The 115,343-nt window shown below is 75.2% G+C and carries 93 protein-coding genes, 1 pseudogene and 1 riboswitch (1 of these 95 only partly in view); of the genes and pseudogenes, 61 read left to right on the forward strand and 33 right to left on the reverse strand.

The features are described from left to right. Positions 1-183 precede the first annotated feature (183 nt). Positions 184-798, forward strand: coding sequence for a phosphatase PAP2 family protein (locus tag J0910_RS12830; RefSeq protein ID WP_420158725.1), 615 nt, complete (start codon positions 184-186; stop codon positions 796-798). A 136-nt stretch (positions 799-934) separates the two neighbouring features. Continuing rightward, a complete protein-coding gene (locus J0910_RS12835; RefSeq protein WP_420158726.1) occupies positions 935-1,222 on the forward strand; it encodes a hypothetical protein in 288 nt (95 codons plus the stop codon). 78 nt (positions 1,223-1,300) lie between these two features. On the opposite strand, the gene J0910_RS12840 is transcribed toward J0910_RS12835, so the two are convergent. The 4 genes from J0910_RS12840 to J0910_RS12855 all read right to left on the reverse strand — a co-directional run bounded on the left by J0910_RS12840 (position 1,301) and on the right by J0910_RS12855 (position 5,738). Continuing rightward, positions 1,301-2,539, reverse strand: coding sequence for an acyl-CoA dehydrogenase family protein (locus tag J0910_RS12840; RefSeq protein ID WP_420158727.1), 1,239 nt, complete (start codon positions 2,537-2,539; stop codon positions 1,301-1,303). Between the two features lie 306 nt (positions 2,540-2,845). Further along, entirely contained in the window at positions 2,846-3,268 is a 423-nt protein-coding gene (locus J0910_RS12845; protein WP_420158728.1) for a VOC family protein, read from the reverse strand. Positions 3,269-3,371: 103 nt separating this feature from the next. Beyond that, positions 3,372-4,214, reverse strand: a complete 843-nt coding sequence (locus tag J0910_RS12850; protein ID WP_420158729.1) for a helix-turn-helix domain-containing protein — start codon at positions 4,212-4,214, stop codon at positions 3,372-3,374. 87 nt (positions 4,215-4,301) lie between these two features. Next, positions 4,302-5,738 (reverse strand): helix-turn-helix domain-containing protein, encoded by a 1,437-nt coding sequence (locus J0910_RS12855; protein ID WP_420161982.1) that lies wholly within the window; start codon positions 5,736-5,738, stop codon positions 4,302-4,304. Positions 5,739-5,951: 213 nt separating this feature from the next. Here J0910_RS12855 and aceA point away from each other — a divergent pair, with 213 nt between their 5' ends. Further along, complete coding sequence (gene aceA / locus J0910_RS12860; protein ID WP_420158730.1) at positions 5,952-7,250, forward strand: isocitrate lyase; 1,299 nt, start codon at positions 5,952-5,954, stop codon at positions 7,248-7,250. 386 nt (positions 7,251-7,636) lie between these two features. Next, entirely contained in the window at positions 7,637-8,491 is an 855-nt protein-coding gene (locus J0910_RS12865; RefSeq protein WP_420158731.1) for a CPBP family intramembrane glutamic endopeptidase, read from the forward strand. A 4-nt stretch (positions 8,492-8,495) separates the two neighbouring features. Here the strand turns inward: J0910_RS12865 and J0910_RS12870 are convergent, their stop codons facing one another. Then, a complete protein-coding gene (locus J0910_RS12870; RefSeq protein ID WP_420158732.1) occupies positions 8,496-9,746 on the reverse strand; it encodes a CynX/NimT family MFS transporter in 1,251 nt (416 codons plus the stop codon). A gap of 160 nt (positions 9,747-9,906) precedes the next feature. Here J0910_RS12870 and J0910_RS12875 point away from each other — a divergent pair, with 160 nt between their 5' ends. Next, on the forward strand, positions 9,907-10,590 hold the full coding sequence (locus J0910_RS12875) for a FadR/GntR family transcriptional regulator (RefSeq protein ID WP_420158733.1): 684 nt from the start codon (positions 9,907-9,909) through the stop codon (positions 10,588-10,590). Positions 10,591-12,560: 1,970 nt separating this feature from the next. Then, positions 12,561-13,163, forward strand: a complete 603-nt coding sequence (locus tag J0910_RS12880; protein ID WP_420158734.1) for a DUF6928 family protein — start codon at positions 12,561-12,563, stop codon at positions 13,161-13,163. Positions 13,164-13,211: 48 nt separating this feature from the next. Here J0910_RS12880 and J0910_RS12885 read toward each other — a convergent pair whose 3' ends face one another. Together J0910_RS12885 and J0910_RS12890 are read right to left on the reverse strand one after the other, a co-directional pair. Beyond that, the gene (locus J0910_RS12885; RefSeq protein ID WP_420158735.1) at positions 13,212-13,493 is read right to left on the reverse strand and encodes a DUF2277 domain-containing protein; all 282 of its coding nucleotides are present in this window, start codon (positions 13,491-13,493) and stop codon (positions 13,212-13,214) included. A gap of 422 nt (positions 13,494-13,915) precedes the next feature. Beyond that, positions 13,916-16,333 (reverse strand): HelD family protein, encoded by a 2,418-nt coding sequence (locus tag J0910_RS12890; RefSeq protein WP_420158736.1) that lies wholly within the window; start codon positions 16,331-16,333, stop codon positions 13,916-13,918. Between the two features lie 356 nt (positions 16,334-16,689). Here J0910_RS12890 and J0910_RS12895 point away from each other — a divergent pair, with 356 nt between their 5' ends. From J0910_RS12895 to J0910_RS12905, 3 genes are all read left to right on the forward strand, one after another. Further along, positions 16,690-18,894 carry an anthranilate synthase component I gene (locus J0910_RS12895; protein ID WP_420158737.1) on the forward strand — a complete coding sequence of 735 codons (2,205 nt, stop codon included), beginning with the start codon at positions 16,690-16,692 and terminating at the stop codon, positions 18,892-18,894. A 401-nt stretch (positions 18,895-19,295) separates the two neighbouring features. Then, entirely contained in the window at positions 19,296-20,096 is an 801-nt protein-coding gene (thyX, locus tag J0910_RS12900) for an FAD-dependent thymidylate synthase (RefSeq protein WP_420158738.1), read from the forward strand. 142 nt (positions 20,097-20,238) lie between these two features. Next, positions 20,239-22,461: a hypothetical protein gene (locus J0910_RS12905; protein WP_420158739.1), complete on the forward strand. Its 2,223-nt coding sequence runs from the start codon at positions 20,239-20,241 to the stop codon at positions 22,459-22,461. A 529-nt stretch (positions 22,462-22,990) separates the two neighbouring features. Here the strand turns inward: J0910_RS12905 and J0910_RS12910 are convergent. Next, positions 22,991-23,650, reverse strand: coding sequence for a TetR/AcrR family transcriptional regulator (locus J0910_RS12910; protein WP_420158740.1), 660 nt, complete (start codon positions 23,648-23,650; stop codon positions 22,991-22,993). 167 nt (positions 23,651-23,817) lie between these two features. On the opposite strand from J0910_RS12910, the gene J0910_RS12915 reads away from it, so the two are divergent. Together J0910_RS12915 and J0910_RS12920 are read left to right on the forward strand one after the other, a co-directional pair. Further along, positions 23,818-24,582 (forward strand): glucose 1-dehydrogenase, encoded by a 765-nt coding sequence (locus tag J0910_RS12915; RefSeq protein ID WP_420158741.1) that lies wholly within the window; start codon positions 23,818-23,820, stop codon positions 24,580-24,582. Then, on the forward strand, positions 24,579-25,457 hold the full coding sequence (locus J0910_RS12920; RefSeq protein WP_420158742.1) for an SDR family NAD(P)-dependent oxidoreductase: 879 nt from the start codon (positions 24,579-24,581) through the stop codon (positions 25,455-25,457). Before J0910_RS12915 ends, J0910_RS12920 begins: the two co-directional genes overlap by 4 nt. Before the next feature lie 321 nt (positions 25,458-25,778). Here J0910_RS12920 and J0910_RS12925 read toward each other — a convergent pair whose 3' ends face one another. Further along, on the reverse strand, positions 25,779-27,419 hold the full coding sequence (locus J0910_RS12925) for a nucleotidyl transferase AbiEii/AbiGii toxin family protein (protein ID WP_420158743.1): 1,641 nt from the start codon (positions 27,417-27,419) through the stop codon (positions 25,779-25,781). A 180-nt stretch (positions 27,420-27,599) separates the two neighbouring features. On the opposite strand from J0910_RS12925, the gene clsA reads away from it, so the two are divergent. From clsA to J0910_RS12945, 4 genes are all read left to right on the forward strand, one after another. Then, a complete protein-coding gene (clsA, locus tag J0910_RS12930; protein WP_420158744.1) occupies positions 27,600-28,370 on the forward strand; it encodes a cardiolipin synthase ClsA in 771 nt (256 codons plus the stop codon). Between the two features lie 109 nt (positions 28,371-28,479). After that, on the forward strand, positions 28,480-30,978 hold the full coding sequence (locus J0910_RS12935; RefSeq protein WP_420158745.1) for a sugar phosphate nucleotidyltransferase: 2,499 nt from the start codon (positions 28,480-28,482) through the stop codon (positions 30,976-30,978). Between the two features lie 355 nt (positions 30,979-31,333). Beyond that, positions 31,334-31,876 carry an FHA domain-containing protein gene (locus J0910_RS12940; protein ID WP_026119981.1) on the forward strand — a complete coding sequence of 181 codons (543 nt, stop codon included), beginning with the start codon at positions 31,334-31,336 and terminating at the stop codon, positions 31,874-31,876. 197 nt (positions 31,877-32,073) lie between these two features. Continuing rightward, a complete protein-coding gene (locus J0910_RS12945) occupies positions 32,074-32,544 on the forward strand; it encodes a bifunctional nuclease family protein (RefSeq protein WP_420158746.1) in 471 nt (156 codons plus the stop codon). 129 nt (positions 32,545-32,673) lie between these two features. Here J0910_RS12945 and J0910_RS12950 read toward each other — a convergent pair whose 3' ends face one another. Next, complete coding sequence (locus J0910_RS12950) at positions 32,674-33,828, reverse strand: PrsW family intramembrane metalloprotease (RefSeq protein WP_420158747.1); 1,155 nt, start codon at positions 33,826-33,828, stop codon at positions 32,674-32,676. After that, positions 33,825-34,436: a hypothetical protein gene (locus J0910_RS12955; protein ID WP_420158748.1), complete on the reverse strand. Its 612-nt coding sequence runs from the start codon at positions 34,434-34,436 to the stop codon at positions 33,825-33,827. The genes J0910_RS12950 and J0910_RS12955 overlap by 4 nt, the downstream gene beginning before the upstream one ends. Positions 34,437-34,931: 495 nt before the next feature. Here J0910_RS12955 and J0910_RS12960 point away from each other — a divergent pair, with 495 nt between their 5' ends. The 5 genes from J0910_RS12960 to J0910_RS12980 all read left to right on the forward strand — a co-directional run bounded on the left by J0910_RS12960 (position 34,932) and on the right by J0910_RS12980 (position 41,826). After that, positions 34,932-35,534, forward strand: a complete 603-nt coding sequence (locus J0910_RS12960) for a MerR family transcriptional regulator (protein ID WP_026119983.1) — start codon at positions 34,932-34,934, stop codon at positions 35,532-35,534. 206 nt (positions 35,535-35,740) lie between these two features. Beyond that, positions 35,741-35,829, forward strand: a riboswitch (glycine riboswitch). 134 nt (positions 35,830-35,963) lie between these two features. Continuing rightward, a complete protein-coding gene (gcvP, locus tag J0910_RS12965; RefSeq protein WP_420158749.1) occupies positions 35,964-38,858 on the forward strand; it encodes an aminomethyl-transferring glycine dehydrogenase in 2,895 nt (964 codons plus the stop codon). Between the two features lie 330 nt (positions 38,859-39,188). Beyond that, positions 39,189-39,755 (forward strand): Uma2 family endonuclease, encoded by a 567-nt coding sequence (locus tag J0910_RS12970; protein ID WP_420161983.1) that lies wholly within the window; start codon positions 39,189-39,191, stop codon positions 39,753-39,755. Positions 39,756-39,951: 196 nt separating this feature from the next. Beyond that, positions 39,952-41,139 carry a tetratricopeptide repeat protein gene (locus J0910_RS12975; protein WP_420158750.1) on the forward strand — a complete coding sequence of 396 codons (1,188 nt, stop codon included), beginning with the start codon at positions 39,952-39,954 and terminating at the stop codon, positions 41,137-41,139. A 69-nt stretch (positions 41,140-41,208) separates the two neighbouring features. Further along, complete coding sequence (locus J0910_RS12980; protein ID WP_420158751.1) at positions 41,209-41,826, forward strand: alpha/beta hydrolase family protein; 618 nt, start codon at positions 41,209-41,211, stop codon at positions 41,824-41,826. Positions 41,827-41,961: 135 nt separating this feature from the next. On the opposite strand, the gene J0910_RS12985 is transcribed toward J0910_RS12980, so the two are convergent. Both J0910_RS12985 and J0910_RS12990 read right to left on the reverse strand, forming a co-directional pair. Then, a complete protein-coding gene (locus J0910_RS12985; RefSeq protein WP_420158752.1) occupies positions 41,962-42,159 on the reverse strand; it encodes a DUF5999 family protein in 198 nt (65 codons plus the stop codon). 268 nt (positions 42,160-42,427) lie between these two features. Further along, positions 42,428-43,144: an endonuclease V gene (locus J0910_RS12990; protein ID WP_420158753.1), complete on the reverse strand. Its 717-nt coding sequence runs from the start codon at positions 43,142-43,144 to the stop codon at positions 42,428-42,430. 402 nt (positions 43,145-43,546) lie between these two features. Here J0910_RS12990 and J0910_RS12995 point away from each other — a divergent pair, with 402 nt between their 5' ends. The 3 genes from J0910_RS12995 (at position 43,547) to J0910_RS13005 (ending at position 46,567) form a co-directional block, all read left to right on the forward strand. Next, the gene (locus J0910_RS12995; protein ID WP_420158754.1) at positions 43,547-44,278 is read left to right on the forward strand and encodes a (Fe-S)-binding protein; all 732 of its coding nucleotides are present in this window, start codon (positions 43,547-43,549) and stop codon (positions 44,276-44,278) included. Continuing rightward, positions 44,275-45,777, forward strand: a complete 1,503-nt coding sequence (locus J0910_RS13000; protein ID WP_420158755.1) for an LUD domain-containing protein — start codon at positions 44,275-44,277, stop codon at positions 45,775-45,777. The genes J0910_RS12995 and J0910_RS13000 overlap by 4 nt, the downstream gene beginning before the upstream one ends. A gap of 133 nt (positions 45,778-45,910) precedes the next feature. Then, on the forward strand, positions 45,911-46,567 hold the full coding sequence (locus J0910_RS13005) for a LutC/YkgG family protein (protein WP_420158756.1): 657 nt from the start codon (positions 45,911-45,913) through the stop codon (positions 46,565-46,567). Positions 46,568-46,749: 182 nt separating this feature from the next. Here J0910_RS13005 and J0910_RS13010 read toward each other — a convergent pair whose 3' ends face one another. The 4 genes from J0910_RS13010 to J0910_RS13025 all read right to left on the reverse strand — a co-directional run bounded on the left by J0910_RS13010 (position 46,750) and on the right by J0910_RS13025 (position 51,584). Next, positions 46,750-48,183, reverse strand: coding sequence for a threonine/serine exporter family protein (locus J0910_RS13010; protein WP_420158757.1), 1,434 nt, complete (start codon positions 48,181-48,183; stop codon positions 46,750-46,752). Between the two features lie 230 nt (positions 48,184-48,413). Then, entirely contained in the window at positions 48,414-49,094 is a 681-nt protein-coding gene (locus tag J0910_RS13015) for a response regulator (protein ID WP_420158758.1), read from the reverse strand. Positions 49,095-49,158: 64 nt separating this feature from the next. After that, positions 49,159-50,487 (reverse strand): sensor histidine kinase, encoded by a 1,329-nt coding sequence (locus J0910_RS13020; protein ID WP_420158759.1) that lies wholly within the window; start codon positions 50,485-50,487, stop codon positions 49,159-49,161. A gap of 263 nt (positions 50,488-50,750) precedes the next feature. After that, positions 50,751-51,584, reverse strand: coding sequence for a RecB family exonuclease (locus J0910_RS13025; RefSeq protein WP_420158760.1), 834 nt, complete (start codon positions 51,582-51,584; stop codon positions 50,751-50,753). 139 nt (positions 51,585-51,723) lie between these two features. On the opposite strand from J0910_RS13025, the gene J0910_RS13030 reads away from it, so the two are divergent. Next, on the forward strand, positions 51,724-52,809 hold the full coding sequence (locus J0910_RS13030) for a site-2 protease family protein (RefSeq protein WP_420161984.1): 1,086 nt from the start codon (positions 51,724-51,726) through the stop codon (positions 52,807-52,809). Positions 52,810-52,843: 34 nt separating this feature from the next. Here the strand turns inward: J0910_RS13030 and J0910_RS13035 are convergent, their stop codons facing one another. Both J0910_RS13035 and J0910_RS13040 read right to left on the reverse strand, forming a co-directional pair. Further along, positions 52,844-53,317: a hypothetical protein gene (locus tag J0910_RS13035; protein ID WP_420158761.1), complete on the reverse strand. Its 474-nt coding sequence runs from the start codon at positions 53,315-53,317 to the stop codon at positions 52,844-52,846. 187 nt (positions 53,318-53,504) lie between these two features. Further along, positions 53,505-54,812 carry a helix-turn-helix domain-containing protein gene (locus J0910_RS13040; protein ID WP_420158762.1) on the reverse strand — a complete coding sequence of 436 codons (1,308 nt, stop codon included), beginning with the start codon at positions 54,810-54,812 and terminating at the stop codon, positions 53,505-53,507. A gap of 161 nt (positions 54,813-54,973) precedes the next feature. On the opposite strand from J0910_RS13040, the gene J0910_RS13045 reads away from it, so the two are divergent. Next, the gene (locus J0910_RS13045; RefSeq protein ID WP_420158763.1) at positions 54,974-55,351 is read left to right on the forward strand and encodes a hypothetical protein; all 378 of its coding nucleotides are present in this window, start codon (positions 54,974-54,976) and stop codon (positions 55,349-55,351) included. Between the two features lie 402 nt (positions 55,352-55,753). Here the strand turns inward: J0910_RS13045 and ppgK are convergent, their stop codons facing one another. Then, a complete protein-coding gene (ppgK, locus tag J0910_RS13050) occupies positions 55,754-56,542 on the reverse strand; it encodes a polyphosphate--glucose phosphotransferase (protein ID WP_420158764.1) in 789 nt (262 codons plus the stop codon). Positions 56,543-56,745: 203 nt separating this feature from the next. Here ppgK and J0910_RS13055 point away from each other — a divergent pair, with 203 nt between their 5' ends. Both J0910_RS13055 and arc read left to right on the forward strand, forming a co-directional pair. After that, the gene (locus J0910_RS13055) at positions 56,746-57,708 is read left to right on the forward strand and encodes a tRNA (adenine-N1)-methyltransferase (protein WP_420158765.1); all 963 of its coding nucleotides are present in this window, start codon (positions 56,746-56,748) and stop codon (positions 57,706-57,708) included. Between the two features lie 160 nt (positions 57,709-57,868). Continuing rightward, positions 57,869-59,635 (forward strand): proteasome ATPase, encoded by a 1,767-nt coding sequence (arc, locus tag J0910_RS13060; protein ID WP_420158766.1) that lies wholly within the window; start codon positions 57,869-57,871, stop codon positions 59,633-59,635. 167 nt (positions 59,636-59,802) lie between these two features. Here the strand turns inward: arc and J0910_RS13065 are convergent, their stop codons facing one another. Continuing rightward, positions 59,803-60,438, reverse strand: a complete 636-nt coding sequence (locus J0910_RS13065; protein ID WP_420158767.1) for a response regulator — start codon at positions 60,436-60,438, stop codon at positions 59,803-59,805. Then, complete coding sequence (locus tag J0910_RS13070) at positions 60,435-61,679, reverse strand: sensor histidine kinase (RefSeq protein ID WP_420158768.1); 1,245 nt, start codon at positions 61,677-61,679, stop codon at positions 60,435-60,437. Before J0910_RS13070 ends, J0910_RS13065 begins: the two co-directional genes overlap by 4 nt. 203 nt (positions 61,680-61,882) lie before the next feature. Here J0910_RS13070 and J0910_RS13075 point away from each other — a divergent pair, with 203 nt between their 5' ends. The 8 genes from J0910_RS13075 (at position 61,883) to J0910_RS13110 (ending at position 70,442) form a co-directional block, all read left to right on the forward strand. Next, positions 61,883-62,962: an FtsX-like permease family protein gene (locus J0910_RS13075; RefSeq protein ID WP_420158769.1), complete on the forward strand. Its 1,080-nt coding sequence runs from the start codon at positions 61,883-61,885 to the stop codon at positions 62,960-62,962. Further along, a complete protein-coding gene (locus tag J0910_RS13080; protein WP_420158770.1) occupies positions 62,959-63,654 on the forward strand; it encodes an ABC transporter ATP-binding protein in 696 nt (231 codons plus the stop codon). Before J0910_RS13075 ends, J0910_RS13080 begins: the two co-directional genes overlap by 4 nt. 188 nt (positions 63,655-63,842) lie before the next feature. Next, positions 63,843-65,363, forward strand: a complete 1,521-nt coding sequence (gene dop, locus J0910_RS13085) for a depupylase/deamidase Dop (protein ID WP_420158771.1) — start codon at positions 63,843-63,845, stop codon at positions 65,361-65,363. Positions 65,364-65,563: 200 nt separating this feature from the next. Beyond that, the gene (locus J0910_RS13090) at positions 65,564-65,767 is read left to right on the forward strand and encodes a ubiquitin-like protein Pup (RefSeq protein WP_420158772.1); all 204 of its coding nucleotides are present in this window, start codon (positions 65,564-65,566) and stop codon (positions 65,765-65,767) included. Between the two features lie 254 nt (positions 65,768-66,021). Beyond that, a complete protein-coding gene (gene prcB, locus J0910_RS13095) occupies positions 66,022-66,867 on the forward strand; it encodes a proteasome subunit beta (protein WP_420158773.1) in 846 nt (281 codons plus the stop codon). 82 nt (positions 66,868-66,949) lie between these two features. Continuing rightward, positions 66,950-67,717 carry a proteasome subunit alpha gene (gene prcA / locus J0910_RS13100; protein WP_420161985.1) on the forward strand — a complete coding sequence of 256 codons (768 nt, stop codon included), beginning with the start codon at positions 66,950-66,952 and terminating at the stop codon, positions 67,715-67,717. 168 nt (positions 67,718-67,885) lie between these two features. Then, a complete protein-coding gene (pafA, locus tag J0910_RS13105) occupies positions 67,886-69,244 on the forward strand; it encodes a Pup--protein ligase (RefSeq protein WP_420158774.1) in 1,359 nt (452 codons plus the stop codon). A 127-nt stretch (positions 69,245-69,371) separates the two neighbouring features. Further along, positions 69,372-70,442 (forward strand): FKBP-type peptidyl-prolyl cis-trans isomerase, encoded by a 1,071-nt coding sequence (locus J0910_RS13110; protein ID WP_420158775.1) that lies wholly within the window; start codon positions 69,372-69,374, stop codon positions 70,440-70,442. Positions 70,443-70,892: 450 nt separating this feature from the next. On the opposite strand, the gene J0910_RS13115 is transcribed toward J0910_RS13110, so the two are convergent. After that, positions 70,893-72,131, reverse strand: coding sequence for a DUF3866 family protein (locus J0910_RS13115; protein WP_420158776.1), 1,239 nt, complete (start codon positions 72,129-72,131; stop codon positions 70,893-70,895). Between the two features lie 141 nt (positions 72,132-72,272). Between J0910_RS13115 and J0910_RS13120 the strand changes: the two are divergent. From J0910_RS13120 to J0910_RS13150, 7 genes and pseudogenes are all read left to right on the forward strand, one after another. Beyond that, positions 72,273-74,267: pseudogene (locus J0910_RS13120) on the forward strand (helix-turn-helix transcriptional regulator); the annotation flags it as partial. Positions 74,268-74,530: 263 nt separating this feature from the next. After that, on the forward strand, positions 74,531-74,719 hold the full coding sequence (locus J0910_RS13125; RefSeq protein ID WP_420158777.1) for a hypothetical protein: 189 nt from the start codon (positions 74,531-74,533) through the stop codon (positions 74,717-74,719). A 69-nt stretch (positions 74,720-74,788) separates the two neighbouring features. Then, entirely contained in the window at positions 74,789-75,094 is a 306-nt protein-coding gene (locus J0910_RS13130) for a twin-arginine translocase TatA/TatE family subunit (protein WP_420158778.1), read from the forward strand. 188 nt (positions 75,095-75,282) lie between these two features. Continuing rightward, complete coding sequence (gene tatC, locus J0910_RS13135; protein ID WP_420161986.1) at positions 75,283-76,089, forward strand: twin-arginine translocase subunit TatC; 807 nt, start codon at positions 75,283-75,285, stop codon at positions 76,087-76,089. A 63-nt stretch (positions 76,090-76,152) separates the two neighbouring features. Continuing rightward, positions 76,153-76,518, forward strand: coding sequence for a DUF397 domain-containing protein (locus tag J0910_RS13140; protein ID WP_420158779.1), 366 nt, complete (start codon positions 76,153-76,155; stop codon positions 76,516-76,518). A 156-nt stretch (positions 76,519-76,674) separates the two neighbouring features. Beyond that, positions 76,675-77,565 (forward strand): diacylglycerol/lipid kinase family protein, encoded by an 891-nt coding sequence (locus tag J0910_RS13145; protein ID WP_420158780.1) that lies wholly within the window; start codon positions 76,675-76,677, stop codon positions 77,563-77,565. A gap of 83 nt (positions 77,566-77,648) precedes the next feature. Further along, on the forward strand, positions 77,649-80,507 hold the full coding sequence (locus J0910_RS13150) for a DEAD/DEAH box helicase (RefSeq protein WP_420158781.1): 2,859 nt from the start codon (positions 77,649-77,651) through the stop codon (positions 80,505-80,507). 87 nt (positions 80,508-80,594) lie between these two features. Here the strand turns inward: J0910_RS13150 and J0910_RS13155 are convergent, their stop codons facing one another. Next, positions 80,595-81,086, reverse strand: coding sequence for an ATP-binding protein (locus J0910_RS13155; protein WP_420158782.1), 492 nt, complete (start codon positions 81,084-81,086; stop codon positions 80,595-80,597). A gap of 183 nt (positions 81,087-81,269) precedes the next feature. On the opposite strand from J0910_RS13155, the gene J0910_RS13160 reads away from it, so the two are divergent. From J0910_RS13160 to J0910_RS13190, 7 genes are all read left to right on the forward strand, one after another. Next, the gene (locus tag J0910_RS13160; RefSeq protein WP_420158783.1) at positions 81,270-82,106 is read left to right on the forward strand and encodes a helix-turn-helix domain-containing protein; all 837 of its coding nucleotides are present in this window, start codon (positions 81,270-81,272) and stop codon (positions 82,104-82,106) included. Beyond that, entirely contained in the window at positions 82,078-82,257 is a 180-nt protein-coding gene (locus tag J0910_RS13165) for a DUF397 domain-containing protein (protein WP_420158784.1), read from the forward strand. The genes J0910_RS13160 and J0910_RS13165 overlap by 29 nt, the downstream gene beginning before the upstream one ends. Before the next feature lie 148 nt (positions 82,258-82,405). After that, positions 82,406-83,569 carry an acyl-CoA dehydrogenase family protein gene (locus J0910_RS13170; RefSeq protein WP_420158785.1) on the forward strand — a complete coding sequence of 388 codons (1,164 nt, stop codon included), beginning with the start codon at positions 82,406-82,408 and terminating at the stop codon, positions 83,567-83,569. 341 nt (positions 83,570-83,910) lie between these two features. After that, on the forward strand, positions 83,911-85,143 hold the full coding sequence (locus J0910_RS13175) for an ABC transporter ATP-binding protein (protein WP_420161987.1): 1,233 nt from the start codon (positions 83,911-83,913) through the stop codon (positions 85,141-85,143). Then, positions 85,136-86,443: an ABC transporter substrate-binding protein gene (locus J0910_RS13180; protein ID WP_420158786.1), complete on the forward strand. Its 1,308-nt coding sequence runs from the start codon at positions 85,136-85,138 to the stop codon at positions 86,441-86,443. Before J0910_RS13175 ends, J0910_RS13180 begins: the two co-directional genes overlap by 8 nt. Positions 86,444-86,569: 126 nt before the next feature. Beyond that, positions 86,570-87,931 carry an ABC transporter permease gene (locus J0910_RS13185; RefSeq protein ID WP_420158787.1) on the forward strand — a complete coding sequence of 454 codons (1,362 nt, stop codon included), beginning with the start codon at positions 86,570-86,572 and terminating at the stop codon, positions 87,929-87,931. Beyond that, positions 87,928-88,857 (forward strand): carbohydrate ABC transporter permease, encoded by a 930-nt coding sequence (locus J0910_RS13190; RefSeq protein ID WP_420158788.1) that lies wholly within the window; start codon positions 87,928-87,930, stop codon positions 88,855-88,857. Before J0910_RS13185 ends, J0910_RS13190 begins: the two co-directional genes overlap by 4 nt. Before the next feature lie 134 nt (positions 88,858-88,991). On the opposite strand, the gene J0910_RS13195 is transcribed toward J0910_RS13190, so the two are convergent. Next, entirely contained in the window at positions 88,992-90,233 is a 1,242-nt protein-coding gene (locus tag J0910_RS13195) for an ABC transporter ATP-binding protein (RefSeq protein WP_420158789.1), read from the reverse strand. A gap of 667 nt (positions 90,234-90,900) precedes the next feature. On the opposite strand from J0910_RS13195, the gene lnt reads away from it, so the two are divergent. From lnt to J0910_RS13210, 3 genes are all read left to right on the forward strand, one after another. Then, positions 90,901-92,514, forward strand: a complete 1,614-nt coding sequence (gene lnt, locus J0910_RS13200; protein WP_420161988.1) for an apolipoprotein N-acyltransferase — start codon at positions 90,901-90,903, stop codon at positions 92,512-92,514. 112 nt (positions 92,515-92,626) lie between these two features. Further along, a complete protein-coding gene (locus tag J0910_RS13205; protein ID WP_420161989.1) occupies positions 92,627-93,139 on the forward strand; it encodes an FxsA family protein in 513 nt (170 codons plus the stop codon). A gap of 200 nt (positions 93,140-93,339) precedes the next feature. After that, positions 93,340-94,125, forward strand: a complete 786-nt coding sequence (locus J0910_RS13210) for an HAD-IIA family hydrolase (RefSeq protein ID WP_420161990.1) — start codon at positions 93,340-93,342, stop codon at positions 94,123-94,125. A gap of 175 nt (positions 94,126-94,300) precedes the next feature. Here the strand turns inward: J0910_RS13210 and J0910_RS13215 are convergent, their stop codons facing one another. Beyond that, positions 94,301-94,684: an RNA polymerase-binding protein RbpA gene (locus J0910_RS13215; protein WP_420158790.1), complete on the reverse strand. Its 384-nt coding sequence runs from the start codon at positions 94,682-94,684 to the stop codon at positions 94,301-94,303. 474 nt (positions 94,685-95,158) lie between these two features. On the opposite strand from J0910_RS13215, the gene J0910_RS13220 reads away from it, so the two are divergent. Next, entirely contained in the window at positions 95,159-96,364 is a 1,206-nt protein-coding gene (locus J0910_RS13220; RefSeq protein WP_420158791.1) for a cation:proton antiporter, read from the forward strand. Positions 96,365-96,404: 40 nt separating this feature from the next. Here J0910_RS13220 and J0910_RS13225 read toward each other — a convergent pair whose 3' ends face one another. The 3 genes from J0910_RS13225 to J0910_RS13235 all read right to left on the reverse strand — a co-directional run bounded on the left by J0910_RS13225 (position 96,405) and on the right by J0910_RS13235 (position 99,200). Continuing rightward, the gene (locus J0910_RS13225) at positions 96,405-96,809 is read right to left on the reverse strand and encodes a nitroreductase family deazaflavin-dependent oxidoreductase (RefSeq protein ID WP_420158792.1); all 405 of its coding nucleotides are present in this window, start codon (positions 96,807-96,809) and stop codon (positions 96,405-96,407) included. Between the two features lie 101 nt (positions 96,810-96,910). Further along, positions 96,911-98,308, reverse strand: a complete 1,398-nt coding sequence (locus J0910_RS13230) for an MFS transporter (RefSeq protein ID WP_420158793.1) — start codon at positions 98,306-98,308, stop codon at positions 96,911-96,913. Between the two features lie 94 nt (positions 98,309-98,402). After that, complete coding sequence (locus J0910_RS13235) at positions 98,403-99,200, reverse strand: glycerophosphodiester phosphodiesterase family protein (RefSeq protein WP_420158794.1); 798 nt, start codon at positions 99,198-99,200, stop codon at positions 98,403-98,405. Positions 99,201-99,356: 156 nt separating this feature from the next. On the opposite strand from J0910_RS13235, the gene J0910_RS13240 reads away from it, so the two are divergent. Beyond that, a complete protein-coding gene (locus J0910_RS13240; RefSeq protein WP_420158795.1) occupies positions 99,357-99,719 on the forward strand; it encodes an Rv3235 family protein in 363 nt (120 codons plus the stop codon). Between the two features lie 359 nt (positions 99,720-100,078). Here the strand turns inward: J0910_RS13240 and J0910_RS13245 are convergent, their stop codons facing one another. Continuing rightward, on the reverse strand, positions 100,079-101,092 hold the full coding sequence (locus J0910_RS13245) for an Lrp/AsnC family transcriptional regulator (RefSeq protein ID WP_420158796.1): 1,014 nt from the start codon (positions 101,090-101,092) through the stop codon (positions 100,079-100,081). Positions 101,093-101,311: 219 nt separating this feature from the next. Between J0910_RS13245 and J0910_RS13250 the strand changes: the two genes are divergently transcribed. From J0910_RS13250 to J0910_RS13265, 4 genes are all read left to right on the forward strand, one after another. Next, entirely contained in the window at positions 101,312-102,589 is a 1,278-nt protein-coding gene (locus J0910_RS13250) for a metal-dependent hydrolase family protein (protein WP_420158797.1), read from the forward strand. Positions 102,590-102,622: 33 nt separating this feature from the next. Beyond that, complete coding sequence (locus J0910_RS13255; protein WP_420158798.1) at positions 102,623-104,221, forward strand: AbgT family transporter; 1,599 nt, start codon at positions 102,623-102,625, stop codon at positions 104,219-104,221. Positions 104,222-104,300: 79 nt separating this feature from the next. Next, positions 104,301-105,542 carry a metal-dependent hydrolase family protein gene (locus J0910_RS13260; protein WP_420158799.1) on the forward strand — a complete coding sequence of 414 codons (1,242 nt, stop codon included), beginning with the start codon at positions 104,301-104,303 and terminating at the stop codon, positions 105,540-105,542. Positions 105,543-106,137: 595 nt separating this feature from the next. Continuing rightward, complete coding sequence (locus J0910_RS13265) at positions 106,138-107,886, forward strand: glycosyl transferase family 2 (protein WP_420158800.1); 1,749 nt, start codon at positions 106,138-106,140, stop codon at positions 107,884-107,886. Between the two features lie 103 nt (positions 107,887-107,989). Here the strand turns inward: J0910_RS13265 and pstS are convergent, their stop codons facing one another. Together pstS and aroQ are read right to left on the reverse strand one after the other, a co-directional pair. Further along, the gene (pstS, locus tag J0910_RS13270; RefSeq protein ID WP_420158801.1) at positions 107,990-109,111 is read right to left on the reverse strand and encodes a phosphate ABC transporter substrate-binding protein PstS; all 1,122 of its coding nucleotides are present in this window, start codon (positions 109,109-109,111) and stop codon (positions 107,990-107,992) included. Between the two features lie 176 nt (positions 109,112-109,287). Then, complete coding sequence (gene aroQ, locus J0910_RS13275) at positions 109,288-109,761, reverse strand: type II 3-dehydroquinate dehydratase (protein ID WP_420158802.1); 474 nt, start codon at positions 109,759-109,761, stop codon at positions 109,288-109,290. A 347-nt stretch (positions 109,762-110,108) separates the two neighbouring features. Between aroQ and J0910_RS13280 the strand changes: the two genes are divergently transcribed. Further along, positions 110,109-112,934, forward strand: coding sequence for an alpha-amylase family glycosyl hydrolase (locus tag J0910_RS13280; RefSeq protein WP_420158803.1), 2,826 nt, complete (start codon positions 110,109-110,111; stop codon positions 112,932-112,934). A 102-nt stretch (positions 112,935-113,036) separates the two neighbouring features. After that, positions 113,037-113,885: a putative RNA methyltransferase gene (locus tag J0910_RS13285; protein WP_420158804.1), complete on the forward strand. Its 849-nt coding sequence runs from the start codon at positions 113,037-113,039 to the stop codon at positions 113,883-113,885. A 124-nt stretch (positions 113,886-114,009) separates the two neighbouring features. Here the strand turns inward: J0910_RS13285 and J0910_RS13290 are convergent, their stop codons facing one another. After that, the gene (locus J0910_RS13290) at positions 114,010-114,279 is read right to left on the reverse strand and encodes a type II toxin-antitoxin system HicB family antitoxin (protein ID WP_420158805.1); all 270 of its coding nucleotides are present in this window, start codon (positions 114,277-114,279) and stop codon (positions 114,010-114,012) included. Between the two features lie 210 nt (positions 114,280-114,489). Here J0910_RS13290 and treZ point away from each other — a divergent pair, with 210 nt between their 5' ends. Beyond that, positions 114,490-115,343 carry the beginning of a malto-oligosyltrehalose trehalohydrolase gene (gene treZ, locus J0910_RS13295; RefSeq protein ID WP_420158806.1) on the forward strand. 949 nt of this gene lie beyond the right edge of the window, so 854 of the gene's 1,803 nt are visible here — the first part of the coding sequence; it begins with the start codon at positions 114,490-114,492; its stop codon lies off the right edge, out of view.

Raw genomic sequence — 115,343 nt, forward strand, 5'->3', positions numbered from 1 at the left:
GAGAGCGGGGCGGCTCGAGGACGGAGGATCCGGGCGGCCGGCCGCGTATCCGCTGGCCTCTCGGGGGCGCGGGGCGGCCGCGCGGGGGCGTCGCTGTAGACTTCCGCGCCGGGCCGCCGTGCCGGTGCGGGAGCGGCTCCCCGAGCAGGGTGAGACCGCGCCTGGAACCGTCGGAGCCGTCCCATGACCCCATCGGCCGAAGCGCCGGCCTCCGCCGCGTCCCGGCTGGCCCGCGCGGCCACCGGCCTGCTCGCCCCGGCCCAGGTGGTCGTCTACATCGTCGCGGTCACCGCGCTGCACTCCACCGGATCCGTGCCGGAGGCGCTGCTGTGGGGGCTGCTGGCCGCCCTGTTCGGCGCGGTGGTGCCGGCGTCCTTCATCGCGGTGGGCGTCCGGCGCGGGTGGTGGGAGGACCGGCACGTCCGGGACGGCCGCAAGCGGCGCCTGCCGCTGCTGGTCTGCCTGGCGTCCACGGCGGCGGGGACCGCCCTCGGAGCCGCTCTGGGCGGACCGCGGGACCTGCTGCTGCTCGGTGCGGTGATGTGCGCCGGGGCGCTGGCGCTGTGGGCCTTCACCGATCCGCTCGGGACCAAGCCGAGCGTGCACACGCTCATCGCGGTCGTCGCCTCCGGGGTCACCGCCGCCTACTTCGGCGCCGCGGGCGCGGCGGCGGCGCTCCCGCTCACCGCCCTGGTCGCCTGGTCCCGGGTGCGCCTGCGCCACCACACCCCGCCCCAGGTGCTGGGCGGCGCGCTGATCGGGGCCGCGGCCCTGCTGCTCTTCGCCCTGCTGCGCTGAGCCCCGGCAGGGGGCGGGCGGAGGAGGGGACCCGCCGACGCGGTGCCCCGCGGGCGGGGTAGAACGGGTACCGGCGGCGCCGTACCGCGGAGGCGGGGCGCCGTCCGCACCGTTTCGAGCACGGATGGAGCCCCTCATGCCGTACCTGCTGATCCGCCAGCGGTTCACCGAATACGACCGCTGGCGCGCGGCGTTCGACTCGCTGGCCGAGCGCCGCGCCGGGCTGGGGCTGAGCACCCTGCTGGTCGCGCGGGACGCCGACGAACCGGACGAGGCCGTGGTGCTGTTCGCCTTCGAGGACGCGGAGCGGGTCCGCGCGCACTTCCCCTCCCCGCAGCTGGAGGAGGCGCACCGCAAGGGCGGAGTGGTCCCCGGCAGCACCCGGCTGCTCTTCCTGGACGACCTGGACGGCGCCCCGCTCTGAGGCCGGGCGCCGGACCGCCCCGGCGAAGGGAGAGGAGGGGGCCGCGGCCCCCTCCTCCCGTTCCCGCCGGCGGAACGCTCACTTCACCGGCAGGCCGGTGACGGCGCGGCCGATGATCAGGCGCTGGATCTCGCTCGCGCCCTCGAAGATGGTGAAGATGGTGGCGTCGCGGTGCCAGCGCTCCACCGGGTATTCGCGGGTGTAGCCGTTGCCGCCGAGGATGCGCAGGGCGTTCTGGGTCGTCCAGGTCGCGGTCTCGCTGGCGAAGAGCTTGCTCATCGACCCTTCGGCCTGGGCGAAGTCCTTGTCGTTGCGGGCCATCCAGGCGGCGCGCCAGACCAGCAGGCGGGAGGCGTCGATCCGGGTGGCCATGTCGGCCAGGGTGAAGGCGACCGACTGGTTCTCGGCGATCGGCCGGCCGAACTGCTCGCGCTGGGCCGCGTAGTCGCGGGCGTACTCGTAGGCGGCGCGGGCGCAGCCGACCGCCATCGCCCCGACGGTGGGGCGGGAGGCCTCGAAGGTCTTCATCGCGGCCTGGCCGCCGGAGCGCCGGCCCTCACGGGCGCGGGCCAGCCGCTCGTCCAGCTTCTCCTTGCCGCCCAGCAGGCACGCGCCGGGGACGCGGACGTCCTCCAGGACCACTTCGGCGGTGTGCGAGGCGCGGATGCCGTGCTTGGCGAACTTCTGTCCCTGGGACAGCCCGGGGGTGTTCGGCGGGACGATGAAGCTGGCCTGGCCGCGCGAGCCCAGCTCGGGGTCGACCGAGGCGACCACCACGTGCACGTCGGCGATGCCGCCGTTGGTGGCCCAGGTCTTGGTGCCGTTGAGCACCCACTCGTCGGAGGCCTGGTCGTAGACGGCGCGGGTGCGGATGGCGGAGACGTCGCTGCCCGCGTCGGGCTCGGAGGAGCAGAACGCGCCGAGCTTGATGTCGCCGGCGGTGCCGAACATCTGCGGCACCCACTCGAAGAGCTGCTCCTGGGTGCCGTTGGCGGCGACCGAGACGGCGGCCAGGCCGGTCCCGGTCAGCGCCAGCGCGATCCCCGGGTCGCCCCAGTACAGCTCCTCGAAGGCGACCGGGATGCCCACGCCGCTGGGCTCCAGCCACTGGTTGGCGAAGAAGTCGAGGGAGTACAGGCCGATCTTGGCGGCCTCCTGCAGGATCGGCCAGGGGGTCTCTTCGCGCTCGTCCCACTCGGCGGCGGCCGGGCGGACGACGTCGCGGGCGAACCCGTGGACCCAGTCCCGGACCTCGCGGATGTCCTCGCTGAGCTCCAGGCTGAACGCGGGTGCGCCGGCGGCGCCGGAATCGGTCATCTTCACACGTCCTTCGATCGTCCCGGCGGGCACCGGGAGGAGGAATGCGTCGGGCTCCGGGAAGGGGAGGCAACGGCACGGGGAGGGCCGCCGCCCCAAAGTGTTACCAACGGTAACATGTGGGTTCGGGGCACAGGAAGGGGGCGGGCGCCGCGGCGCCCGCCCCGGTGGGGAGGCGGAGCCGGCGCCGCAGGGCGCGATCGCCCCGCAGCGCCCGGCGCGCGGTCCGCGGCGCCGTCCACACCGGCGGCCGCGCGTGCGGGTGCCCCCGCCCCGTCCTCTCCGGCCCCTCCGCGGGGCCGGGCGCTACCCCCGCCCCTCCGCAGAGTCCCGCCAGTCGGTGCCGAAGGTCCACACGCTGCCCTCCGGGTCCCGGGCGGCGTACTCCCGGGCCCCGTAGCCCATGTCCGAGGGCTCGGCGACGATCTCCGCGCCGGCCGCGCGCGCCCGGGCGCAGTGCGCGTCGGGGTCCTCCACGGACACGTACAGCAGCTGCGGAGCGGCCGGGACCGCAGTCGGCCCGGCGTCCGGTCCGCGCTCGGAGCCCACCATCACCACGCCCCGGCCGAGGCGCAGCTCCGCGTGCGCGACGAACTCCCCCTCGGGCGGGTGGCGCACCTCGGCCTCGAAGCCGAACGCCTCGGTCAGGAAGCGGATCGCCTTGTCCGCCTCCCGGTAGCGCAGTACCGGGAACACCGCCGGCCGGCCGGCCTTCTCCTCGTCGGCCATGGCTCCTCCCTCGCTCTCGGCCGCCCCCCGCCCGTCCGCGGAGAGGCGTCGGGGAGACCCTAGGCGGAGGGGGCCGCGGGGTCTTGTAGGTATGGGAACCGCTTCACCGGGCGGCGGGCGCGGCGAAGCCGGCCAGCATCTCGCCGCGCAGCTCCGCGGGGGTGCATCCGGCGAGGCCCTGCCAGTCCCGGGTGAGGTGGGCCTGGTCGTGGTAGCCGGATTCGGCGGCGGCCTCGGCGAGCGTCCCGCCGGACAGGACCAGGCCGAGCGCGGCCCGGAAGCGCAGCACCCGGGCGGCGGCCTTGGGCGCCAGGCCGAGCTGCTCGTGGAAGCGGGCGCTGAGGTGGCGGCGGCTGTACCCGGTCTCCCGGGACAGGTCGGCGACGGTGGCGCGGCCGCGCGAGGCGGCCAGCACCTCCCAGGCGCGGGCCACCATCGGGTGCGCCGCGGCCGGTTCGCGGGCCCGCTCCAGCAGGGCGGCGTCGAGCAGGTCGAACCGCTCGGCCCAGCCGGGCGCCGCGGCCATCCGCTCCACCAGCCCCCGGGCCCCGGGGCCGAGCACCTCCTCCAGGGCGACGAGCTCCCCCGCCAGCTCGCGCAGCGGCAGCCCGAGCAGGGCGTAGGCGCCGAGCGGGGTCGGTTCGAACTCCACCCCGAACTGCTCGCCGGAGTCCAGGGTGTAGGCGGCGCGGTCGTGCATCCCGGCGATGAACGAGGAGGCGGGCGCGACCTCGAAGGCCGGCCCGGAGGAGCCGATCCAGCCGGCGGTGAACGGCCCGCCCAGGTTGACGATGACCGTGACCGCCCCGGAGGGCGGCTCCCGGCGCCACACCGCGGCGCCCGCGGAGTAGCGGTAGCCGCGGTAGAGCGGCACGTGCCGGCGGACCGCCGGGTGCGGGACCCGGGCGGCGGTCTCGGCGGAGGCGGTCGGCGGCTGGGCGTCCATGCGCCGAGTATCCCGCCGCGGCGCCGGAGCGCGCCAGGCGCGGGGCGGGGCGGTGCGCCCGTCCCCGCCCGCCCCGCGCCGGTGCGGCTACTCGGCCTCGTGCCGCTCCAGGAAGGTGTAGACGTCGGTCTCGTCGACGCCGGGGAAGGTGCCCGAGGGCAGCGCGGACAGCACGTGCGAGTGGGCGCGGGCCGACGGCCAGACGTTCCCCTCCCAGCGGGCGGCCAGCTCGCCCGGCGGCCGCACGCAGCACTCCCCGTTCGGGCAGTTGGACTTGGTGCGGTTGGTGGTCTCCCGGCCGCGGAACCAGCGGGACTCCTTGTAGGGCACGCCGAGGGTGATGGCGAAGTTCCGCTCCCGGCTGGGGTCGACGTGCGCCACGCACCAGTGCGTCCCGTTGGGCTTGTCGGTGTACTGGTAGTACAGCGAGTACCGGTCGGGGGAGGCGAAGACCTGCCGGCCGGACCAGTACCGGCACATCCGCTGGCCCTCGATGGCGCCGCTCTCGTCGGTGGGGAAGACCAGGCCGTCGTTCTCGTAGGCCTTGTAGATGATGCCGGTCTCGTCGTTCCGGATGAAGTGGCAGACCAGGTCCAGGTGGCGGTAGGCCAGGTTGGTGAACCGGTGCGCGGCCATCTCGTAGGAGACCGAGAAGACGTCCCGCAGGTCCTCCACCGACAGGTCGCGGGCCTTCTTGGCCTCCTGCAGGTAGGCCACCGCGGGCTCCTCCGGCATCAGCACGGCCGCGGCGAAGTAGTTGGCCTCCACCCGCTGGCGGAGGAAGTCGGCGAAGTCGCGCGGGTGGTCGTGGCCGAGCACGAAGTGGCCGAGCGTCTGCAGCAGGATCGTCCGCGGGCTGTGCATGCCCAGCGACTCGCGCTTGAGGTAGAGCCGGCGGTTGCGGGTGTCGGTGACCGAGCGCACCGACCGAGGCAGGTCCTGCACGTAGCGCAGGGTGAAGCCGTGGTGGGTGACGATGGCCAGGATCTGCCCCTGGGAGAGCGCTCCGCCGCTGTAGCCGATCGCGCCCAGCGTCTCCTTGGCGGCCTTCTCGATCAGCTCGAAGTAGTTGCCCCGCTCGCGCATCTGCCGGCGCAGGTCGGCGTTGGCCCGGCGGGCCTCCTCCGGGCTGGCGGTGGGCTTGACGCTGCGCCGCTTCAGCTCGTCGTAGAGGCCGACGATGTGCTCCAGCACGTCGTTGGGGACCCGCTTGCCCACCTTGAGGTGGGAGAGGTTGAGGCCCTGGTACACCGGGTCGCGCTGGGCCTCCTCCAGGGCGATCTCCAGCTGGGCGCGGCGGCTGGGGGGCTGCCGGGAGAGCAGCTCCTCCACCGAGACGCCGAGCGCCTGGGCCAGCGCGGTGAGCAGCGACAGCTTCGGCTCGCGCTTCCCGTTCTCCAGCAGGGAGAGCTGGGAGGGCGCCCGGCCGACGCGCTCCCCCAGGTCGGAGAGGGTCATCCCGCGGTTCCGGCGGAGGTGCCGGAGGCGCTGGCCAAAGGTGACGAGATCCAGGTCACCCGGCAAAGACGGGATTTCTTCAGTACCAAAGTACGTCATGGCTTCATCTTAGGGAAAGATTCGAAGATCTTCACCTGGAATCGGCTCGAAAAACCCTGGAACTTTGCGAAGAATCGTAGTCACCGGCGGGGAACACGGTCCCCGCAAGGCCGGAAGGCCGAGCGGGCCACGTCTCCAGCCGGTACAACGACCAGGGGAACTGAGAAGGCGGGTAGCCAGATGAGCATCAGCGGCCGTCAGAAGGAAGCCGCAGCGGCGCTGCAGCAGGAGTGGGAGAGCGACCCCCGCTGGAAGGGCACCGAGCGCACCTACTCCGCCGAGGACGTGATCCGCCTGCGCGGGTCGGTCACCGAGGAGCACACGCTGGCCCGGCTCGGCGCGGAGCGGCTGTGGAGCCTCCTGCACGACGAGGCCTACGTCAACTCCCTCGGCGCCCTCACCGGGAACCAGGCCGTGCAGCAGGTCCGCGCCGGCCTCAAGGCCATCTACCTGTCCGGCTGGCAGGTCGCGGCCGACGCCAACCTCGGCGGCCAGACCTACCCGGACCAGAGCCTCTACCCGGCCAACTCGGTCCCGGCCGTGGTCCGCCGGATCAACAACGCCCTGCTCCGCGCCGACCAGATCACCTGGTCGGAGGGGGACGAGAGCGCCCCGCACTGGCTCGCCCCGATCGTGGCCGACGCCGAGGCCGGCTTCGGCGGCGTCCTCAACGCCTACGAGCTGATGAAGGGCATGATCGCGGCCGGCGCCGCGGGCGTGCACTGGGAGGACCAGCTGGCCTCCGAGAAGAAGTGCGGCCACCTCGGCGGCAAGGTGCTCATCCCCACCGGGCAGCACGTCAAGACGCTGAACTCGGCCCGCCTGGCGGCCGACGTGGCCGGCGTCCCCTCGCTGGTCATCGCCCGCACCGACGCCCAGGCGGCGACGCTGATCACCAGCGACATCGACGAGCGCGACCGGCCCTTCGTCACCGGCGAGCGCACCGCCGAGGGCTTCTACCGGGTCCGCAACGGCCTGGAGGCCTGCGTCGCCCGCGGCCTGGCCTACGCGCCCCACGCCGACCTGCTCTGGATGGAGACCTCCACCCCGGACCTGGAGGTGGCCCGCCAGTTCGCCGAGCGGATCAAGGCCGAGTACCCCGACCAGATGCTCGCCTACAACTGCTCGCCGTCCTTCAACTGGAAGCGGCACCTGGACGACGCCACCATCGCCAAGTTCCAGCGCGAGCTGGGCCACATGGGGTACAAGTTCCAGTTCATCACCCTGGCCGGCTTCCACAGCCTGAACTACTCGATGTTCAACCTGGCCAAGGGCTACGCGGAGAGCGGCATGACCGCCTACGTCGAGCTGCAGGAGGACGAGTTCGGCGCCGAGCCGAAGGGCTACACCGCCACCCGGCACCAGCGCGAGGTCGGCACCGGCTACTTCGACCTGATCTCCACGGCGATCACCCCGGACGCCTCCACCACCGCTCTCACCGGCTCCACCGAAGAGGACCAGTTCTCAGCGGCTCACTGAGGCCGGCTCCTCGTCCCCGGCGGCCGCCCGCCCCGCTTTCGTGGCTGGGGCGCGGCGGGAGGGCCGTCACCGCCGCCGGGCCCGCGGTTCTCGTGTCACCCGCGGGCCCGGCGGCCCTGAGACCATGTTGATGGAGAGGAGAGGACCGGAACGCCCAGCGGCTCACTGGCACCGGCTCCTCCTCCCGGACGGCCGCCCGCCCCGCTTTCGTGGCTGGGGCGCGGCGGGACGGCCGTCACCGCCGCCGGATCCGCGGTTCTCGTGTCACCCGCGGATCCGGCGGCCTTTCCGCTGCGGCGGCGCCCGCGGACCTCTCGGGCGCCGCCGCGGTGCGCTCCGCCCCTCCCCGCTCCGGCCGCCCGCCCGGACGTGCGATGATCGGCCGCATGTCCGAGCCCACCACCCCGCGGGCCGCCGCGCCCGGACCGGAACCGCGGCCGGAGCCGGCCGCCGCGCCCGCCGCCCCCTCCCTGCCGGTGCCCGCCCCGCTCACCGCGCGGCTGCTCGGCTGGGAGGTCGCCTGCGTCCTGGCCCTGTCGCTGGGCGCCTCGGCGGTCTCCGCGGTGATCTCCTTCACCGGGGCGCTCACCGCCCCGGGCGGGCTGGCCGAGCAGACGGCCAACCTCGTCGTGCCGCGCGCCGAGGCCGAGCGGCCCTGGCTGGACCTCTCCCGGCAGCTCTACTCGCTGGTGTTCGCGATGGCGCCGGTGCTGCTCGTGGTCCACCTGCTGCACCGCACCCGGGAGTCGGCCCGCACCATCGGCTTCGACCTGCGCCGCCCCGGTTTCGACCTGGCCGCGGGCGCCGGCCTGGCCGCGCTGATCGGCTGCGGCGGCCTCGTCGTCTACCTGGTCTCCTGGCGGCTGGGGCTCACCGTGACGGTGGCGCCCAGCTCGCTGGAGCAGCACTGGTGGCAGTACCCCGTCCTGGTCCTGCAGGCGGTGAAGAACGGGGTGCTGGAGGAGGTGATCGTGGTCGGCTACCTCATGCTCCGGCTGGGGCAGATGGGGTGGTCGCCGGTGCGGATCATCGCGGCCAGCGCGGTGCTGCGCGCCTTCTACCACCTCTACCAGGGGGCGGGCATGTTCTTCGGCAACCTGGTGATGGGCGTGGTGTTCTGCTGGTTCTACCGGCGCTGGGGGCGGGTCGGCCCGCTGGTCGCCGCGCACTCGCTGATCGACATCGCGGCGTTCGCCGGGTCGGTGCTGCTGATCGGGAAGGTCGGCTGGCTGCCGGGCTGAGGGGTCAGGACCGGGCGGCGCGCGCCTCCAGCGCGTCCTCCAGGTAGCGCGGCCGCCCGAGCAGCATGCCGACGGCCATGTTGACCGTCACCAGCACCGCGACCAGGGCGATCGGCGCGTGCCAGCCGCCGGAGACCTGGTGCAGGAAGCCGAAGAGGAACGGGCCCAGGCCGCCCATCAGGTAGCCCACGCTCTGGCTGGAGGCCGACATCGCGGCCGTCGCCGCCGAGGTGCGGGTGCGCACCGCGAAGAAGGTCAGCGCCAGGGTGAAGGTGCCCATGCCCAGGCCGAGCAGGACGGTCCACACCCAGATCCCCTGCAGCGGCCAGAACCAGATGCCGGCCAGCCCGACCGCGTAGCAGGCGAAGAAGAACAGCACGAAGCCGCGGTGGTCCCGGGCCCTGGCCATCATGCCGGGCAGCACCAGCGAGGTGGGCACGGCCAGCGCGGTCAGCACGGACAGCGCCAGCCCCGCCATGCCCGCGCTCATCCCCTGGTCCCGCAGCATCTGGGCGTACCAGCCGAAGAGGATGTAGGCGACGGTGCACTGGGTGCCGAAGAAGAGCACCGACTGCCACCCCATCCCGGTGCTCAGCACCCGGCGCAGCGAGAGCGCGGAGGAGGGGTCCTTGCGCGGCGGCTCGTGCTTGAGCACCAGCAGCCAGGGCACCACCGCGACCACGCCGAACGCGGCGAAGGCGCCGAGTGCGACGCGCCAGTCCCCGGTGGCCTGCACCATCGGCACGGTGCCCGCCGCGGCGATGGTGGTGCCCAGCGCCAGGAAGGTGGTGTAGAGCGTGGTCATGGTGCCGACCCGGTCCGGGAAGTGCTCCTTGACCAGGGTGGGCAGCAGGACGTTGCCGATCGCGCCGCCGGACAGCGCCACGGCGCTCAGCGCGAGGAAGGGCAGCGGGTCGCCGACCAGGGGGCGGGTCGCCAGTCCGACGGTGAGCGCGATCAGCGCGGCGACCAGCACGTGGTGCTCGCCGAACCGGCGGATCAGGGACGGGGTGGCCGCGCCGAAGGCGGCGAAGCAGAGCACCGGCAGCGTGGTGAGCACCCCGGCGACGGTGGAGGACATGCCCAGGCCCGCGGTCACCTCGTCGAGCACCGGCCCGACGCTGGTGATCGCGGTGCGCAGGTTGACGGCGGCGAGCGCCACGCCGGCGACCAGGAGCCATACGACGCCGCGACCGCGCCCGGCCGCGCGGTCGGTCTCCGCGCTCTCGGAGCGCGTCTCGGTGACGCTTGCCACACACCCCTCCAAAAACATAGGATGACAGGATCTACATCGACAGCGTAACGCATTCGCGGGGAGAGGCTATTCCGCGCCGAGGCTGGTCTAGGCTGCCACCCTGACCGACTCTCCCGGGCCGGCCACGAACGGCGGCCGACATCTGTAGGAGGTAAAGCGAGTGCCCCTCGCCTCGACGCGCCGGACAGGCCTGGTCGACCAGGTCATCAGCCAGCTCAGAGCACAGATCGACTCGGGCGAGTGGGGAATCGGCGACCGCATCCCCACCGAGTCGGAGCTCTCCGACCAGCTGGAGGTCGGGCGCAACACCGTCCGGGAGGCGGTCCGCGCCCTCGCCCACGCGGGTCTGCTGGAGATCCGCCAGGGCGCGGGCACCTTCGTGCGCGCCTCCAGCGAGCTCGGCGGTGCGCTCCGCCGCCGCCTGGAGCGCTCCCGCCTGCGGGAGAACCTCGAGGTGCGCCGGGCCCTGGAGATGGAGGCCGCCCGGCTGGCCGCGCTGCGCCGCACCGAGGGGGACCTGGCCGAGATCGAGCGCGCCCTGGCCCTGCGCGACGAGGCCTGGCGCACCCAGGACATGGGCACTTTCGTGGAGACCGACTTCGCCTTCCACCGCGCGGTGGTGCACGCCACGCACAACCCGCTGCTGATCGAGCTCTACGACGACATCGCCTCGGTGGTCTACGACAGCATCGCGCACAGCGCCCACATCGAGCCCACCCAGGACGACCTCGACCACGACCGGCTGGGCGCGGCGATCCGCGACGGCGACGCGGGCCGCGCCCTCCAGGAGGCCGCCTGCTACCTCGACGAGCTGGTCTCCCGCGCGGACGACTCGGACGGCTGAGCGGCCACCGGTCAAGCGGTCGGCCCCCGCGCGATGATGGTCTTCGGGGCGGATCGGTCGCCGGGCGTTCACCCGCGGGGCCGACGGCCTCTCGCCCGGACGGGGCGCCTCGCGGAGCGAGGGCCCGACCGGCGGCGAAAGAAGGGCCGGGGTGGGCGGCCCCACTCGGGCGCGGCTCCCACGGGGTCAAGGTTCAGGCGTGCGGCGAGGGCAGAGGGCGTGCCGGCCGGTCGGCCGGGCGCGGCGTATCACCGGGCCAGGGCCCAAACCGGCGGCGACGGCGCAGGCAGGGGCGGGGCCGGGCACCCCGGCCGGGCGCGGCGTCTCGCGGAGTGAAGGTTCAGGCGTGCGGCGAGGCCAGGGGGCGTGCCGGCCGGTCGGTTGGGTGCGGCGTCTCGCGGAGTGAAGGTTCAAGCGAGCGGCGACGGCGCAGGCAGGGGCGGGGCGTAGGCAATCGGCCGGGCGCGGCGCCCCACGGAGTGAAGGCGCAAACCGGCAGCGACGGCGGAAGCAGGGGCGGGGCCGGGCGCCCCGGCCGGGCGCGGCACCCCACGGGGCGAAGGTTCAGACGGGCGGCGAGGGCGGGAGTGGGCCGGGGCGGCGTTCACCGGTCCGCCCCGGGCGCCCGGCGAAGGGGAAAGCGGCGTTCCGGGGAAGGGCGCGGGCCCTCCGTGCCGGTGGAGGGGGTTGTGTCCGCTGTGCCGGATCGCCGGCGGGGTGGGGGCGCCCTGCGCACCCCTGCAGCAGGCCCGATGACATCTACCGGCGAGTAGCACCCCCGGAAGCCCCCACCACCCCTCCCCGGTCACTCAGAGTGACCGAGGCGGGGCCCGCCGGGGGGATGAATGCGGCATCCCGCCCCCTCGCCGCCCCTCCACGGGGTTCCGGCCCCGCCCTTCCGGCCTTCCGGGCGGCACGGATCCCCGGCCGCCGCCCCGATCAGGGCCGTTCCGACCTTCCGGGGCCCGTTCCGGCCCGGGATGCGCGCCCGGGAATCATCGGGGTGCTCTCGCGGTGCGCAGGCCGCCCCCAGCCGCCGTCACTGCCCGTGTTCACCCAGGTCAGGGAGGTGCCGGTGGCCGCCGGGCGGCCCGCCCCGCCACCGGGGCGACGCGGGCGCGGCGAACCCGCCGCCCCTCGGCCCGCTCCCGCCCTCGCCGCCCGCTTGAACCCCGGCCCCGTGGGGCGCCGCGCCCGACCGACCGGCCGGCACGCCCCCTGGCCTCGCCGCCGGTTTGAACCTTCGCTCCGTGGGGCGCCGCGCTCGGACAACCGTCTCCGCCCCGTCCCCACCTCGGCCGTCGCCGCCCGCTTGAACCCCCGCCCTGTGGGGCGCCGCGCCCGACCGACCGGCCGGCACGCCCCTTGGCCTCGCCGCCGGTTTGAACCTCCGCTCCGTGGGGCGCCGCGCCCGGCCGGGGCTCCGGGCCCCGCCTCTGCCTGAGTCGTCGCCGCTGGTCTGAACCCCGACCCGACGAAGTGCCGCGCTCGGGCGACGCCTGCACCCCGTCCCTTCCTCCGCCGTCGCCGCCTGTTTGAACCTCCGCTCCGCGAGGCGCCGCGCCCGGCCGGCGCCTGCGCCCCGCTCGGGAGGCCCGGCGGCCTTTGAGCCGCGACCGGTGCTCGAGTCGATCCCCCCGGTCCCCGGCCGCGCACGCGGCGCGGCCCCAGGGCGGGGCCGGGGCACCGCGTCCCCGCCGCGTGCCGGGCCGTACCTCTGCGCCCTACCGGACGGTATGCCCGGAGGGCTCCGCGTCCCGACCGGCGGGCTCCCGTGTCCCAGCCGGCGGCCTCCCGCGCCCCAGGGGGATGAATGGTGACGATATTCCCGGATCGGGAGGGGTGCCGCGCCGGGCGGGGTGATCGGGGCGGTCCTTTCCGCACCCTTCGGCCGCGCCATCCGCTGCCGCCCGCCCGCGATCGGTAGCGTCCGGCGTAGTCAGCGTCTGCCCGCCGCTTCGGGAGGAACCATGGGAGCCAAGACCGCCGTCGTCGCCTTCTGCGACACCGACCCCGCGTTCGTGCTGCGCGCGGGGGACGCCGCCGAGCCCGCCGCCGCCCGCGAGCTCGTCGAGCGCCTCTTCCCCGGACGCGTCGGAGGCTCGGTCGGCCCCGGGTACCTGGCCGACGCCGTGCTCCCCGGTGCGTACGTGTACGCGGGGGCCTTCTCCGGTCTGGAGATCGTCTGCGGCGGCCCCGTCGTGCAGGACCTCCCCGCCGATTTCGGCGCCCCGCCCTGGAAGAGCGAGCGCAAGGGCGTCTACCTGCACACCATGCAGAGCGCGGTGGACACCGCGATGTTCGGGGTGTGGCGCGACGGCGAGCTGCTCCGCGCGGTCGGCGTCTCGCCGGAGCACCGGCCCTGGCTGGTGGGGGAACCCTTCCCGTTCGAGGCGCCATGGTGGGCGGGGGAGTACCGCGACGGGGCCGTCGCGGGGCTGCCCTTCCACCCGATGGCCTTCGGGGAGGCCGCGCTGTGCGCCCTGTTCGGCTTCGTGTCCGAGGGCGCGCCCGGCGCGGCCCCCGTCCTGGACCCGTTCCAGGTCACCCTGGAGGGGTTCCGGGTGGACTGAGGGGCCTTGCGCCCGGGCGGCGGGCCGTCCTCCCGCCGCCCGGGGGTCTCATTCGGCGGCGGCCGCACCGGCCCGGCGCAGCGCACTGCGCCGGGCCCGCTCCGCCTCCGCCTCGCGCGAGCGCGGCGGGGCCGGGCTGACCAGCTCGGCGAGGAGCCGCGAGGTGGCGGCCGCAACGGCCTCCACCGCCTCGTCGAACGCCTCCCGGTTGGCCGCCGACGGCCTGGTGCCGCCGCTGATCTTGCGCACGTACTGCAGAGCGGCGTCGCGGATCTCGTCCTCGTCGGCCGGCGGCGCCATGTTGTGCAGCCGGCGAATGTTGCGGCACATGACCACGACGCTACGCCCCGCCGCCGACAATTTCGCCGGGCCGCCGGCCGGAGAGCCCGCTCCGCGGCCCCGCCGGGCGCCCGAGCCCACGGCCGGACCGCCCGGTCGGCTCCGCACCGGGGGATGACGCGCCTTCCCGCGCGCACGCGGTGCACGCCGCCGCCCGGCCCGGGGAGCGGCGGGGAGAGGCGCCCGGCGGCGGAGGCCGGGAGCGCGGATCACGGCGTCTCCGGACCCCCGCGGGGCGGGGCGGACCGCGCGGCGCTGAACCACCGACCGCGCCGGCCCCCGGCTCCCCGGGCACCGCCGACCCCGCAGGCCGGCGGGGGCCGGCACCGCCGCCCGCGCCTCCCCTCGAGGCGCGGGGAACGGCGCCCCGGCGGCCCCGCCCCGAGCGGGAGCCGGCGCGGGGGAGGAGCCGGTCAGTCCGCGCGGGCCAGGCCGGACAGCATCCCGGGCAGCGGCCGCTCGTGCAGGACGGTCAGCCGGCGGGTGGCGCGGGTGACCGCGACGTAGAGGTCGCGGCCGCCCTGGGGCGAGCCGGCCAGGATCCGGTCCGGCTCGGCGATGAGCACCGAGTCGAACTCCAGCCCCTTGGCCAGAGTGCAGGTCAGCACGGCCACCGGGGAGTCGAGCACGGCCGGGGAGGCGTCCGCGGCGGCCTCCGGCAGCAGCGCCGCGAACTCCGCGTGCCGGTCGTCGGGGACGATGACGGCGACCCGCCCGCCGCTCTCCGCCCCCTCGGGGGCCGCGGGGCCCGGACCGGCGCCGACGGCGCGCAGCTCCCCGTCGACCAGCGCGGGCAGCAGCCCGGCCCAGTCGGCCGGTCCGACGCGCACCGCGCGCGGCCGCTCGCCGCCCTCGCGGACCGACTCCGGGGGCGACTGCTCCGGGGCGACCTCCTTGAGCACGTCCGCCGCGACGTCCATGATCTCCACCGGGGTCCGGTAGTTCACCAGCAGCCGCTCCTCGTGCAGCCGCCCGCCGGCGTACCCGCCGAGCATCGCCTCCCAGGAGGAGGCGCCCGCCGCGCTGCCGGTCTGGGCGGTGTCGCCGACCACGGTCAGCGAGCGGGTGGGGATGCGGCGCATCACGGTGCGCCAGGCCATCTCGGACAGCTCCTGGGCCTCGTCCACGATGACGTGCCCGTAGGCCCAGGTCCGGTCGGACTCCGCGCGCTCGGCCGTGGTCGGCGCCGGCCCCTCGTCGGCCTGCCGCTCGGCCAGCGCGGCGGCGGCCCCCTCCCGGTCGCCCTCGAACAGGCCGGAGATCTGCAGCACGCCCAGGGCGTAGCGCTCCCGCTCGCGCCGCTTCCGCTCGGCCGCGCGGTCCCGGGCCCGCCGCTCGCCGGCCTCCTCGCCGAGCAGTTCGGCGGCCTCGTCCAGCAGCGGGACGTCGTCCACCGTCCACTCCGAGCCGGGCGGGCGGAGCAGGGCGCGCCACTCGTGCTCGGCCAGCACCCCCTCGTCCGGTTCCCGGGCGGCCTCCCGCGCGGCGGCCGCCATCAGGCCGGCGTCGGTGAGCACCTCCCCGACCAGCCGCTCCGGGGAGAGGTGCGGCCACAGCGCGTCCAGGGCCTCCCGCACCGCCCCGTCGCCCCACAGCGTCTCCACCGCGACCTCGGTGTCCTCCTCGGTCCACAGCGGGGCGTCGGGGTCCTCCAGCTCGGGCACGGCGCCGGTGGTCAGGCCCGCGTCCTCCTCGGCCTCGCGCACCGATTCCTCCAGCCGCCGCTGCTGGTCCAGGGCGAGCGCGCCGAGCATCTCCCGGACGAAGAACGGGCGCGCCGCGTTGTGCCGGATGCCCAGCTCCCGGGCGAGGTCCCGGATGCCCCGGCAGGTCCGCTCGTCCACCTCCAGCTCCATGCCCTGCGCCTCGATCCGCAGGCCGCCGCGGGGCACCCGCTGCCGCTCCCGGACGGCGGCCGCGATCATCCCGGCCATCCGCAGCGACCCCTTCAGGACCGCGGCCTCCGGGGCGTCGCGCGCCTCGGCCCGCACCCCGGGGAAGAGCCCGCCGACGGTGGTCAGCACCACGTCGGTCTCGCCGAGCGAGGGCAGTACCTGGGAGATGTAGCGCAGGAAGGTCGCGTTGGGGCCGACGACCAGCACGCCGCGCCGCTCCAGCACCGAGCGGTGGGTGTAGAGCAGGTAGGCCGCGCGGTGCAGCGCGGCGACGGTCTTGCCGGTGCCGGGGCCGCCCTGGACCACCAGCATCCCCTGCAGCCCGGAGCGGATCACCCGGTCCTGCTCGCCCTGGATGGTGGAGACGATGTCGTGCATCCGCCCGGTCCGGCCGGCGCGCAGCGCCGCCAGCAGCGCCGCCTCGCCGGACAGGCCGCTGCGCTGCTCCTCGTCGAGGCCGTCCAGGTCGAACACCTCGTCGTCCAGGCCGACCACGGTGCGGCCGCGGGTGTGCAGGTGGCGGCGGCGCACCAGGCCGGCCGGGGACTGCGGGGTGGCCGCGTAGAACGGGCGGGCCGCCGGGGCGCGCCAGTCCACCAGCACCGCCTCGTGGTCGGCGTCGCGCAGACCGATCCGGCCGATGTAGAGCGGGTCGCCGGGGGTGCCGGGCACGTCGCGGTGGTCGATCCTGCCGAAGCAGAGCCCCTCTTCGACGGCGGCCAGCCGCCGGGACAGGCCCGCCTGCTCGTCGACCACGGCCTGGCGCTCCACCAGCCCGGCGTACCCGCTGCCGCCCCCGCGCGCCTCCGCCTCGCGCAGGGTCTCCTCCGCCAGGGCCCGGGCGGCGTCGAGGCGTTCGTAGAGCGCGGACACGTAGGCCTGCTCCGCCTGCATGGAGCGCCGGCGGGCTTGACTTGTGGCCTGGTGTTGACTCATGCCCATCCCTTGGTTACTATGTGGATGTCTCTAAGAGTTGTGCGCGAAAACCGCTCGCAAGTCGTTCAAGCTAGCACGTGCGCCCGAGCGGCCGCCAGTCGGCCGGGCGCTTTTTTTCTGCCGCGGGCCCGGATCCGACCGCCGCGGGCTCCCGCGCGCCGCTCGGCCGCGCTACACTTCGGCACATGCGAACCCCGGTCAGTGCCCCAGCGCCCCGCCAGTGGTGGCGCCGCTCCTAGGCGGCGCACCGAGGTTCTGCTCTACCCACAGCGACCGCCGATCGGCGGTCGTTTCGCGTTCGCGGCGCGGCCGCCGGATCATCGTCCGACACCGGCCCAGCGCGAAAAGGACCCCCAGTGGATTCCAGTACCGACGCCCGACCCGCCGCCTTCCGCACCGCGGGCGGGATCACCGTCCGCCGCAGCTCCGAGCCCTGCGACCCGGAGGTCCTCACCGCCCTCGTCCGCGACGTGGAGGGGCGCCGCGGCGGCGTCCTCTCCTCCGGTATGGAGTACCCGGGCCGGTACAGCCGCTGGCACCTCGGCTACGTCGACCCCTGCCTGGAGATCGCCGCGCGCGGCCGCCGGGTCACCGCCACCGCGCTGAACGGGCGCGGCCGGGTGCTGCTGCCGGCCGTCGCCCGAGCCCTGGCCGAGCACGGCCCGCTGCAGGACGGCGGGCGGCCGGACGGCGCGGCCGTCGCCGTCACCGTTCCCGAGCCGGACGCCTCCGCCTTCTACACCGAGGAGCAGCGGAGCCGCCGCCCCAGCGTCTTCTCCGCGCTCCGCTCGGTGATCGCGCTGTTCGCCTGCGACACCGACCCGCACCTCGGCCTGTACGGCGCCTTCGGCTACGACCTGGCGTTCCAGTTCGAACCGGTGGAGCAGGTCCTGGAGCGCGACCCCGGCGACCGGGACCTGGTGCTGCACCTGCCCGACGCGGTGGTGGTGCGCGACCGCAAGCGGGAGACCTGCGTCCGCTACGGCTACGAGTTCACCGTGCCCGGACCGGACGGCGCCGAGGCCTCCACCGACGGCCTGCCCCGCGCCACCGGGCCCACCCCGCCGGTGGTCGCCGCCGAGGTCCCCGCCCAGCCCGAGCCGGGCTCCTACGCCGCGGTCGTCGCCGAGGCCAAGGAGCGGTTCCGCCGCGGCGACCTGTTCGAGGTCGTGCCCGGCCACCGCACCTACGGGGCGTGCGCCTCCCCGGCCCGCTTCTACGAGCGGCTGCGCGAGCGCAACCCCGCCCCCTACGAGTTCTTCTTCAACCTCGGCGAGGGCGAGTACCTGGTCGGCGCCTCCCCGGAGATGTTCGTCCGGGTCACCGGCGAGCCGGGGAGCGGGCAGCGGGTCGAGACCTGCCCGATCTCCGGAACCATCAAGCGCGGCGCCGACCCGCTGGAGGACGCCGAGAACATCCGCGCCCTGCTCACCTCCGCCAAGGAGGAGTCCGAGCTGACCATGTGCACCGACGTGGACCGCAACGACAAGTCGCGGGTCTGCGAACCGGGCAGCGTCAAGGTGATCGGCCGCCGCCAGATCGAGATGTACAGCAGGCTGATCCACACCGTCGACCACATCGAGGGGGTGCTGCGCCCGGAGTTCGACGCGCTGGACGCCTTCCTCACCCACATGTGGGCGGTCACCGTCACCGGAGCCCCCAAGACCTGGGCGATGCGCTTCATCGAGCGGCACGAGGGCTCGCCCCGCCGCTGGTACGGCGGCGCCGTCGGGTTCATCGGCTTCGACGGCTCGATGAACACCGGGCTGACCCTGCGCACCGCGCAGATCAAGGACGGCGTGGCGACCGTGCGGGTCGGCGCCACCCTGCTCTACGACTCCGACCCCGAGGCCGAGGAGAAGGAGACCTTCCTCAAGGCCCGCGCCCTGCTGGAGACCCTCGCCCTGGAAGAGGAGGCCGCCGCGGAGGACCGGCCGGCGCCGGCCGCCCCCGCCGCCCCCGCCGAACCGGCCGGCGCGGGGATGAGGGTCCTCCTCGTCGACCACGAGGACTCCTTCGTCAACACCCTCGCCGACTACGTCCGCCGGCACGGCGCCGAGGTCACCACCGTCCGCTACGGCTTCGACGAGTCCCTGCTCGACGAGCTCGCCCCGGACCTGGTGGTGCTCTCGCCCGGGCCGGGCCTGCCCTCCGACTTCGGCACCGGCGCCCTGCTGGACGCCCTGGAGGCGCGCGGCCTGCCGGTGTTCGGCGTCTGCCTCGGCCTGCAGGCCATGGTCGAGCACGCCGGCGGCGAGCTGCTCACCCTGGACGAGCCGGTGCACGGCAAGCCCGGCCGGGTCCGGGTCGCCGGCGGCGAGCTGCTCACCGGGACCGGCGGGGACTTCGCGGCCGCCCGCTACCACTCCGTCTACACCACCCCGGAGCGGGTGAAGGGCTACGCCGTCACCGCGGTCACCGAGGGCGGCCCCGAGCCGGTGGTGATGGCGATCGAGGACCCGGCCGCGCGCCGCTGGGCGGTCCAGTTCCACCCGGAGTCGATCCTCACCGCCGCCGTCGGCGAGGGCATCGTGGAGCGGGTCCTCCGCCTGGCGCGCTGACCCGCCGCCCGCCCCGCCCGCCCCGGCGCGGGGCGGGCGGGGCTCCCGTCAGGCCGCCACCGCCCCGGGGGTGACGTTCGTCGCGGCCTGCGCCGTCTCCGCCGACACCCGGAGGTTCCGGGACCTCTCCGCCGGCGGGGCCGCGCCGGGGTACCGTCCGCTCGACGGCGCCGGCGCGTTCGCCGCGGAGATCCCCGGCGGCGACCCGCTCCGGGACGCCGGACCGCAGGGCGGCGCCTGCGCCGGGCCCTGTGCCCCCGCCGCCGCACCCGCCGGACCCCGGCCGCCGATCCGGGGCGGCGCGGGCGCTCCCCGGCGCCGGTCCGGCACCGGCCGCCGGGCGTGTAATGTCGTCTCGGCCCGGGAGCCGGGGGAGCCCGAGACATGGAGATGGAAGCACCGTGAAGCACGTCGAACCTGAGGTCCACCTGGTCGCCAAGCCGCAGCTGGACTACGACGAGATCGCCCGCTACCTCGCCGACGTCGGCGGCGAGAAGTGGCTGGAGCGGTTCGACCGGGGCGAGCTCGACGCGCACCTCAACGACCCGCAGAACCTCGCCGAGTTCGCCGGCCGGCTCTGCTACCGCTCCTGGGAGCCGGGCCTCAACCCCAACGTCACCCGGGTCCGCACCGACCAGGACGCCTACCTCACCAACATCCTGCGCAGCCTGCACGGCTCGGTCCTGGAGCACGTCAGCTTCAGCTTCGTGCTGCACAACGTCAGCCGGGTGCTCACCCACGAGCTGATCCGGCACCGCCCCGGCGTCGCCGTCTCCCAGGAGTCGCTGCGCTTCGTCCGCCTCACCGACCTGCCGTTCTGGTTCCCGGACTGGGCGCAGGAGGACCCCGAGCTGATGTCCCGCGCCACCGAGATGCTGGAGAGGATGGAGGAGTTCCAGCTCTGGATGGCCGACCACTTCGGCCTCGACGAAGAGGGCAAGAAGTTCGCGGAGAAGAAGCACCGCACCTCCTTCATGCGCCGCTTCGCCCCCGAGGGCGTCGCCACCGGCCTGGTCTGGACCGCCAACGCCCGCACCCTCCGCCACACCCTGGAGGCCCGCACCGCCCCCGGCGCCGAGGAGGAGATCCGCCTCCTCTTCGGCAAGATCGGCGAACTCCTGAAGAAGGAGGCCCCCTCCCTCTTCGGCGACTACACCGTCGACGCCGACGGCACCTGGGTCCCCGGCTGGCGCAAGGTCTGACCCGGCCCCGCCGGTCCCGGCAGAGGCCTTCCGGGGACCGCCCCGGCCGAAGGACGGATGTCCGACCGGGGCGGCAGGATGGGGCGGGCCCGGTCCCGGAACCGGGCCGGACCGCACCGCACCGCCCCTGGAGGACGTCCCCGTGAACCATCCGGCTCTCGCAGGCCTGGACGCCGTCGACTGGGCCTCGCTCGGCCACGCCTACGGCACCGCCGAGGACCTGCCCGCGCTGCTGGCGGCGGCCGGGTCCGCCGACCCGGAGGAGGCGGAGGAGGCGGTCTACGAGCTGTTCGGTACCGTCTGGCACCAGGGGACGCTCTACTCGGCCACCGCGCCCGCGGTCCCGTTCCTGGTCGCCCTGGGGGCCGATCCCCGGACCCGGGATCGCGGCGGGCTGATCGCGCTGGTCGGGGAGATCGCCGAGGCCGCCGACCGCCACCCCGAGGTGCGGACCGAGGTGCGCGCCGCGCTCACCGCCGAGCTGCCCCGGCTGATCGCGCTGCTCGCCGATCCCGAGGAGGAGGTGCGGCGCTCCGCCGCGTTCGCCCTGGGGCACCTCCGCCCCGATGAGCCCGGCCCCGCGGCCGCGGCGCTGCGCGACCGCCTCCGGGACCTGTCCGGAGCGCCGGAGCCCGGTGCCGCGGCGGAGACCGCCGGCCTGGTCGCCGCGCTGGGCCTGGTGGACCCCGAGCGGACCGGGTGGGTCGGCGCCTGGCTCGGCCCCGACCGGCCGGCCCGGGTGCGCGCCGCCGCCGCGTGGGTGGTGGCCCGCTCCCCCTGCCCCTGGACCGAGGCGGCCGAACGCGCCGTGCTCCAGGTCTGGGGCGGCCGCGGCGAGCGGCCGGCCGCCGGAGCGGAACCGGGCGACCCGTTCCCCGCCGAGGAATGGCGCTGGACGGAGGACTGCCTCAGCGACGTGCTCACCGCCCTGGACGGCACCCCGGACGGCGCCCGGCTGCTGGACGCCCTGCTCGGCGGGGGGCCTGAGGCGGCGGTCAATGCGCTCTCCGCGGTGCACGACCTGTGCACCGGGTCGCGGGCGTCGCGGGAGCGGCTCGCCCCCGCGGCGGCCGCCGCCGTCACACACCCTGACGCCGAGGTGCGCGAGTCGGCCGTGCTGATCACCGCGGCGCTTCCCGGTGCGACCCGGGCTGCCGCCGACGATCTGGCGGCGCTGACCGCCGGAGCCCCGCCGCCCGGTCGACCCGGGGCGCCCTTCCCCTATGGCGAGGCGTTCCTGGAGGGGGAGCCGCGCACCCACTGGGCGGCCGTCCTCGCGCTGCTGCGGGTCGGCGACCCGCGGTGGCGGCCGCCCGTCGCGCGCGGGCTGCGCCTCGGCCCGGTCCCGGTACTGGACTCCGTGCTCGCCGCCCGCCCCTGCTTCGACGAGGAGCTGCTCGACGCCGCCCGGGCGGGCCTGCGGCTGATGCTGGACCGCTCGGCGCCGACCGCCGGCACCGAATACGAGGTGCCCGGGATGGTCGAGGTGGTGCGGCTGCTGGCCTCCTGGGACGAGCGCTGCTCTCCGGCCCTCGACGACCTGCTGCGGGCCGCCGGGCACACCGGGTACCGGGTGGTGGAGGCCCTGGCCGGCCCGGCGGTGCGCTCCGCTGCGGTGGCGGAGCGGATCGCCCCGGCGCTGGCGGCGCGGGCCGCCGACGCGGCGGTGCCGATGGCGGTGCGGATGCGGTTCGCGATCGCGCTGGCCGCCGCCACCGGAGAGCACGGACCCGCGGAAGCCCTGGCGGCCGGGGCCGACCCGCAGGACGCGCTGCGCGTGGCGGGGTTCGCCGCGGAGTACGGGGTCGCCCGGGAGCCGATCGCCGCGCGCCTCCGCGCCCTGCTCAGCACCGGGGGTCCGGCGGGCCGCGCCGCCCCCGGAGCGCTCGGGGCCGCCGGGGAGCTGCACCGGCTCACCGGTGAGACCGCCGCGCCGCTGGCGGTGCTGCGCCGGGAACTGGACGGCAACCCCCTCTTCCAGGAGGCGATCGCCCTGGCGGGGAGGATCGGGCCCGCCGCTGCGGAGGTGGCCCCGGTGCTCCGCTCGGTGCCGGTGTACGACTTCAACCGGATCCCCCTCGGTCTGGCGCTGCACCGCGTCACCGGAGAGCCGGAACCGCTGCTGGAAGCGGTCCGCACCGAACTCGGCCACGGCCGCTGCGGCCCGGAGCTGCCGGAAGCGGTCCGCTCGCTGGGCGCCGCGGCACGCCCCTTGCTGCCCCGGATGCGCGAGCTGCGCGACGGCGACGGCCCCTGCGGCCCGCTGCAGTCCCGTCTGGGAGGGCTCCGTGCGGAGGTGGAGAACCGGGACCGTCTGACCGCGCTGGTCGCCGAGGCGGAGCGGTACGGAGCGGAGCGGCGGTAAGACGGCCTCAGGGGAGCGGGACCGGCGCACCGCCCGCACCCGGGGTACTGGACGGCGGGGTTCCGGCGGGCCGTTCCCCACCGGGCGCGGCCGCACGGGGCCGTGTGCGAACGGGGTGCGAGAGGCGGGCGGTTCCGCGGGCGGCGTGCACACGGCGGGGCCGGAGCCGGTTCGGGGCGCGGTGCGCCGCTCTCTCGCCGAGGCGGTGCGGGCCGAGAGCGGGATCCGCTGCGCGCCGGGCATCGCGGTGCCGGTCGACACCGCGGTCCGCGCGGCTCACGGAGCCCGCGCGGCCGCTGCGGGCGGCCGCCACCGGGACGACCGCCCGCCTGCGGGGGCCGCCGAGCCGGCCTGGGAGCGTATCGGCGCCCGCATGTCCGGTACGCCGTGGTCAGCGGGGCGTCTGCGGCATCGCTCCCTTGTGCCGCGCTCGCGGGAGAAGGGCGGACGGCCGACCGGGAGGCGCCGGAGGAGCGGCCGGCCCGCCGGAAGCGACCGGCGGCCGGCGGGGCGGGGCGCCCGGCCCGGGTCAGCGCTCCGGAGCGCCCGGGGTGCCGCCGGCGAGCGTGCGCATGGTGGTTGCGACCAGGTCGGCCGGGGAGCCGGGGCCCGAGACGGGGCCGTCGGGGGCGGTGGACCAGTGCTCGATGGCGGTCCGGATGGCGGTGGCGGCGCCGGCGGACAGGGTGCGGATGCGGAGCGGGTCGGCGTCGGGGGCCAGGGCGGTGAGCGCGGCGGCGAGCCGGCGTTCGGCGCCGAGGTTGACCCTGGCCCAGACGGCCTCCAGGGCCGGGTCGGCGGCGGCGGCGCGGAGCAGGCCGCCGGTGCGCTCCATGGCCTCCACGCCCTCGGCGTCGTCCGGGGACAGTGCGCGCACCGCCACCGATTCCAGGGCGGCGGCGTCCGGCAGCCCGGGCGGTCCCGCCGCCACCAGGTCCAGCCACCGGTTGGCCCCCTCGGCGAGCACCGGCTCGACCGCGTCCTCCTTGTACCGGAAGTAGCGGTAGAAGGTGCGCAGCCCCACCCCGGCGGTCGCGGCGATCTCCTCCGCGGTGGTTCCGGCGGCCCCCCGTTCGGCGAACAGCTCGCAGGCGGACCGGGCGATGGTGCGGCGGGTCTCCGCCTTGCGGCGCTCGGTGAGGGGGGAGCGCGGGGCGCGCGCCCCGTTCGGTCGGGTCTGGGTCGACACGGTGTTCTTCCTGCTCGCGGGGTGATCGTCGGTGTCCAGCGTAGGGCATGCGCCATATTGGCACGTTGTGCCATTTCGACATACCATGCACGAAAAGGGGCGTTCGAGACCCGGCGGGCGGCCCCCGTGCAGCGGACCGGGCCGTGCAGCGCAGAAGGAGAAGGCCCATGAGCAGCCTCGAAGGCAAGACCGTCCTGGTGACCGGGGGAGCGCGCGGACTGGGGGCCGAGGCGGCCCGCCGCGCGGCGGCGGCCGGGGCCCGCGTGGTGATCACCGACGTCCTCGACGCCGAGGGGGAGGAGACCGCGCGCGCGATCGGCGCCGCCGCCCGCTACCTGCACCACGACGTCACCTCCGAGCGGGACTGGGAGCGCGCCGTCGGCCGCGCCGCCGAGGAGTTCGGCGGCCTGGACGGGCTGGTCAACAACGCCGGCATCTCCACCGGGACGCCGCTGGTCGAGGAGTCGGCCGAGCACTTCCGCAAGGTCCTGGAGATCAACCTGACCGGCGTGTTCATCGGGATGAAGACCGCCGTCCCGGCGATGCGCGAGCGCGGCGCCGGCTCCATCGTCAACATCTCCTCGGCCGCCGGGCTGATGGGCCTGGCGCTGACCGCCGGCTACGGTGCCTCCAAGTGGGGCGTGCGCGGGCTGACCAAGATCGCCGCGGTCGAGCTGGGCACCGAGCGGATCCGGGTCAACTCGGTCCACCCGGGCATGACCTACACCCCGATGACCGCGGAGACCGGCATCCGCCCCGGCGAGGGCAACTACCCCAACACCCCGATGGGCCGGGTCGGCGAGCCGGGCGAGATCGCCGACGCCGTCGTCTTCCTCCTCTCCGACGCCGCCTCCTACGTCACCGGCGCCGAGCTCGCGGTGGACGGCGGCTGGACCACCGGCCCCACCGTCGGGTACGTGATGGGGCGGTGACGGCGCCGGGCGGAGCGGAGCAGGGGAGCACGGGCACGGCGGACGCGCGGCACCTGTTCCGCGGCCGGACCGCGGTGATCACCGGCGCCTCCAGCGGCATCGGAGCCGGGTTCGCCCGGCACGCCGCCGCCCTGGGGATGCGGCTGGTGCCGACCGACGTCGCGGCCGACCGGCTGGCGGCGCTGGCCGAGGAGCTGGCCGCCGGAGGGGCCGAGGTCGAACCGGTCCCGGCCGACGTCACCGACCCGGCGGCGGTCGAGGCCGTGGCGGTCCGGGCCGACGAGCGGTTCGGCGGCGCGGACATGCTGGTCAACAACGCCGGGATCATGGCGATGGGCTACTCCTGGGAGATCCCCGCGGAGACCTGGGACGCGGCCCTGCGGATCAACGTCGGCGGTACGGCCAACGGGCTGCGCGCCTTCGTGCCGCGGATGCTCGACCGGGGCACCAGGGCCTGGATCGTCGACGTCTCGTCGGTGGGCGGCCTGCTGCCCGCCCCGCTCATGGCCCCCTACAGCGCCACCAAGTTCGCGGTCCTGGCGCTGACCGAGAGCCTCAAGTACGAGCTGGACATGCGCGGCGCCCCGATCCAGGTCTCGGTGGTGACGCCCGGCTCGGTGAAGAGCGACATCTTCCGCGCCGCCTCCGGCGCGGCGGGGGCCGCACCGGAGGCCGAGCGGTTCGGAGCCCTGCTGCACGAGCGGGCGGAGAACTCCGGGCTGACCGCCGAGGAGCACGCCCGCCGGGTCTTCGACCAGGTGGCCGAGGGGCGGTACTGGGTGGTGCCGCAGCCCGAGCAGCTCGATCCGGGGCTGCAGCCGCGCACCGACATGATCCTGGAGCGCGCCGAACCCCGCCTGCCCTTCGAGATCTGAGGCGCCCGGCCGGCGGAGGGGGAAGGGGAGCGGCGGTCCCGCCCCCGGGAGACGGGGAGGCGGTCTTCCCCGCCGTCCCGGCGCGGGCGGGGGCGGTGAGCAGAGCGGGCCCGGGCGCCGAGGGGGGCGGCCGGGCGGCCGGAGGCGCCGGCGGCCGAGCGCCCGCTCTCCGGTCCCGGGGCCGAGTGGACGGCCCGCTCCGCGGGTCCGCGCCGGTGCCGGGCGCCGCCCGCCCCGCACGCGCGGGCGGGGGCGGGGGCGGGGGCGGGAGGTTCGAGCCGTCCGGCTCCCGGCCCCGCACGCGGGCCGCGCCCCGCGGCCTCACCCGTCCGCGAAGGACGGGGCCAGGGCCCGCTCGAAGCGGGACAGCCACTCGTCGAACGAGCCCCGGACCCACGGGCAGTCCCGGGTGAAGTGCCCCCACTCCTCCTCGTCCATGTAGTCCTGCGCGCGCAGGTACCGCTCGTCCACCCGGTCGGCCTCCGCGCCGAGCTCCGGGCGGAGCAGGCCGGCCAGGACGGAGCGCGGCACCCGGGTCCGCTCGCCGAGCAGCACCGCGTCGTAGAGGTCCTTGCCCTGCGGGTACATGTCCGTGAACAGCCACTGGACCTTCCACGCCAGGGAGAGGCCGGCGCCCGCGGTCGGCAGCCGCACGGTGCGGGCGCCGCCGTCGACCGGGATCGCGGCGCGCACCGGCGGCAGCGGAAGCTCCTCGCCGAACACCACGTCCAGCTGGACGGTCCCGGGCGGCAGCCCCTCCCCGCCGCGCCACGGGACGACGACGCGGCGGCCGGGGACCCGGTCGTAGGTCCAGATCCCGTCGTACCGGGCCGCCCCGGTGTCGAAGGACAGGCCGGGGCCGGGGTCGGTCCCGCCGATCGCGGCCACCACCTCCTCCAGCAGCCGGGACCCCTCGGCGCCGAAGGCGTCCGCCTCCCCCTCCCCGCCGAGCACCACCCAGTCCAGGTCGCGGGGGCGCCGGGCCTCCTCGCCCGCCCACAGCGGCATCACCATGCTGCCGCGCAGCATGAGCCGGTCCGCCCACGGACCCGCGGCGACGGCGGCCAGCACGTGCTCCATGGCCCGCCGCTGCGCCGCCCACCACCGCTCGCCCAGCCCCGGGTCGGCGAAGACCGGATCGCCCGGCCGGTAGGCGTGCGTGAAGTGCTTCAGGGCCGGGTCGAACACCTTCTCCTGCCGGGCGTGCGGCCCGACGGTGACCGGCAGGTGGGAGGCGGGGTAGCCGCTGTGGTCCGCGCGGCTCCGGACCGGGGCGTCGGGGCCGGCCTCCACCGGCGCGGCGTCCATCCACCCGGCGTCCAGCGACAGGGCGCTGTCGTACACCACGAACTCCCGCTCCTCGGAGACGATGCCGAAGCCCGGCCTCCAGGAGGTGATCCAGGGCAGGCCGTGCTCCTCCAGGGCGGCGCGGAGCCGGCCGAGCATTCCGTCGGCGTGCGGCCTGCCCACCCGGGAGCAGCGCTGGGTGACGAACCGCTCCTGCGCGCCGTCCTCGCGGACCTTGCGGGCGTTCCGGGAGAGCCGGGCGGAGTGCGGCTCCACCAGCGCCGCGATCGCGGCCAGGTCGGCGTCGCCCGGCAGCACCAGCTTGACGTGGTGCTCGAAGTAGCACCACTCCGGCAGCGCCTCGGCGGCCGCGCGGTCGGCCGGGACGCCGCCGTTGACCGGTGCCGCCTCGATCTTGGTGCGCAGCACCGGGAGGCCCGCCCCGGCCAGCCGCTCCGCCCGGGCCCGGGCGGTGGCCAGCTCGCCGCTGAGCGTGCCGTACCCGTGGTAGGTCACCATCGGCTGGGAGGGCGCCTCGCCCGCGTCCAGCTCGATGTGGGTGAACTTGAGCCCGTTCTCCGCGGCCCACCGCGCGGCCTCCTCGACGCGCTCCGGGCCGGCGGCGTCCAGGGTCAGGTGGGTCTCGAAGTCACCGGCGAATTCCGGGGTCGGCATCGGCTCTCCGTGCGGTGGGCGGGAACGGTCCCCGGTGGGACGCGCGGAACCGCCGCGGCGTTCCCCTCCTCACATGCGGCCGGCCCCGGGCACCCCGCCGGCCGTCCGCGCGTTCCCCCTGCGAGCGCCGCCCGTCGCCGGCGCCGGGGCGGGTCCGGAGAAGCGCGGACCGGTAGGCTCATGGCAGGGAACACTGGAGGTGGGGTGGCGAACGGAACGAACGGGCCGGGCGACCGCGTGTGGACGATTCCGAATCTGCTCAGCGTGCTGCGCCTGCTCGGGGTGCCTCTGTTCCTGTGGCTGGTCCTGGGCCCGAAGGCGGACTGGTGGGCGCTGCTCGTGCTCGCCTTCGCCGGCCTGTCCGACTGGCTCGACGGCAAGATCGCCCGTGCCTGGAACCAGACCAGCCGGCTGGGCGCGGTGCTCGACCCGATGGCCGACCGGCTCTACATCTTCGCCGCGCTGCTCGGGCTGGCGGTCCGCGGCGACGTCCCGTGGTGGCTGATGGCGGTGCTGGTCCTGCGCGACCTGCTGATGGTCGGCGCGCTCCCGCTGCTGCGGCACTACGGCTACGGGCCGCTTCCGGTCAACTTCGCGGGCAAGGCGGCGACGCTGTGCCTGCTCTACTCCTTCCCGCTGCTGTTCATCGCCGGATACGGCGGCGTGCTGGGCGATATCGCACGAATCGTGGGTTGGGCGTTCGCGATCTGGGGAACGGCTATCTACTGGTGGGCCGGACTGCTGTACGCGGTCCAGGGCCTGCGCCTGATCAGGCAGGCCCGGCGCGCCGACCGCGCCGCTGAGGGCACCGGCCCCGCGGGCGGAGCGGGCGCGCCCGGCGACCCCGGAGCCGCCGGAGCGGAGCGCACGGCGCCGAGGCCGGCCGCCCCGTCCTCCGGCGACTCCGGGCCACCGCGTGATGACAAGAAGGGAGCGACGTCCCCGCCATGAGAGCACGCCCCAGGGCCCTTCGACGACACCTGCCCGGAGCCCGGAACCGCACGGCCGCCGGAACCGACCCGGGCGGACCCCGCACGGCCGCCGAGCCGAGGAGGCCCCGATGAAGGCGGTCGTCATGGCCGGCGGTGAGGGGACCCGCCTGCGCCCGATGACCGCCAACCAGCCCAAGCCGCTGCTCCCGGTGGTCAACAAGCCGATCATGGAGCACGTGCTGCGGCTGCTCAAGCGGCACGGGTTCGACGAGACGGTGGTGACCGTCCAGTTCCTCGCCACGCTGATCCGCAACTACTTCGGCGACGGCGAAGAGCTCGGCATGAACCTGCACTACGTCGCCGAGGAGGTGCCGCTGGGCACCGCCGGCAGCGTGAAGAACGCCGAGGAGCACCTGCGCGGGGAGCCGTTCATCGTCATCTCCGGCGACGCGCTCACCGACATCGACCTGACCGACATGCTCCGCTTCCACCGGGAGAACGGGGCCATGGTCACCATCGGGCTCAAGCGGGTCGCCAACCCGCTGGAGTTCGGCATCATCATCGTGGACGAGCAGGGCCGGGTGCAGCGCTTCCTGGAGAAGCCCACCTGGGGGCAGGTCTTCTCGGACACCGTCAACACCGGCATCTACATCATGGAGCCCGAGGTCCTGGACCGGGTCGCCGCCGGAGAGGTGGTGGACTGGTCCGGCGACGTGTTCCCCGGGCTGGTCGAGGACGGCGAGCCGGTCTACGGCTACATCGCCGAGGGCTACTGGGAGGACGTCGGCACCCACGAGTCCTACCTCAGCGCCCAGGCGGACGTGCTCAAGGGCCTGGTCGACGTGGAGATCGACGGCTTCGAGATGTCGCCCGGGGTGTGGGTGGCCGAGGGCGCCGAGGTCGACCCGGAGGCGGTGCTCAAGGGCCCGCTCTACATCGGCGACTACGCCAAGGTCGAGGCCGGCGCGGAGCTGCGCGAGTACACCGTGCTGGGCAGCAACGCGGTGGTCCGCTCCGAGGCGTTCCTGCACCGCACGGTGGTGCACGACAACGTCTACATCGGCGCCAGCACCAACCTGCGCGGCTGCGTCGTCGGCAAGAACACCGACGTGATGTCGGGCGCCCGGATCGAAGAGGGCGCCATCATCGGCGAGGAATGCGTCATCGAGTCCGAGGCGTACCTCTCCAACGACGTCAAGGTCTACCCCTTCAAGACCATCGAGGCCGGCGCGGTCGTCAACACCAACGTCATCTGGGAGTCCCGCGGGCAGCGCTCGCTGTTCGGGCCCCGCGGCGTGTCCGGCCTGATCAACGTCGAGATCACCCCCGAACTGGCGGTCCGGCTGGCCAGCGCCTACGCCACCACCCTGAAGAAGGGGTCGGTGGTCACCACCTCCCGGGACGTCTCCCGCGCCGCGCGCACCCTCAAGCGCGCCGTGGTCAGCGCCCTCACCGCGGGCGCCATCGACGTCCGCGACCTGGAGGCGGTGCCGATGCCGGTCGCCCGGTTCTCCACCTCGCAGAGCGGGGTCAGCGGAGGCATCGCCATCCGCACCACCCCCGGCGACCCGCAATCGGTCGACCTGGTCTTCCTGGACGACAGCGGGGCCGACCTGTCCCCCGGGGGCCAGCGCAAGCTGGAGCGGGTCTACTCGCGGGCGGAGTTCCGCCGCGCGTTCCCCGGCGAGATCGCCGAGCTGTCCTTCCCCTCGCGCACCGTGGAGGGCTACGCCCACGAGCTGCTCCGGCGGATCGACACCTCCGGGGTGGCCGAGGCGGAGATGAAGGTCGTGCTGGACGCGGCCGGCGGCACCGGGGCGCTCATCCTGCCCTCGCTGCTCGGCCGGATCGGCGCCGACGTGCTCACCCTGAACAACCGGCTGGACGAGGTCTCGCCCACCGACACCCTGGCCAAGCAGATGCGCGATCTGCAGCGCCTGGGCGAGCTGGTCTCCTCCTCCGGGGCGGACTTCGGGGTGCGCTTCGACCCGGTCGCCGAGCGGCTGTCCATCGTGGACGAGAAGGGCGAGCTGATCGACAACGAGCGCGCCCTGCTCGTCGTGCTGGACCTGGTCGCCGCGGAGCGGCAGGGCGGCCGGGTCGCGCTGCCGGTGACCACCACCCGGGTCGCCGAGCAGGTGGCCGGGTTCCACGGGGTGGAGGTGCAGTGGACGCCCACCGCCACCGACGAGCTCACCAAGGCCGCCAAGGCCGAGGACATCGTGTTCGCCGGCGACGGGCGCGGCGGCTACATCCTGCCCGAGTTCTCCCGCACCTCCGACGGCATCGCGGCCTTCGTCCGGCTGCTCGGCCTGGTGGCCCGGACCCGGCTCTCGCTCGGCCAGATCGACCGCCGCATCCCGCAGGCGCACCAGCTGCGCCGCTCGGTGCCGACCCCCTGGGCGGTCAAGGGCAGCGTGATGCGGGCCGTGGTGGAGGCGGCCGGCGACCGCGAGGTGGACACCACCGACGGGGTGCGCGTGGTGGAGGCGGACGGCAGCTGGGCGCTGGTGCTGCCGGACACCGCCGAGGCCGTCACGCACATCTGGGCCGAAGGTCCCGATTCCGACGCCGCTCAGCGGCTGCTCGACTCCTGGGCGGCCGTGGTGGAGCGGGCCGAGGGCTGAGCCGGGCCGGTCCGCGGGACCCGGGCCGTCCGGGCCCCGCGGACCGGCTCCGCGCGGGCGGCCGAAGTCGGCCGAATTCCCTTGCGGATCAAGGGCCTGGGGGCGCCGTCCGGCGCTGGATATGGTTTAGAGTCGAGTGTTCCCGCAACGCCTGGTACACGCGGGAGTGACAGGAACCGATCGCGGCGGCCCGGCGCCGCCCGCGCGGCCGGATCGGGAACACCGGGGCGTGCGCCCTTCGTTGCCAGAGAGGGATTGCCTAGGAGGTGAGCGTCTCCGGCAACCAGGCACTGAACACGACCACCCAGCCGATATCTGAGCACCGCCCCCGTGCGGTAGGAGGCCGAGCCGACCTATGTCGAGCGTTAACTGCACGCAGTGCGGTCACGCCGTTGCGGATGATGCCCGTTTCTGCTCCAACTGTGGGTCCCCGATCGTCCGGAGCGGACAAGAGGCCCCCCGGGCCGGCGAGCGCCGCGACTCCGTCGGCGAGACCACGTCCACCATCTCCATCGCCGGCATCCAGGCCCTCGAGGCCGAGGCGGACGCGGCCGAGGAGGTGGGCGCCGACGCCACCAGCGTCGAGGCGCTGCCGACCGGAACGGCGCTGCTGGTCGTCAAGCGCGGCCCCAACGCCGGCAGCCGGTTCCTCCTGGACTCCGACGTGACCACCGCGGGGCGCCACCCCAACAGCGACATCTTCCTGGACGACGTGACCGTGTCCCGGCGGCATGTGGAGTTCTTCCGCCGCGGCGACGGCTTCGGCGTCCGCGACGTCGGCAGCCTGAACGGCACCTACGTCAACCGGGAGCGGATCGACGAGGCCGAGCTGGGCGGCGGCGACGAGGTGCAGATCGGCAAGTTCCGCCTGGTCCTGCTCACCAAGCCGCGCCGCTGACCGGTTCCGGGCGCCGGGGGCGGGAGGCATCAGGTTTGCGCCCGCCCCCTACCGGACAGCCTTGTAACGAAGACCGGCTCAGGCCGTCGGCCACCCCCTTCCGAGGGGCCGACGACGGGGTGCAGAATCGGAGAGTACGGCCGAGCACAGCCGGGCGGGTGCCCATTCGGCACGGGAAGTCGTGGGACGGAGCCGCAGTGAAGCACATGGAGGTCGTCGGGGTCCGGGTCGAGATGCCCTCGAACCAGCCGATCGTCTTGCTCAAGGAGACCGCCGGCGAGCGCTACCTGCCCATCTGGATCGGTGCGGTGGAGGCCACCGCGATCGCCCTGGCCCAGCAGGGCGTCACCCCGGCCCGCCCGCTCACCCACGACCTTTTCCGCGACGTCCTGGAGGCGCTGGACGCCACCCTGGACACGGTGAACATCACCGCGCTCAGCGACGGCATCTTCTACGCCGAACTGGTCTTCTCCAACGGGATCGAGGTCAGCGCCCGCCCCTCCGACTCCATCGCGCTGGCGCTGCGCACCGGCGCGACGATCTACGCCGACGAGGGCGTCATCGACGAGGCGGGCGTGCCCATCCCGGACGAGCAGGAGGACGAGGTCGAGAAGTTCCGGGCCTTCCTCGACAACATCACCCCGGAGGACTTCGGGCGCACCACCTGACGCCGTTCCGCCGCAGGCCGGAGGCGTTCCGGGGGGCTCCGCCCCGAGCCGCCCCCGGCCGTTCGGCGGGCGTGCGGCGGAGTCCCCGTCCCGCCGCGCCGGGGCGCGGCGGGAGGGCGCCGGGACCGGTCACTCCGGTGCGCCGGGCGGCCCGTCGAGCCGCCGCTCGGCCGCCTTCAGCAGGCGGAGCTGGCGGCGGGCCGCGGCCGGGCGGTCCGGGGCCGGGATCCGCTGCAGCGCGTTCCGCCGGCCGTGCCGGGTGGCCAGCTCGCGGGCGTCGGACCGGCGCAGGTCGACCGCCTGCCCCTCGGCCTCCAGCGCGTTCCGCAGCCGGCGCCGGTAGGCGGCGCGGACCGGCAGGTAGACCAGGAGCGCGGCGGTGAAGACGGCGGCGGTCTTGGCCGCCGTGCCGGGCAGCGAGACCAGCACCGGCGCGTTGAAGAGCGCGTGCAGCGCCATCGCGAACAGCATCAGCAGGCCGGCGGCCCAGGCGCGGCGCGGGCCGGGCCGCCACCGGGCCGCGGCCAGCAGGCCGACCGCGGTCCCGGCGACCGCGGTCATCGCCCAGTGCGAGCCCGCTCCGGTCAGCCCGACGCGCAGCGCCAGCGAGCCCAGGACCGAGGCGCCGCCCGCGGTCGCCCCCTGCATGACGATGGTCTCCAGCGCGTAGATCGCGTTCTCCGCCAGCTGGAAGCCCAGGCCGGCCAGGGCGCCGAGGACGAAGCCGTCCATCGGCCCGCGCAGCGCGGAGGGGGCGGCGACCGCCAGGATCACCACCCCGGCCGCCTTGATCAGCTCCTCGTTGACCGGGGCGGTCAGCGACGGCCCCCAGGAGGTGCCGGCCGGTACGCCCAGCACCGAGTTCCACACCGACAGCAGGGCGGCGTTGGCGATCAGGGCCAGGCCGGTCGCGGCCGCGGCGCCCCAGAGCAGCGCGGCGGCGGCCGCGGCCGCCCCCGGCGGGCGCACCGGGCGGATCCGGCGCAGCGCCCAGTACCCGGCGGCCAGTACCGCGGCGAGGACCGCCGCGGCCAGCAGCGCCTCGACCGGGAAGACCCGGACCAGACCGCCGGCGCGCACGGCGGTGGAGACCGTCCCCGCGGCGCAGAGCAGCGCGAAGACCGCGGCCGCGGCGAGCGAGGCGGTCACCTCGGGGCGCCGCCCGGGCCCGCGCAGGCCCGGATCGCGCCCGGTCGCGTGCCGGGCGGACCGCCGCGGGCGCGGGACGCCGGCCCGCTCCGGCCCGGCCCCGGTGCTCCTCCGCTCCGGGGACGCCCGGTTCACGGCGCCTCCCCGGAGTCCTCGCCGAACGCCACCGTGTCGAACACCCGCTCCGCCTCCTCCAGCCGCTCCGCGGGGGCGCCGGGGCCGGCCGCCAGCACCATCTCCACGGCCAGCTCGCCGCCGGGGGCGCTGAACACCGCGGCGCTCCCGGAGGCGGCGTCGCCGCGCATCGGGCCGGTCCGCCCCTCGGCGCCGTGCTCCGAGGTGACCGGCCGCGGCTCGCCCAGCCGGGCGGTCGGGTCGTCGACCCGGACGATCCGGCGCAGCCCCTCCCAGAGCTCGTCGGGGGCGGCCGGGCCGGCCGGGCCCACCGCCGCCAGCCGCAGCTCCACCGGGCCCCGGGTGAACAGGTAGCTCCGGCCGTCCCGGCTCCGCCCCTCGTCCAGCGTCCAGCCCGGACCGAACTCGACCGAGGCGGTGTGCCCGTGCCCGGTCCCCACCTGCACCGGGCGCCCGGGATCGACGGGGGCGGTGCCCGCCACGGCGGCGTCCAGCGCGGGCCAGCCCGCGGTGAGCAGGACGACCGTGCCGGCCGCCGCCCCGAGCGGGAGCCATCCGCCGCCGCGCCCGCGGGGCGCCGGGCCCCGCTCCTCGCCCTGCCGAGCCATCGCTCCCCCTCGCCGGTCCGGTGCGGTGCCGTCCCCGCACGGTCTGCGGGCCTCTCCGACCAGCCAAGCACCGCCGTGCGGGGCGCGCCCCGGGGCGTCCGCCGACTTGGCGGAGCTTTGCGCGGTTTTTCACGCCGGAGGGAGGGGCGCGGCCCCGGCGGGCCCGGACCGGGACCGGGGACGCTCCGTGACCGTGGCGAGGATCACAGCCGGTGACGGGGGGTGAGCGCCGATTCGGGCGGCCGCCTCCCGTGCCCGAATCCTTGGCGTGTCGTGTCCGCGAGCACCCCGGTGTGTGCTTAACATGGTCGTGAGCTGCCGAAAAGGCCGCCGGAACGGTGTTCAGCGCGTGCTCGTCGAAAGGTTCCGCGACGCGCCGATGAGTGTCGTTGACGCTCTCCGCCGGACCGGCTTACCTTCAATGTCGAAGCACCCGCGGCGCACCCTTCGCAACCCCCTGTCAACCGCCGTGGGCCGAGGAGCCGGAGGTTCGGCGTGGCGGTTACGAGCGGCAATCAGCGGGCCTCCCTCCCCGGGCGAGCGGCGATACGGCGAGCGGGGGAGCAGGGTCTGCTGTGTGAAGAGGACGTGGTGGCGCTGCCCATGGACATCGGCTATCGCGGTCCCACGGCGTGTGCGGCGGCCGGTGTGACCTACCGCCAGCTCGACTACTGGGCGCGGACCCGGCTGGTCGGGCCGAGCGTGCTGCCCGAACCCGGCGCGGCCTCCGTCCCGCTCTACAGCTTCCGCGACATCCTCATGCTCAAAGTGGTCAAGAGGCTGCTGGACACCGGGATCTCGCTGCAGCAGATCCGGACCGCGGTGGAGCACCTGCGCGGCCGGGACACCTCCGACCTGCCGCACATCACCCTGATGAGCGACGGGGTCAGCGTCTACGAGTGCACCTCGCCGACCGAGGTCGTCGAGCTCATGCAGGGCGGCCAGGGCATGTTCGGCATCGCCCTGGGGCGGGTCTGGCGGGAGCTGGAGGGCGCCCTGGGGCAGCTGCCGGGGGAGCGGCTGGCCGAGCCGCTGCCGGACGAGCCGCACCCCGGCGACGAGCTGGCCCGGCGGCGCCGGGAGCGCCGGACGGGCTGACCGGCGCCGGCCCGGCCGCCGCGGGGCGGGGCCGGGCATGCGCGGCGGAGCGGCATCGAGTACGGTCGGGAATCCGTCCACCGGGTCCGCCCGGGGCCGCGCGCCCGCGGGCGGGCGGCGCCCCGGACCGCGTCCGTGCACGTGACGTGGTGCACGAAACGGGCGATTCGGTGGATAATTGCAGGGAAAAGTTCATCACCGGCCGTTGATACCGCGCGGGAGAGACCCCGGCAGGGGCGCCGACGGGGCAATACTCCCCAGTAACCTCTCAGGCACCAGGGACCGCGCGGAGAAGGCCACTCTGAAGCTGCGGACGTGCGGTACGCGCCACGCCCGCACGGTCGCGCGGCCGGCACGGCAGCGAGCGACAGAGGGGGAGACACCGAGGAGAGCAGCCGCGTCCGCGGCCGATGCGACCAGGAGGTCTCCATGCCGGAGCAGCCGACCCCGAAACCCGCCGCAGCAGGGGCGCCGGCCCGTGAATTCGCCGACCGGCACATCGGCCCGGACCCCTCCGCGATCACCGAGATGCTGAAGGCGGTCGGGTACGACTCCACCTCGGCCCTGATGGCGGCGGCGGTCCCGGAGTCGATCCTCACCGCCCCCGGCACCCCGGCCGAGCTCGCCCTGCCCGCCCCGGCCGGCGAGACCGAGGCCCTGGCCGAGCTGCGCGCCCTGGCCGACCGGAACACCGTGCGCACCTCGATGATCGGCCTCGGCTACTACGACACCGTCACCCCGCCGGTCATCCTGCGCAACATCATGGAGAACCCCGCCTGGTACACGGCCTACACGCCGTACCAGCCGGAGATCTCCCAGGGCCGGCTGGAGGCGCTGCTCAACTTCCAGACCATGGTCTCCGACCTGACCGGGCTGGCCGTCTCCGGCGCCTCGCTGCTGGACGAGGCCACCGCCGCCGCCGAGGCGATGACCCTGGCCCGGCGGGCGACCAAGGCCAAGACCGCCACCTTCGTGGTGGACGCCGACGTCTTCCCGCAGACCCTGGACGTGCTGCGCACCCGCGCCGAGCCGCTCGGCATCGAGATCGTCGTCGCCGACCTGGCCGAGGGGCTGCCCGAGGGCGACGCGTTCGGCGTGCTGGTGCAGTACCCGGGCGCCTCCGGCGCGGTGCGCGACCCCAAGCCGGTCATCGACGCCGCGCACGAGGCCGGCGCCCTGGCCGTCGTCGCCGCGGACATCCTCGCGCTGACCGTGCTGCGCAGCCCGGGCGAGCTCGGCGCCGACATCGCGGTCGGCTCCACCCAGCGGTTCGGCGTCCCGATGGGCTTCGGCGGCCCGCACGCCGGCTACATGTCGGTCCGCGAGGGCCTGCAGCGCCAGATGCCCGGCCGGCTGGTCGGCGTCTCGGTGGACAACGCGGGCAGGCCCGCCTACCGGCTCGCCCTGCAGACCCGCGAGCAGCACATCCGCCGGGAGAAGGCGACCAGCAACATCTGCACCGCCCAGGTGCTGCTGGCGGTCATGGCCGGCATGTACGCGGTCTACCACGGCCCCCGCGGGCTGCGCGAGATCGCCGAGCGGGTGCACGGGCACACCGCACGGCTCGCCGAGGGGCTCCGCTCCCGCGGCTTCCAGGTGCTGCACGGCTCCTTCTTCGACACGCTGCGGGTCCGGGTGCCCGCCGGCGCCGAGGCCAAGCTCGAGGCGGCCGCCGCGCGCGGGATCAACCTGCTCCGGGTGGACGCCGACACGGTCGGCATCAGCTGCGACGAGACGACCACCGGCGCGCACGTCGCCGCGGTGATCGCCGCCTTCTCCGGCAAGGACGCCGCCGAGCAGGCCCCCGCCCGGGGCCTGGAGGCGCTGCCGGAAGGGCTCCGCCGCGGCGTCGACTACCTGGACCACGAGGTCTTCAGCAGCCACCGCAGCGAGACCTCGCTGCTGCGCTACATGCGCCGGCTCTCCGACAAGGACCTCGCGCTGGACCGCAGCATGATCCCGCTGGGCTCGTGCACCATGAAGCTCAACGCCACCGCGGAGATGGAGTCGGTCACCTGGCCGGAGTTCTCCCGCCTGCACCCGCTCGCCCCGCTGGAGCAGGCGGCCGGCAGCGTCGCCCTCATCCGCGACCTGGAGAAGTGGCTGGCCGAGGTGACCGGCTACGACGCCGTCTCGCTCCAGCCCAACGCCGGCTCCCAGGGCGAGCTGGCCGGCCTGCTGGCGATCCGCGGCTACCACCGCAGCCGCGGCGATGCGGACCGCGACGTCTGCCTGATCCCCAGCTCCGCGCACGGCACCAACGCGGCCAGCGCGGTGATGGCCGGCATGCGGGTCGCTGTGGTCGCCTGCGACGACGGGGGCAACGTCGACCTGGACGACCTCCGCGCCAAGCTGGCCAAGCACGAGGGATCGGTCGCCGCGATCATGGTCACCTACCCCTCCACGCACGGCGTCTTCGAGGAGACCATCACCGAGGTCTGCCGCCTGGTGCACGAGGCCGGCGGCCAGGTCTACGTGGACGGCGCCAACTTCAACGCGCTGCTCGGCTGGGCCAAGCCGGGGAAGTTCGGCGCCGACGTCAGCCACCTCAACCTGCACAAGACGTTCTGCATCCCGCACGGCGGCGGCGGCCCCGGCGTCGGCCCGGTGGCGGTCCGCTCGCACCTGGCGGGCTTCCTGCCCAACCACCCGGGCCAGCCGGACGCCGGCCCGCACACCGGCGTCGGCCCGGTCTCCGCGGCCCCGTTCGGCTCGGCGGGCATCCTGCAGATCTCCTGGGCCTACATCCGGATGATGGGCGGGGACGGCCTGCGCGCCGCGACCGAGACCGCGGTGCTCAGCGCCAACTACGTGGCCAAGCGGCTGGAGCCGTACTACCCGGTGCTCTACACCGGCGCGGGCGGCCTGGTCGCGCACGAGTGCATCATCGACGTCCGCGGCCTGGCGAAGAAGACCGGGATCACCAACGAGGACATCGCCAAGCGCCTGATCGACTACGGCTTCCACGCGCCGACGATGTCCTTCCCGGTCGCCGGGACCCTGATGGTGGAGCCCACGGAGAGCGAGGACCTGGCCGAGCTGGACCGGTTCATCGACGCGATGATCGCGATCCGCGGCGAGATCGACCGGGTGGCCGAGGGCGGCTACGACGCCGAGGACAACCCGCTGAAGAACGCCCCGCACACCGCCGAGGCGCTCACCGCCGACGACTGGAAGCACTCCTACCCGCGCAGCGAGGGCGCCTACCCGGTGGCCCGGCTGCGCCAGGAGAAGTACTGGTCCCCGGTGGGCCGCATCGACCAGGCCTACGGCGACCGCAACCTGGTCTGCTCCTGCCCGCCGCCGGAGGCGTTCGAGGAGTAGGCCGCCGGTGCGCCCCGGGCCCGCCGCACCCGCGCGGTGCGGCGGGCCCGCGCGCTTCCCTGGCCCGCTGCGGGCAGGTGGGGCGGGCCGCGGCGCTTCCTTCCGATTCGCTCGGTGGCCCGGCGGGCGCGCTCGGCCGCCGTACCCGCCGTGCGCCCCGCCCCCGGCCCCTACGGCCGGGGTGCTGGTGCCGGTCCGTGCGCATGCGGTGGAATGGGGATGAGGGAAACCCCGGAGGAACGTCGTCGAGTCGTGACAGGATGTGACCGTCAGATGTCCGACAACGAGGAGTCGACCATGACGGCACTCGCCGTGGAGCCTGCCTGGGATGTGTTGCCAGAGGCCGCAACTCCAGAGGCGGACCTGTTCGAGATCCTCGACAGCCTGCCCGAAACGAAGCTCTGGCGGGCGGAGATCCTGGATGGGGAGACCATCACCTTGTCGCCTACCCCTATCGGCCTGCACCAGGAGAACGTCTACATCCTGGCTGAATCCCTGCGGCCGGGCCTTCCCGACGGACACAGGTGCGAGTCGAACCTCCAGATCCGGATCCCCGAGATCGCGCGCAGCGTGGTCCCGGACCTGTTCGTGGCGCCCCGGTCGGTACTGCGTACCGGTGACCACAGCATCGCCCCGGACGACGTCCTCTTCGTGGCCGAGGTCGTCTCTCCCGGAAGCCGCAAGGCCGACCGGGTGCTCAAGCCGGAGATCTACGCCAAGGCGATGGTCGAGCTGTACCTGCTGGTCGACCCGATCGAGGGGAGTGGCACGCTGTACGCCCGACCGGACGGGAAGCGGTTCCAGAGCCAGCGGAAAGAGCCTTTCGGGGCGAAGATCGAACTGCCCGACCCCTTCAACATCCAGCTGGACACCTCGAACTTCCTCCCTTATGAGTGACGGGGCCCGCCGCCGACCGCCCCGCACGTAGGGGCAAATCGGAAATCTACGACATAAAGGTGATTGTTTTCGCGCTTTCCCCGGAGAAGGCGCCGCAACGTACGGAGCCCCTTAGTAGGAACCGTTAGTCTCCGAGGGACAGAGCAGCCGCCGCCGCGCGCGGCGGGATCCCCGCCCCCTCGGAGAGTTGCACGGGATGACAGCGACGACCGGAACCCCCGCCACCGGCGCACCCGATGAGGAGCCCGAATTCGCCGACCTCTGCGAGCAGGCCCGCGACCTGGCGGAGACCGGGCATTTCGCGCGGGCGGCCCAGGTCTACGAGCAGGTGCTGGACGGCGGATCGCGGGCGCACCGGGCGCGGGCCGCGATGGGCCTCGCGGTGGCGCGGCACGGCGAGGGGAAGGTGCGCGCGGCGCGGGAGGCGGCGCATACCGCCATCGGGACCGGCCACCCGGAGTTCGCCCCGCGGGCCGCCTGCCACCTCGCCCTCTCCTATGAGGAGGAAGGGCTCGGCGGGGAGGCCGAGCGCGCCTGGCTCCGGGCGCTGGACTCCGGCAACGAGCGCTACGCGGCCGCCGCCCACCACGGACTGGCCCGGATCGCCGAGGAGCGCGGCGACGGAGAGGCCGCCCGCGGCCACTGGGAGGGCGCGCTGGACGGCGGCGCCGACACGGTTCCGGAGGCGGCCCGGGACTACGCCGAGCGGCTGCTGGCCCGCGGCGAGCCCGGCCGCGCGGAGGAGGTGCTCCGGCGCGGGCTGGACTTCGGCGAGGACCCGGAGCTGCGCCTGCTGCTGGGGGCGGTGCACGTGGAGCGGGCCATCGCCGAGTTCGGCGCGGTGGCCGGGGCCGCCGAACCCGGCGGCGGAGGGGCGGCCCCGGCCCCGCCGGGCGCCGCGGCCACCGCGGTCGAGCTGCTGGCCCGGCTGCTCCTGCTGCGCGGCGACCCCGACGGCGCGGGCCGGGCCTGGGAGCAGGGCCTGGCGCACCGGGACCCGGAGGTCGCCGCGGACGTGCACGGCCGGCTGCGCCGGGGGTTCCTGGAGCCCGACCCGGACGCGGCGGAGGCCGGGGCGGTCCCGTGGTGGGACCCCTACCTGGAGGCGGCCGCCGCCGAGGGCAGCACGCCGATGCTGGCCGGGGAGCTCTTCGCGGCCCTGGGCGAGATGCACGCCCGGGCGGCGCTGCCGCTGGCCGAGGGGGAGGCGCGGGTCGCCGCGCTGCGCACCGCGCTGGAGGAGGCGGTGCGTGTCCCCGGCCCCTACGTCTGGGGGCGCGCCCTGCACGACGACTTCCGCGAGCGGCTCCGCCTGGCCTCCGGCTCCCGCGAGGACGTGCTCCCCGAGGGCTGGCCGGAGCACGGGGAGCGGCGGGCGGACTGATCCCGGCCCTTTTCCGGCGGCCGCACCGCCGGCCCGGGAGGCGGGCGGCCGCGGCGCTAGGTTGAGGGCATGGAGATCGAGATCGACACGCCGAGGGGGCCCGGGCGGGCCGATGTGGAGCTGCCGGAGGGGGAGGCGCGGTACCTGCTCGCGATCACCCACGGTGCGGGCGGGGGAGTGGACGCCCCGGACATCGCGGCGGTGCGCGATGCGGTGCTCGCCGCGGGCGGGGCGGTCGCCCGGGTCACCCAGCCGTACCGGGTGGCCGGGAAGCGGATGCCGGGGGCGGCGACGGGGCCGCAGGACGAGGCGTGGCGGGTGCTGATCGAGAAGGTGCGGACCGGGTCCGGCGCGGCCGGCCTGCCGCTGGTGCAGGGCGGGCGGAGCAACGGGGCGCGGGTGGCGTGCCGGACGGCCGCCGCGGTGGGGGCGGAGGCCGTCGTGGCGCTGGCCTTCCCGCTGCACCCGCCGAAGCGGCCGGAGCGGTCGCGCGCCGGCGAGCTGCGCGGGGCGGGCGTCCCGGTGCTGGTGGTCAACGGGGACCGGGACCCCTTCGGGGTGCCGGACGCCGCCGACGCCGACACCCTGGAGGTGCTCCCGGGGGAGCGGCACGAGCTGGCGAAGGACCCGGCGGCGGTGGGCCGGCTCGTGGCCGGGTGGCTGGACCGGCGCTTCCCCGCCGGCTGAGCGGGCGCTCCGGAGCCGCCGCGGCGGCCCCCCGGCCCCGGTCGGCCGAGCACGGGCGCGCCCGCCCATCCTCGGCGCTCATGGGCGGGCGCGTCCGGGCTCGGCGCGGGGCCCGGAGGGCCGGGGAGCGGTGCCTCAGGCGGCGGCGCGCACCACGCCGGGGCGGTGCGGCGCGACGATCCGGCCGTCGGGCAGCAGCTCACCGGTGTCCTCGAACAGCACGACCCCGTTGCACAGCAGGCTCCAGCCCTGCTCGTGGTGGTCGGCGATGACTCGGGCAGCCTCACGGTCGACGGCGTCGTAGGACGGGCATTCGGGTTCGTGACGGCACATGGCGCGCCTCCCGTTTCGGTCGTACGTGCGGAGCCTGACCTCGGCCCCATCGGAACCATAGTGGCCTGAACCACACCCTGCTGTGTGTTCTCGCATATTCAGACGCACTCGGAGCCGGTTTGGATCGATCGGATTCCGGTCGATTCACTCCTGATTCTCACCGGCGCCTACGACAATCCGGGGGCCCGTTTCCCAGGATCCGGCATCGGCCGGAAAAAACATCGCACGGTGCGCGGCGTGTCCCTCCGGGCGGTCGCGGGGCGGGCGCTCAGGTGCCGGAGAGCCCGGCCAGGGCGTCGCGGGAGAGCCGGTCGGCGCGGCGCACCGTCTCGGGCAGCCGGAACTCGGGGGTGAGCCGGAGCACCAGGCCGGTGGCGCCGTCCAGGTCGGCCCGGTGCCCCACCGAGACGTAGACCGGGCGGACGCCGGTGCGGGTGCGCAGCGCGCGGCCGACCACCTCCTCCGCGCCGGACCCGCTCTCCGCGAGGAGGGGGCTCCAGTCGCCCCGCCGCGGGCCGGGCTCCTCGGCGCGGCCGGTGAAGGGCGACTTGCCGACCCCGATCGCGGGCCGGTCCAGCAGCCAGCCGAGGTGGCAGGCGAGCCCGAAGCGGCGCGGGTGGGCCAGGCCGAAGCCGTCGCAGACGTAGACGTCGGGCTCGGTGGAGAGGCCGCGGACGGCCTCCAGCAGCGGGGGCAGCTCCCGGAAGGCGAACAGGCCGGGGAGGTAGGGGAAGGAGGGGGCGGCGTGCGCGGTGGCGGAGTCGACGACCTCCAGGCCGGGCAGGGAGAGCACCACGGCCGCGGCGACCAGCCGCTCGTCGTTCCGGTCGTAGGAGACGTCCAGTCCGGCGGCGAGCCGCACCCCGGCGGCGTCCAGCGGGTCCTGCCGGACCTCGCGGGCGAGCCGGGCCTGCAGGGCGCGGGCCCGGTCCGGGTCGGAGGGCCAGAGCCCGGGGTCGTCGGCGCGGGAGGGAAGGGCGGTCATGGCGGAGAACCCTAGTACGCCGGGGCCGGTGCGCGGATGAGGGGCGGCGTCCCGGGCAGGCGGCGGAGCGGGGCCTCCGGCCGGTCCGGGCCGCACGTTCCGGAGGACCGCCGTTCCGCGCTCCGGGGCGCCCGCGTTCCGGTCGGCCGGCCCGGGGGCGGGACGCGGTGGGGCCGGGCGGCGCCTCGCGGGCAGTGCCCCGTCGGTGAGGCGGGCCGGAGACTTCGGATGGGAGGGCCGGGCGTCTCCGGGGAGGGGCGCCGGGGCCGGGGGATGGCCGGAGGCGGCCGCCCGGATCGTCTCGGAAACCCGCCGGAACGCCTGCGGAGGCGGAATCGCGGTGTTTAGTATGGCCGTGTTTTCTGTGTCCGGTGCGCTCACGGAGGTCGCTGGGGAGGACGGGTGCGGGTCGGGTTGTTCGTCGCTTGCCTCACCGACGCGGTCTTCCCGGAGACGGGGCGGGCCGCGGTGCGGCTGCTGCGCCGGCTGGGGTGCGCCGTGGTCTATCCGCAGGAGCAGACCTGCTGCGGGCAGGCGCACCACACCTCCGGCTACCGGCGCGAGGCGACCGGCCTGGCGGCGCGGTTCGCCGAGGTGTTCGACGGGTGCGAGCTGGTGGTGACGCCTTCGGCGTCGTGCGCCGCGATGGTCCGCGACCACTACCCGGCCCTGGCCGGGCGGGAGCCGCGGATCGCCCGGGCGCCGCGGACCCTGGAGTTGACCGAGTTCCTCGTCGACGTGCTCGGGGCGGTCGACGTGGGCGCGTCCTTCCCGCACCGGGTCGCCTACCACCCGGCCTGCCAGGCGCTCCGGTCGCTGCGCACCGGGGACCGCCCGCTCCGGCTGCTGCGCGAGGTGCGCGGCCTGGAGCTGGTCGAGCTGCCCGGAGCCGAGGAGTGCTGCGGTTTCGGCGGGGCGTTCGCCTGGAAGAACGCGGACACCTCGGTGGCGATGGTCGCCGACAAGGTGCGGCGGATCGGCGGGAGCGGGGCCGAGGTGGTCTGCTCCGACGACGACGCGTGCCTGATGCAGATCGGCGGGGCGCTGTCCCGGCTGCGCGGCGGGGTGCGCGCGGTGCACCTGGCGGAGATCCTCGCGGAGACCGCGCCGGCGCCGGGGCGGGCGCGGCGGTGAGCCCGCAGACGGGGCCGGGCCTGCCCTGGGCGCGGCTGCTCCGCGGCGGGGCGCGCCGGGGCGGCGGCACCGGTGGCGGGGCGGGGCCGCCGCGGTTCGCCGACGCCGCCCGCGAGGCCCTGGCCGACGCCGACGCGCGCCGGTCCCGGGCCGCGGCTGCGGAGGCCCGCCGGGCGGCCGCCGCCCGGGGCAGGGCGGCCGAGGGGGACTGGGAGGGGCTGCGGCGGCGCGCCGCGGACGTCCGGGCCAGGTCCCTGGGCGACCTGGAGCGGCTGCTCGTCGCGTTCGAGAAGAACGCCACCGCGGCCGGGGCGCGGGTGCACTGGGCGCGCGACGCCGCGGAGGCCGGCCGGGTGGTGGCGGGGATCCTCGGGGCGGGGCCGGGGGCGGTGGCCCGCTCCTCCTCGGCGACCCTCGGCGAGCTCCGCATCGACGAGGCGCTGCGCGGCGGCGGTGCCGAGGTGCGCGCCGCGGCGGTGGCCGATCTGATCGCCGAGGCGCGGGGCGCCGGGGGCGGTGCGCCGCGCGGCCACGGCCGGGCCCGGGCGCGGGCCGCTCTGGCCGGGGTGCTTCCCGGTGCGCAGGAGGAGCTGCCCGCCGACCCCGGGGCGCTGGTCGGGGCGGCCCGGGACCACCTGCGGGAGGTGCTGCTGTCCGCTCGGGCCTCGCTGACCGGGGCGAACGCGCTGGTGGCCGAGACCGGCAGCGTCGTGGCACTGGAGAGTGAGGGGAACGTCCGGCTGGGGGCGGCGGCGCCGCGCACCCTGGTGAGCGTCGCCGGGATCGACAAGGCGGTGCCGGCCTGGTCGGACCTGGCGGTGCTGGTCCGGGCCTGGTCGCGCTCGGCGACCGGGGGGCCGATGCCGCCGGTGCTGTCCACCTGGACCGGTGCGGCCGCGGGCGACGGCCCGCAGGAGGTGCACGTGGTGCTGGTCGACGCGGGGCGGACCCGGGCGCTCGCCGACCGCACCGGCCGCCAGGCCCTGCGCTGCATCCGGTGCACCGCCTGCATGGACGTCTGCCCGGTCTACGAGCGGACCGGGGACGCGCCCTACGGGGCGGTGCACACCGGCCCGATCGGCGCGGCGCTCGTCCCGCAGCTGCGCGGGACGCGGTCGGCGAGGGAGGCGTCGCTGCCGTTCGCCTCGACGCTGTGCGGTGCCTGCGGGCAGGTGTGCCCGGTCGGGGTGGACATCCCGGCGGTGCTGCTGGAGCTGCGGGCCCGGGTGGTGGACGAGCGGCGGGCCGCCCCGGTGCCGCCGCCGGAGAAGGTGGCGGCGCAGAGCGCGGAGTGGGTCATGTCGGATGAGCGGCGGTACCGGCGGGCGCAGCGGGCCTGGGAGCGGTGGGCGCGGGTGGCGGCCCGGGGCGGGCGGATCCGCCGGCTGCCGGGCCTGCTGGGCCGCTGGACCGAGGCGCGCGACCTGCCCGCCCCGCCGCGGCGCTCCTTCCGGGAGTGGTGGGCCGGCGGGGGGTCCGCGGAGGGGGAGGGGCGGTGAGCCGCCCGCCGGGGGGCGGCGGCGCGCCCGTTCCGGGCCGGCCGCGCCCGGCCGCGGGCGTTCCCGTGCGCGGGGCCGGGGCGGTGGGCGCGGGGCGGCGGGGAGGCCGGGGCGGGGCGGGCGGAGGGCGCGGATGAGCGGTTCCGGGGGCGACGCGGCGCGGGACGAGATCCTCGCGCGGGTGCGGCAGGCCCAGGTGGCGGCGGGCGCGCCGGCCGCGGAGGCGGCGGTGCCCGGGGAGGCGGGGCGGGGCCCCGGCGTCCGGGCGCCGGAGGAGGTGTTCACCGAGCGGCTGGCCGCGCTGGGGGTGGGGGTGCAGCACGTGACCGGCGCCGAGGACCTGCCCCGGATGGTCGCCTCGGCGCTGTGGGCGAGCGGGGCCGCCCGGGTGGCGGTGCCCAAGGGGCTGCCCGCCTCGTGGCTGGCGGAGCTGGACGGGGTGCGGGTGGTGCGGGACGACCCGCCGCACGCGCCGCTGCCGGTGCGCGAGCTGGAGGGCGCGGACGCGGCGGTCACCCGGTGCGCGCTGGCGGTCGCCGAGACCGGGACGCTGGTCTTCGACGGCGGGGTGGGGCAGGGGCCCCGGCTGCTGTCCGCACTGCCCGGCCACCACCTGTGCGTGGTGGAGGCCGGGCAGGTCGTCTGGGACATGCGGGCCGCGCTGGCCGCCCTCGACCCGCTCCGGCCCACCACCTGGGTCACCGGGACGACCCGGTCGGCCGCGGTGGGCGCGGCGGAGGTGCGCGGTGTGCACGGCCCGGACCGGATCGACGTGGTGCTGGTGGACTGAGGGGCGCGGTGCGGCCGGTTCCCGGGGGCGGCCTGCGGCGCGGGCCCCGGGAGGCGGCGGGGGAGGGGCGGGGGCCGCCGCCCGCCCCCCCTTCTCCCGGTGCCCGGGGCGCGGCCCTGGGCGGCGGTTCCCGCCGGCCGGCGTGCCGCCCGCGCGGGGCGGGCGGCCGCGCGGGCGGGGCCTCAGCTGCCGCCGCGGGTGCGCCGGGCGGCCGGGCGGTGCCGGCGGCCGGCGCCGGCCAGCCCGCCGCGCTGGAAGGCGCGGACCAGCTCGCCGCCGAGGTTGACCCCGGCGCCGAGGGCCAGGCCGACGGCGACCGCCTCGCTGATGGTGAGCAGCCCGTCGGCGGGGTGGCCCATGGTGATCTCCAGCAGGCCCCGGTAGAGGATGCTGCCGGGGAGCAGCGGGGCGATGGCGGGGATGACGTAGGGCAGGACGGGGCGCCGGCTGCGGCGGGCCAGCCAGTGGCCGATCATGCCGATGACGACCGCGCCGGCGACCGCGCCGACCACCGCGGGGGCGTCGAAGGCGATCCGCGCGCCGGCGTAGATCAGCCAGATGACCACGCCCATCGCCCCGATGGCGGGCAGCATCCGCGGCGGCACGGTGAGCGAGACCGCGAACGCCATGGCGATGCCGGCCGCGCCGATGAGCACCCACGGGTCGACGGTGGTCCCGGCGGAGGGGAGGTTCTCCAGGTCCATGTTGACGCCCAGCCGGATCGCGGCGTAGGCGATGGCGCCGACCCCGGAGATGATCGCGCCGAGGGTGAAGAAGACCTCCAGCAGCCGTGCGGAGGAGGAGACGTAGCTGCCGCTGATGCCGTCCTGGAGGCTGGAGACGAGCGGGCGCCCGGGCAGCAGCGCCATGATGTTGCCGGTGATGATCGCGCCGGCCTGCAGGCCCAGGTCGAGCTGGCTGCTGGCCCACAGCAGCCCCACGCCGATCACCGAGGCGGTCGCCGAGGCCACCGCCATCTGGTAGAACTCGGCGATCCCCCGGTTGGCCAGGAAGACGGCGGCGCGGTCGCCGAGCACGGTGGCGATGAACGCGGCGGCGGCGACGATGAACCCGCCGCCCACCATCAGGCCGGCGCTGGAGGCGATGAGGCCGAACCCGGTGATGATGACCCAGTTGGGGTAGGGCGAGCGGGAGCGCTTGATGGACCGGAGGCGGGCGATGGCGCCCTCCAGCTCGGTCAGGCCCAGCGCGGCGTCCTGCACCAGTGTGTGCAGCTCGTTGACCCGGTGGTAGTCCAGGGTGCGCCGGCGGACGACGCGCTCCCCGGTGATCGGCGGGCTGTCGCCGCCGGGGTGGGTGGAGAGCGAGATGACGGTGAAGGTCACCGACACCTCGGTGCGGGGGAGTTCGAAGGCGACCGACAGGCTCAGCATCGCCTCGCTGACGGCCTCGGTGCTCTCCCCGCTGGCCAGCATCAGCTCGCCGACGCGCAGCACCAGGTCGATGGCGCGCGGGTCGGGCAGGGTCTCGTCGGTGTCGTCGTCGGAGCCGTCGGCGTGCGGGTCGGCCTCCCGGGAGGAGCGCCAGTCGCGGAGCCGGCTGAGGAGGTTGTCCTCGTCGGAGGGCTCCGGCCGCTGCGGCGGGTTCTCGGCCATGGGCGGTTCTCGCTACTTCGCGATCGTGGGTGCTGCGGTCGGGTCGGCCGGACGGCGGTTCGCGCCGCTCCGGCCAGGGGTGGGACGCCGCGTCCGGGCGGCCGGTTGGCGCCCGTGTGGCGGACCGGCCGGTGAGGTCGGTCACGGCTCCCATCGTCCCAGCCGACCGGCGGAAACGGGGTGATCCGGCGTGATCCGGGGCGGGTGTCGGCCCGTGCCCCGGGGGCGGGTCAGTCCGCTCCGCCGGGGCGGACGATCCCGGTCTCGTAGGCGTGCACCACCGCCTGGACGCGGTCGCGCAGGCCGAGTTTGGTGAGCACGTTGCCGACGTGCGTCTTGACGGTGGTCTCGCTGACCACGAGGCGTCCGGCGATCTCGGAGTTGGACATGCCCCGGGCGAGCAGCCGGAGCACCTCCCGCTCCCGCTCGGTGAGGCGGTCCAGGCCGGGGGAGGCGGCCTCGCGGGTGCTGGGCAGCTTGTCGGCGAACCGGTCGAGCAGCCGGCGGGTGATGGTGGGCGCGACGATGGCGGCGCCGTCGGCGACCACCCGGATGGCGCCGGCCAGCTCGTCCGGCGGGACGTCCTTGAGCAGGAAGCCGCTGGCGCCCGCGCGCAGCGCCTCGACGACGTACTCGTCCAGGTCGAAGGTGGTCAGCACGAGCACCCGCATGGAGTGGCCGGCCCCCCGCGCCCAGGAGAGGACCTCCCGGGTCGCCTCGATGCCGTCCTTGCCGGGCATCCGGATGTCCATCAGGACCACGTCGGGCAGGAGGCGCTTGGCGGAGGAGACGGCGCCGTGGCCGTCGGAGGCCTCGCCGACGATGGAGATCTCCTCCTCCGCCTCCAGGATGAGGCGGAAGCCGGTGCGCAGCAGCGGCTGGTCGTCGACGAGCAGAACACGGATGGGCATGGGGGGATTCTTCCCGATCCGCGCCCCCGGCCGCACCTCCGCCCCCGGCGGGTGCGGGCCGGGGTCAGCCGCGGTCGTGCAGCGGGATCCGGGCGCTGACCCGGAAGCCGCCGTCCGGCAGCGGGCCGGTGTCCAGCTCTCCGCCGAACATGGCGGTCCGCTCGCGCATGCCGAGGATGCCGTGGCCGGGTTCGTCGGCGTCCCCGGCCGGGGGGCCGGGGGCGGGGCGGCGGCCGGCGCCGTCGTCGGTGACCTCCACCGCGATCTCGCCGGGGCGGTAGTCCAGCCCGACCCGGGCGCGGGCGCCCGGTCCGGCGTGCTTGAGCACGTTGGTCAGCGACTCCTGCACCACCCGGTAGACGGTGAGGCCCTGCACCGGGGGCAGGTCGCGGGCGGCGCCGGAGACGCGGAGCTCGGCGTCCACCCCGGCGTCGCGCAGGTGGCCCAGGAGCGCGCCGATGTCGGCGACGCCGGGCTGGGGGCTGCGCGCGGCGCGGTCGTCGCGGTCCGGTTCCGACATGCGCAGCACGCCCACGATCCGGCGCATCTCGGCGAGGGTCTCCCGGCCGGTGCGCTCGATCTCGGCGAGCGCCTGCTCGGCCCGCTCCGGGGAGCGGCCGATGACCCGGCGGCCCGCGGTGGCCTGCACCGTCATCACGCTGACGTGGTGGGCGACCACGTCGTGCAGCTCGCGGGCGATGCGGGAGCGCTCCTCGGCGAGCACGGCGCGGGCGTGGGCGTCCCGGGCGCGCTCGACCCGGCGGGCGTGCTCGCGGACCTCGGCGGTGTCGAAGGCGCGCAGCCGCACCAGGCGGCCCAGCCACCAGGCGAAGGCCATGGAGCCCAGTGCGAAGGCGTACGGCGCCCACCAGGGCCGGGCCGGGTCGGGCGGCGCCGAGGCGGCGTGCAGCGCGGCGGCGTCGGCGGCCCCGGCCAGTGCGATCGACGCCAGTGAGCGGGCCAGCGGTAGGTAGCGGCCGATGGAGTAGGAGGCGATCACGATGCCGGCGGAGGCGGCGCCCCAGGTGAAGGCGCCGGCCTGCTCGGCGGCGGTTCCGCCCGCGATGAGCAGCAGGAGCACGGTGAGGGGGCGGCCGCGGCGCAGCGGCAGGAGGAGCGCGAGCGCGGCGCCGGCGGCGTGCCCGGCGGTGTCGCGGGGCCAGGTCGCGGCCCATTCGGGGGTGCCGGCGGCGGTCAGCAGGACCGCGGAGTTCAGTGCGGCCGGACCCAGTACGAGGAGGGCGTCGGTGATCCGGTCGCGGCGGCGCTCCGGGGGGCGCGGCCGGGCCGAGGGCAGCAGGGCGGCCAGGTTCCGGACCGCGGTCCGGGCGCGGGCCCGGGACCGCCGCTGTCGCCCGGGTTCAGGAGGCGCCGTCGAGGCGGTTTCGGTCACCTCCCCAAACTAGGCCGGGCCGCTTCCCGGGGTGACCTTCCCGGGGCGGATCCGCCCTCATCCCTCCGGACGAGCGGGGCCGGCCGCTCCACCGCGGTCGGCGGCGGGGGTCCCCGCCGGGGCCTGCGGCTCCTCGCCCTCCGGGGCCGGGAAGGGCGGCGGGCCCCGCCGCCGTGGAGCGGGCCGCTCCCGGGCGGCCGCGGGGGCGGTCCGCGGCGCCGGGGCCTCACGGGCCTGCCCCTGCGGCCGGGGGCGGCCCGGGGCTAGCGGCGGGGGGAGATCTCCGGGAGGGGCGGCGGGGTGCCGCCGAACTCGGGGCAGACGGCCTGGTGGTCGCACCAGCCGCAGAGCGGGGTGCGGCGCGGCCGCCACTCGCCGCTGCGCGCGGTCGCCTCGATGTCGTGCCAGATGGCGAGGATCTCCGCCTCCGCGGCGCGCAGCTCCTGCTCGGTGGGGTCGTACCAGCGGGTCACGCCGTCGGCCAGGTACATCAGCTGCAGCCGGGTCGGCACCTCGCCCAGTTCGCGCCAGAGCATCACGCCGTAGAAGAAGATCTGGAACTTGGCCTTGTCCTCGTAGCGCGGCTTGGGCGACTTGCCGGTCTTGTAGTCGACCACGCGGATCTGCCCGGCGGGGGCCACGTCGAGCCGGTCGACGTAGCCGCGCAGCCGCAGCCCCGACTCCAGGGTGACGTCCAGCCGCAGCTCCCGGTCGCGCGGCTCCAGGCTCTCCGGGCGCTCCATGTCGAAGTAGCGCTCCACCAGGGAGCGGGCCGACTCCAGCCAGGCGTCCAGGTCCTCGGCCCCCTCGCCGGCGAACAGCTGCTCGCTTTCCGGGCGGGAGGTGCGCAGCCGCTCCCACTGCGGGTCGACCAGCGACCGGGCGGTGCGCGGGGTGCGCGCCTCGGCCGGCAGCTCGAACAGCCGCTCCAGGACGGCGTGGACCAGGGTGCCGCGCAGCGCGGCCGAACTGGGCTTCTCCGGGAGGCGGTCGATCACGCGGAACCGGTACAGCAGCGGGCACTGCAGGAAGTCGGCGGCCCGGGAGGGGGACAGGGCCGGTAGGAGTGCCGGAAGGGCCGGGCGGGCGGTGTCCATGTTCCAACGATAGGCCCGCGCCCGCCGCGGTTCCGCCCTTCCCGGAACCGCGTAGCCTGGCAGTGTGACGACGGACGACGGCAACGCCTCCCAGGGGCCGGCGGCGCGCGGCAGCGGCGGCCGGAGGTCGGGCTGGCTCATGGCCCGCCCCTACGGGATCCCCATCTACGTGACCCCTTCCTGGCTGGTCATCGCCGCCATCATCACCATCCTGTACGAGCCCGTGGTGGAGTCGCTGCTCCGCCTGGGCCCGGCCTCCTACCTCGTCGCGTTCGTGTTCGCGGTGCTGCTGTACGCCTCGGTGCTGGTGCACGAGCTGGCGCACGCCGTGGTGGCGCGGAGGTTCGGCATCCCGGTGGAGCGGATCACGCTGTTCATGCTCGGCGGCGTCACCGAGATGCGGGGCGAGGCGCGCACCCCGGGCCGGGAGTTCCTGATCGCCTTCGCCGGGCCGCTGCTCTCCCTGGTGCTGGCGGCGATCGGGTGGGCGGCCCAGTGGTTCGTCCCGCCGGACACGGTGCCCGGGGTGCTGCTGTGGCAGCTGTTCGTGGCCAACCTGCTGGTGGGCGTCTTCAACCTGATGCCGGGGCTGCCGCTGGACGGCGGCAAGGTGGTGCGCTCGGCGGTGTGGGCGCTGACCCGCAGGCCGAACGCGGGCACCGTGGTGGCCGCGTGGGGCGGCCGGGTGCTGGCGGTGTTCGTCATCGGGATGCCGTTCCTGCTCTACCTGCCCTCCGGGCGGATGCCGAGCGTCTTCATGGTGCTGCTGGGGGTGCTGCTCGGCGGCTTCATGTGGATGGGGGCCGGGTCCGCGCTGCGCGGCGCCCGGTTCCGGGAGCGCGTCCCCCGGCTGCGGGTGCGGCTGCTGGCCCGGCGCGCCGCCGCGGTGCCCTCCGGGACCCCGCTGGCCGAGGCGGACCGCCGGATGGCCGAGGCCGACGCCGGCGCGGTCCTGGTGACCGACTCCTCCGGTGCCCCGGTCTCGATCGTCTCGGACGACGCCGCCGGGGCGGTGCCGGAGGACCGCCGGCCGTGGATCTCGGTGGACCACGTCTCCCGTGCGGTGACGGCCGGCGCCGTCATCCCCGCCGACCTGGAGGGCGAGCGGCTGCTCGCCGCGATGCGGGCCCACCCGGCCGCCGAGTACCTGGTGGTCCGTGAGGACGGCGGCGTCTTCGGGGTGCTGCGCACCAAGGACGTCGACGACGCCTTCGCCGGGATCTGACCGGCCCCCTTCCCGCCCCCGCCCGCGGGCGGCCTCAGCGGCGGGCGCCCTCCGGCCATATGACGGCGGTGGGCCGTTCGGCGGCGTGCGCGTAGCCGACGATGTCGGCGGTGCCGCCCGGCCCGCGGGCCGGGCGGCCGTCCCAGACCGCGATCAGCTCGTCGCAGTGGTCCACCATGTAGCGGCCGGCCTCCAGGTGGGCCCGGGCGGTGGAGTCGATGTGCGGCAGCCGGTGCACCAGGCGGGCGCGGGCCAGCAGGGCGTCGTAGACCGGGTGGTGGGCGGAGGGCAGGCCGTCCCGGTACCGCTCGGCGGGCACGACCGCCTCCAGCGGCGCGCCCAGGTCCAGCACCGCCCGGGCGAACAGCGCGTCGGCGCCGTCGGCCAGGCAGGACAGCCCGATCAGGCGGCCCCGCAGCGGCTCCAGCCGGGCGCGGACCGCGCGGTCGATGCGGGCCTCCGCGTCCGGGGGCAGGCCGCGGTGGCCGGTGATGGCGATGCGTCGCACGGTGACGCTCCCCTCCTGTGGTTCGGGCCTGTGCTTCGGGGGCGCGGGGCCCGGCCCCGCCCGAGCGGGCGCGGCCGCGCCCGGACCCGGGAGACAGGCCTTGTCCTGGGAATACCCGGTCGGCCGGGGTGCGGCTCCGGGCGGTGCGCCGGAGGCGCGGAGCGCGCGGGACGCGCGGCGCGGCGCCTCACGGCAGCGGCGGCAGGCCCCCCGTCAGGGCGGCGGTGAGCTGGTCGTCCAGCCGGTCGGCGCCGGGGCCGCGCGCCCGGTAGGAGCGGCGGAAGCCGCGGACCCGGTCCACCACCCGCTCGGACCGCAGCCGGACGCCGACGGCCAGCGCGTCGGCGGCCAGCCGGAGCGCCTCGTCCCCGTCGCCCGCGTCGGCGTAGGCCTTGGCCAGCTCCACCTGGAGGATCGCGCTCTGCTTGGGCCCCGGGCGGGCGCCGGCGAAGGCCTCGGCGAAGGCGTCGTGGGCCTGGCGGGGCCGGTGCAGCCGGACGCCGGCCAGGGCGCGGTAGCCGGCGACCTTGGCGTGGTCGAAGGCGAACACCCAGGGCCAGGGGGGTTCGGCGTTGTCGGAGCGGTTCACCGCCTGCTCGGCCAGGGCGATCTCGTGGTCGGCCTCGGCGGCGGCGCCCATGCCCGCGTGGCCGAGCGCCCGCACGCAGGCCAGCCAGGCGGTGGCGGTGGGGTGGGCGCCGGGGCCGAGCCGCCGGCCGGCCTCGTGCGCCAGCGACAGCCCCAGCGCCGGGTCGTCGGCGTCGATCTCGAACGCGGCGAGGCTGCCGAGCATGTAGACGTCGAGCAGGCGCTGCCCGGCGCGGCGGGCCCGGTCCACCGAGGCCCGGTAGAAGGCGCGGGCCGACCCGGCGTCGCCCATGTCGGCGTGGAGCCAGGCGGCGAACCCGGCGGCCTCGCTCGCGGCCGCGGCGACGTCGGCGGCGAACGGCGTGCCCTGGGCGCGCTTCAGGGTGCGCCCGGCCAGTTCGACGTGGGCCACCGCGCCCCGGGCGAGGTCGCGGGCGGGGGAGGAGGCGTCCAGGCGCCTCTGCCCGCCGGTGATGGCGCGGAGCGTGGCGGCGGTCTGCTCATGGATCTCGCTGTCGGCTGGGGCCGTGCCGCCGCGCCGCTGCGCCGATGCGAGCGGCAGCGTGAGCGCGGAGACGGTCACGGCCTTGCCGAATTCCCTGCGTCGCGTGGGATCAGCCCCCTTAGCCGGTTCGGCGGCGCCGCCGAACCGGAGCAGGTGGAGCGGGATCCCGAGGCGGCCTGCGAGGTCGCGGACCTGGTCGATGGTGAGTGACTGCTGGCCGTTGACCACGCGTGACACCCAGCTCTGGGAGTAGCCGACCGCTTTGGCCAGCTCTCCCTGGGACCAGCCCCGCGTGCGGCGGATGTCCTCGACGATCGTGGCGATGTCACAGGTGGCCAGTGCCGCTGCGGTGGCCGGGCGCGTCCAAAACTCCGGCGGCAGAGCGCCGTCTCGCTGGGGCATGAGCCTAGGTTAGGGTCGCCACCTGGGGTTGGTGGCTATGTGTGAGAGAAATGATGCTATGCGTAGCGCGCATATCGCTGTCCCCGAAGTCGTCGGTGGTGCAGAGTCAAGGGACTGAAGTCCCTGTGTCGCAGGGATTCCGAACACAATCAGGAGGGTGGATGAGAGGGGAGAACCGCGGGCCCGAAAAGCCCTGTCTGGCCGGAAGCGGTCATGAGCTTGACCGGGGCGCCGACCCCGGATGGGCGCGCGCGCTCAGCGGGCTCACCGCAGAACTCCGCTCCCGGGGCCTGGACGTCGGCATCGACGGGCGCACCGGCGTCGTCGAGGCGACCGTCGAGGGGGCCTCCCGGCGCACCCAGCGGGCGGTGCTCCGCCCGCACCGCGGCCGGCTGTGGTGGTGGCTCCGCTGGGAGGAGGAGGCCGCCGGCGCCGGGTGCGCGATGCGGCACGCCCCCCTCACCCCCGCCGCCCGCACCGGCGACGCGGCGCGCAGGATCGCCGGCGTGATGGGCCCGGTCCGCACCGGGATCGGCTAGAGACCACTCCCTACCCGCCCCCCCCGCAGTGCCCTCCGCGCAATCCCCGGCGCGCGGCGGGCACGCCCGCCCCTCCTTCCGCCGCGGACCCGTCCGCGGCGGAAGGAGGGGTGCGGTCGGGCGGACCCGCGCCCGCTCCCGCACGGGAGACCGGGGCGCGGACCGATGCCGGGCGGGGCCGCCCGCACCCTCCCCTCGCGGGCCGGCCCCGCCCTCCCTCGGCGGCGCGGTGCAGAGGGGCCGGAGAAGAAGAGGGGCCCGCGGGCCCGCGCCGGCCCGGTCCCGGTGCCGGAGGGGGCCGGGACGCGGCCGGACCGGCCCGCCGGGCGGCCCGGCCGCGTCCCCCGCCGGCCCGGGGCGGAAGGGGCCGGAGGCTCCGCGGAGAGGCGGAGGGGGCGGCGCTCAGCGCGGGAAGCGCTCGGCGGCCAGCAGCGCCGCGCCGACGATGCCCGCCGAGTTGCGCAGCCGGGCCGGGACGAGCTCCGCGCGGGTGCGCACGCGCGGGAGGAACTTGTCGGCCTTGCGGCTGACCCCGCCGCCGACCACGATCAGGTCCGGCGAGAGCAGCTTCTCCACCTCGTCGTAGTAGCGCTGCAGCCGCTCGGTCGCCCACTCCTCGTAGGACAGCCCCTCGCGCTCCTTGGCGGCCGATGAGGCGCGGGTCTCCGCGTCGTGCCCGTCGATCTCCAGGTGCCCGAACTCGGTGTTGGGCACCAGGTGCCCCCCGGTCAGCAGGGCGGTGCCGATGCCGGTGCCCAGGGTGGTCAGCAGCACCACCCCGCGCACCCCGCGGGCCGCGCCGTAGCGGTGCTCGGCGACCGCCGCGGCGTCGGCGTCGTTGACCACCGCGACCGGGCGGCCGGCCGCCGCCCCGCACAGCTTCTCCGCGTCCGCGCCGACCCAGGCGTCGTCCACGTTGGCGGCGGTGCCGACGACCCCGCCGCGCACCACCCCCGGGAAGGTCACCCCGACCGGGGCGCCCTCGCCGGCGTGCGCGCCGATCCGCTCGGCGATCTCCGCCACCACCCGGGCCACCGCCGCGGGGGTGGACGGGTGCGGCGTGTGGATCTTGACCCGGTCCGTGGTGAACGCCCCCGTGCCCAGGTCGACCGGGGCGCCCTTGATGCCGCTGCCGCCGATGTCGATGCCCAGCCCCACGCCGTGCGCCGCGGCCGCGCCGTCACTCGCCATGATCCGCCCTCTCCGGTGCAGTCGGTGCCGCGGATCCGGCCGATCCGCACTGTGTGAGATGCCCCCTCGCCCGCCGATTACGCCGTGTCCGACCACGGCGGATAGCCTGGGCGCTCGCGCAGTCCGGCGGGAGGGGCGGGCGCCCGGAAGGGGCGGCGCGCCCCGTTCCCGCGCCACGTACGACCCCGGAGAGACGAGCACCAGTGACCGGCATCCACGGCCGCCGAGGACCCTTCGGCGACGGCGACATCGTGCAGCTGACCGACCCCAAGGGGCGGATGCACACCATCACCCTGAAGGCCGGTTCGGCGTTCCACACCCACCGCGGGCGGCTCGACCACGACGACCTGATCGGCAGCCCCGAGGGCAGCGTGGTCCGCTCCACCTCGGGCACCGCCTACGTCGCGCTCCGCCCGCTGCTGCTGGACTTCACCCTGTCCATGAAGCGCGGTGCGACCATCGTCTACCCCAAGGACGCGGCGCAGATCGTGGCCCAGGCCGACGTCTTCGCCGGCGCCCGGGTGATCGAGGCGGGGGCCGGCTCCGGCTCGCTGTCCAGCTGGCTGCTGCGCGCGGTCGGCGACAGGGGGAAGGTGTACTCCTTCGAGCGGCGCGAGGACTTCGCGGCGATCGCCCGGGAGAACGTGCGCCGCTACTTCGGCGAGGTGCCCGAGGCCTGGGAGCTGACCGTGGGCGACCTCAACGAGGCGCTGGCCGGCCCGGACGCGCCGACCGAGGTCGACCGGGTGGTGCTGGACATGCTGGCCCCCTGGGAGTGCGTCGGCCCGGTGGCCGAGGCGCTCATCCCCGGCGGGCTGTTCTGCGCCTACGTCGCCACCACCACCCAGGTCTCCCGGGTGGTGGAGGAGCTGCGCGAGCACGGCTCCTTCTACGAGCCGCACGCCTGGGAGACCATGGTGCGCAATTGGCACGTGGAGGGACTGGCGGTCCGCCCGGACCACCGGATGATCGGGCACACCGGTTTCCTGGTCACCGCCCGCCGGCTGGCGGACGGCGCGGAGGCCCCCGAGCGGCGCCGCCGCCCGGCCAAGGGTGCTTATGGGGAGGACTGGGCCAGAACGCGCGAAGGGCGCGGATCGGGAAGCGCCGGAGAAAGTGCTGCGGAAGGGGCCGGCAACGGCGCTCCGGAACCCGCCGGGGACTAGGCGAGGACGTTACTTTCTCATTACGACGGGTGCCTCATTACCAGTCTGACCTAGGCTTTCACAAGATCGAAAAGTGAGTCCTCAAACACTTGCGGAGCACCGGAGGTTAGGAATAGTCCATGGGTAGGTAGGGTTCCGAGTAGTCGTCCTCTTATAGGAGGTGGCGGACGTGGCCGATCGCGACGACGAGCGTCAGGCGGAGCGCGACCGAGAAGTCGAAGAGCTCACGGCTCAAGTCTCCTACTTGGAAAAGGAGCTCAGCGTAGTCCGGCGCAAGCTCGCCGATTCCCCCCGCCATGTGCGGCTCCTGGAGGACCGACTGCGTGAGGCGCAGGCCAACCTCGCCGCGGCGAACGGCCAGAACGAGCGGCTGGTCTCCACGCTGAAGGAGGCGCGGGACCAGATCGTCGCCCTCAAGGAGGAGGTCGACCGGCTGGCCCAGCCGCCGTCCGGCTTCGGGGTGTTCCTGGAGGCCCGCGAGGACGGGACCGTCGAGATCTTCACCAACGGCCGGAAGATGCGGGTGAACGTCAGCCCGTCGGTCGAGGCGGAGGAGCTCAGCCCCGGTCAGGAGGTCATGCTCAACGAGGCGTTCAACGTCGTCGAGGCGCAGTCCTTCGAGACCGTCGGCGAGGTCGTGATGCTGAAGGAGGCGCTCGGCGACGACCGGGTGCTGGTGATCTCCAACCACGACGAGGAGCGGATCGTCCGGCTGGCCGAGCCGCTGCGCGAGGAGGCCATCCGCCCCGGCGACTCGCTGCTGCTGGAGTCGCGCTCGGGCTACGTCTACGAGCGCATCCCCAAGTCGGAGGTCGAGGAGCTCATCCTCGAAGAGGTCCCCGACATCGCCTACACCGACATCGGCGGCCTCAGCGGGCAGATCGAGATGATCCGCGACGCGGTCGAGCTGCCCTACCTGCACAAGGACCTCTTCTACGAGCACCGGCTGCGCCCGCCCAAGGGCGTGCTGCTCTACGGCCCGCCCGGGTGCGGGAAGACGCTGATCGCCAAGGCGGTCGCCAACTCGCTGGCCAAGCAGGTCGCCGAGCGCACCGGCCAGGACGTCGGCAAGAGCTTCTTCCTCAACATCAAGGGCCCCGAGCTGCTGAACAAGTACGTCGGCGAGACCGAGCGGCACATCCGCCTGGTCTTCCAGCGGGCCCGGGAGAAGGCCGGCGAGGGCACCCCGGTGATCGTGTTCTTCGACGAGATGGACTCGATCTTCCGCACCCGCGGCTCCGGCGTCTCCAGCGACGTGGAGAACACCATCGTCCCCCAGCTGCTCAGCGAGATCGACGGCGTGGAGGGGCTGGAGAACGTCATCGTCATCGGCGCCTCCAACCGGGAGGACATGATCGACCCGGCGATCCTGCGCCCGGGCCGGCTGGACGTGAAGATCAAGATCGAGCGGCCCGACGCCGAGGCCGCCCGGGACATCTTCTCCAAGTACATCACCGACGGCCTCCCGCTGCACGAGGACGACCTCGCCGAGCACGGCGGCTCCACCAAGGCCACCGTGGACGCGATGATCCAGCGCGTCGTCGAGCGGATGTACACCGAGACGGAGGAGAACCGCTTCCTGGAGGTCACCTACGCCAACGGTGACAAGGAGGTCCTCTACTTCAAGGACTTCAACTCCGGGGCGATGATCCAGAACATCGTGGACCGGGCCAAGAAGATGGCCATCAAGGACTTCATCGACAACAAGTCCAAGGGCATCCGGGTGGCGCACCTGATGCAGGCCTGCGTCGACGAGTTCAGCGAGAACGAGGACCTGCCCAACACCACCAACCCGGACGACTGGGCCCGCATCTCCGGCAAGAAGGGCGAGCGGATCGTCTACATCCGCACGCTGGTCTCCGGTAAGAAGGGCGCCGACTCCGGCCGGTCCATCGACACCGTGGCCAACACCGGCCAGTACCTGTAGGAACGCGGCATGAAGGGGCCCGCCGGACCTCCGGCGGGCCCCCGCCGCTCCCGGACCCCTCCGGGCCCCGGCGGCGGGCCGGAGGGGCCCTCCTCCCCGCCCGGGGCGCCTCGGCCGGGGGACGGGGGCGCCCCGCGCCGACCGGCCCGCCCGGCCGGGCGGGCCGCTCAGCGCGGGCGCAGGATGCCGCGCTCCATCGCGACCGAGATCGCCGCGGTCCGGTTGTCCACCCCGAGCTTGTCGTAGATGTGCCCGAGGTGCGTCTTGACGGTGGCCTCGCTGACGAACAGCTCCCGGGAGAGCGCCCTGTTGGACAGGCCGCGGGCCAGCAGGTGCAGGATCTCGGTCTCCCGCGGGCTGAGCGCGGTGCGCGGGGCGCGCAGCCGGCCCACCAGCCGGGCGGCGACCCCGGGGGAGAGCGCGGTCTCGCCGCGCGCCGCCGCGGCCACCGCCTCGCACAGCCGGTCCGGCGGGGCGTCCTTGAGCATGTAGCCGGCGGCCCCGGCCTCCACCGCGGCGAGGATGTCGGCGTCGCTGTCGTAGGTGGTCAGCACCAGCACCGGGGGAGCGTCCGGGAGCCCGCCGATCGCCCGGGTGGCGTCGGCGCCGTCCATGCCGCCCATCCGCAGGTCCATCAGGACCACGTCGACGGCGGTGCCGGCCAGCACGCCCAGCGCCTCCCGGCCGTCGGCGGCCTCGGCCACCACCTCCATGTCCGCGCGCTCGTCGAACATGGCGCGCAGCCCGCGCCGGACCACCGGGTGGTCGTCGACGAGCAGCAGGCGCAGCGGCCGGTCGGTCACGTCTCCTCCTCGGCGCCGGCGGGCTCCGCGCCCAGCGGCAGGGTCGCGGCGAGGGCGGTGCCCTCCCCGGGGGCGGACTCCAGCTGGAGGCGGCCGCCGAGCTCGGCGACGCGGCCGGCCAGCCCGCGGATGCCGTAGCCGGTGCCGTCGGCGCGGCCGCGCTCCGCCCCGGCCGGGTCGAAGCCGCGCCCGTCGTCGTAGACGTCGAGGGCGACCTCGCCGTCCAGGTAGGCCAGGGTGACCACGGCGGTGCGCGCGCCGGAGTGCGCCGCGACGTTGGCCAGGCCGACCTGCCCGGCGCGGAGCAGCGCCACCTCGAAGCCGGCCGGCAGCGGAACCGGGTCGCCCTCCAGGCGGAACCGGCAGTCGGTGCCGCTCTCGGCGGCGGTGCGCGAGCAGAGCCGGCCCAGGGCGTCGGCGAGCGAGCCGGAGGAGAGCGCGGGCGGCGCCAGGGCGCGGACGAACCGGCGGGCCTCGGCGAGGTTCTCCGCCGCGGTGTCCCGGGCGTCGGCGATCCGCGCGGCCGCGGCGCCCGGGTCGGTGCGCACCGCCCCCTCCGCGGCGCGGAGCAGCAGCACGATGCTGGACAGGCCCTGGGCCAGGGTGTCGTGGATCTCCCGGGAGAGCCGCTCCCGCTCGGCGAGGGCGCCGGCCCGGTGCTGGGTCTCGGCCAGCTCGCCGCGGGTGCGCTCCAGGTCCTCGATCAGCCGGCGGCGCTGCTCGCTCTCGGTGTACAGGGCGGCGTAGCCCAGCGCGATCACCACCGCGAAGGCGGCCCCCAGCGCCGGGCCGAGCAGCATGGCGATGCCCAGGTCGCGGGAGTGCAGCGCCTGGGAGGCGACGACCGCCGCGGTGACCGCGGCGACCGCGGCCACCGCGTGGAGCCGGCGCAGCAGGTGCAGGTGGAGGAAGAACAGCGGGAAGGCGACCCAGGAGAAGTCCGGGCTGAGCAGCAGCAGCCCCGCCCACAGGGCGGTGACCAGGGCGAGCCAGGACAGGGCGGTGCGTCGGCCGGGAAGCCGCCGGAGCAGCGGCGGGCCGCAGGCGTAGACCGCGCCGAGCAGCGCGGCGCCGGCCAGGGCCGCCCGGTCCGCGGGGCCGGTGCCGCCGGCGAGCAGCCGGGCCGCGGCCACCGCCAGCAGCAGGAAGAACGCGGCGTGCAGGCAGCCGCGGAGGACGGCGAGCACGGTCGCGGTCCCCGCCGAGAGCGAGGCGAAGGGCGCCCGGTGAGCGGAGTGCATTCACTCCACGTTAGGCCGCGGGGGTCCCGCCCGCATCGACCGAACGGGGGATGCCGGGCTCAGCCCTTCCGCTCCGCGGAACCGCCCGGCCGCCCGATGGAATCCGGGGCCCGGGCGGCGAGGGTGGAGAGTGCGCGGCGGAACCGCGCCGCGGGGCCGGTCCCGGCACCCGCGCACCCCTACTCCTCCCAGGAGGCCCTGCCGTGTTCGTGGCCGTCCGCGACATCCGCTTCGCCAAGGGGCGGTTCGCGCTGATGGGCTCCGTCGTCGCCCTCATCACCCTGCTGGTGGTCCTGCTCTCCGGGCTCACCGCGGGGCTGGCCGACGAGTCCGTCTCCGCGATCGACCGCCTGCCCGCCACCAGGATCGCCTTCGGGGCGGCCGGCGGCGCCGACCCCGAAGAGTCCTTCGCCGACAGCTCGGTCACCGGTGAGCAGCTGCGGGCCTGGGCCGACACCGACGGGGTGGCCTGGGCCGAGGCGCTGGCCGTCACCCCCGGCCGGCTGGAGCTGGCCGACGGCTCCACCGCCGCCGCGACGGTGCTCGCCGCCGAGCCCGGCGGGCGCCTCGCCCCGGAGGGCGTCGGCGACGGCGCCCTGGTCGTCTCCGAGCCGCTGGCCGAGGAGGAGGGCCTGGCGGCCGGCGACACCGTGGTCCTCGCCGGGCGCGACTTCACCGTGGACCGGGTCGCCGGCGACGACTCCTACAGCCACACCCCCGCCGTCTGGACCTCCCTGGCGTCCTGGCGCGGCATGGCGCCGGACGGCGCCGCGGAGGTCCCGGCGGGCACGGTGGTCGCCGCCGAGGCCGGCGGGGACGCCGCGGCCGCGGCCGACGAGGCCGCGGGGACCGCCTCCGCGACCCGCTCGGGGAGCCTGGCGGCGATCGGCGCCTACTCCTCGGAGAACGGGTCGCTGATGATGATCCAGGGCTTCCTGTACGCCATCTCCGCCCTGGTGGCCGGGGCGTTCCTGACCGTGTGGACGATCCAGCGCACCGGCGACATCGCCATCCTCAAGGCGCTCGGCGGCTCCACCGGCTACCTGCTGCGCGACGCGCTGGCCCAGGCGCTGGCGGTGCTGGCGGCCGGCTCCCTGTTGGGGGGAGCGGCCGGCGCGGTCCTGGGCGCCGCCGCGGCCTCCGCGGTCCCGTTCTCGATGAGCGCCGCCACCACCCTGCTCCCGGTGGCCGCCATGGTGGCCCTGGGCATGCTCGGGGCGGTCCTGGCGGTCCGCCGCATCACCTCCGTCGACCCGCTGACCGCCCTTGGAGGCGTCCGATGAGCATCGAACTCACCGACATCACCCTGACCTACCCGGACGGCGACTCCCGGGTGACCGCGCTGGACCGGGTCTCGCTGGCGGCCGGCCCCGGCGAGCTGCACGCCGTGGTGGGCCCCTCCGGGTCGGGCAAGTCGAGCCTGCTGGCGGTCGCCTCCGCGCTGATCCGCCCGGACTCCGGCGGCGTCCGCATCGACGGGCAGGAGGCCGCCGGGCTGTCCCCGGCGGAGCTGAGCCGGCTGCGCATGCACCGGGTCGGCATCGTCTTCCAGCAGCCCAACCTGGTCTCCTCGCTCACCGCCGCCGAGCAGCTGCTGGCGGTGGAGCACATGCGCGGCCGCCCGGTGCGCTCGCGGCGCGCCGCGGCCGGGCGGATGCTGGCCGCGGTCGGCCTGGCGGGCCGGGAGCACCGCCGGCCGGCGCGGCTCTCCGGCGGCGAGCGGCAGCGGGTCAACATCGCCCGGGCGCTCACCGGGTCGCCGCGGGTGCTGGTGGTCGACGAGCCGACCGCCGCCCTGGACCACGAGCGCGGCGCCGGGATCATGGACCTGCTCGCCGAGGTCACCGCGGAGTTCGGCACCGCCACCCTGGTGGTCACGCACGACACCGAGTACCTGGACCGGGCCGGCGCGGTCTGGGAGATGCGCGACGGGCGGCTGTCCGCCCGGGACGCCGCTGCCGCCGCGGCCGGCTGACCGCGCCGGTGCCCGGGGCGCCGCGCCCCCTCCGACACGCCCGGGGCGGGGCGGCGCCCCCGGGGCCGCCGGGGGAAGGGGGTCCGGGGGTCCGGCCCCGGGGCGGGTGGGGAGGCGGCGCGGAGACGGTCCGGCGGCAATTCGCGGCGCGGAGTTCAAGACGCGGTATCGGTGGATAACCTTCCAACATGACTGTGCGGCGGATTATGGGCATCGAGACCGAGTACGGCATCTCCGTGCCCGGCAACCCCGGTGCCAACGCGATGGTGACCTCGACCCAGGTGGTCAACGCCTACCTGGCGGCCTCGGCCGCGCGGGCCCGCAAGGCCCGCTGGGACTTCGAGGAGGAGAACCCGCTGCGCGACGCGCGGGGGTTCGACCTGGCCCGGGAGGTCGCCGACCCCACCCAGCTCACCGACGAGGACCTGGGGCTGGCCAACGTCATCCTCACCAACGGGGCGCGGCTCTACGTCGACCACGCCCACCCCGAGTACTCCGCGCCGGAGGTCACCAACCCGCGCGACGCCGTGCTGTGGGACAAGGCCGGCGAGCGGGTGATGGCGGACGCGGCCGGCCGCGCCTCCGCCGTGCCGGGGGTGGAGCCGATCCAGCTCTACAAGAACAACACGGACAACAAGGGCGCCTCCTACGGGTGCCACGAGAACTACCTGATGCGCCGCTCCACCGCGTTCGGCGACATCGTCCGCCACCTGATCCCGTTCTTCACCTCCCGCCAGGTGATCTGCGGCGCGGGCCGGGTCGGCATCGGCTCCGACGCCCGCGACGCCGGCTTCCAGATCAGCCAGCGCGCCGACTTCTTCGAGGTCGAGGTGGGGCTGGAGACCACCCTGAAGCGCCCCATCATCAACACCCGGGACGAGCCGCACGCCGACCCGGACAAGTACCGCCGGCTGCACGTCATCATCGGCGACGCCAACATGAGCGAGCTGTCCACCTACCTCAAGCTGGGCACCACCTCGCTGGTGCTGGCGATGATCGAGGACGGCTTCATCGGGGTGGACCTCACCCTGGACACCCCCGTCGCCGACCTGCGCGCCATCTCCCACGACCCGTCCCTCACCCACCAGGCCCGGCTGCGCGACGGCCGCCGGATGACCGCGCTGCAGATCCAGCGCGAGTACCTGGAGCTGGCCCAGAAGTACGTGCAGGACCGCTACGGCAGCGAGCCCGACGCCGACACCGCCGACGTGCTGCGGCGCTGGGAGTCGGTGCTGGACCGGCTCGCCGAGGACCCGATGGGGCTCGCCGGCGAGCTGGACTGGGTGGCCAAGCTCAAGCTGCTGGAGGGCTACCGCGACCGGGACGGCATCGACTGGGACCACCACCGGCTCCAGCTGGTCGACCTGCAGTACTCCGACGTCCGCCAGGAGAAGGGCCTGTACAACCGGCTGGTGTCCCGGGGCCGGATGAAACGCCTGCTGGACGAGGCCGAGGTGCAGCGCTCCATCACCGAGCCGCCGGAGGACACCCGCGCCTACTTCCGCGGCCGCTGCCTGGCCAAGTACGCCGACTCGGTGGCCGCCGCCTCCTGGGACTCGGTGATCTTCGACCTCCCCGGCTACGACTCCCTGCAGCGGGTCCCCACCCTGGAGCCGCGGCGCGGCACCAGGGAGCACGTCGGCGCCCTCCTCGACTCCTCCGACACCGCCGCCGACCTGGTCGCGGTGCTCACCGGCGGCCGGGGCTGACCCGCCCGGCCCCGCCCCTCCGGCCGGCGCGCCTCCCGGCGCCGGCGGGAACACGCTCCGGTGACCCGCCGTTCGCACGGATGTACGGACAATCCGGCGGGAAGTGGGTAACGTGCACACAACGGGACCCGTGATCGAGGTTGAGGCGGGGCCCGGCGGGCCAAGATAAGGGCGAGAGCCCCGATCGAGGAGGTTGTGGGATGGCGACCAAGGACACCGGCGGGCAGAAGCACGGCACTCGGCGGGACGAGGAGGTCGAGGAGACCGAGGCCTCCGCCGAGACCGCCGCGCGCAACGAAGAGCTGGACTCCGACGTCGACGACATCCTGGACGAGATCGATGAGGTCCTCGAGTCCAACGCCGAGGACTTCGTCCGCCAGTTCGTGCAGAAGGGCGGGCAGTGACGCGGACCGCCGCCTCCGGGGCCGCGGAGCACCGGGGCCGGGCCGCCTCCCGGGGCGGCCCGGCCCCGCCCGTTCCGGGGCGCCCGGGGCCCGGCGCCCCCGCCGGGTTCGCCCTCAGCGGAGCGGCCACCGGTCGCTACCCCCGGTTCCCCCGGGATCAGTAGGGTCGACACCAGGAAACGTCAATCGTCGCACGCGCCCCGCCGCCCCTTCGGCGACGCGACCACAGGCGGGGCGCCATCGAAGGGAGTCGCGTGTCTGAAGCGTTCGAGGGCGGACGGCTGCCCGCCGCGTACATGAACCCGGGGATGTCGTCCTTCACCGAGTTCCTCGGCGCGGTCCATCCCGACCTGCTGCCCAACTGGCGGGACCTCCCGCAGGCCTCCGGGGCGCACCACCTCACCCCCGATGCCACCACCATCGTCGCGCTGACCTTCCCCGGCGGCGTGGTGCTGGCCGGCGACCGGCGGGCGACCGCGGGCAACGTCATCGCCAACCGGGACATGGAGAAGCTCTTCCGCGCCGACGAGTTCTCCGCGGTGGCGATCGCCGGATCGGCCGGCATCGGCATCGAACTCGCCCGGCTCTACCAGGTCGAGCTGGAGCACTACGAGAAGCGGGAGAGCCGGCCGCTCTCCCTGGAAGGTAAGGCCAACCGGCTGGCCAACATGCTCCGCGGCAACCTGGGGCTGGCCATGCAGGGCTTCGTCGTGGTGCCGCTGCTGGTCGGCTACGACGAGGCGCGCGACATCGGCCGCATCTTCAGCTACGACCCGGTGGGCGGCCGCTACGAGGAGCAGCGCTACCACTCGATCGGCTCCGGCTCGGTCTTCGCCAAGGGGTCGCTGAAGAAGCTGTTCACCGACGACCTCACCGAGGGGCAGGCGGTCGAGGCGGCGGTGCAGTCGCTCTACGACGCCGCCGAGGACGACTCCGCCACCGGCGGCCCGGACCTGCACCGCAAGATCTACCCGCTGGTCGACATCGTCACTGAGGAGGGCTACCGGCGGCTGCCGACCGAGGAGGTCGCGCGGGTGGCCGAGACGGTCGTGGCCGGGCGCGCCGAGCGCCCGGACGGCCCCATCGCCCCGCTCTCCTGACCGGTTCCGCGCCGCCCCCGCGGCGGCGCGGCCCGACCAGCTCCCCGCAGCACGAACAGCAAAGGAACGATCAGCGGTGTCGATGCCGTTCTACGTCTCGCCCGAGCAGAGCATGAAGGACAAGGCGGACTACGCGCGCAAGGGGATCGCGCGCGGCCGCAGCGCCGTGGTACTGCAGTACGACGGCGGCATCCTGCTCGTCGCGGACAACATGTCCCGCACCCTGCACAAGATCAGCGAGCTCTACGACCGGGTGGCGTTCGCCGCCGTCGGCCGCGGCAACGAGTTCGAGAACCTGCGCCTGGGCGGCGTCCGCTACGCCGACGCGCACGGCTACGCCTACGACCGGCGCGACGTCACCGGCCGGATGCTGGCCAACGCCTACGCCCAGACCCTGGGCACGGTCTTCAGCGAGAGCAACAAGCCCTGGGAGGTGGAGATCGTCGTGGCCGAGGTCGGCGACGACGCCGACTCCGACCAGATCTACCGGATCACCTTCGACGGCTCGGTCGCCGACGAGAAGGGCCTGGTGGGCATGGGCGGCTCCGCCGAGGCGGTGACCAACGCGCTCAAGGAGCGGTTCGACCCGGCCGCCCCGCTCAGCGAGGCGCTCTCCGCGGCGATGTACGCGCTCTCCCACGAGCAGCACGAGCGCCGCGAGCTGGACGCCGCCAACCTGGAGGTGGCGGTCCTGGAGCGGGCCCGCGAGCACCGCAAGTTCCGCCGGATCCGCGGCGCCCGCCTGGAGCGGCTGATCGAGGAGGCGCGCGCCGCCGACGGGGCGTCCTCCTCCGGCTCGGGCGGCTCCTCCGCCGGGGGCGGCGCGGAGGACGCGGGGAACGGGGCCTGAGGCCAGGCCGGTCGGCCCCGCCGCATCAGGGCGGGCCGACCGGTTTCCCGAGCCGGGCCGGTGCCGATAAACAAGGTGGAGTCGTCGGCAGCGCAGCGGGGCTCCGGCCGGGCCCCCGGCCGAACCGGGCCCGCGCGGCTGCCACGGGACGGGAAATGGTGAGGCCGCGTGGAACGACGCATTTTCGGACTGGAGAACGAGTACGGCGTCACCTGCACGTTCCGGGGACAGCGCCGGCTGTCGCCGGACGAGGTGGCGCGCTACCTGTTCCGCCGCGTCGTGTCGTGGGGGCGCAGCAGCAACGTCTTCCTGCGCAACGGCGCCCGCCTCTACCTCGACGTCGGAAGCCACCCCGAGTACGCCACGCCCGAGTGCGACGACCTGGCCGACCTCGTCGCGCACGACAAGGCGGGCGAGCGCATCCTGGAGGGCCTGCAGGTCGACGCGGAGCAGCGGCTGCACGAGGAGGGCATCGCCGGGGAGATCTACCTGTTCAAGAACAACACCGACTCGGCCGGGAACTCCTACGGCTGCCACGAGAACTACCTGGTCGGCCGGCACGGCGAGTTCGGCCGGCTCGCCGACATCCTGATCCCCTTCCTGGTCACCCGGCAGATCATCTGCGGCGCCGGCAAGGTGCTGCAGACCCCGCGCGGTGCGCTGTACTGCGTCAGCCAGCGCGCCGAGCACATCTGGGAGGGCGTCTCCTCGGCGACCACCCGCTCCCGGCCGATCATCAACACCCGCGACGAGCCGCACGCCGACGCCGAGCGGTTCCGCAGGCTGCACGTCATCGTCGGCGACTCCAACATGAGCGAGGTGACCACCCTGCTCAAGCTGGCCTCCACCGACCTGGTGCTGCGGATGATCGAGACCGGCGTGGTGATGCGCGACTACACCCTGGAGAACCCGATCCGGGCGATCCGGGAGGTCAGCCACGACATGACCGGGCGGCGCAAGGTGCGGCTGGCCAACGGGCGCGAGGCCAGCGCCCTGGAGATCCAGCGCGAGTACCTGGAGAAGGTCCAGGCCTACGTGGACCGCAACGGCACCGACGCCACCGGCAAGCGGGTGCTGGAGCTGTGGGCGCGCACCCTGGAGGCGGTGGAGACGCAGAACCTCTCCCTGGTGGAGCGGGAGATCGACTGGGTCGCCAAGTACAAGCTGCTGGAGCGGTACCGGTCCAAGCACGGGCTGTCGCTCTCCTCGCCGCGCATCGCCCAGCTCGACCTGACCTACCACGACATCCACCGCGACCGCGGCCTGTTCTACCTGATGCAGCGGAAGGGGCAGATGGACCGGGTCGTCGGCGACCTGCGGATCTTCCGGGCCAAGTCGGTTCCGCCGCAGACCACCCGGGCCCGGCTGCGCGGCGAGTTCATCCGCAAGGCCCAGGAGAAGCGCCGCGACTTCACCGTGGACTGGGTCCACCTCAAGCTCAACGACCAGGCGCAGCGCACCGTGCTGTGCAAGGACCCGTTCAAGGCGGTGGACGAGCGGGTGGAGAAGCTGATCGCCGGGATGTGACCCGGCGGCGGGGGAGGGGCCGCGCCCGGCCCCTCCCTCTCTCTCAACCGGCTCTTACCCGGATACGGCACCATGCCCTTTTCGGTAGTGTGTCTGGGACCCGAGCCGGATATTGAGGTAGTGCCCTATGCGACGACGTGCCGCCGCCCTCGCGGTGCCGTTCTCGGTCGTGCTGCTGGCGTCGTCCGCCTGCGGTGCGATCCCGGAGAAGTACCAGGTCCCCGCCTTCATGCGGATGGACGAGCAGGAGATCGACGAGCGCCTGCCCACCGTCGAGGGCAAGCCCGGCGAAGAGCCCGAGGTGGCCTTCCCCGACATCGCCCCGCCCGGCGAGCAGATCTCCGGCGTGGTCCGCCCCGGGGAGGACGAGGAGATCATCCGGGCCGAGGACACGCTCCTCGTCGACATCGTCGACTACCAGTGGACCGGCAAGGGCAAGACGGAGAAGACCAACTCCACCTACGAGACCGACACGCCGTTCCTGCTCCAGCTCAACCAGGTGCAGGAGGAGCTCAGCGGCGCCCTGGTGAACCAGGCGGTCGGCGCGCAGGTGGCGTTCGTGCTGCCCGGCCCGGACCCGGCGCAGGCACAGGCGCAGGGCATGGAGCCGCAGAAGGGCGACACCGTCTCCATCGTCGAGGTGCGCGACCGCTACGGCAAGGGCGACACCGTCCCGGGCGAGCAGCAGACCGACGGCGGCGACGGCCTGCCCGTCGCGGCCGACGCCGGCTCGGCCGCCCCCGACATCGAGATCCCCGAGGGCACCGACCCGCCGAAGAAGCTGGAGAAGGTCGAGCTGATCGAGGGCGACGGCCCCGAGACGGAGAAGGAGCAGCAGCTCGTCGTCCAGTACACCGGGGTCCGGTGGGACGACGGCAAGGTGTTCGACTCCTCCTGGAAGCAGGGCGGCACCCCGTTCACCTTCCCGCTCGGCCAGGGCCAGGTCATCGAGGGCTGGGACAAGGGCCTGGAGGGCGTGAAGGTCGGCTCCCGGGTCATGCTGGTCATCCCCGAGGAGCAGGCCTACGGCAAGGAGGCCGAGGAGAGCGGCCAGCCGGCCGGCACCCTGGTCTTCGTCGTCGACGTGCTGGGCGCGGTCAACCCGCCGCCGCCCCCGGAGGAGGAGAAGTCCGAGGAGGGCGAGGGCTCCGGTGACAAGGAGTCCAAGGACTCCGAGGAGAAGGGCTCCGAGGGCTAGCCCTCCCGGTTCGGGACCCCGGCGCCCTGGGGGCGGCGCACCGCCGCCCCCGGGGCGCCGCCGTGTCCGAGGAGAGGCCCGCCGGAGCCGGCGGAGCGGCGCGTCCCGATGGTTCCCGTTCCCCCTCCCCGCGGAATCGGCAGGCGCACCGCCCGCCGGCCGGGGGGCCGGTGGGGCGGTACGCCCCGATGCGTCCGGTTTCCCTTTCTCGGTGGAGTCGGCCGGTGCCGTGGAGAGGCGCGCCGGCGCCGAGGCGGCGGATCCGGCGGGCCGGACGGTACCGCAGCCCTGTGCCGGAACACCGTGGCCGCCGGCGCCGCCCCAGGGGCCGGCCCCCGGGGCGGCGCGCCCCGGCGCATCCGGGTCCCCCGGACCGCGGAGCGGGCGTACCGGGCCGAGGCGCCTTCGGCCGCCCCCGGGCGGGGCCGTCCGGAGCCCGCCCGGCGCCGGTCAGGCGTTGAGCAGGGCCGCCGCGTGCCGGCCCGCCGCCGCGGCGCTCAGGAAGCAGGCGGTGTCCTCCTCCAGGGAGCGGCCCATGCTGGACAGCCGCACCGGCAGCGCGTACAGCGCGTCCTCCAGCCCGTCCAGATCGACGTGGACCAGGCGGTGCCGCTCGGCCAGCAGCGCCGCGTCCCTCGCCACCCGGGCGCCGAACGAGCCGCGCAACGCCGGGACCGGCACGTCGGCGCGGGCCAGGGCGACCTTCCCGTAGGCGGTCAGGCTGTGGTGGGAGACCCCGCGGTGCCGCTCGCGCGGGTCGGCGTCGCTCACCCGCAGCGCGGCGACCGGGCGTCCGCCCAGCACCGAGGCGGCGTTCACCGCCTCCCCGGCGGCCACCCCGGAGAACCCCCACGGGGTGCCGGTGCCCAGGTTGCCCGGCCCCTGCGCGACCACCGCCAGCTCCGCGCCGAGCACGTGCCGGGCGGCGAGCAGGCCGCTGTGCACCGTCACCGCCTCCAGGTCCCCGCCGAAGGCCTGGCCGGTGGTGACCACCCCGGCCAGCAGCCCGGCCTCGCGCAGCGCCGCGGCGGTCCGGGAGAACGCGGCCGGCAGCGCGCCGCCGTCGAGCATCACGTAGGCGGCCCGCACCCCGGGCCGGTCCGCGTCCGCCCCGGCCAGCACCGCGGGCAGCGCCGAGTGCAGGTCCGCGGTGACCACCGGCATGCCGTCCAGGCCCTCGGCGTCGCGGAGCACGGAGTGGTGCGGGGAGTCCTGCCCGTCGGCGCCCAGCACGGTGGTCTGCAGCGGCGTGTAGCGCGCCTTGACCAGGTGCCCGCGGACCGGGGCGTCGTCGGGCAGCCGGTCCGGCAGGGCGGCCACCATCGCGTACCCGCCGGTGCCCAGGCCCAGGTCGAGGGCGGTGGTGTTGAGCAGCACCCGGTCACCGGGGGCCGGGGTGCCGACCAGGTCGGTGTAGGCCAGCGCCCGGCAGACCCGGACCCGGCGCTCGGCGGGCTCGGCCGGGGCGGCGACGGCCCCCGCCGCGGGGTCCCCTTCGGCCTCCTGCCGACCGGGCTCCGGCGGTGCGCCGCCGGCCCCTCCGATGCCCGCTCCGCACCCCTGCTCCGGGACCGGTCCGGCCCCTCCGGGAGGCGCCTCGGGCCGGTCGTCCAGCTCGGCGTCGACCTCCACCGCGCCCGGCCATGCGCGGCGGACCGCGGCCACTCGTCCAGCTCGCCATCGGATCACGGGAAGCACGGTACCGTCGGGGCGTGAGGCGGCGCTGCGACGGCGCGCCGCCGGATGACCGGAGCAGGCGCCGGCGGAGGGCCGCCGGGTCCGCGACCGCTCCCAGCGGGGGCGGCGCGTGCAGCGGGAGGACGGAGAAAGATGTCCAGGAAGAAGACGGAACGCCAGTTGAACCTGGTCATCTGCCTGCTGGCGACCCGGCGCTTCCTCACCGCCAGGGAGATCCGGGCGACGGTGGCGGGCTACGAGGAGGCGGAGAGCGACAGCGCCTTCAAGCGGATGTTCGAGCGGGACAAGAAGGAGCTGCGGGACAGCGGCATCCCGATCGAGACCGGCGGCGGCGACGTGTGGAGCGACGAGGAGGGCTACCGGATCTCCCGGGCCGCCTACACCCTGCCCGACATCGAGCTGCTGCCGGACGAGGCCGCGGTGCTGGGCCTGGCGGCGCGCGCCTGGCGGCACGCCGCGCTGGGCGAGGCGGCGGCCGGGGCGATGATGAAGCTGCGCGCGGCCGGCGTCCCGGTCGACTCCGACGCCGCGCCGGCCATCACCCCGGTGCTGGACGCCGACGAGCCGGCGTTCCTGCCGATCTGGCAGGCGGTGCGGGACCGCCGCCCGATCGAGTTCGACTACCGCAAGCCCGGCGCCGAGCAGGCCGAGCGCCGGGTGCTGGAGCCGTGGGGCGTGGTGAACGTGCGCGGCCACTGGTACGTGGGCGGCCACGACCGGGTCCGCGGCGAGCGCCGGGTGTTCCGGCTGGGCCGCATCGCCGGCGGGGTCAAGGTGGTCTCCTCCGGCCCGCCGGTGGGGGTCCCGGAGGGCGTGGACGTCCGCTCGCTGGTGCGGGCGCAGCGGCCCGAGCCGGAGCACACCGCCCGGCTGCGGGTCCGCGGCGACTCCGCGCACGAGCTGCGCCGCGCCGCGCTGCGGATCATCCCCGGCGGCGACGCCGCCCCGGAGGACCGCTGGGACCAGGTCGACCTGCCCTACACCGACCTGCCGGACCTGGTGGGCATGGCCGCCCGGTTCGGCGACCGGGTGGTGATCGAGGAGCCGGCCGAGGCGCGCGCCGCGGTCGTCGAGCACCTGCGGGCGGTCGCCGAGCGGGAGCCGGAACCGGAGCCGGAGGCCCTGCCCGCGGAAGGGGAGGGCGTCCGGGGGGAGCGGCGCGCCGCCGCCTCCGCCGAGCAGCTGCGCCGGCTGCTGATGCTGGTGCCCTACGCGCTCAGCCACGACGTGCGGGTGCCCGAGGTCGCCGCGCACTTCGGGCTGACCGAGAAGCAGGTGCTCAAGGACCTCGCCCTGCTGTGGATGTGCGGCCTGCCCGGCTACACCCCGGGCGACCTGATCGAGGTCGACCTGGAGGCCGCCGAGTCCACCGGGGAGATCATCATCGGCAACGCCGACACCCTGGCCCGGCCGCTGGCGCTCACCGCCGACGAGGCGGCCAGCCTCATCGTCGGGCTGGAGCTGCTGGGCGAGCTGCCCGGCACGGCCGGCGGCGACGCGCTGAAGCGGGTGGGGGAGAAGCTGCGCGCCGCGGCGGGCGCCGCCGCCGAGGAGGTCGCCGCCGCGGTGGCGGTCCGGGTCGACCTGGACGAGGAGGAGCGGGAGAAGCAGCGGCGCTGCAAGGAGGCGCTCGACGCCGGCCAGGCGGTGCACCTGCGCTACCTCTCCGGGTACGTGGACGAGGTGACCGAGCGCGACGTCGACCCGATGGGGCTGGTGGTCCAGGACGGCCACGCGTTCCTGGAGGGCTGGTGCCGGCTGCGCGACGGGGTCCGGCTGTTCCGGCTGGACCGGGTGCTCGACCTGACCGTGCTGCCCGAGCCGGCCCGGGTGCCCAGCGCCGCCCGCCGCCGGGACATCAGCGGCGGCCTGGTGCAGTTCTCCGAGGACGACCTGCGGGTCACCCTGGAGCTGGAGCCGGCGGCCCGGTGGATCTCCGAGGACTACATCTGCACCGACGTCCGGGAGCTGCCCGGCGGTCGGCTCCGCGTGACCCTGCGCACCCCGGCCCCGCGCTGGGTCCGCCGCCTGGTCCTGCGCCTGGGCCCCGGCGCCCGCGTCATCGCCCCCGCCGACGTCGCCGAACGCGTCCGCGAGGACGCCCGCCGCGCCCTGGACGCCTACGCCGCCCCCTGACCCCTCGAACGGCTACGGGCCCCGCGGAGCGCGCCTCTGCGGGGCCCGCCTCCGGGGCGCCCGTTCCGGGCACGCGGCCGGGACGCCCGGTCCGCGGGGAGGGCGGGCGGTCCGGGAGGACGCGGTTCCGCGCCCGCCTGCGTGCCGGAAGAGCGCGCGCCGCAAGGGGTGCGTCCGGATCGTGACGGTTCGGACCGCTCCGGGTCATCCGGGGTGCGGATGGGTTTCATGTGCGACCGAGTAAGGTTGTCTCTGTGGTTCCGTTCCTTGGTCTTGCCGCCGTCACCATCGTCGGCCTGCTGGTCCTGGGGGTGCTCGCCGCCCGGGCGGTTGCCGAGCTGCGCCGCCTGGAGGTGCAGGTGGAGCGCACCCGGGCCGAGGTGGGACCCGCATACCGCGCCTACCGCGCGCGAACCCGGAACGCCCGAACGCAGGGCCCGTGAACGCGCGGGGGACCGGGCGTACGATCGTGGGGCGCACGGCGCCTGAAGAGAGGTTTTGAGACAATGGGGATGGACGGGCGGACCCTCCTTATCCTGCTGCTGATCGCGCTGATCCTGTTCGGCGCGTCGCGGCTCCCCCAGCTCGCGCGCTCCCTGGGGCGCAGCGCCCGGATCCTCAAGGCCGAGGCCAAGGGCCTGGCCGACGAGGACGGCGGCGATGACGACTCCGGTCGGGGAGCCCAGGCTCAGGAGGAGCAGCCGCAGCAGCAGCCGTACCAGCAGCAGGAGCAGCGGAGGCCCTCCTACCCGGATCTTCCTCCGGGGCAGCGGATCGTGAACGAGAAGGGCGAAGCGGTCCGCCCCTACGAGGACTGAGACCGAGGAGGACCGACCCCGGCCGGACCCGATCCGCCCGGGGCGGACCCGGTGGGGGCGGCCCCGCCGGGCGGAGATGTGCCCGGTGAACCGGGGACGAGGAAAGCGGGCCGGGGCCACCGGCCCGGTGCGAGGAGCGTAAGCGGACCATGCAGCTGGGACGGTCGAGCGGGAACCCCGAGGCGCGCATGCCGTTGATGGACCACCTGCGGGAGCTGCGCAAGCGGCTGTTCCGGGCGTTCCTCGGAGTCGCCGCCGGCGTCGTGGCCGGCTTCTTCGTCTACCAGCCGGTCTGGAACTTCCTGCAGCGCCCCTACTGCGACCTGCCCAGCTCGGTGCGGACCGGCGGCGAGGGCTGCGAGCTGGTCTTCACCGGGATCTTCGACCCGTTCGTGCTGCAGTTCAAGGTCGCCATCGTGGTCGGCCTGCTGCTCGCCTGCCCGTTCTGGCTCTACCAGCTGTGGGCGTTCGTGGCCCCCGCGCTCAACGGCCGGGAGAAGCGCTACACCTACTACTTCCTCGCCGCCGCGGTGCCGCTCTTCCTGGCCGGCGCGTCGCTGGGCTACTACATCACCGGTCTGGCCATGCAGGTCCTGTTCGGCTTCGCCACCGAGCAGATGACCGCGATGATCACGATCACCAACTACCTGAACTACATGCTCCTCATGATCATCGTGTTCGGGGCGGGGTTCGTGGCCCCCCTGGTCGTGGTGCTGCTCAACCTGATGGGCGTGGTCAGCCAGGCCGCCATCGCCAAGCACCGCCGGCTCATCCTGTTCGTCATCTTCGTGGTCGCCGCGGTGGTCACCCCGGCCGAGCCGCTGTCCATGCTGGCCCTGGCGGTCCCGCTGATCGTGCTCTTCGAGCTCGCCGAGCTGTTCTGCTACTTCAACGACCGCCGCCGCAGGAACGCCGACCCCTACACGGACCTGGACGACGACGAGATCTCCCCGATCGACGACGACGGCCCCTCCGAGGCGGAGCTCAACCGCTAAGGTCTCTCCCGACCGCCCTTCCCGACGGAACGGGAAGCGGAGACGAAAGGACGAGGCAGGCGCATGAGTGACGAGAAGAAGCGCGAGCTTCCGCCCGAGGCGATGGGCAACGAGAAGTGGCACGACACCACCGACGCGGTGTGGATGCGCTCCTCGCTCTCCAGTGAGGACTCCGAGGCCATCGTCGAGGTCGCCAAGTTCGACGACGGGTTCCGCGCGGTCCGCGACGGCAAGAACCCGGAGAAGGGCATCCTCTTCTTCACCCCGCAGGAGTGGGAGGCCTTCGTGCTGGGCGCCAAGGACGGCGAGTTCGACATCCCGGAGGAGTACCTCACCGAGGAGGAGGCGCGGATCCAGCGCGGCGAGGTCGAGGTGCACGCCGTTCCGTCCCCGCTGAACAAGAAGCGCGACGGGGGAGCGGCGGACTGACGCCGCCAGGGCGGGGTGCGCCGCCTCCCGGTGCGCCCGGCCCGGCCGGGGGCGCGGAGAGCCCGGGGTGCAACCGGTTCTACCCGGCGGTATCCTCGACCCACTCCGGGCCCCGACCCCGGGCAGGCCGTCCCCGCCCCTGAACGGAACCCCCCCATGCCCTCCTCCGTCTCCCTCCTCGTCAACCCCGCCTCCGGAAGCGGCCGCGCCGCAGTGGCCGCCGGTCGGCTGCTCACCGGTCTGCGCGCGCTGGGCTCCGAGCCGACGGTGCTGATCGGCCGCTCCGCCGCGGACAGCGCCCGGCTGGCCCGGGAGGCGGTGCGGAAGAAGACGGGCGCGCTGGTCGCGGTGGGCGGCGACGGCCTGGTGCACACCGCGCTGCAGGCGGTCGCCGGGACCGACGTCCCGCTGGGCGTGGTGCCCGCCGGGACCGGCAACGACATCGCCCGGGAACTGGGCATCGGCCGCTCGGCCACCGAGGCCGCGGAGCGGATCGCCCGCGGCTACACCGTCCCCGCCGACACCGTGCACTGCACCGGCCGGGGCGTGGACCGGCACTACCTCAGCGTGCTGGCCTGCGGCTTCGACTCCCGGGTGAACGAGCGGGTGAACGGCCTCGGCCTCTCCCTGGGCCGCGCCGGCTACCTGGTCGGCCTCGCCGCCGAGCTGCGCTCCTTCCGCCCCATCCCGTACCGGATCGAGGTGGACGGGGAGGTCCTGGAGGCCGAGGGGATGCTCGCCGCGGTCGGCAACACCCGCTGCTACGGCGGCGGCATGAAGGTCTGCCCCGGCGCGCGCTACGACGACGGGCTGCTCGAAGTGGTGTTCGTGCACGCCGTCGCGGTCTCCGACTTCGTCCGCTTCTTCCCGCGGGTGTTCAGCGGCACCCACACCGGGCTGGACGAGGTCGCGGTGCTGCGCGGCCGCCGCGTCTCCATCACCACCGGCGGCGGCGCCCCGGTGGTCGGCTACGCGGACGGCGAGCCCGTCGGTGAGACCCCGCTGACCTGCGAGATCGCCCCGAAGTCGGTGCGCGTGCTGATGTAGCCGCCGCTGCGCCCCGCCGCCCCGGGGAGGCGGCCGGGCCTGCGCATTCCAGGACGTCGCTCCGACGCCATAGTCTGGAGGCGATGAATAACCACGCCGCCTCCTACGCCGCCTTCCGCCGGCGCCAGTCCCAGACGAGCACCGCGATCGAGGAGTTCAAGGGGCTCTACGGCTTCGACTTCGACCCGTTCCAGGTGCGGGCGTGCAAGGCGCTCGAAGACGGCGAGGGGGTCCTCGTCGCCGCGCCCACCGGGTCGGGCAAGACCATCGTCGGCGAGTTCGCCGTCCACCTGGCCCTGCGCGACGGCGCGAAGTGCTTCTACACCACGCCGATCAAGGCGCTGTCCAACCAGAAGTACAACGACCTCGTCGCCCGCTACGGCGCGGAGAAGGTCGGCCTGCTCACCGGGGACAACAGCGTCAACGGCGAGGCGCCCGTGGTGGTGATGACCACCGAGGTGCTGCGCAACATGCTCTACGCGGGCTCGCAGACCCTCTCCGGCCTGGCGTTCGTGGTGATGGACGAGGTCCACTACCTCGCCGACCGGTTCCGCGGCGCGGTGTGGGAGGAGGTCATCATCCACCTCCCCGAGTCGGTGCGGATCGCCGCGCTGTCGGCCACGGTCAGCAACGCCGAGGAGTTCGGCGAGTGGCTGCAGGAGGTGCGCGGCGACACCACCGTCATCGTGGACGAGAAGCGGCCGGTGCCGCTCTGGCAGCACGTCATGGTCGGCCGCAGGCTGCACGACCTGTTCGTGCCGGTCGAGGGCGCCGACGGCGGCGAGGATGCGGAGGCCCAGGGCGGCGGGCGCAAGCGCAGCCGCAAGCGGGACCGGGACCGCAGCGGCCTGGCCAAGCCGGTCGAGATGTCGGTCGGCGGCGAGAAGATGCTGATCAACCCCAGGCTGATGCGGATGGCGGTGGAGGACGACCGGGTCACCCAGCTGGCGCACCGGCGCCGCCACCCGCAGTCCCGCGCGCGCAGCGCCCCGCGCCCGCGCACCAAGCACTTCCCGCCCAGCCGGGTGCAGATCGTCGACGAGCTGGACCGGGACGGCCTGCTGCCCGCGATCACCTTCATCTTCAGCCGGGCCGGCTGCGAGGCCGCGGTGCGCGAGTGCCTGGCCGCCGGGCTGGTCCTCACCACCGACGAGGAGGCCGCGGAGATCCGCGAGTACGCGGAGCGGCAGTGCGCCGACATCCCGCAGGCCGACCTCGCCGTGCTCGGCTACCACGACTGGCTGCGCGCGCTGACCTGCGGCGTCGCCGCGCACCACGCGGGCCTGCTCCCGGCGTTCAAGGAGATCGTGGAGAAGCTGTTCTCCCGGGGCCTGATCCGCGCCGTGTTCGCCACCGAGACGCTGGCGCTGGGCATCAACATGCCCGCCCGCACCGTGGTCATCGAGAAGCTGGACAAGTGGAACGGGGAGACCCACGCCCCGCTCACCGCCGGCGAGTACACCCAGCTCACCGGGCGCGCCGGGCGGCGCGGCATCGACGTCGAGGGCCACGCCGTGGTGATCTGGCAGGCCGGCACCGACCCGGAGGCGGTCGCCGGCCTGGCCAGCACCCGGACCTACCCGCTGGACTCCAGCTTCCAGCCGTCCTACAACATGGCGGTCAACCTGGTCGGCCAGGTCGGCCGGGAGCGCAGCCGCAACATGCTGGAGGCGTCCTTCGCCCAGTTCCAGGCCGATCGCGCGGTGGTGGGCCTGGTCAAGCAGCTGCGCAAGCACGAGGAGGCGCTGGCCGGCTACGCCGACGCCGCCGACTGCCACCTGGGCGACTTCATGGAGTACGCCGCGCTGCGCAGGAGGCTCAGCGACCGGGAGGGCGAGCAGTCCAAGCGGCGCGGCGCGCGCCGCCGGGACGAGGCGGTGGAGTCGCTGGGCCGGCTCCGCCCCGGCGACGTGATCCGCATCCCCGCCGGCCGGCACACCGGCTTCGCCGTGGTGCTCGACCCGGGGCTGCGCGACGCCCTGCCCGCGCCGCTGGTGCTCACGGTGGACAAGCAGGTCAAGCGGGTCAACGCGGCCGACTTCCCGGTCCCGGTGGAGCCGGCCGGGCGGCTGCGCGTCCCCAAGGGGTTCTCTGCGCGCTCGGCCAAGTCCCGGCAGGACCTCGCCTCCACGCTGCGGAACAAGATCAACGACGGGACGGTCGACACCCGGGTGGTCAAGGCGCGGCACGGCGCCAAGGAGGAGGACCCGGAGATCGCCCGGCTGCGCGCGGAGATGAAGGCGCACCCCTGCCACGGCTGCGCCGACCGGGAGGAGCACGCCCGCTGGGCCGAGCGGTACTTCCGGCTGAAGAAGGAGACCGACGGGCTGCGCCGCCGGGTGGAGGGGCGCTCGCACGTCATCGCGCGCACCTTCGACCGGGTGTGCGGGGTGCTGCAGTCGCTGGGCTACCTGGCCCCGGAGGACGGCGACGCGGTCACCCCGGACGGCGCGGTGCTCGCCCGGATCTACTCCGAGCTGGACCTGCTGGTCGCCGAGTCGCTCCGCCGCGGCCTGTGGGACGACCTCACCCCGCAGGAGCTGGCCTCCTGCGTGGCGTCGATGGTCTACGAGTCGCGCCGGAACGACGACCCCTACCCGCGGGTGCCCGAGGGGCGGGTCGAGGACGTGCTGACCGAGATGGAGCGGCTCTGGGGCGAGCTGCACGAGGTGGAGCGGGACAACAGGGTCTCCTTCCTGCGCCGCCCGGACATGGGCTTCGTGTGGCTGGCGCACCGCTGGGCGCGCGGCGACCGGCTCGACCGGATCCTCGCCGACGCGGACATGCCGGCGGGCGACTTCGTCCGCACCGCCAAGCAGCTGATCGACCTGATGGAGCAGATCGCCGCGGCGGCGCCGGAGGACGGCGGGGTCCGCTCCACCGCCCGCAAGGCGGTCGACCTGGTCCGGCGGGGCGTGGTCGCCTACACCTCGGTGGGCTGACCGGAGGGGCGGCCGAATGGGAGTCCGGTGCCCCGTGCCGTCCGGACGGCACGGGGCACCGGACTCCGGGCCTCTCCGCGCCGGGCCTCAGCCGGTGCTCCCGGCGCGGGCCGGGAGCGGGGTCCGGTCGGGGGTCAGCAGGGTCATGCAGAGCCGTCCGCCGCGGCGGCCGGGGACGTAGAGCCAGTGCGCGGCGATGGCGTCGATGAGCAGCATGCCCCGCCCGGTCTCGGTGTCCAGGTCGAGCGCGCGGCGGGCGACGCGGGGGCGGTCGCCGGGGCGGAGCGGCCCGCCGTCGCCGACGTCGATGTAGAGCGGGCCGTCGGCCAGGGCGTAGAGGCGGAGCGAGACGGCGCCGCCCGCCAGGCCGCTGCGGGTGTGCCGCCAGGCGTTGCAGAACGCCTCGTCCACGCAGATCTCAGCGTCGTCCACCAGGGTGTCGGCCCAGAGCGGCCGCAGCCTGACCCGGGTGAGCGACCGCGCCCGCCGGAGCCCGCTTTCGGTGCAGGGGAGTTCTTCGCCGACATCGAGGGCGAACGGGTGGATCGGTGGGCGAGTTGGAGGGATAAACTGATCCATGTCTTCACCTCGTAGTTAGGTGGAGGCCGCGCCCCGGGGCCTCGCAGCGGCCGCCGGGGTCTTCTGCGTCTTTCGTGGTCCTGAGCATGCCGAGATGACGCCCCCACTTCCATCAGGGATACATTTCTGGCTCCTTTTGGCTTTCTCGTCACCACGTGTCTCCAGAAATGACAGCCTGTCTCCATGGCGGATCAAGTGCATGAGAAGTGGGTTCGGTTCGGGCGAGAGTTGCGGCGTGTGCGCTCGTCATCAGGTATGACGCAGCGCCAGCTGGCGGGGCGGCTGACGATGCACTACACCATGCTGGGGAAGATCGAGCGCGCCGAGCGGACCCCGCAACGGGAGCATGCGGAGGAACTGGACGCCATCCTGGAGACAGGTGGGACCCTGTCCCGTCTCTGGCAGGAGACCTCCCGTCAGGGAAACGTTCCGGACTGGTTCAAGAGCGTTCTTTCGATAGAACGCCGTGCCCAGGAGATTCACGCCTATGAATCGACGGTCATTCCCGGGATTCTGCAGATCTCCGAGTACACGCGCGCGCTCGCTGAAGACCGGATGATCACCGCCACTCCGGATGAAATAGACGAAATCGTCGACACGCGTTCCAAACGGCTCGGCGCCGTTCTCGAACAGGGGCGTCCGCTGATGTGGTTCATCGTCAAAGAGACCGTGTTGTTGGACGTGGTGGGGAGTGAGAGGATCATGCACCGAGAGCTGGGACACATGGCCGAACTCTCGGAGAGCGGCGTCATCAGATTGCAGCTCCTGCCGGCCGACGCCCGCACCAGCATCGGACTCTGTCTTCCGTTCTGGATGTACAGGCTCGACCAGACGAGGACGATCGCCTACGCGGAGCATGCGAAGGGCGGGGAGGTCGTCGACACCCCCGCAGAGGTGGAGGAGTTCCGGACGCTGTTCGGGCAGCTCCAGGCCGAGTCCCTGCCGCCCTCACAGTCCGTCACGTCGATACGCAAGATCATGGAGAACCGCTATGGAGACGTGGAAGAAGAGCAGCTATAGCCACGGCAACGGCGGCGCCTGCGTCGAGGTCGCCGAGGCGCCGCAAGCGGTGAAGATGCGGGACACCCAGAACCGCGAGCGCGGCCATCTGGCCTTCCCCTGTGCCGAGTGGCAGGGCTTCCTCGACTCGGTGAAGCGCGGCGAGCTGTAGTCCCCTCCCGTCCCGCCGTCCGGTCCGCGGGCGGGGCGGCGGGATGGGTTAAAGTGCCCCATGTCACCATGTAGTTGGACGACCGAGTAAATACCTCTGACGAGGCCGTCCACCGGCATGACCTGCCGGTACTACCTGAGGGAATGGCATGGGCGTTGAGCGCACTCTTCCGACTCCGGAGGCCGCGGACCTCCTGGAGCTGGTCCGGGACCTGGTGGACAAGGAGGTCCGGCCCAGGGCGGCCCCAGGCGAGGAGAGCGCCGCGTTCCCCCGCGACCTGTTCGCCCTGCTCGGGGAGGCCGGGCTGCTCTCCCTGCCCTACCCGGCCGAGTACGGCGGCGGGGACCAGCCCTACGAGGTCTACCTCCAGGTCGTCGAGGAGCTGGCGGCCGGCTGGCTGGCCGTCGGGCTCGGGCTGAGCGTGCACACCCTGGCCTGCTACCCGGTGGCCTCCTTCGGCTCCGCCGAGCAGAAGGAGCGCCTCCTCCCGGACATGCTCGGCGGCCGGCTGCTCGGCGCCTACTGCCTCTCCGAGGCGCACTCCGGATCCGACGCCGCCGCCCTGGCCACCCGGGCCGCCAGGACCGGCACCGGCTACCGCATCGACGGCGCCAAGTCCTGGATCACCCACGGCGGCGTCGCCGACTTCTACACCCTCTTCGCCCGCACCGGCGCCCCCGACTCCGGGGCGGGCGGCATCGGCTGCCTGCACGTCCCCGCCGAGACCGCCGGGGTCGCCGCCGACGCCCCCGAGCGGAAGATGGGCATGAGCGCCTCGCCCACCGCCGCGGTCCGCTTCGACGGCGCCGAGGTCGGCGCGGACGCGCTCATCGGCGAGGAGGACAAGGGCTTCGCCATCGCGCTGTCCGCCCTGGACTCCGGCCGGCTCGGCATCGCCGCCTGCGCGGTGGGCGTGGCCCGGGCCGCGCTGGACGCCGCCGTCGGCTACGCCGCGGAGCGCAGCCAGTTCGGCCGCCCGATCATCGAGCACCAGGGCCTCTCCTTCCTCCTCGCCGACATGGCCACCCAGGTGGAGGCGGCCCGCGAGCTCTACCTGGCCGCCGCCCGGCGGCGCGACGCCGGGCGGCCGTTCGCCAAGCAGGCCGCGATGGCCAAGCTCTTCGCCACCGACACCGCGATGAAGGCGGCCACCGACGCGGTCCAGGTCCTCGGCGGCGCCGGCTACACCCGCGACTTCCCCGTCGAGCGGTTCATGCGCGAGGCCAAGGTGCTGCAGATCGTGGAGGGCACCAACCAGATCCAGCGCATGGTGATCGGCCGCCACCTGGCCCGGGAGGAGCAGGCCGGGTAGCACCCGGACGCGGCGGGCGGGGCGGTGCCGGGGACCGGCGCCGCCCCGCGCCCTTCCGCCGCCCGCCGCCCCCTTCCGAACGGGCCGAAACGCCGCCACCGGGGGCTTTCCGGTCGCCGTCCCTCGAACGCCGCCAAAGGCGGGAAACAGATCAGTAACAGGGGGCGTCGCCCACTGTTATGCCGGGACAAACGCTGGTACGACAAGGGGCGAGAGTTCGGTGTGGCCCACGGCACAGTGCCGCGGGCCCGGACCGCGGCCGCACCGCGGCGCGGCGCCCGCCACGGGGCCGCGGGACCGGCTCCCCGATGCCGAGCGGCGAAGACGGGTGGTGGCTGATCGTGGCGGATGTCCGGCTGGACGGGGTCTACAAGATCTACCCGGACGGCACCAGCGCGGTGAACGACCTGAACCTGGAGATCGCCGACGGCGAGTTCCTGGTGCTGGTCGGCCCCTCCGGGTGCGGCAAGACCACCGCGCTGCGGATGATCGCCGGGCTGGAGGAGATCAGCAAGGGCACCGTCGCCATCGGCGACCGGACGGTCAACCGGGTCCCGGCCCGCGACCGCGACGTCGCCATGGTCTTCCAGAGCTACGCCCTCTACCCGCACCTGTCGGTGGAGGACAACATCGGCTTCGGCCTGCAGCTGCGCAAGATGCCCAAGGCGCAGGTCGCCGAGCGCGTCGCGAAGGCCGCCGCCACCCTGGGCCTGACCGACCACCTCAAGCGCAAGCCGCGCAACCTCTCCGGCGGCCAGCGGCAGCGGGTCGCCATGGGCAGGGCCATCGTCCGCGAGCCGCAGGCGTTCCTGATGGACGAGCCGCTGTCCAACCTGGACGCCAAGCTCCGGGTGCAGATGCGCGCGGAGATCTCCCGCCTCCAGCGCGACCTCGGCGTCACCACCGTCTACGTCACCCACGACCAGGTGGAGGCGATGACCCTGGGCGACCGGGTCGCGGTGATGAAGAAGGGCGTGCTGCAGCAGGTCGCCCCGCCGCAGGAGCTCTACGAGCGGCCCGGCAACCTCTTCGTCGCCGGGTTCATCGGCTCCCCGGCGATGAACCTGGTCCAGGGTCGGCTGGAGGCCGACGGCGACGGCGCCCTGCTCTCCCTGGGCGACCAGCGGCTCGCGGTGCCCGCCGGGCTGATCGCCGAGCGCCCCGGGCTGCGCGGGATGCTCGGCCGCGACGTCGCGGTGGGCGTCCGCCCCGAGGACATGGACGACGCCGACCTGCCCGGCGGGGCGGCCGAGGGCGCCGTGCTGGAGTCGGAGACCGAACTGGTCGAGGCGCTCGGCTCGGAGCTGCTCGTGCACTTCACCATCGGCGCGCCGCCGGTGGTCACCGAGGACACCAGGGAGCTCGCCCGGGACGCCGGCGCCGACGACATCGGCGCGGCCGGCGGGCGCAGCCCGATGATCGCGAAGTTCAGCCCCCGCTCGCAGACCGGCGAGGGGCGGCCGGTGCGGATCCGGGTGGACACCGCGCGGCTCTACTTCTTCGACCCCGAGACCGGCGCGGGCATCTGGGGGGAGCCCGGAGCGGAACAGCGACGAGAGGGAAGCCATGGCTGAGCACAGGAGGAGGGCCCGCGGCGCCGCCGCCGCGGCGGCGGCGGGGCTGCTGGTCGCGGCGGGCTGCGCCCCCGGCGGCGGCGAGGGGCCGGCGGGCGGCGGCGACCTGGCCGGCGTCCAGCTCAAGGTCGCCGCCAAGTGGACCGGCGTCGAGCAGGACAACTTCGAGGAGGTGCTGGCCGCCTTCGAGGAGCAGACCGGGGCCACCGTCTCCTACGAGCCCACCGGGGAGGACACCGGCGCCTACCTCGGCCCCAAGATCGAGGCGGGCGAGCCGCCGGACGTCGCGCTGCTCCCGCAGCCCGGCCTGCTCGCCGAGTACGCCGCGCAGGGCGCCCTGGTCCCGCTGGAGGGCGACGCCGCGGCCGCGCTGGAGGAGAACTACACCGACTACTGGCGCGAGCTGGGCTCGGTGGACGGCGAGGCCTACGGCATCCTGCTCAAGGCCGCGCACAAGTCCATCGTCTGGTACCGGCCGGACGCCTTCGACGCCGCCGGCGTCCAGCCCCCGAGCACCTGGGACGACATGGTCGGCACCACGGCGAGCACGCTGTCGGACTCCGGCACCGTCCCGTTCGCGATGTGCGGCGCCTCCGGCTGGACGCTCACCGACTGGTTCGAGAACGTCTACCTCTCGCACGCCGGGCCGGAGAAGTACGACCGGCTCACCGCGCACGAGATCCCGTGGACCGACGAGAGCGTGGTGCAGACCCTGGAGACGCTGGCCGACGTCTGGGGCGAGAAGGACTTCATGGCCGGCGGCACCGACGGCGCGGTCCAGACCGACTTCCCCACCTGCGTCAGCCAGGTCTACGGCCAGCAGGACGCGGCCATGGTCTTCGAGGCCGACTTCGTCGCCGCCAACGCGGCCGAGGCCGGCGCCACCGTCGGCGAGGACGCCCGGGCGTTCCCCTTCCCCGCGGTGGGCGAGGAGCCGCCGGTCGTGGTCGGCGGCGACATCGCGGTGGCGATGAGCGAGAACGAGGGCACCCAGGAGCTGCTCGCCTACCTCGCCTCGCCGGAGGCCCAGTCCACCTGGGCCGGGCTCGGCGGCTACCTGTCGGCCAACTCCCAGGTGGAGTCCTCGGCCTACGCCGACGAGTTCACCCAGGAGCTCTCGCAGACCATCCTGGAGGCCGGCGAGAACGTCCGCTACGACATGTCCGACCAGGTGCCCAGCGGGTTCGGCGCGACCGAGGGGCGCGGCATGTGGTCGATCCTGCAGGACTTCCTGCGCGACCCGAGCGACCCCGAGGCGACCGCGGAGGACCTGGAGGCCGCCGCGAAGGAGGCCTCCTGACCCTGCCCTGAGCGCGCCCGGCGGCCCCCGCACCCCGGGGCCGCCGGGCCCAGGCGGAGAGCGAGACGGAGAGGAGGGGCGCGGCCGACGGTCCGCGGGGACCGGGAGGCGCCGCGCCGAACCGGGATGGCCGACACCCCACAGCCGCCGCCCGGCGCCGCCCAGGGCGCGCCGCCGGGCGGCAAGGACGAGGACCGCGCCGGGACGCTGGGGCCGCCCCGGTGGCTCTCCCTGGTCTTCCTGCTGCCCGCCCTGCTCTTCCTGGGCGCCTACATGGTCTATCCGATCCTCTTCTCGGTGTACCGGAGCCTGTGGGACGCGGCGGGGACCCAGTTCGTCTGGTTCGACAACTACGTCGAGATGTTCACCAGCCCGGGCACCTTCATCGCGCTGCGCAACAACGCGGTGTGGGTGGTGGTGGCCCCCATCGTGGTCACCGTCGCCGGGCTGATCTTCGCGGTGCTCACCGAGCGGATCAGGTGGGCCACCGCGTTCAAACTCGTCGTGTTCATGCCGATGGCCGTCTCCTTCCTGGCCTCCGGCGTGATCTTCCGGCTCGTCTACGAGCAGGACCCGGAGCGCGGCCTGGCCAACGCGGTGATCACCACCGTGCAGGACACGGTCTCGCCCGCCGGCGCCTACCCGGACGCCCGGCCGCGCGAGGAGGGCGACCTGCCGGCCCTGCCCGGCGGCGGCTACGAGGTGCCCGGGGAGGTCTCCGCCGGGGAGAGCGTCGCGATCGGCCTGGTCGGCGTCGCCCCCGACGACCTGCCCGGGGACGCCGCGCCGGCCGCGGCGCCCCGGCCGGGCGGGCCGGACGCGGTCACCGGCACGGTCTGGCTGGACTTCACCCCCGGCGGAGGGGGAGAGGAGGGCGCCGTCGACACCGGGGAGAAGGGGCTGCCCGGGATGGAGGTGCGGCTGGTCTCCGAGGGCCGGGTCGAGGCCACCGCCAGTGCCGGGCCGGACGGCTCCTTCGCCTTCGAGGGCGTCGGCTCCGGCCCCTACACCGTCCAGCTCTCCGAGCGGAACTTCACCCCGCCCTACGCCGGGGTGACCTGGCTGGGGCCCGCCCTGGTCACCCCGGCCGTCATCGGCGCCTACCTGTGGGTGTGGGCCGGGTTCGCCATGGTCCTCATCGCCGCGGGGCTGGCCGCCATCCCGCGCGACGCGCTGGAGGCCGCCCGGGTGGACGGCGCCACCGAGTGGCAGGTGTTCCGCCGGGTCACCGTGCCGCTGCTCTCCCCGGTGCTGATGGTCGTCTTCGTCACCCTGATGATCTACGTGCTGAAGATCTTCGACCTGGTGTTCGTGATCGCCCCGGGGTCGGTGCAGGCCGACGCCAACGTGCTCGCCCTGGAGATGTGGCGGGTCGCGTTCGGCATCAACGACCAGGGGCTGGGCAGCGCCCTGGCGGTCTTCCTGCTGGTCCTGGTCATCCCCGCGATGATCTTCCAGATCCGACGGTTCCGCCGGGAGGGGTCATGAGCGACGACGCCGCGACGACGGAGGCCGCGCCCGCCGCGGGCGGCGGGCCGGAGCCGGGGGCGGAGGGGGCGCCGCGCAGGACGGTGGCGGGCCGGCTGGTCGGTGTGCTGGGCTCGGGGCTGGTGCAGCTGCTGCTGGTGCTGATCGCGCTGTTCTGGCTGGTGCCCACGCTGGGCCTGTTCGTGTCCAGCCTGCGCACCCCGGCCGACAACGCCGCCTCCGGCTGGTGGACGGCGCTGCTGGAGCCGGCCCAGCTCACCATGGAGAACTACGCCCAGCTGCTGGACAACGCGGTCTTCACCGGATCGTTCCTGAACACGATCCTGATCACGGTGCCCTCCACGCTGCTCATCGTGGTCATCGCCGCGCTGGCCGCCTACGCCTTCGCCTGGCTGGAGTTCCCCGGCCGGGACTGGCTCTTCCTCGGCGTGGTGGGGCTGCTGGTGGTCCCGCTGCAGGTGGCGCTGGTGCCGATCGCGCAGCTCTACGGCGGGCTGGGCATCTACGGGTCGATCGCCGGGGTGGTGCTGTTCCACGTCGGCTTCGGCCTGCCGTTCGCGATCTTCCTGCTCCGCAACTTCTTCGCCGCCATCCCGCGCGACCTGCTGGAGGCGGCCCGGATGGACGGCGGCAAGGAGTTCACCATCTTCCGCCGGGTCATCCTGCCGCTGGGCGGCCCGGCGATCGCCTCGCTCACCATCTTCCAGTTCCTGTGGGTCTGGAACGACCTGCTGGTCGCGCTGGTCTTCGCCGACGCCGCCAACCAGCCGATGACCAAGGCGCTGCAGGCGGAGATGCGCCAGTTCGGGGCGAACATCGACATCATCTCCTCCGGGGCGTTCATCTCGATGCTGGTGCCGCTGGTGGTCTTCTTCGCCTTCCAGCGCTACTTCGTCCAGGGCGTCATGGCGGGCGCGGTGAAGTAGCCGCCGGGACCCGGCGCCGCGGGCCCTCCGACGCGGAGGGAGGGCGCGCGGCGCCGCCTCCGCGCCCCGCCCCGGCAGCGGGCCGGGCCCCGGGCGCGGCGCGCCCGGGGCCCGGAGCGCCGGGGGCCGGCGGATCAGGCGTTGGCCGGGTGGCCGATGGCCAGGCCGCTCTCCTTGTCGAAGAAGTGCAGCTGGGTGACGTCCACGGCGAGGGTGAGGGCCTTGCCGGGGGAGACCTCGCTGCGCGGGTTGACCCGGGCGGTGAACACCGAGCGGTCGCCGGAGAGCGGCAGCGAGGCGGCGCCCTCGTCGTCCTCGCCGCCGCCGGACGCGTCGGCGGCCAGCGCCGCGGCGTCCTCGTGCTGCACCGGCGGGGCGTCCACCCCGAAGATGACGTTGATCTCGGTGCCCAGCTCCTCGGTGACGTCCGCGGTGACCTGGATCGTCGCGGCGTCGTGCGCGGCCAGGGCGGCGTCGTCGAAGTCGGAGGGGCGGATGCCGAGGATGAGCGAGCGGCCGAAGTAGTCGCGCAGCCCCTCGCGGGAGTCGAGCACCTCGGCGGGGACCGGCAGCTTGTGCGAGGCGAAGGAGAGCACCCCGGCGTCGCCGTCGCGCTGCAGCTCGGCGCCGACGAAGTTCATCGCGGGGGAGCCGATGAAGCCGGCCACGAACAGGTTCACCGGGTTGCGGAACAGGTTCTTGGGGGTGTCCACCTGCTGCAGCCGGCCGTCGCGCAGCACCGCGACCCGGTCGCCCAGGGTCATCGCCTCCACCTGGTCGTGGGTGACGTAGACGGTGGTGACGCCGAGCCGCTCGTGCAGCTGGTTGAGCGAGGCGCGCATCTGCACCCGGAGCTTGGCGTCCAGGTTGGACAGCGGCTCGTCCATCAGGAACGCCTGCGGCTCGCGGACGATGGCCCTGCCCATGGCGACCCGCTGCCGCTGGCCGCCGGAGAGCGCGGCCGGCTTGCGCTTGAGGTAGGTCTCCAGGCCGAGCATGGCGGCGGCCTCGGCGACCCGGCGCTGGATCTCCGGCTTGGCGATCTTGCGCAGCTTCAGGCCGAAGGCCAGGTTCTGCTCGACGGTCATGTGCGGGTAGAGCGCGTAGTTCTGGAAGACCATGGCGATGTCGCGGTCCTTCGGCGGCCGGTCGTTGACCACCTCGTCGCCGATCCGCAGCTCGCCGGCGCTGATCTCCTCCAGGCCGGCGATCATCCGCAGCGCGGTGGACTTGCCGCACCCGGAGGGGCCGACCAGCACCATGAACTCGCCGTCGGCGATCTCCAGGTCGAGGCCGTCGACGGCCTTCACACCGGTCGAGCCCTTGCCGCCGCCCGAGTAGACCTTGTCGACGCCGCTGAGGGCGATCTTCGCCATGGGACCAGCTCCCGTGTCCATACCTGATCGATCGCTGATCGATCTTGAGCGTTGTGTCGATCACATCGAACATCATCGGACGCGTTCTGTCGATGCGCCGCCCGGTTTCGATCCGGTTTCGGTCACGCGGGCGGTTCCGGGCGGGGTCCGGGCGGAGGCGGTGACCGCCTCGTTCACCTCTGGTTTCCATCCCGTTCCACGAGTGGCGTGGAATCGGTGGGTGCTGTTAGCCTGTCGGCGGTTATCCGATTCCGGGGCGCCGTGTGCGCCCGTCGGCGCATGCCGGGCCCGATCGGCCCGGTTCCGTGCCGGGCCGGTGCGGCCGGGTCCGACACGGGCGCCGGGGGTTGCAGCGGACACTCGGGAGTCTGGGTAATCTAGCGAACCAGTCCAGCACTGGACGGACCGGTTGAGCGGTCCGGGACTTGCCTCGCCGGCCGCCGCGCCACGCACCAGGTGCGGCCGGGGGCCGGGTAAGGACCGGGGTGCCGCGACCGGGCGGGGGGTTGGACCCGGAAAAGGCCCGAACATCCAGTAGACAACGGTCTCCGCGCTCGCCGCCGACGAGACGGATCCGGTCCGAAGGGTGCTTCGGGCCTTTTCCGCGTCCCCCCATACCGCCCCGCTCGGCGCGGGGCGGTGGCAAACGGTGGAAAGCGAGTCGAACGTGGTAGCCCAGGGCGCCCTTCCCGACACCGGCGACGCCGGAGAGGAACCGACCGCCTCCACCCCCCGGAGCCGCTTCCGCCTGCCCGGCCGGTCCGCTCTGCCGAGCGCCGCCGCGGCGGTCGGCTCCGGGCTGGCCCAGCTCTTCGCGCTCCCGCCGTACGGCCTGTGGTGGCTCGGCCCGATCGGCGTGGCCCTGCTCGGCTGGGCGCTGTACGGGGTGCGCCCCCGCCGCGCCGCCTGGCTCGGCCTGCTCTCCGGCGCGGTGCTGATGGTCCCGCTGCTCCAGTGGCAGGACGTGTTCGGCGCCGACGTGTGGCTGATCATCGCCGCCGCGGAGACCGCCTACTTCGTCCCGATGGCGATGGGCCTCTCCCTGCTCTACCGGTTCCGCTGGTGGCCGCTGTGGACCGCGGCCGTCTGGGTCCTCCAGGAGGCCGTCCGGGCCCGCTTCCCGCTCGGCGGCTTCCCCTGGGGCAAGCTCGCCTTCGCCCAGCCGGACACGCCGCTCGGCGGCTACGCCGCCTGGGGCTCCTCCGCGCTGGCCTCCTTCGCCGTGGCGCTGACCGGCACCCTGCTGCTGGCCGCGGTCCTCAAGGCCGCCTCCGCGCCGCGCAGCGGCCGCGCCCTGGGCGCCGCCGCGGGCCTGCTGGCCGGCGCGGTCGCGGTGACCGGCGCGGGCGCCCTCGCCCCCCGGATCGGCGCGCCCGCCACCGACCACACCGCCGCCGTCGCGATGATCCAGGGCGACGTGCCCAACGCCGGCGAGATGGACATCCTCGGCGAGCGGATGCAGGTGCTGCGCAACCACACCGAGGCGGTGCACGAGCTGGCCGAGGCGGTGCGGGCCGGCGAGGCCGAGCGGCCCGACCTGGTGGTGCTCCCGGAGAACGCCAGCGACATCGACGCCTACACCGACCCCGAGGCCGCCGGGCTGATCACCGCCGCCGCCCGGGACATCGGCGCCCCGCTGCTCTTCGGCATCACCCGCTACAGCGAGGACGGCACCGAGCGGGAGGTCCGCAGCGTGGTCTGGGACCCCGAGACCGGCCCCGGCGAGCACTACACCAAGCGCTTCCTGGTGCCCTTCGGCGAGTACGTCCCCTACCGGGACTTCTTCACCCGGTTCGTCTCCCGGCTGGAGCGGGTCGGCAGCGACGCGGTGCCCGGCACCGAGCCCGGAGCCCTGGACCTCGGCGGCACCACTCTGGGCGCCGCGATCTGCTTCGACGTCGCCTTCGACGCCCCGGTCCGCGAATCGGTGCTGGCCGGCGGCCAGATCATCGCGGTCCCCACCAACAACGCCAACTACAACTTCACCGGCCAGTCCGACCAGCAGCTGGCCATCACCCGGCTGCGCGCGGTCGAGCACGGCCGCCCCGCGGTGGTCGCCTCCACCAGCGGGGTCAGCGCCTTCGTCGACGAGCGCGGCGAGGTGCTGTACCGCTCCCCGGAGGCCGAGCGGGACTGGCACGTCGCCGAGCTGCCGGCCAAGACGGGCTTCACCCCGGCCACCCGGCTCGGCCCGGTGCCCGAGGCGCTGCTGTGCGCCGCCGCCCTGGGCGCCCTGGGCGCGGCCCTGGTCTCCGCCCGCCGGGCCCGCCGCACCGGGTGAACCGCCCGGCGGCGGAGGTGAGAACCGGGTGAGGATCGGCCGGTCCGGGAACGCCGCGCGCTCGCGGCGCGTTCAACACGGTGGGAAGCGGAATCGTTCGAGGATGGTGCCCATGCCGCTGCTGATCGTCCTGGCGCTGCTGGCGCTGCCCTTCGCCGAGATCGCACTGATGATCGCGGTCGGCTCCTGGATCGGAGCGCCGTGGACCATCGCCCTGCTCTTCCTGCTCTCGGCCGCCGGCGTGCTGGTGCTGCGCCGCGCCGGGACCAAGGCGTTCCGCGAGGCCGACGCCGCGATGCGCACCGGCACCCCGCCCCAGGGCGGCCTGCTGGGCACCCTGATGCTGATGGTCGGCGGCATCCTGCTGGCCGTCCCCGGCTTCCTCACCGCCGCGGTCGGCGCCGTCCTCGCGCTGCCCTTCACCCGGCCCCTGCTGCGCTGGGCGTTCGCCTCCTGGGCCGAGCGGCGGATCAAGAAGATGGGCGTCACCGTGCACGGCGCCTTCCCGGACGGCTCCGGCGTCCCCGGCCAGCGGGGCGGCTCCGAGCGCGGGGCACCCGGCCGCGGCAAGGTCATCCAGGGCCGCTTCACCGACTCCCCCGGGGAGCCCGGCGCCCCCGCCTGAGACCCTCGCCCCCTCTCCCGATGGCCGTGGCGCAGCGGCCCAGCCAGAGCGCTCTGGCAGGCCGCCGCGCCACGGCCATCGGCCGTTCCCGTGCCCGGGGCCGCTGTGCGCTCGGTCCCTTCCGGTGCGCCGGTGTCGTTTCCACCCGTGACTCAGGGGACAATCGAGACGTGAGCAATGAATCGGGCTGGAACTTCCTGATGGACATGGACGGGGTCCTGGTGCGCGAGGAGCACCTGGTCCCGGGGGCCGACGCGTTCGTCGCCGAGCTGCGCGACAACGGGATCGGCTTCATGGTGCTGACCAACAACTCGATCTACACCCCGCGCGACCTCCAGGCGCGCCTCAAGCGGACCGGGCTGGAGATCCCCGAGGGCTCCATCTGGACCTCGGCGCTGGCCACCGCCCGGTTCCTGGACGAGCAGCGCCCCGGCGGGTCGGCCTACGTCGTCGGCGAGTCCGGGCTGACCACGGCGCTGCACAACATCGGCTACGTGCTGACCGACCGCGACCCCGACTACGTGGTGCTCGGCGAGACCCGCACCTACAGCTTCGAGGCGATCACCCGGGCCATCCGCCTGGTGGAGAACGGGGCCCGGTTCATCGCGACCAACCCCGACGAGAAGGGGCCGAGCCGCGAGGGCTCCCTCCCGGCCACCGGCGCCGTCGCCGCGCTGATCGAGCGGGTCACCGGCCGCGCCCCCTACTACGTCGGCAAGCCCAACCCGCTGATGATGCGCTCGGCCCTGCGCACCCTGGGCGCCCACTCCGAGAGCACCCTGATGATCGGCGACCGGATGGACACCGACGTCCGCTCGGGCCTGGAGGCCGGGCTGCAGACCATCCTGGTGCTCTCCGGCATCTCCGACCGGGACACCGCGGACCTCTTCCCCTACCGCCCCACCAAGGTCCTGGACTCCGTCGCGGACCTGGTGGGCACCACCCGCGACCCGTTCGGCACCGCCGCGGCGGCGGAGAACGCCTAGCGCGCCGCGGGAGGACCGGTCCGGCCCCGCCCCTCCCCGGAGGCGGGCGCGCCGCCCCGGGGCGGCCCTGACGGGCCCCGGGACGGCGGCGGGCGGCGGCCCCGGCAGGGCCGCCGCCCGATATCGACCACCGCTTCCCGCGAGTGCGGGGCGCCCGGATCCGCCTCCCCCCGGATCAGGCGCTCTTGCGCTGGGCCGCGATGGCCTCCATGTGCTCCCGCTCCTCCCTGCGCCGGTCGCGCAGGAGCTGGAGGCGCTCGGCGAGGACCTCCTCCAGCTCTTCCATGCTCCGCCGCTCCAGCAGCATGTCCCAGTGGGTGCGGGCGGGCTTGGCCTTCTTCTCCTGGGGCTCCTGGCCGTTGACCATCAGGGCGTTGTCGCCGCAGAAGCGGCATTCCCAGTTGGGCGGAGTCTCGGCCTCGGTCGCGAAGGTGACGGAGAAGCGATGACCCCGAGGGCAGTCGTAGGTGACCTCCTGGCGCGGGGCCAGGTCGGTGTTGCGGTCGTTCTCGTAGCTCGTCGCCCCGAGCCGGGTACCGCGAAGTGCTCGCTCGGCCATCGTCTGCATGCCTCCAGGCGCTCTAGCGGTCTTCGTGGATGTAACGTGCCGGTCCGTGTCAAGATTCCCCGGGCGACGGTGATCCAACCGTGCGATAATGTCCTGCCGCTCGGGCCCCGGGCCGCACCGTGCGCGTTCTCCTCGGGGGCCGCCCCTGGTCGCGTCGGCTCACGCCAAGGCCGTACGCGCGGCGATCATGACCCCCGGATCGGGTGCAACGCCCCCCGCACCCGCCGGATTCCCGGGCCACCGGCCTTTCCCGCCTTTTCCGGTACCGGACCACTCCGGGAACACCGGCCCCCCGGGTTCGGGCCGGCCGGCCGGTTTCCGTCCGGAGGCGGCCCCGGCGGAACCGCCCGCCCCGCCGCGCGGGCCCCTCGGAAGGGCCGGCCGCGTGTCGCGGCCCTTGGACCGCGGCGCCCCTGCATAGGGTGCCGCCGACGGGGAGGCGGCACGGGGGCTTGAGGGGGCGCCGTGGAGGGGGAGTCGGCGGAGACGCTGAGGATGCTGCTGGTCATCCTCACCGCGGCGTTCCTGGCGCCGCTGGTGAGCGACCGGATCGCCCGCTGGGTGGTGGTCCCGGCCACGGTGCTGGAGATCCTGTTCGGCATCGCGCTGGGCCCGGCGGGCGCCGGGCTGGTCCGGGAGACCGAGGCGGTGGCGATGCTCTCCGAGCTCGGGCTGGCCCTGCTGATGTTCATGGCCGGCTACGAGATCGACTTCGACCGGATCAAGGGGCGGCCGCTCCGCCGGGCCCTGCTGGCCTGGCTCTGCTCGGTCGCGCTGGGGGCGGCGGCCGGGGTCCTCTTCTTCGGCGCCTCGCAGACGGCGCTGATCATCGGCCTGGCGCTGACCACCACCGCGCTGGGCACGGTGCTGCCGATCCTGCGCGACTCCGGGGCGCTCGGCGGCGCGTTCGGGACGCGGTTCCTCGCCTCGGGCACGGTGGGCGAGTTCGGGCCGATCGTGCTCATCGCCCTCCTGCTCAGCGGCTACCGCCCGATCGAGGGGACGGTGCTGCTGGCGGTCTTCTTCGCGCTGGCCGGGCTGGCGGCCTGGCGCGCCACCCGGCCGCCCTCGGAGCGGCTGGGCCGGCTGCTCCGCGCCACCCTGGGATCCAGCGCCCAGCTCGCGGTCCGGCTCTGCATGCTGCTGGTGGTGCTCCTGGTGTGGGTCGCCTCCAGCATGCGGCTGGACGCGCTGCTGGGGGCGTTCGCGGCCGGGGTGATCGTGCGGCTGATGCTGGCCACCAACCACCCGGAGGAGGCGGAGGTGGTGGAGTCGAAGATGGACGCCGTCGGCTTCGGCTTCCTCATCCCGCTCTTCTTCGTGGTCACAGGGGTCCGCTTCGACCTCCCGGCGCTGCTCGCCGACCCGCTCGCCCTGCTGCTGGTCCCGCTCTTCCTGGTCGCGCTGCTGGTGGTCCGGGGCGGGCCGGAGTACCTGCTGTCCCGGGGCGAGCTGACCGGGGCCGAGCGCCCCGCGCTGGCGCTGTTCTCCGCCACCGCGCTGCCGCTGCTGGTGGTGCTGACCGCGATCGGCACCGAGTCCGGAGCGCTGGACGGCGCGGTGGCGGCCGCCCTGGTGGGCGCCGGCATGCTCAGCGTGCTGGTGCTGCCGCAGGCGGCCGGCGCCCTGCTGCGCCGGGAGGCGCGGGCCGGCGGGCCGGAGCGGGGCTGACCGCCGGGGCGCCCCGGCCCGGCCGCCGGCGCCGCCGGGCTCAGCCGACCCGGTCCAGCACCACCACCGGGATGTCCCGCTCGGTCTTGGCCTGGTACTCGTCGTACTGCGGCCAGGTCGCGGCCATCACCGGCCACAGCCGCCGCTTCTCCTCCGCCGAGGCGGTGCGCGCCCGCGCGGTGAACCGGTCGTCCCTGACCTGCACGCCGACCTCGGGGTCGGCGAGGATGTTCCGGTACCACTGCGGGTGCTCGTCCGCCCCGCCCTTGGAGGCCACCACCACGTAGGAGCCGCCGTCCCGCCGGTAGATCAGCGGGGTGCTGCGGGGCAGCCCCGAGGAGCGGCCGGTGGTGGTGAGGATCAGCACCGTGGTGCCGTTCCAGTCGTGCCCCTCGGCGCCGTCGGTCTCCTGGTACCTGCGCACGTGCTCCTTGCCGAACAGCATCGTCCCCCCTGCGGAACCTCTCCGGTACTCGGGCGCGGCGGACGCCGCCGGTGAGTCCTACCCCGGAGGGGCGGGCGCCACGCGGGCGCCCGCCCCTCCGGTCACACCTTCTCCGGGGCCTCGTTGCCGACGTCGCGGATGCCCTTGCGGATGTCGGTCCGCCACAGCAGGAAGCCGCCGACCACGAAGAACACGATCAGCGAGAGGATCGCCACCCGGTACCCGCCGGTCCAGGTGACCGCCAGGGTCACCGCGAGCGAGCCGAGCAGCGACGACCCCTTGTCGCTGATCTGGTAGACGGCGAAGTACTCCGCCTCCCGGCCGCGCGGGATGAGCTGCGAGAACAGCGCCCGGGAGAGCGCCTGGGAGCCGCCGAGGACCAGGGCGATGCCCACCGCCAGGGCGACGAAGAGCAGCGGCTCGCCGGCCGGCAGCAGGTAGCCCAGGCCGACCAGGACGCACCACACGCCCAGGGTGCACAGCACCGCGTTCTTCGGTCCGATCCGGCGGGCCAGCGCGCCCACCGCCAGCGCCCCGCCGAAGGCGACGAACTGGATCATCAGGATGGTGCCCATCAGCACCTCCTGGGAGATCCGCAGGTCCTGGGTGGCGAACGGCGCCGCGTACCGCAGCGCCGCCTGGATGCCGTCGTTGAACAGGATGAACGCCAGCAGGAACAGCAGCGTCTGCGGGTAGCGCCGCATGCCCCTGACGGTGTGCACGAACTGGCCGACCGTCGCCCCCGGGCGCAGCCGCGGGCCCTGCGCGGCCGCAGCGCTGTACCGGTTGCGCAGCGGCCTGAGCGCCAGCAGCATGAAGCCGACCCACCAGACGCCGACCGAGGCGAACGCGATGCGCACCGCCTCGCCCTGCTCCAGCCCCAGCGACGGGGCGGCCATGACCAGCCCGAGGTGCGCGGCGAGCAGGACCGCCCCGCCCAGGTAGCCGACGGCCCACCCGGTGCTGGAGACCCGGTCCCGCTCGTCCGGGGTGGCGATCTCCAGCAGGAAGGCGTTGTAGACCACCTCGGCGGCGCCGTAGGCCACGTTGGCGGTCAGGAACAGCAGTGTGGAGAGCAGGTAGCCGTCGGTGGTCAGGTACAGGGCGCTCACCGCGAGCGCGCCGGTCAGGGCGAGCGAGAACAGCCAGCCCTTCTTGTTCCTGGACCGGTCGGCCAGCGACCCCACGATCGGCAGCAGCAGGATCTGCAGCAGGATCGCGACCACGGTGGCGGCCGGGTACAGCGCGTTCGCGTGCACCTCGATGCCGAGCGGGTACACGTAGTAGGCGCCGCCGGTGCAGGCCGCGGTGTCGGGCGCACCGGCCTCCGCGCAGGCCAGGCCGCTCAGGTAGGGGCCGATCAGCACGGTGATCACCGAGGTGAAGAAGACCTGGTTGGACCACTCGTAGAGGTACCAGCCGCGCTGCTCCCTGCGGCGCTGCGCGGGGTCGGGCGAGGGGGCGTTGCCGGGGTCGGGCTTCGGGGCCGCGGGGGTCATGGGGAGCGCCGTCCGTCCTGGGGTCCGGGGGAGCAGGCCGGGGAGGGGCCGGCCGGGGGCGTGCGGGGCGGGCCGCCGGCGGCGGCCGCGCCGGTCACCGCCCCGCCCCGGGCCAGGCGCCGCGGGCGGCGAGCACGTCGCGCAGCCCGGCGGTGTCGTCGGTGACGATGCCGTCCACGCCGGCGTCGAGCAGCCGCTCCATCACCGCGGTGTCGTTGACCGTCCACACGTGCACCTGCATGCCGAACCGGTGCGCGGTGGCGATGAGGTCCCGGCTGAGCACCGGGAAGCCGTTCATCTCGGTGGGGATCTGCACGCAGTCCACCCCGCGCCGGACCAGCGGCAGCAGCGGCGGGACCAGTGAGGCGAACCGCAGCCGGGCCACGTCCCAGGGGCCGCAGGAGAGCGCGGTGCGCCGGTCGGAGAGGCGGCGGACCCGGTCCAGCCGGCGCTGGTCGAACGAGCCCAGGCAGACCCGGTCCCAGGCATCGGTGCGGCGCAGCACCTCGATCAGCGGCTCGACCGCGCCGTCGGACTTGACGTCGATGTTGAACCGGGCCTCCGGCCAGGAGCCCAGCATCTCCTCCAGCACCGGTACCGGCTCCTCGCCGCCGACCCTCGCCCGCTTGACCTCGCTGTAGGGCAGCTCGGCGATGGCGCCGGGCATGTCGGTCGCCCGGTCCAGGGTCTCGTCGTGGAAGGCCAGCAGCACGCCGTCCCGGGTGGCGTGCACGTCCGTCTCCAGATAGCGGTAGCCCAGGTCGATCGCGTGCTGGAACGCCGCCGCGGTGTTCTCCAGCCCGGTGCGGGGGCGCCCGGAGGCGTCGAGGGGCCAGCCGCCCCGGTGGGCGAGGCCGATGGGGACGGGGGAGTCGAGATACCGGTGAGTCACATCAGCAGTATGCCGGGCGTCACAGGCCGCCGGATCCACCGGGGACGACAGATTCGGGGAGAAAGCTGGAATTCCGGGTGACCGGGGAGCGGCCGGTCCGGTTCTGTCCAGGTGCCGGACGCAGCGGCGCCCGGCGCAGCCCGGAAGGAGACCGCAGTGCACCCCCGACCCTGCCGTTCCCGCCGCCCCCGACTGCACGCCCCCCGCTGCCCCGTCCAGGCCGCCCGCCTGGCCCAGATCACCGCCGAGGTGCTGGCCGGCGAGCGCGCCCCCGACCAGGTCGCCGGCCTGGTCGCGCCGCGCGCCTACGCGCTGCTCCGCCGCCGCGTCGGCGCCTACCGGTGCCGCAACCGCCCCCGGGTCCGCAGCGCCTGGCTGCGCCCGGCCGGCCCCGGCGTGGCCGAGCTGGGCGCGGTCGTCGAGGTCGGCGCCCGCCGCCGCGCCCTGGCCATCCGGGTCGCCGACCACCCCGGCGGCTGGCTGTGCACCCACATCGAGGGCGACTTCGGGCGCTGCTGACCCCGGAGAGGCCCCGGCCCCGGTGCGGAGCACCGGGACCGCTCCGGCCGCGGGGAGGCCCTTGCCTTCTGCGGAGGCGCCTCCCGCGTCCGGCCGGAGCAGGACCGCGCCGGCCCTCCCGGAACCGGCGGACACGGCGGAGCCAAGGCCCGCCCGGCCCGCGCCCTCTGGTCCTCCTGCCGCTGCGGCCGGCGGGGCCGGACGGGGAGCGCTCCCCGCCCTCGGCGCGGGGGGACGGGCGGGCCGGCAGGGGAGGGGCCGATGCGCCGGACCTCCCGGAACCGGCGGACACGGCGGAACGCGCCCCCGTCCCCGCCGCCGGAGCCCCTCCCGGGGGGAGAGCCCCCCCGGGGCGGCGGTCAGCGCGGGGAGGCCTCCGGCAGGTGCAGCCGGAGCGGGACGGTGCGCACGTAGCGCTGCGCGCGGTCCAGGACGTTGCCCATGAACTTGAAGGTGTGCAGCACCATCCGCCGGTCGGAGACGCGCAGCCCGGGAAGGGCCTCCAGCAGCCGGTGCTCCACCCGGGTCAGGTCGGGGACGGTGCGCAGCCAGACGATGAAGTGGGTGTTCTCCGGGCCGGCGATGGTGCTGCACAGCCGGAGCTCCGGAACCCGCTCGCCGAGGTCCTCGGTGCGCTCCAGCACCTGCGGGTCCACCGTCCCCCAGAGCACGGCCGCGGTCGGCCAGCCCATCTCGGCGCGGGCGATGTCGCAGCGCAGCCCGATGATCCCGGAGCGGATCAGCCGGTTGAGCCGGCGCGCGGCGGTGGTCGGCGCGATGTCCAGCCGCTCGGCGATCCGCTGGTAGCCCATCCGGCCGTCGGTGCAGAGCAGGTCCGCGATGCGCTGGTCCAGCTCGGTGACCCGGTCGTCGCCGCCGTCCTCCTCGGTCCGCGGGGACAGCCCGCGCAGCCTGCGGCGCTGCTCCGGGGAGAGCGCGCGGACCTGCCAGCGGTGCGCCTCGGAGACCACCCGGGTGACCATGTGCACCCGGTAGGAGACCACGTCGGGGAAGGCGCCGATCCAGTCCATCAGGTAGTCGGCCATCCCCTGGCCCGGCGCGACGGTGAGCAGCAGCTGGTGGGAGCCGGCGGTGAACTGGATGCTGAGCGTCCCGGGGTCCTCGGCCAGCGCGGAGGCGACCTGCTCGACGGTGCCGTTGCGGCAGGTCAGCTCCAGATAGGCCATGTTCCGCCGGGTGGTCAGCCGCTCCCGGGGGAAGACGGTGATCCGGGCCAGCCCGGACTCCTCCAGCCGCCGCCACCGGCGGGCCAGGGTGGTCGCGTCCGCGTCCAGGATCGGGGCCAGGTCCGACCACGCGGCGCGCGGGGCCAGCTGCAGCGCGTTGATCAGGGACAGATCGAACTCGTGCAAGCTGCTGGATTCCTGCATCGGACCCCCGAGGGAAAATCTTTTCCGGCGATTCTCGATGTTCACCTTTATCACACCGTAGGTTTCCGCAGAGCCGGAGCAAGGCCCTGAGCTGGGGGTTTCCGGAAGGTTACGGACCCGCTCGGACGCGCTTCCGCCCCGTGGAACGCGGCCGGGCCGAGGCCGGCCCGTGCGGCCGGCGACACGGAAAGGTGGCACCCGATGTCCTCGCAGGACACGATCGTCGTCCGCAACGGAGCCGTCATCGACGGGACCGGGGCCGGCCCGCGCCCGGACTGGGCGGTCGTGGTCCGGGGCGGGCGCATCGACTGGACGGGCCCGGCCGCCGAACTGCCCCGGATCGGCGCCGGCCACCGGGTGCTCGACGCCCGCGGCGGCACGATCCTGCCCGGTTTCATCGACGCCCACGTGCACCTGACCATGCCGGCCGGCGGGATCAACCCCGCCCACCTGCTCGACGACCCCCCGCACTACGGCTACTACCGGGCGATCCCGATCCTGCGCGCCACCCTGGAGGCGGGCGTCACCGGCGCCCGCGACCTCGCCGGGATGGACATGGCGGTGCAGAAGGCGGTGGACGAGGGCGTCGTCGACGGCCCCCGGCTCACCATCGCCTACCGGGCGCTCGGCCCCACCGGCGGGCACGGCGACTTCCGCACCTGCTGCGGCTTCGACTCCGGCACGGTGCTCGGCCCCGACGGCGGCATCTCGATGCTCACCGACGGCGTCGACGAGGCGCTGCGCAACACCCGCGAGGCGATGCGCCGCGGCGCCGGCGTGATCAAGGTGATGGCCAGCGGCGGCGTGTGGAGCCCGCGGGACACCCCCTGGCACGACGGGCTCAACGTGGAGGAGATGACCGCGATCGTCCGGGAGGCCGCCGGGCACGGCGTCCCGGTCGCCGCGCACGCGCAGAGCGCGCGGAGCATCCGCAACGCCCTGGCCGCCGGGGTGACCAGCGTCGAGCACGGCTACGAGATCGACGCCCGGGGCATCGACATGCTCGGCGAGAGCGGGGCCTTCCTGGTGCCGACGCTGTCCACCGCGACCACCCCGCCCGACCCGGAGAGGTCGGCCCCCTACGCGGTGGCCAAGAAGCTCAAGCTCCAGGAGCACCTGAGCGAGAACATCTCCGCCGCCATCGCCGCCGGGGTCAAGGTCGCGCTGGGCACCGACGCCGGCATCTGCCCGCACGGCCGCAACCTGCGCGAACTGGAGCTGCTGGTGCAGCACGGGATGACCCCGATGGGCGCCCTGCTGGCCGGCACCCGCAACGCCGCCGAGCTGCTCGGCACCGACGCGGAGGTCGGCACCCTGGAGCCCGGCAAGCGGGCCGACGTCGTGGTCTGCGCCGGCGACCCGCTGGCCGACATCGCGCTCCCCGGCGACCCGGACAACATCACCGCGGTCCTGATGGACGGCACCGTCCGCAAGGACACCACCGGAGCGCTCCGGGCCGCCCCGGGCGCCGAAGACTGATCCCCTTTCCCCTTCCCCCTGGTGAGGTGACCCATGACCACGCCGAGCCGCAAGAGCGAGCGCGCCTCCGCCCCGCCGGCCCCCGGGCGCATCGCCCGGTTGCTCGACGGCATCGAACGCGTCGGCAACCGGATCCCCGATCCGTTCGTGCTGTTCCTCATCCTGTTCGCCCTGGTCGCCGTGGTCTCCGCGGCCATGGCGGCGCAGGGCGCGCAGGTCGAGGTCCCCGGCGGTGAGGACGGCCCGCAGCCGATCCGCAGCTTCTTCACCGCGGAGGGGCTGACCTGGCTGACGACCTCGCTGGTGAGCAACTTCATCGGCTTCCCGCCGCTGGGCGTGGTGCTCACCGTGCTGCTGGGCGTCGGCGTGGCGCAGCGGACCGGCCTGCTGATGGCCCTGGTCCGCCGGGCCTTCGGCAGCGCCCCGCGCTGGCTGCTGCCCTACGTGGTGGCGCTGGTCGCGGTCTCGGCGAGCATCATGAGCGACGCCTCCATGGTGGTCGTCCCGCCGCTGGCCGCCATGGTGTTCAAGGCCGCCGGCCGGCACCCGGTCGCCGGGCTGATGGGCGGGTTCGCCGTCGCCACCGCCGCCTTCAGCTGCAGCCCCTTCATCACCAGCACCGACGCGCTGCTGTCCGGCATCACCAACACCGCGGCCGCCGGGGTCGACCTGGGCACCCACGTCAGCCCGGTCTCCAACCACTTCCTCACCTTCACCATCGCGATCCTGCTCAGCCTGGTCGGCGGCCTGCTCATCGACCGGGTGCTGGAGCCCTCCCTGGAGCGGGCGAAGGTCACCCGGGAGCGGGTCGCCGCCGAGGACGCGGGCCGCGCCGAGGAGGGGCCGGACACCCGGATGGACCCGGAGCTCTCCCCGGAGGAGCGGCGCGGGCTGCGCTGGGCCGGGGTGACGCTGCTCGTCCTGGTCGCCGCGGTGCTGGCGGTCTGCCTGCCGGAGGGCGCGCCGATGCGCAACGAGGACGGGGCGTTCCTGCCCGAGTCCCCGCTGCTCAGCTCGGTGGTCTTCCTGGTCTTCCTGGTGCTCGCGCTCCCCGGCGTGGTCTACGGCCTGGTCACCCGCTCCATCACCGCGGGGGCCGACGTCGCGCGGATGATGGGCCACACGATCAAGGAGATGTCCGGCTTCATCGTGCTGGCCTTCGTGATGGCCCAGTTCCTGGAGCTGTTCAACTGGACCAACCTGTCCACCTGGATCGCGGTGCAGGGCGCGGAGGGGCTGGAGGCCACCGGGTTCACCGGGTTCCCCGCCGTCGTCTGCTTCATCCTGCTGGCCTTCCTGATCAACCTGTTCATCATCTCCGGGTCGGCGCAGTGGGCGCTGTTCGCCGCGGTGTTCGTGCCGATGTTCGCGCTGCTCGGATACGAGCCGGGCTTCATCCAGGCGGCGTTCCGGGTCGGCGACTCCACCTCCAACGTGCTCTCCCCGCTCAGCCCCTACGTGGTGATCATCCTCGGCTTCCTGCGGGCCTACGAGCCCAAGGCGGGGATCGGCACCGTCATCGCGCGGTCGCTCCCCTTCTCCCTGGTCTTCCTGGTGCTGTGGACACTGGTGCTGGCGGTCTTCTTCTTCGCCGGCATCCCGGTCGGCCCCGGCATGGAGGCCCGCATCTGACCCGGTCCGCGCCGCGCCCGTCCCGGGCGCGGCGCGGACCCCGCGACAGCCCGTCCGCACGCACCCGTGAGGAGCACACATGACCGCCCGCAGGACCCTCTACCGGAACGCGACCCTGATCGACGGCACCGGGGCCGCCCCGGTGGCCGACGCCGTCGTCGCGGTGGCCGACGGGGTGATCGGCTACGCCGGGCCCGCCGCGGGGGCGCCCGGGCCCGCCCCCGGCGACACCGTGGAGGACCTCGGCGGCCGCACCCTCCTGCCCGGCTTCATCGACGCCCACGTGCACTTCGGCATCGGCGACAGCCGCCAGATCCTGTTCAACAACGCGGAGATCCCGCGCAGCCTGCACGCCTTCGAGACGGCCGAGCGGATGCGCCGCACCCTGGAGGCCGGCGTCACCACCGCCCGCGACCTCGGCGGAACCGACGCGGGCTTCCGCACCGCCCAGCAGCGGGGACTGCTCTCCGGCCCCCGGCTGAGCCTGGCCCTGCGCCTGGTCAGCCATACCGGCGGGCACGCCGACTTCACCCTGCCGACCGGCGTCGACCTGCACACCTGCGGCGGCAACTCGATGTCGGAGATCGCCGACTCGGTGCAGGAGGCCCGGGTCGCGGCGCGGCGGCTGATGCGGGACGGCGCCGACGTGATCAAGGTCTGCGCCACCGGCGGCGTCTCCAGCCCCTCGGACACCCCCGACGACGAGGGGCTCACCTCCGAGGAGATCGCGGCCATGGCGGCCGAGGCCGCCCGGCACGGCGGCCGGCCCGTCGCCGCGCACGCCCAGGGCGCGGCCGGCATCCGCAACGCGGTGCGCGGCGGGGCGGCCAGCATCGAGCACGGCTACCTCGTCGACGGCGAGGGCATCGACCTGATGCTGGAGCACGGGACCTACCTGGTGCCGACCCTGGCCACCTTCGACTTCGAGGACCGCGTCCACCTCATGACGGAGAAGGCGGTGCGGACCAAGCGGGAGCTGGCCGGGCGGACCTTCGAGCGGATCTCCGAGGCGGTGCGGCGCGGGGTCAAGGTGGCGATGGGCACCGACGCCGGGATCTCCCCGCACGGCGGCAACCTGGCCGAGCTGGGGCACCTGACCCGGGTCGGGCTCTCCCCGATGGAGGCGATCACCGCGGCCACCCGCAACGCCGCCGAGCTGCTCGGCCTCGCCGACCGGGTGGGCACCGTGCGCGAGGGCATGCTGGCCGACCTGGTGGTGTGCGAGGGCGACCCGCTGGCCGACATCGCCCTGCCCGCCGACCCGGACAACATCGTCCTGGTGGTCCAGGAGGGGCGCACCGTCAAGGACATCCGGGCCTGACGCGGTGGGGAGGGCCGGGCCGGCGCCGCGCGCACGCCCTCCGCACCGGCCCGCCCGCCGGCGGTGCGCCCGCCGGGGGCGCTGAACGCGGGCGCGCTGCGGGGCACCGGCTTCGCCTCAGGTCCGCTCGTCCGGGGCCCTCCACGCGTCCGGCCCGCTGGACAGGCGGGCCGGACCGCTCCGCAGGGTCCGCCCGCCGGGGCCGCCGCGCCGCCGGAGGGCCGGGCGCGGGCGCGCCGCGGGGCACCGGCCTCGCCTCCGGTCCGGCCGGGGCGGCGCGCCCGGCGCGGCGGCGGGCGCCGACCGGTCCGTCGGCCCGGGAAGGCCCCGGGGCGGGAGCCGGCCCTCCTCGGCGCGCCGCGCCGCCGGGCGTCCGAGCGGCGGCCCGCAGAGCCGCTCGGGAGGGCCGTCGTGCCCCCGGGGCCGGAGCGGTGCTCTCCGGAGGCGGCCGCGCGGGGCGGGGCGCCTCCGGCCGGCGCCCGCCGCGCCCCCGGCAGAGTGGATGCGAAACCGCAGGTCGGAGCGGAAGCCGACACCGGCGCGCTGGTGGGCCCGGAAACCCGGGTATCGCTTTCCGTAACGTTATAGTGTCGATGTGTTGTCGCAATGCCACTCGGGGTCGCCCGAGGGCGGCTCCCCAGCCGACCGCCGCGTGCAGCCGTCCCGCACGCGGGTCTTCCGCAACGACTGGACGGCGCTGGTACCGCCGGAACCCGCCTCCTGGCGGCCCGAACTCGCGGTCAGCGTGGTCGTCCCGGCGTTCCCCGGAGACCGGCTGGAGCTGACGCTCGCCGCGCTGTCCGTGCAGACCTACCCGGCGCACCTGCTGGACGTGGTGGTGGTCGCCCCGCAGGGGCTGCGGCTACCGCTCTCCGGGGAGATGCTGCCCGACCGGCTGCACGTGGAGCGGGCCCCCGCGCACGCCGGCCCGGCCCGGGCCCGCGCCGCCGGGGCCCGCGCCGCGTCCGGGGAGGTCGTCTGCTGGCTGGACGCCGGAACGCTGGTGGACCCGTTCTTCGTCGAGGTCCACGCGCGCTGGCACCACCTCCGCCCGGAGTGCGTCACCTTCGCCGACCTGCTGCGGGCGCGCCGGGCCCCGGACGGCCCGACCGGCGCCGGGGCGCTGGCGATGTCCGGCGGCATGGTCGACGAGCTGGGCGCCGACGGGGCCAGCCCGCCGCGCGACGCCCTGCTGGAGGCCACCGCCGACCTCGCCGAGGCCGCCGAGGACGGGTACCGGGCCTTCACCTCGGCCGCCACCGCGGTCCGCCGCACCCTCTACGAGGGCATCGGCGGCCCGGAGACCAAGGACGACCACGAACTCGGCCGCCGGCTCTGGCACGCCGGGGCGCTGTTCGTCCCGGACCGCGACGCCCCGGCCTGGCGCACCGGCGCCCAGGGCGGGGGAAGGGCCGCCCCGTGGTCCGACCCCGGGCGCACGGGCGGCCGCGGCACCGCTCAGCCGCTGGTCCGCGCGGTGATCGACGTCGAGGGCGCCCCCTACGACATGGTCCGCGCCTGCGTCGACCGGCTCCTCGACGGCACCGAGTCCGACCTCGACGTGGCGCTCGCCGCCGACTGGGACGCCCGGGAGGAGCCCGGCGGCGACCCGATGGACCTGCGCCTGCTCCAGGCCGCCTACCTCACCGACCCCCGGGTCGGCTTCACCGCGCGGCCGCCGGGCACCGGCTTCCCGGCGCCGTTCGTGCTCCGCCTCCCGGTCGTCTGGGGGGTCGCCCCGGACACCCTGGCGGTGATGGTCGCCCGCGCCGAGCGGGCCCGGGCCGGCCTGGTCGAGCTGATCCCCGACCCCGGCGGCGGCAACGACGCCGGCGTCCGGCTGTGGCGCACCCGGGCCCTGCTGCGCGGCATGCGCGACCGGCGGGAGGAGGAGGGGCTGGCGGAGGCGGTGGAGTCGGTGTACGGCCGCTACCGGATCCAGTGCGGCCCCGGTGCGCTGACCGACCTCACCGACCCGGAGGCGCGCCGGTACCGCTCGGCGGTCCCGCGCGCCAAGCCGGCGGCGGTCCCGCAGCCGGCCCCGCCCGGCGACACCGGGCAGCCCGCGGGCCGCGGCCGCCCGGCCCGGGGGAGGGGTCCCCGGCCTGCGCGGCGCCGCCGCGCCGCGGGGGCGCCGAATAGCGGAGGGCGGCCCCGGTCCCCGGCGGGGACGGGCCTTCGGCCGCGCGGATCCGCCCCGCCCGCCTGCGCGCGCTGCCGCCGGGGCCGATTCCGGAGGGGCGCCGCAGGGCCGGGCAGGGGCCGGAAGCCGGCGTCGCCCGGTCGATGGGGGAAGACAACGACCGGGTGGGGAGGCCGGTCCCGGCCCGCTGCGCGGTCATGACACTCCGCCATGCCGACCCTACCCCGGGTGAGGCGGTGCCGGAAACGGCGGGCCGCCCGCGGAGCGCTCCGCGGGCGGCCCGCCGTGAAAGGTGCGCCGGGGGTCAGCCCCGGGCCGCGCCGGTGCCGATGGCGTCCAGGGTCTTCTGCAGGTCGCCCCGGATCTCCTCGGGCAGCGGGGCCGACCCGGTCTCCTCGGAGGCGGCCTCCTGGCCCTCCGGGCTGATCACGTAGGACAGGAAGTCGCGGATCCTGCCGTTCTCCGGCCCGTCCCCGTAGTCCATGCAGGCGATCTGGTAGCTGACCAGGACGATCGGGTAGACGCCGGGCTCGGTGGTGCCGTAGTCGATGTCGATGGCGTGGTCGTACTCGCCGCCGCCCTTCCGCTTGGGGGAGGCGGCGACCACGGAGGCCGCCGACTCCGGGGACACCTCGACGAACTCGCCGCCGACGCCCACCGCCGCGGCCGACATGTGCCCCACGTGGGACGCCTCGACGTAGCCGATGGTGCCCTCGCCGCCGCTGACCGCCTCGGCGATGCCGCTGTTGCCCTGGGCGGCCTCCACCGGGGGCACCGGCCACTGCCCGTCCGCCTCGTCCGGCCACGCCTCGGGGGCGGCGGCGTGCAGGTAGGCGGTGAAGTTCTCGGTGGTGCCGGACTCGTCCGAGCGCGAAACCGGGGTGATCCGCCGGTCCGGCAGGTCGGCGTCGGGGTTGTCGTCCGCGATCGCCGGGTCGTTCCAGCGCTTGATCTCGCCGCGGAAGATGCCCGCGATCGTCTCCGGCGCGAGGTTGAGCCCGTCCACGCCCTCCAGGTTGAACACCACCGCGATCGGCACCACGTAGGCCGGGATGTTCACGGCCGGGGAGCCCTCGCACCGCTCGACGGCCTCGGCGGCCTCGGTCTCGTCCAGCGCCGCGTCCGACCCGGCGAAGTCCACCGCGCCGTCCAGGAACTGGCTGCGGCCGCCGCCCGAGCCGATCGCGTCGTAGAACACCAGGGCGTCCTCGCACTCCGTCTGGTAGCCCGCGATCCACGTGGTCATCGCGTTCTCCTGGGCGCTGGAGCCCGAGCCGGCGAGGTTTCCGCCGAAGCAGGACAGGTCCGCGGGGACGGGGATCCGGTCGCGGCCGCGGACGGCGTCGTCGCTGCCGCACGCGGTCGTCAGGGCGACGGCGGTCGCGAGGGCGGCCGCGGACAGCGTGCGATACGTGGACGGGCGCATGTCTGTGTGGTTCTCCCCCTGTTGGGCGCCTGGCGAGGCGGTGCGTGCGCGGGCGCTCCGAGCGCCGCCGCTCCCGCGACCGGCCCGGACCTCGGCGCCGCTGAACGGGCGCCGACGACGAATTTAACAACCGGTGACAAGTGGGCCGAACCCGGCACGCCCCCGGAGGCCCGGACTCAGCCCCCGGCGCCCCCGCGCTCGGAGATCCGCGCCAGCACCGCGCGGAGCCCCAGCTCGTAGCCTGCCACACCGCACCCGGCGATATAGCCCTGCATCACGGGAGCGGTGACCGAGGTGTGCCGGAACTCCTCGCGCGCGTACACATTGGAGATGTGGACCTCGACACACGGGGTGTCGACCGCGTCCACGGCGTCCCGCAGCGCGATGCTGTAGTGGGCGAACGCGCCGGGGTTGATGACCACGCCGTCGAGGTCCCGGGCGCGGTGGACGTGCTCGACCAGGACGCCCTCGTGGTTGCTCTGCGCGCACTCCACATCGGCCCCGAGCTCCGCGCCCAGCTCGGTGACCCGGCGCTCGATGTCGGCCAGCGACGCGGTCCCGTACTGCGCGGGGTCGCGGTGGCCGAGCAGGTTCAGGTTGGGGCCGTTGAGCAGCAGGACGGTCGGGCGAGCGGAGGAGTCGTGGGACAACGGGCGGGCCTTCCGTGCGGATCGGATCCGGCCGCGGGCGCTCGGGCGGCCGGCGCCGCCCAGCTTAGGGCGTCCGCCGAGGTCCCCGCTCGGCCGCTGTGCGGGGACCGCCCCGCTCCGCCCCCCGCCGCCCCGGCGCGGCCGGTCCCGGCCGCCCTCGGCCGGGCGGGGAAGGCGCCGGGGCCGGTACCGCTGCGCCGGGCACCGGTCTCCGCCCGTCCGGGACCGCTGGGAGCACCGGGAGCGCACCGGGCGGGGGAGCGGAGGAGGCCGCCCGCCCCGCGGCCCGGCGGGGGAGCCGCGGCCGGGGTTAGAGCCGGCCGGGCCGCGGGCAGGACCGTGGTCGGATGAGCGAGAAGCCCCGCCGCGAAGGCGCGCCCCCGGTCCCGACATCGACCTACCGGATGCAGCTCCGCCCGGGAGGCGGGCTGGGCGATGCCCGCGCCCTCGCCGGCTACCTGGACCGGCTCGGCGCCGGCGCGCTGTACACCGCGCCGCTGCTCACCGCCGCCCCCGGGTCGTCGCACGGCTACGACGGGGTCGACCCGAGCGCCGTCTGCCCGGAGCTCGGCGGCGAGCAGGCCCGCCTGGAACTGGCCGAGCGCCTGCGCGGACTCGGCATGGGGCTGGTCGCCGACATCGTGCCCAACCACATGTCGGTGGCGCTCCCGGAGGCCAACCCGTGGTGGTGGGAGGTGCTGCGGGACGGGCCGGGGTCCGGGCGCGCCGGCCACTTCGACATCGACTGGACCCGCGGCCCGATCGAGCTGCCGGTGCTGCCCGACGACGGCGACAGCGGCGGCGCGGCGCTGGACCGGCTGGAGCTGGAGGACGGCGCGCTGGTCCTGGACGGCCGCCGCTACCCGGTCGCCCCCGGCACCGCCCCGCCCGGCACCGCCCCGCCCGGCACCGCCCCGCCCGGCACCGCCCCGCCCGGCGCCGCCCCCGCCGAGGTGCACGCGGCCCAGCACTACCGGCTGGTGTCCTGGCGGCGCGCGGCCGAGTCGATGTCCTACCGCCGCTTCTTCGACGTGACCGAGCTGGCCGCGGTCCGCACCGAGGACCCCGAGGTGTTCGACGCGCTCCACGCCGAGGTGCTGCGCTGGGCGGAGCGCGGCGAACTCGCCGGCCTGCGCGTCGACCACCCGGACGGCCTCGCCGACCCCGGCGGCTACCTGCGCCGGCTGCGCGACCGCTTCCCCGGGTGGATCGTCGCGGAGAAGATCCTGCACCCCGGGGAGGAGCCGCCCGCCTCCTGGCCGGTCGACGGCACCACCGGCTACGACGCGCTGCGCGAGGTGTGCGGGCTGTTCGTCGACCCCGGCGGCGAGGCCCCGCTGACCCGGCTGGCCGACTCCCTGGGCGTGCCCACCGACCTGCCGCATCTGGAGCGCACCGCCAAGGAGCAGGCCGCGGGCGCCCTGCTGGCCGCCGAGACCGACCGGATCGCCCGGGTCCTCACCGGCGGCCGCCCGGACCCCGCGGCCCGCCGCGCGGTCGCCGCCCTGCTCGCCTCGTTCCCCGTCTACCGCACCTACCTGCCCGAGGGGGAGCGGGACTGGGCCCGCGCCCTGGCCCGCGCCCGGCACCGCCTCTCCGGCCTCCCCGACGACGCGCGGAGCCCGCTCGACCCGCCCCCGGGCCCCGGCGGGGACGGCGGGAGCACGGCCGCCGGAGCCGCCCGCTCCGGCAGCGGGCGGAGCGTCCCCGAGCCGCCGGGCGGCGGGGGCGGGCAGGCGGAAGGGAGCGGTCGCCCCCCGGCGCAGGCCGGCCCGGGGGGAGCGGTCCCGCCGGAGGGCGCGGCGCGGCCCTCGCCCGGAGCCGGCGCGGGCGGCAGGGGCGCGGCGGCCGGGCACCCTCCGCCGCAGGGGGCCGGCCGGACGGAGGAGGGGGCGCGGCCCGAGGACGCGGGCCGCCGTCCCCAGCGGGGGGCGGACTCCGCCGGCCCCCTTGAGGAGGCCGCCGCAGAGCGGGGACCGCACCCCGCCGCGCCGGGCGGTTCCGCCGAGGCGCTCGCCGCGCTCGAGGAGATCGGCCGGCGGGTGCGCGAGGACCCCGCCGGGGAGCTCGCCGTCCGGATCCAGCAGACCAGCGGGATGGTGACGGCCAAGGGCGTCGAGGACACCGCGTTCTACCGGGCCACCCGGTTCGTCGCGCTGAACGAGGTCGGCGGCGACCCGGGCGCCTTCGGGGTGGGGCCCGAGGAGTTCCACGCGGCGGCCGCCCGCCGGGAGGCGGTCCGCCCGGCGTCGATGACCACCCTGTCGACCCACGACACCAAGCGCTCGGAGGACGTCCGGGCGCGGCTCGCGGTGCTGTCGGAGATGGCCGAGGAGTTCGCGGGGGCGGTGCGCGGCTGGAGCCGGCGCAGCGGCCTCTCCGAGCCCTCGCTCGACCTGCTGGCCTGGCAGACGCTGGTCGGCACCTGGCCGGTCAGCGCCGAACGGCTCCGCTGCTACCTGCTCAAGGCCGCCCGGGAGGCCAAGCTCCGCACCTCCTGGACCGACCCGGACCCCGCCTTCGAGGAGGAGGTGCTGGCCTGGCCGGAGCGGGTCCTCGGCGACGAGCGGCTCGCCGCCGACGTGGCCGGGTTCGTCGACCGGGTGCGCCGGCCGGGCTGGAGCAACGCGCTGGGGCAGAAGCTGCTCCAGCTCACCATGCCCGGGGTGCCCGACGTCTACCAGGGGACCGAGCTGTGGGACCTGTCCCTGGTCGACCCGGACAACCGGCGCCCCGTGGACTTCACCGCCCGGGACGTCCTGCTGGAGCGGCTGGAGTCCGGCCGCCGCCCGCCGGTGGACGCCACCGGGGAGGCCAAGATGCACGTCGTCCGCCAGGCCCTGCACCTGCGCCGCCGCGCCGACCTGCGCGGCTACCTGCCGCTGCCGGCCGCGGGGCCGGCCGCCCGGCACGCCGTCGCCTTCGCCCGCGGCCCCCGGGCCGGGGCGGTGGCGGTGGCCACCCGGCTCCCGGTCGGCCTGGCGGCGTCGGGCGGCTGGCGGAGCACCGTCCTCCCGCTGCCCTGGGGGCGGGGCTCCTGGCGCGACCTGCTCTCCGGCCGCTCCTTCCCGGCCGGCCCGCCCGAGGCCCCGGCCGCGCCCCGCCTGGGCGACCTGCTCTCCCGCTACCCGGTCGCCCTCCTGGTCCGCGAGCCCGCCCCGGATCAGGGCTGACCCCGGGGCGGGCGGTGCGGGCGCGGCGGCGCGCTACGCTGGGCCGCGATCATGGCTACCACGCACGAGGGCGGACGCCCGCCCGTTCTCCGGCGGCTCCGCATGCCCGAATCGGTCCTGGCCGCGCTGGCCTGCCCGCACTGCGGGGCGGGGGTCGGGCCCGCGGGCAACGCGCTGGCCTGCGCCGCCGGGCACTCCTTCGACGTGGCCAAGGAGGGGTACGCCGGCCTGCTCACCGGGGCCCGGCCGGTCGGTACGGCCGATACCGCGGAGATGGTCCGGGCCCGCCAGGAGTTCCAGGAGGCCGGGCACTACGCCCCGCTCGCCGGCCGGCTGGCCGGACTCGCCGCCGAGGCCCTCGGCGGCGCGGAGGGGCTGGTCGCCGACGTCGGCGCGGGCACCGGTTACTACCTGGCCCGGGTGCTGGACGCCGCGCCCGGCGCGACCGGGCTGGCCCTGGACCTGTCGAAGTACGCGCTGCGCCGCGCGGCCAAGGCGCACCCGCGCTCCGGCGCGGCGGCCTGCGACGCCTGGCGCGGGCTGCCGCTGCGCGACGGCTCGGCGGCGCTGCTGCTCAACGTGTTCGCGCCGCGCGACGCCGGCGAGTTCCACCGGGTCCTCCGCCCCGGCGGCGCCCTCCTCGTGGTCACCCCCGGCCCGGGCCACCTGGGCGAGCTGGTGTCCGCCCTGGGCATGGTCTCGGTGGACGCCCGCAAGGAGGAGCGCCTGGAGTCGGCCCTGTCCGACCGCTTCACCCGGGACCGGACCGGGGAGCTGGAGTACCGCATGCTGCTGCCGCACCCCGCCGCCGGCACCGCCGCCGCCATGGGCCCCAGCGCCCACCACCTCTCCACCGAGGAGCGCACCGCCCGGCTCTCCGCCCTCCCCGACCCGGTCGAGGTCACCGCCTCCTTCCGGCTCTCCCTGTTCCGCCCCCGGCCCCCGGCCTGACGGAGCGGCCGGGCCCGCCCGGATTCCTCCGGTCCGGCCCGGTTCCACACGCGGTCCGCCGCCGATGGGACGGACCCGGCGGGCGGGCCGCGCCGCCGGCACCGGGAACTGTGTCCGCCGCCTCCTACCGGGCGCGGTGCGGCCGCTGCTCCGCCTCCCCGCCCGCCTTTCCCGCTCCGGCGGACCCGTGCGGGGCTCCGGGCGTCCCGACCACTTCCAGAGCCACGCTCACCCGCTCCACCGGTGCATCCAGCACCAGGGCGATGGCGTCGCGGGCCATCTCCTCCGCATCGGCCAGGGTGGCGCCGAAAGTATGGATGCGCAGCTCGGGTACGTCCACGGTCCAGGCGCGTCCGTCCCGTTCGCAGCGGGCCCCGTAGCGGAACCGGTCCATTGCCTTCCGCCTCCCAGGTCGTCTCTCCCCGCCGAGGCCGGCGGACGGTCGACAAGGTAGCCGGAGGCGGGGCTCCGAGGCGGGCGAACGGGCGGATCGGTCGCGGAGGTTCCGCAGGGGCGCTGCACCGGCCCGTGCCGGCGTCCTCCGGTGCCGGAAGGGCCGGGGTGCCGGGCGTGGCCGGGGACGGGCCGGGGTAGGTGACCCTCCGTGAACGGTGGCGGGTGCTTCTCGGTGTGGGCTCCTGGGCGGGAGCGGGTGCGGGTCCGGGTCGGCGGGCGGGACCGGGACATGGGGGAGCGGGGCGGAGGGTGGTGGTCGCTGGCCGCCGCGGAGGCGGGCGCGCCCGGCACCGATTACGCGTTCCTGCTCGACGACGACCCGGAGCCCCGCCCCGATCCGCGGGCGGTCTGGCAGCCCGGCGGGGTGCTCGGGCCGTCGCGGGTCTACGACCACGCGGCGTACCGGTGGGCGGACGGCGGCTGGACCGGGCGGGCGCTGCCCGGGTCGGTCCTCTACGAGCTGCACGTGGGCACCTTCACCGCCGAGGGCACCTTCGACGCCGCGATCGGCCGGCTGGACCACCTGGTCCGGCTCGGCGCCGACATGGTCCAGCTGATGCCGGTCAACGCCTTCGAGGGCGTGCACGGCTGGGGCTACGACGGCGTGCTGTGGTACGCGGTGCACGAGCCCTACGGCGGGCCCGACGGGCTCAAGCGGTTCGTGGACGCCTGCCACGCGCGGGGCCTGGGGGTCCTGCTCGACGTGGTCTACAACCACCTCGGCCCGGCCGGCGCCTGCCTGCCGCGGTTCGGCCCCTACTTCACCGGCGGCGAGACCGCCTGGGGGCCCTCGCTCAACCTGGACGGGCCCGGCTCCGACGAGGTGCGGCGCTACGTGGTCGGCAACGCGCTGGGCTGGCTGCGCGACTTCCACCTGGACGGGCTGCGGCTGGACGCGGTGCACGCGCTGCGCGACGGCCGGGCCGCCGACCTGCTCACCGAGCTCTCCGCGGAGGTGGAGGCGCTGGCCGCCGGGGTGCGCCGGCCGCTCTCGCTGATCGC

This window comes from Nocardiopsis oceanisediminis (genome assembly GCF_048595525.1).
Classification (GTDB): domain Bacteria; phylum Actinomycetota; class Actinomycetes; order Streptosporangiales; family Streptosporangiaceae; genus Nocardiopsis_A; species Nocardiopsis_A oceanisediminis.

What these genes read in the sequence shown, in the direction of transcription:
- J0910_RS12830 (WP_420158725.1), top strand. Translation starts at nt 184, where the DNA reads ATGACCCCATCGGCCGAAGCGCCGGCCTCCGCCGCGTCCCGGCTGGCC.
- J0910_RS12835 (WP_420158726.1), top strand. Translation starts at nt 935, where the DNA reads ATGCCGTACCTGCTGATCCGCCAGCGGTTCACCGAATACGACCGCTGG.
- J0910_RS12840 (WP_420158727.1), bottom strand. Translation starts at nt 2,539, where the DNA reads ATGACCGATTCCGGCGCCGCCGGCGCACCCGCGTTCAGCCTGGAGCTC.
- J0910_RS12845 (WP_420158728.1), bottom strand. Translation starts at nt 3,268, where the DNA reads ATGGCCGACGAGGAGAAGGCCGGCCGGCCGGCGGTGTTCCCGGTACTG.
- J0910_RS12850 (WP_420158729.1), bottom strand. Translation starts at nt 4,214, where the DNA reads ATGGACGCCCAGCCGCCGACCGCCTCCGCCGAGACCGCCGCCCGGGTC.
- aceA (WP_420158730.1), top strand. Translation starts at nt 5,952, where the DNA reads ATGAGCATCAGCGGCCGTCAGAAGGAAGCCGCAGCGGCGCTGCAGCAG.
- J0910_RS12865 (WP_420158731.1), top strand. Translation starts at nt 7,637, where the DNA reads ATGTCCGAGCCCACCACCCCGCGGGCCGCCGCGCCCGGACCGGAACCG.
- J0910_RS12880 (WP_420158734.1), top strand. Translation starts at nt 12,561, where the DNA reads ATGGGAGCCAAGACCGCCGTCGTCGCCTTCTGCGACACCGACCCCGCG.
- J0910_RS12885 (WP_420158735.1), bottom strand. Translation starts at nt 13,493, where the DNA reads ATGTGCCGCAACATTCGCCGGCTGCACAACATGGCGCCGCCGGCCGAC.
- J0910_RS12890 (WP_420158736.1), bottom strand. Translation starts at nt 16,333, where the DNA reads ATGAGTCAACACCAGGCCACAAGTCAAGCCCGCCGGCGCTCCATGCAG.
- J0910_RS12915 (WP_420158741.1), top strand. Translation starts at nt 23,818, where the DNA reads ATGAGCAGCCTCGAAGGCAAGACCGTCCTGGTGACCGGGGGAGCGCGC.
- J0910_RS12925 (WP_420158743.1), bottom strand. Translation starts at nt 27,419, where the DNA reads ATGCCGACCCCGGAATTCGCCGGTGACTTCGAGACCCACCTGACCCTG.
- clsA (WP_420158744.1), top strand. Translation starts at nt 27,600, where the DNA reads ATGGCAGGGAACACTGGAGGTGGGGTGGCGAACGGAACGAACGGGCCG.
- J0910_RS12935 (WP_420158745.1), top strand. Translation starts at nt 28,480, where the DNA reads ATGAAGGCGGTCGTCATGGCCGGCGGTGAGGGGACCCGCCTGCGCCCG.
- J0910_RS12940 (WP_026119981.1), top strand. Translation starts at nt 31,334, where the DNA reads ATGTCGAGCGTTAACTGCACGCAGTGCGGTCACGCCGTTGCGGATGAT.
- J0910_RS12955 (WP_420158748.1), bottom strand. Translation starts at nt 34,436, where the DNA reads ATGGCTCGGCAGGGCGAGGAGCGGGGCCCGGCGCCCCGCGGGCGCGGC.
- gcvP (WP_420158749.1), top strand. Translation starts at nt 35,964, where the DNA reads ATGCCGGAGCAGCCGACCCCGAAACCCGCCGCAGCAGGGGCGCCGGCC.
- J0910_RS12975 (WP_420158750.1), top strand. Translation starts at nt 39,952, where the DNA reads ATGACAGCGACGACCGGAACCCCCGCCACCGGCGCACCCGATGAGGAG.
- J0910_RS12980 (WP_420158751.1), top strand. Translation starts at nt 41,209, where the DNA reads ATGGAGATCGAGATCGACACGCCGAGGGGGCCCGGGCGGGCCGATGTG.
- J0910_RS12985 (WP_420158752.1), bottom strand. Translation starts at nt 42,159, where the DNA reads ATGTGCCGTCACGAACCCGAATGCCCGTCCTACGACGCCGTCGACCGT.
- J0910_RS12990 (WP_420158753.1), bottom strand. Translation starts at nt 43,144, where the DNA reads ATGACCGCCCTTCCCTCCCGCGCCGACGACCCCGGGCTCTGGCCCTCC.
- J0910_RS13005 (WP_420158756.1), top strand. Translation starts at nt 45,911, where the DNA reads ATGAGCGGTTCCGGGGGCGACGCGGCGCGGGACGAGATCCTCGCGCGG.
- J0910_RS13010 (WP_420158757.1), bottom strand. Translation starts at nt 48,183, where the DNA reads ATGGCCGAGAACCCGCCGCAGCGGCCGGAGCCCTCCGACGAGGACAAC.
- J0910_RS13015 (WP_420158758.1), bottom strand. Translation starts at nt 49,094, where the DNA reads ATGCCCATCCGTGTTCTGCTCGTCGACGACCAGCCGCTGCTGCGCACC.
- J0910_RS13025 (WP_420158760.1), bottom strand. Translation starts at nt 51,584, where the DNA reads ATGGACACCGCCCGCCCGGCCCTTCCGGCACTCCTACCGGCCCTGTCC.
- J0910_RS13030 (WP_420161984.1), top strand. Translation starts at nt 51,724, where the DNA reads ATGGCCCGCCCCTACGGGATCCCCATCTACGTGACCCCTTCCTGGCTG.
- J0910_RS13040 (WP_420158762.1), bottom strand. Translation starts at nt 54,812, where the DNA reads ATGCCCCAGCGAGACGGCGCTCTGCCGCCGGAGTTTTGGACGCGCCCG.
- J0910_RS13045 (WP_420158763.1), top strand. Translation starts at nt 54,974, where the DNA reads ATGAGAGGGGAGAACCGCGGGCCCGAAAAGCCCTGTCTGGCCGGAAGC.
- ppgK (WP_420158764.1), bottom strand. Translation starts at nt 56,542, where the DNA reads ATGGCGAGTGACGGCGCGGCCGCGGCGCACGGCGTGGGGCTGGGCATC.
- J0910_RS13070 (WP_420158768.1), bottom strand. Translation starts at nt 61,679, where the DNA reads ATGCACTCCGCTCACCGGGCGCCCTTCGCCTCGCTCTCGGCGGGGACC.
- J0910_RS13080 (WP_420158770.1), top strand. Translation starts at nt 62,959, where the DNA reads ATGAGCATCGAACTCACCGACATCACCCTGACCTACCCGGACGGCGAC.
- dop (WP_420158771.1), top strand. Translation starts at nt 63,843, where the DNA reads ATGACTGTGCGGCGGATTATGGGCATCGAGACCGAGTACGGCATCTCC.
- J0910_RS13090 (WP_420158772.1), top strand. Translation starts at nt 65,564, where the DNA reads ATGGCGACCAAGGACACCGGCGGGCAGAAGCACGGCACTCGGCGGGAC.
- prcA (WP_420161985.1), top strand. Translation starts at nt 66,950, where the DNA reads ATGCCGTTCTACGTCTCGCCCGAGCAGAGCATGAAGGACAAGGCGGAC.
- J0910_RS13110 (WP_420158775.1), top strand. Translation starts at nt 69,372, where the DNA reads ATGCGACGACGTGCCGCCGCCCTCGCGGTGCCGTTCTCGGTCGTGCTG.
- J0910_RS13130 (WP_420158778.1), top strand. Translation starts at nt 74,789, where the DNA reads ATGGACGGGCGGACCCTCCTTATCCTGCTGCTGATCGCGCTGATCCTG.
- tatC (WP_420161986.1), top strand. Translation starts at nt 75,283, where the DNA reads ATGCCGTTGATGGACCACCTGCGGGAGCTGCGCAAGCGGCTGTTCCGG.
- J0910_RS13140 (WP_420158779.1), top strand. Translation starts at nt 76,153, where the DNA reads ATGAGTGACGAGAAGAAGCGCGAGCTTCCGCCCGAGGCGATGGGCAAC.
- J0910_RS13145 (WP_420158780.1), top strand. Translation starts at nt 76,675, where the DNA reads ATGCCCTCCTCCGTCTCCCTCCTCGTCAACCCCGCCTCCGGAAGCGGC.
- J0910_RS13150 (WP_420158781.1), top strand. Translation starts at nt 77,649, where the DNA reads ATGAATAACCACGCCGCCTCCTACGCCGCCTTCCGCCGGCGCCAGTCC.
- J0910_RS13155 (WP_420158782.1), bottom strand. Translation starts at nt 81,086, where the DNA reads ATGGATCAGTTTATCCCTCCAACTCGCCCACCGATCCACCCGTTCGCC.
- J0910_RS13160 (WP_420158783.1), top strand. Translation starts at nt 81,270, where the DNA reads ATGGCGGATCAAGTGCATGAGAAGTGGGTTCGGTTCGGGCGAGAGTTG.
- J0910_RS13165 (WP_420158784.1), top strand. Translation starts at nt 82,078, where the DNA reads ATGGAGACGTGGAAGAAGAGCAGCTATAGCCACGGCAACGGCGGCGCC.
- J0910_RS13170 (WP_420158785.1), top strand. Translation starts at nt 82,406, where the DNA reads ATGGGCGTTGAGCGCACTCTTCCGACTCCGGAGGCCGCGGACCTCCTG.
- J0910_RS13180 (WP_420158786.1), top strand. Translation starts at nt 85,136, where the DNA reads ATGGCTGAGCACAGGAGGAGGGCCCGCGGCGCCGCCGCCGCGGCGGCG.
- J0910_RS13185 (WP_420158787.1), top strand. Translation starts at nt 86,570, where the DNA reads ATGGCCGACACCCCACAGCCGCCGCCCGGCGCCGCCCAGGGCGCGCCG.
- J0910_RS13190 (WP_420158788.1), top strand. Translation starts at nt 87,928, where the DNA reads ATGAGCGACGACGCCGCGACGACGGAGGCCGCGCCCGCCGCGGGCGGC.
- J0910_RS13195 (WP_420158789.1), bottom strand. Translation starts at nt 90,233, where the DNA reads ATGGCGAAGATCGCCCTCAGCGGCGTCGACAAGGTCTACTCGGGCGGC.
- J0910_RS13205 (WP_420161989.1), top strand. Translation starts at nt 92,627, where the DNA reads ATGCCGCTGCTGATCGTCCTGGCGCTGCTGGCGCTGCCCTTCGCCGAG.
- J0910_RS13210 (WP_420161990.1), top strand. Translation starts at nt 93,340, where the DNA reads ATGGACATGGACGGGGTCCTGGTGCGCGAGGAGCACCTGGTCCCGGGG.
- J0910_RS13215 (WP_420158790.1), bottom strand. Translation starts at nt 94,684, where the DNA reads ATGGCCGAGCGAGCACTTCGCGGTACCCGGCTCGGGGCGACGAGCTAC.
- J0910_RS13225 (WP_420158792.1), bottom strand. Translation starts at nt 96,809, where the DNA reads ATGCTGTTCGGCAAGGAGCACGTGCGCAGGTACCAGGAGACCGACGGC.
- J0910_RS13230 (WP_420158793.1), bottom strand. Translation starts at nt 98,308, where the DNA reads ATGACCCCCGCGGCCCCGAAGCCCGACCCCGGCAACGCCCCCTCGCCC.
- J0910_RS13250 (WP_420158797.1), top strand. Translation starts at nt 101,312, where the DNA reads ATGTCCTCGCAGGACACGATCGTCGTCCGCAACGGAGCCGTCATCGAC.
- J0910_RS13255 (WP_420158798.1), top strand. Translation starts at nt 102,623, where the DNA reads ATGACCACGCCGAGCCGCAAGAGCGAGCGCGCCTCCGCCCCGCCGGCC.
- J0910_RS13260 (WP_420158799.1), top strand. Translation starts at nt 104,301, where the DNA reads ATGACCGCCCGCAGGACCCTCTACCGGAACGCGACCCTGATCGACGGC.
- pstS (WP_420158801.1), bottom strand. Translation starts at nt 109,111, where the DNA reads ATGCGCCCGTCCACGTATCGCACGCTGTCCGCGGCCGCCCTCGCGACC.
- J0910_RS13280 (WP_420158803.1), top strand. Translation starts at nt 110,109, where the DNA reads ATGAGCGAGAAGCCCCGCCGCGAAGGCGCGCCCCCGGTCCCGACATCG.
- J0910_RS13285 (WP_420158804.1), top strand. Translation starts at nt 113,037, where the DNA reads ATGCCCGAATCGGTCCTGGCCGCGCTGGCCTGCCCGCACTGCGGGGCG.
- J0910_RS13290 (WP_420158805.1), bottom strand. Translation starts at nt 114,279, where the DNA reads ATGGACCGGTTCCGCTACGGGGCCCGCTGCGAACGGGACGGACGCGCC.